Annotated in this window: 103 protein-coding genes, 1 tRNA gene and 1 pseudogene (1 of these 105 running past the window's edge); 56 read left to right on the forward strand and 49 right to left on the reverse strand. The window is 51.8% G+C overall.

From position 1 onward, the window contains the following. Positions 1–305 carry the 5' portion of a GNAT family N-acetyltransferase gene (locus ACO0LC_RS20065; protein WP_423006358.1) on the reverse strand. Its footprint begins 193 nt before the window's first position, so 305 of the gene's 498 nt are visible here — the first part of the coding sequence; it begins with the start codon at positions 303–305; the stop codon falls past the left edge of the window. Positions 306–563: 258 nt separating this feature from the next. Between ACO0LC_RS20065 and ACO0LC_RS20070 the strand changes: the two genes are divergently transcribed. Further along, positions 564–1,502 (forward strand): LysR family transcriptional regulator, encoded by a 939-nt coding sequence (locus ACO0LC_RS20070; RefSeq protein WP_423006360.1) that lies wholly within the window; start codon positions 564–566, stop codon positions 1,500–1,502. Between the two features lie 58 nt (positions 1,503–1,560). Further along, positions 1,561–1,938, forward strand: coding sequence for a hypothetical protein (locus tag ACO0LC_RS20075; protein WP_423006362.1), 378 nt, complete (start codon positions 1,561–1,563; stop codon positions 1,936–1,938). Between the two features lie 60 nt (positions 1,939–1,998). On the opposite strand, the gene ACO0LC_RS20080 is transcribed toward ACO0LC_RS20075, so the two are convergent. The 5 genes from ACO0LC_RS20080 to ACO0LC_RS20100 form a co-directional block, all read right to left on the reverse strand. Further along, complete coding sequence (locus tag ACO0LC_RS20080) at positions 1,999–2,550, reverse strand: DUF5071 domain-containing protein (protein WP_423006364.1); 552 nt, start codon at positions 2,548–2,550, stop codon at positions 1,999–2,001. Between the two features lie 84 nt (positions 2,551–2,634). Beyond that, on the reverse strand, positions 2,635–3,282 hold the full coding sequence (aroQ, locus tag ACO0LC_RS20085; protein ID WP_423006366.1) for a gamma subclass chorismate mutase AroQ: 648 nt from the start codon (positions 3,280–3,282) through the stop codon (positions 2,635–2,637). Between the two features lie 96 nt (positions 3,283–3,378). Beyond that, positions 3,379–4,038: a DUF2812 domain-containing protein gene (locus ACO0LC_RS20090; protein WP_423006368.1), complete on the reverse strand. Its 660-nt coding sequence runs from the start codon at positions 4,036–4,038 to the stop codon at positions 3,379–3,381. A 54-nt stretch (positions 4,039–4,092) separates the two neighbouring features. Continuing rightward, positions 4,093–4,671: a DUF2812 domain-containing protein gene (locus ACO0LC_RS20095; RefSeq protein WP_423006370.1), complete on the reverse strand. Its 579-nt coding sequence runs from the start codon at positions 4,669–4,671 to the stop codon at positions 4,093–4,095. Next, positions 4,668–5,009 (reverse strand): PadR family transcriptional regulator, encoded by a 342-nt coding sequence (locus ACO0LC_RS20100; protein ID WP_423006372.1) that lies wholly within the window; start codon positions 5,007–5,009, stop codon positions 4,668–4,670. The genes ACO0LC_RS20095 and ACO0LC_RS20100 overlap by 4 nt, the downstream gene beginning before the upstream one ends. A 33-nt stretch (positions 5,010–5,042) precedes the next feature. Between ACO0LC_RS20100 and ACO0LC_RS20105 the strand changes: the two genes are divergently transcribed. Further along, on the forward strand, positions 5,043–5,291 hold the full coding sequence (locus tag ACO0LC_RS20105; RefSeq protein ID WP_423006374.1) for a hypothetical protein: 249 nt from the start codon (positions 5,043–5,045) through the stop codon (positions 5,289–5,291). Positions 5,292–5,326: 35 nt separating this feature from the next. On the opposite strand, the gene ACO0LC_RS20110 is transcribed toward ACO0LC_RS20105, so the two are convergent. Then, entirely contained in the window at positions 5,327–6,586 is a 1,260-nt protein-coding gene (locus tag ACO0LC_RS20110) for an MFS transporter (protein ID WP_423006376.1), read from the reverse strand. A 94-nt stretch (positions 6,587–6,680) separates the two neighbouring features. On the opposite strand from ACO0LC_RS20110, the gene ACO0LC_RS20115 reads away from it, so the two are divergent. From ACO0LC_RS20115 to ACO0LC_RS20135, 5 genes are all read left to right on the forward strand, one after another. Further along, entirely contained in the window at positions 6,681–7,649 is a 969-nt protein-coding gene (locus tag ACO0LC_RS20115; RefSeq protein ID WP_423006379.1) for a LysR family transcriptional regulator, read from the forward strand. A gap of 385 nt (positions 7,650–8,034) precedes the next feature. Beyond that, a complete protein-coding gene (locus tag ACO0LC_RS20120) occupies positions 8,035–9,138 on the forward strand; it encodes a WD40/YVTN/BNR-like repeat-containing protein (RefSeq protein ID WP_423006381.1) in 1,104 nt (367 codons plus the stop codon). 12 nt (positions 9,139–9,150) lie between these two features. Next, positions 9,151–10,329 carry a WD40 repeat domain-containing protein gene (locus ACO0LC_RS20125; protein ID WP_423006383.1) on the forward strand — a complete coding sequence of 393 codons (1,179 nt, stop codon included), beginning with the start codon at positions 9,151–9,153 and terminating at the stop codon, positions 10,327–10,329. Between the two features lie 159 nt (positions 10,330–10,488). After that, a complete protein-coding gene (locus ACO0LC_RS20130; RefSeq protein WP_423006385.1) occupies positions 10,489–12,663 on the forward strand; it encodes a prolyl oligopeptidase family serine peptidase in 2,175 nt (724 codons plus the stop codon). Further along, positions 12,656–13,675, forward strand: a complete 1,020-nt coding sequence (locus ACO0LC_RS20135; protein WP_423006387.1) for an alpha/beta fold hydrolase — start codon at positions 12,656–12,658, stop codon at positions 13,673–13,675. The genes ACO0LC_RS20130 and ACO0LC_RS20135 overlap by 8 nt, the downstream gene beginning before the upstream one ends. Positions 13,676–13,717: 42 nt before the next feature. Here the strand turns inward: ACO0LC_RS20135 and ACO0LC_RS20140 are convergent, their stop codons facing one another. From ACO0LC_RS20140 to ACO0LC_RS20150, 3 genes are all read right to left on the reverse strand, one after another. Further along, on the reverse strand, positions 13,718–14,029 hold the full coding sequence (locus tag ACO0LC_RS20140; protein ID WP_423006389.1) for a hypothetical protein: 312 nt from the start codon (positions 14,027–14,029) through the stop codon (positions 13,718–13,720). A gap of 100 nt (positions 14,030–14,129) precedes the next feature. Next, complete coding sequence (locus ACO0LC_RS20145) at positions 14,130–14,564, reverse strand: hypothetical protein (protein WP_423006391.1); 435 nt, start codon at positions 14,562–14,564, stop codon at positions 14,130–14,132. Positions 14,565–14,791: 227 nt separating this feature from the next. Further along, entirely contained in the window at positions 14,792–16,792 is a 2,001-nt protein-coding gene (locus ACO0LC_RS20150) for a sulfatase-like hydrolase/transferase (RefSeq protein WP_423006393.1), read from the reverse strand. A 780-nt stretch (positions 16,793–17,572) separates the two neighbouring features. Here ACO0LC_RS20150 and ACO0LC_RS20155 point away from each other — a divergent pair. Continuing rightward, positions 17,573–18,439 (forward strand): hypothetical protein, encoded by an 867-nt coding sequence (locus ACO0LC_RS20155; RefSeq protein WP_423006395.1) that lies wholly within the window; start codon positions 17,573–17,575, stop codon positions 18,437–18,439. A gap of 90 nt (positions 18,440–18,529) precedes the next feature. Here the strand turns inward: ACO0LC_RS20155 and ACO0LC_RS20160 are convergent, their stop codons facing one another. Continuing rightward, on the reverse strand, positions 18,530–19,447 hold the full coding sequence (locus ACO0LC_RS20160; protein WP_423006397.1) for a LysR substrate-binding domain-containing protein: 918 nt from the start codon (positions 19,445–19,447) through the stop codon (positions 18,530–18,532). 135 nt (positions 19,448–19,582) lie between these two features. Between ACO0LC_RS20160 and ACO0LC_RS20165 the strand changes: the two genes are divergently transcribed. The 3 genes from ACO0LC_RS20165 to ACO0LC_RS20175 all read left to right on the forward strand — a co-directional run bounded on the left by ACO0LC_RS20165 (position 19,583) and on the right by ACO0LC_RS20175 (position 22,726). Beyond that, on the forward strand, positions 19,583–19,864 hold the full coding sequence (locus ACO0LC_RS20165; protein WP_423006399.1) for a hypothetical protein: 282 nt from the start codon (positions 19,583–19,585) through the stop codon (positions 19,862–19,864). Positions 19,865–19,952: 88 nt separating this feature from the next. Continuing rightward, positions 19,953–20,279, forward strand: a complete 327-nt coding sequence (locus ACO0LC_RS20170; protein ID WP_423006558.1) for a hypothetical protein — start codon at positions 19,953–19,955, stop codon at positions 20,277–20,279. Between the two features lie 875 nt (positions 20,280–21,154). Beyond that, positions 21,155–22,726 carry a sensor domain-containing diguanylate cyclase gene (locus ACO0LC_RS20175; protein WP_423006401.1) on the forward strand — a complete coding sequence of 524 codons (1,572 nt, stop codon included), beginning with the start codon at positions 21,155–21,157 and terminating at the stop codon, positions 22,724–22,726. Between the two features lie 59 nt (positions 22,727–22,785). On the opposite strand, the gene ACO0LC_RS20180 is transcribed toward ACO0LC_RS20175, so the two are convergent. Then, positions 22,786–23,007: a DUF2116 family Zn-ribbon domain-containing protein gene (locus ACO0LC_RS20180; protein ID WP_423006403.1), complete on the reverse strand. Its 222-nt coding sequence runs from the start codon at positions 23,005–23,007 to the stop codon at positions 22,786–22,788. 127 nt (positions 23,008–23,134) lie between these two features. Here ACO0LC_RS20180 and ACO0LC_RS20185 point away from each other — a divergent pair, with 127 nt between their 5' ends. From ACO0LC_RS20185 to ACO0LC_RS20200, 4 genes are all read left to right on the forward strand, one after another. Then, the gene (locus ACO0LC_RS20185) at positions 23,135–23,614 is read left to right on the forward strand and encodes a tyrosine-type recombinase/integrase (protein WP_423006560.1); all 480 of its coding nucleotides are present in this window, start codon (positions 23,135–23,137) and stop codon (positions 23,612–23,614) included. A gap of 79 nt (positions 23,615–23,693) precedes the next feature. Further along, positions 23,694–23,767, forward strand: a tRNA-Gly gene (locus ACO0LC_RS20190). Between the two features lie 348 nt (positions 23,768–24,115). Beyond that, positions 24,116–25,138, forward strand: coding sequence for a ribonuclease T2 family protein (locus ACO0LC_RS20195; RefSeq protein ID WP_423006405.1), 1,023 nt, complete (start codon positions 24,116–24,118; stop codon positions 25,136–25,138). A gap of 72 nt (positions 25,139–25,210) precedes the next feature. Further along, positions 25,211–25,501: a YciI family protein gene (locus tag ACO0LC_RS20200; RefSeq protein WP_423006407.1), complete on the forward strand. Its 291-nt coding sequence runs from the start codon at positions 25,211–25,213 to the stop codon at positions 25,499–25,501. Between the two features lie 70 nt (positions 25,502–25,571). Here the strand turns inward: ACO0LC_RS20200 and ACO0LC_RS20205 are convergent, their stop codons facing one another. Further along, positions 25,572–27,350 carry a S41 family peptidase gene (locus tag ACO0LC_RS20205; protein WP_423006409.1) on the reverse strand — a complete coding sequence of 593 codons (1,779 nt, stop codon included), beginning with the start codon at positions 27,348–27,350 and terminating at the stop codon, positions 25,572–25,574. 305 nt (positions 27,351–27,655) lie between these two features. Here ACO0LC_RS20205 and ACO0LC_RS20210 point away from each other — a divergent pair, with 305 nt between their 5' ends. The 7 genes from ACO0LC_RS20210 to ACO0LC_RS20240 all read left to right on the forward strand — a co-directional run bounded on the left by ACO0LC_RS20210 (position 27,656) and on the right by ACO0LC_RS20240 (position 36,044). Continuing rightward, positions 27,656–30,106: a PAS domain-containing protein gene (locus tag ACO0LC_RS20210; protein ID WP_423006411.1), complete on the forward strand. Its 2,451-nt coding sequence runs from the start codon at positions 27,656–27,658 to the stop codon at positions 30,104–30,106. Next, positions 30,103–30,711, forward strand: coding sequence for a response regulator transcription factor (locus tag ACO0LC_RS20215; protein WP_423006413.1), 609 nt, complete (start codon positions 30,103–30,105; stop codon positions 30,709–30,711). Before ACO0LC_RS20210 ends, ACO0LC_RS20215 begins: the two co-directional genes overlap by 4 nt. A gap of 167 nt (positions 30,712–30,878) precedes the next feature. Next, positions 30,879–31,346 (forward strand): response regulator transcription factor, encoded by a 468-nt coding sequence (locus ACO0LC_RS20220; protein WP_423006415.1) that lies wholly within the window; start codon positions 30,879–30,881, stop codon positions 31,344–31,346. Positions 31,347–31,363: 17 nt separating this feature from the next. Then, positions 31,364–33,040, forward strand: coding sequence for a methyl-accepting chemotaxis protein (locus tag ACO0LC_RS20225; RefSeq protein WP_423006417.1), 1,677 nt, complete (start codon positions 31,364–31,366; stop codon positions 33,038–33,040). A gap of 118 nt (positions 33,041–33,158) precedes the next feature. After that, positions 33,159–33,437, forward strand: a complete 279-nt coding sequence (locus ACO0LC_RS20230) for a hypothetical protein (protein WP_423006419.1) — start codon at positions 33,159–33,161, stop codon at positions 33,435–33,437. Positions 33,438–33,588: 151 nt separating this feature from the next. Beyond that, a complete protein-coding gene (locus tag ACO0LC_RS20235; protein WP_423006421.1) occupies positions 33,589–34,806 on the forward strand; it encodes a hypothetical protein in 1,218 nt (405 codons plus the stop codon). Positions 34,807–35,159: 353 nt separating this feature from the next. After that, the gene (locus tag ACO0LC_RS20240) at positions 35,160–36,044 is read left to right on the forward strand and encodes a lysostaphin resistance A-like protein (protein ID WP_423006423.1); all 885 of its coding nucleotides are present in this window, start codon (positions 35,160–35,162) and stop codon (positions 36,042–36,044) included. A gap of 26 nt (positions 36,045–36,070) precedes the next feature. Here ACO0LC_RS20240 and ACO0LC_RS20245 read toward each other — a convergent pair whose 3' ends face one another. Then, entirely contained in the window at positions 36,071–36,994 is a 924-nt protein-coding gene (locus ACO0LC_RS20245; protein ID WP_423006425.1) for a LysR substrate-binding domain-containing protein, read from the reverse strand. 99 nt (positions 36,995–37,093) lie between these two features. Between ACO0LC_RS20245 and ACO0LC_RS20250 the strand changes: the two genes are divergently transcribed. The 5 genes from ACO0LC_RS20250 (at position 37,094) to ACO0LC_RS20270 (ending at position 41,409) form a co-directional block, all read left to right on the forward strand. Continuing rightward, positions 37,094–38,041, forward strand: a complete 948-nt coding sequence (locus ACO0LC_RS20250; protein ID WP_423006427.1) for an NAD-dependent epimerase/dehydratase family protein — start codon at positions 37,094–37,096, stop codon at positions 38,039–38,041. Next, positions 38,034–38,645: a LysE family translocator gene (locus ACO0LC_RS20255; protein WP_423006429.1), complete on the forward strand. Its 612-nt coding sequence runs from the start codon at positions 38,034–38,036 to the stop codon at positions 38,643–38,645. The genes ACO0LC_RS20250 and ACO0LC_RS20255 overlap by 8 nt, the downstream gene beginning before the upstream one ends. Positions 38,646–38,735: 90 nt before the next feature. After that, the gene (locus ACO0LC_RS20260; protein ID WP_423006431.1) at positions 38,736–39,923 is read left to right on the forward strand and encodes a basic secretory protein-like protein; all 1,188 of its coding nucleotides are present in this window, start codon (positions 38,736–38,738) and stop codon (positions 39,921–39,923) included. A gap of 23 nt (positions 39,924–39,946) precedes the next feature. After that, positions 39,947–40,516 (forward strand): DUF922 domain-containing Zn-dependent protease, encoded by a 570-nt coding sequence (locus ACO0LC_RS20265; RefSeq protein WP_423006433.1) that lies wholly within the window; start codon positions 39,947–39,949, stop codon positions 40,514–40,516. Positions 40,517–40,602: 86 nt separating this feature from the next. Further along, on the forward strand, positions 40,603–41,409 hold the full coding sequence (locus ACO0LC_RS20270) for a hypothetical protein (RefSeq protein WP_423006435.1): 807 nt from the start codon (positions 40,603–40,605) through the stop codon (positions 41,407–41,409). Between the two features lie 130 nt (positions 41,410–41,539). Here the strand turns inward: ACO0LC_RS20270 and ACO0LC_RS20275 are convergent, their stop codons facing one another. Continuing rightward, a complete protein-coding gene (locus ACO0LC_RS20275; protein ID WP_423006437.1) occupies positions 41,540–42,277 on the reverse strand; it encodes a TIGR00730 family Rossman fold protein in 738 nt (245 codons plus the stop codon). On the opposite strand from ACO0LC_RS20275, the gene polA reads away from it, so the two are divergent. From polA to ACO0LC_RS20290, 3 genes are all read left to right on the forward strand, one after another. After that, the gene (polA, locus tag ACO0LC_RS20280; protein WP_423006439.1) at positions 42,278–45,073 is read left to right on the forward strand and encodes a DNA polymerase I; all 2,796 of its coding nucleotides are present in this window, start codon (positions 42,278–42,280) and stop codon (positions 45,071–45,073) included. Between the two features lie 200 nt (positions 45,074–45,273). Then, positions 45,274–45,639 (forward strand): hypothetical protein, encoded by a 366-nt coding sequence (locus ACO0LC_RS20285; protein ID WP_423006441.1) that lies wholly within the window; start codon positions 45,274–45,276, stop codon positions 45,637–45,639. Positions 45,640–45,891: 252 nt separating this feature from the next. Continuing rightward, positions 45,892–46,419 (forward strand): REP-associated tyrosine transposase, encoded by a 528-nt coding sequence (locus ACO0LC_RS20290; RefSeq protein ID WP_423006443.1) that lies wholly within the window; start codon positions 45,892–45,894, stop codon positions 46,417–46,419. Positions 46,420–46,540: 121 nt separating this feature from the next. Here ACO0LC_RS20290 and ACO0LC_RS20295 read toward each other — a convergent pair whose 3' ends face one another. Then, entirely contained in the window at positions 46,541–46,720 is a 180-nt protein-coding gene (locus ACO0LC_RS20295; RefSeq protein WP_423006445.1) for a hypothetical protein, read from the reverse strand. Further along, positions 46,717–47,301, reverse strand: coding sequence for a TIGR01244 family sulfur transferase (locus tag ACO0LC_RS20300; protein WP_423006447.1), 585 nt, complete (start codon positions 47,299–47,301; stop codon positions 46,717–46,719). Before ACO0LC_RS20300 ends, ACO0LC_RS20295 begins: the two co-directional genes overlap by 4 nt. 135 nt (positions 47,302–47,436) lie before the next feature. Between ACO0LC_RS20300 and ACO0LC_RS20305 the strand changes: the two genes are divergently transcribed. Further along, a complete protein-coding gene (locus ACO0LC_RS20305) occupies positions 47,437–47,982 on the forward strand; it encodes a histidine phosphatase family protein (protein WP_423006449.1) in 546 nt (181 codons plus the stop codon). A gap of 27 nt (positions 47,983–48,009) precedes the next feature. Then, positions 48,010–49,092 (forward strand): calcium:proton antiporter, encoded by a 1,083-nt coding sequence (locus ACO0LC_RS20310; RefSeq protein WP_423006451.1) that lies wholly within the window; start codon positions 48,010–48,012, stop codon positions 49,090–49,092. 287 nt (positions 49,093–49,379) lie between these two features. Here ACO0LC_RS20310 and ACO0LC_RS20315 read toward each other — a convergent pair whose 3' ends face one another. After that, a complete protein-coding gene (locus ACO0LC_RS20315) occupies positions 49,380–49,757 on the reverse strand; it encodes a hypothetical protein (RefSeq protein ID WP_423006453.1) in 378 nt (125 codons plus the stop codon). Between the two features lie 38 nt (positions 49,758–49,795). Then, positions 49,796–50,260 carry a hypothetical protein gene (locus tag ACO0LC_RS20320; RefSeq protein WP_423006455.1) on the reverse strand — a complete coding sequence of 155 codons (465 nt, stop codon included), beginning with the start codon at positions 50,258–50,260 and terminating at the stop codon, positions 49,796–49,798. A gap of 72 nt (positions 50,261–50,332) precedes the next feature. Here ACO0LC_RS20320 and ACO0LC_RS20325 point away from each other — a divergent pair, with 72 nt between their 5' ends. Further along, positions 50,333–51,298 carry a M50 family metallopeptidase gene (locus tag ACO0LC_RS20325; RefSeq protein ID WP_423006457.1) on the forward strand — a complete coding sequence of 322 codons (966 nt, stop codon included), beginning with the start codon at positions 50,333–50,335 and terminating at the stop codon, positions 51,296–51,298. Between the two features lie 57 nt (positions 51,299–51,355). Here the strand turns inward: ACO0LC_RS20325 and ACO0LC_RS20330 are convergent, their stop codons facing one another. The 7 genes and pseudogenes from ACO0LC_RS20330 to ACO0LC_RS20360 form a co-directional block, all read right to left on the reverse strand. Continuing rightward, positions 51,356–54,847 carry an EAL domain-containing protein gene (locus ACO0LC_RS20330; protein ID WP_423006459.1) on the reverse strand — a complete coding sequence of 1,164 codons (3,492 nt, stop codon included), beginning with the start codon at positions 54,845–54,847 and terminating at the stop codon, positions 51,356–51,358. 378 nt (positions 54,848–55,225) lie between these two features. Further along, positions 55,226–55,846 carry a hypothetical protein gene (locus tag ACO0LC_RS20335; RefSeq protein ID WP_423006461.1) on the reverse strand — a complete coding sequence of 207 codons (621 nt, stop codon included), beginning with the start codon at positions 55,844–55,846 and terminating at the stop codon, positions 55,226–55,228. Between the two features lie 299 nt (positions 55,847–56,145). After that, positions 56,146–56,385, reverse strand: a pseudogene (locus ACO0LC_RS20340) (YhjD/YihY/BrkB family envelope integrity protein); the annotation flags it as partial. A 113-nt stretch (positions 56,386–56,498) separates the two neighbouring features. Further along, entirely contained in the window at positions 56,499–56,645 is a 147-nt protein-coding gene (locus ACO0LC_RS20345; protein WP_423006463.1) for a lmo0937 family membrane protein, read from the reverse strand. Between the two features lie 46 nt (positions 56,646–56,691). Continuing rightward, positions 56,692–56,898, reverse strand: a complete 207-nt coding sequence (locus tag ACO0LC_RS20350; protein ID WP_423006465.1) for a hypothetical protein — start codon at positions 56,896–56,898, stop codon at positions 56,692–56,694. Between the two features lie 194 nt (positions 56,899–57,092). Further along, positions 57,093–57,395, reverse strand: coding sequence for a DUF883 family protein (locus ACO0LC_RS20355; protein ID WP_423006467.1), 303 nt, complete (start codon positions 57,393–57,395; stop codon positions 57,093–57,095). Between the two features lie 129 nt (positions 57,396–57,524). Further along, positions 57,525–58,058, reverse strand: coding sequence for a ferritin-like domain-containing protein (locus tag ACO0LC_RS20360; protein ID WP_423006469.1), 534 nt, complete (start codon positions 58,056–58,058; stop codon positions 57,525–57,527). A 174-nt stretch (positions 58,059–58,232) separates the two neighbouring features. On the opposite strand from ACO0LC_RS20360, the gene ACO0LC_RS20365 reads away from it, so the two are divergent. Beyond that, positions 58,233–60,344 (forward strand): AsmA family protein, encoded by a 2,112-nt coding sequence (locus ACO0LC_RS20365; protein ID WP_423006471.1) that lies wholly within the window; start codon positions 58,233–58,235, stop codon positions 60,342–60,344. A gap of 184 nt (positions 60,345–60,528) precedes the next feature. Here ACO0LC_RS20365 and ACO0LC_RS20370 read toward each other — a convergent pair whose 3' ends face one another. From ACO0LC_RS20370 to ACO0LC_RS20385, 4 genes are all read right to left on the reverse strand, one after another. After that, a complete protein-coding gene (locus tag ACO0LC_RS20370; RefSeq protein ID WP_423006473.1) occupies positions 60,529–60,723 on the reverse strand; it encodes a hypothetical protein in 195 nt (64 codons plus the stop codon). 98 nt (positions 60,724–60,821) lie between these two features. Further along, positions 60,822–61,223 carry a PRC-barrel domain-containing protein gene (locus ACO0LC_RS20375; RefSeq protein WP_423006475.1) on the reverse strand — a complete coding sequence of 134 codons (402 nt, stop codon included), beginning with the start codon at positions 61,221–61,223 and terminating at the stop codon, positions 60,822–60,824. Positions 61,224–61,360: 137 nt separating this feature from the next. Next, positions 61,361–61,831 carry a hypothetical protein gene (locus tag ACO0LC_RS20380; RefSeq protein WP_423006477.1) on the reverse strand — a complete coding sequence of 157 codons (471 nt, stop codon included), beginning with the start codon at positions 61,829–61,831 and terminating at the stop codon, positions 61,361–61,363. Positions 61,832–62,193: 362 nt separating this feature from the next. Then, complete coding sequence (locus ACO0LC_RS20385; RefSeq protein ID WP_423006479.1) at positions 62,194–62,988, reverse strand: class I SAM-dependent methyltransferase; 795 nt, start codon at positions 62,986–62,988, stop codon at positions 62,194–62,196. Here ACO0LC_RS20385 and ACO0LC_RS20390 point away from each other — a divergent pair. The 4 genes from ACO0LC_RS20390 (at position 62,987) to ACO0LC_RS20405 (ending at position 67,471) form a co-directional block, all read left to right on the forward strand. After that, positions 62,987–63,256, forward strand: a complete 270-nt coding sequence (locus ACO0LC_RS20390) for a hypothetical protein (RefSeq protein WP_423006481.1) — start codon at positions 62,987–62,989, stop codon at positions 63,254–63,256. The two genes, ACO0LC_RS20385 and ACO0LC_RS20390, sit on opposite strands and share 2 nt — an antisense overlap. Positions 63,257–63,639: 383 nt before the next feature. Continuing rightward, entirely contained in the window at positions 63,640–65,277 is a 1,638-nt protein-coding gene (locus ACO0LC_RS20395; protein ID WP_423006483.1) for a methyl-accepting chemotaxis protein, read from the forward strand. A gap of 346 nt (positions 65,278–65,623) precedes the next feature. Continuing rightward, positions 65,624–66,097: a MarR family winged helix-turn-helix transcriptional regulator gene (locus tag ACO0LC_RS20400; protein ID WP_423006485.1), complete on the forward strand. Its 474-nt coding sequence runs from the start codon at positions 65,624–65,626 to the stop codon at positions 66,095–66,097. A 354-nt stretch (positions 66,098–66,451) separates the two neighbouring features. Continuing rightward, a complete protein-coding gene (locus ACO0LC_RS20405) occupies positions 66,452–67,471 on the forward strand; it encodes an alpha/beta hydrolase (protein ID WP_423006487.1) in 1,020 nt (339 codons plus the stop codon). Between the two features lie 91 nt (positions 67,472–67,562). Here the strand turns inward: ACO0LC_RS20405 and ACO0LC_RS20410 are convergent, their stop codons facing one another. Beyond that, positions 67,563–67,997, reverse strand: a complete 435-nt coding sequence (locus tag ACO0LC_RS20410) for an EamA family transporter (RefSeq protein WP_423006489.1) — start codon at positions 67,995–67,997, stop codon at positions 67,563–67,565. A 77-nt stretch (positions 67,998–68,074) separates the two neighbouring features. Beyond that, a complete protein-coding gene (locus ACO0LC_RS20415; RefSeq protein WP_423006491.1) occupies positions 68,075–69,046 on the reverse strand; it encodes an AraC family transcriptional regulator in 972 nt (323 codons plus the stop codon). A gap of 168 nt (positions 69,047–69,214) precedes the next feature. Between ACO0LC_RS20415 and ACO0LC_RS20420 the strand changes: the two genes are divergently transcribed. From ACO0LC_RS20420 to ACO0LC_RS20430, 3 genes are all read left to right on the forward strand, one after another. After that, complete coding sequence (locus ACO0LC_RS20420) at positions 69,215–70,063, forward strand: oxidoreductase (protein ID WP_423006493.1); 849 nt, start codon at positions 69,215–69,217, stop codon at positions 70,061–70,063. A gap of 226 nt (positions 70,064–70,289) precedes the next feature. Further along, positions 70,290–71,174 (forward strand): TIGR02285 family protein, encoded by an 885-nt coding sequence (locus ACO0LC_RS20425; protein WP_423006495.1) that lies wholly within the window; start codon positions 70,290–70,292, stop codon positions 71,172–71,174. 94 nt (positions 71,175–71,268) lie between these two features. Beyond that, positions 71,269–71,745 (forward strand): Lrp/AsnC family transcriptional regulator, encoded by a 477-nt coding sequence (locus tag ACO0LC_RS20430; protein ID WP_423006497.1) that lies wholly within the window; start codon positions 71,269–71,271, stop codon positions 71,743–71,745. A gap of 1 nt (position 71,746) precedes the next feature. Here the strand turns inward: ACO0LC_RS20430 and ACO0LC_RS20435 are convergent, their stop codons facing one another. Next, on the reverse strand, positions 71,747–72,370 hold the full coding sequence (locus ACO0LC_RS20435) for a glutathione S-transferase (protein WP_423006499.1): 624 nt from the start codon (positions 72,368–72,370) through the stop codon (positions 71,747–71,749). A gap of 153 nt (positions 72,371–72,523) precedes the next feature. Between ACO0LC_RS20435 and ACO0LC_RS20440 the strand changes: the two genes are divergently transcribed. Further along, positions 72,524–73,552: a pyridoxal-phosphate dependent enzyme gene (locus ACO0LC_RS20440; RefSeq protein ID WP_423006500.1), complete on the forward strand. Its 1,029-nt coding sequence runs from the start codon at positions 72,524–72,526 to the stop codon at positions 73,550–73,552. A 433-nt stretch (positions 73,553–73,985) separates the two neighbouring features. Here the strand turns inward: ACO0LC_RS20440 and ACO0LC_RS20445 are convergent, their stop codons facing one another. Further along, positions 73,986–74,495: an RICIN domain-containing protein gene (locus ACO0LC_RS20445; RefSeq protein ID WP_423006502.1), complete on the reverse strand. Its 510-nt coding sequence runs from the start codon at positions 74,493–74,495 to the stop codon at positions 73,986–73,988. 413 nt (positions 74,496–74,908) lie between these two features. Then, positions 74,909–75,823 (reverse strand): LysR family transcriptional regulator, encoded by a 915-nt coding sequence (locus ACO0LC_RS20450; RefSeq protein WP_423006504.1) that lies wholly within the window; start codon positions 75,821–75,823, stop codon positions 74,909–74,911. A 96-nt stretch (positions 75,824–75,919) separates the two neighbouring features. Here ACO0LC_RS20450 and ACO0LC_RS20455 point away from each other — a divergent pair, with 96 nt between their 5' ends. The 6 genes from ACO0LC_RS20455 to ACO0LC_RS20480 all read left to right on the forward strand — a co-directional run bounded on the left by ACO0LC_RS20455 (position 75,920) and on the right by ACO0LC_RS20480 (position 80,989). Next, positions 75,920–76,894: a quinone oxidoreductase family protein gene (locus ACO0LC_RS20455; protein WP_423006506.1), complete on the forward strand. Its 975-nt coding sequence runs from the start codon at positions 75,920–75,922 to the stop codon at positions 76,892–76,894. A gap of 10 nt (positions 76,895–76,904) precedes the next feature. Next, positions 76,905–77,369 (forward strand): RidA family protein, encoded by a 465-nt coding sequence (locus tag ACO0LC_RS20460; protein WP_423006508.1) that lies wholly within the window; start codon positions 76,905–76,907, stop codon positions 77,367–77,369. Next, positions 77,366–78,550 (forward strand): aminotransferase class V-fold PLP-dependent enzyme, encoded by a 1,185-nt coding sequence (locus ACO0LC_RS20465; RefSeq protein ID WP_423006510.1) that lies wholly within the window; start codon positions 77,366–77,368, stop codon positions 78,548–78,550. The genes ACO0LC_RS20460 and ACO0LC_RS20465 overlap by 4 nt, the downstream gene beginning before the upstream one ends. A 228-nt stretch (positions 78,551–78,778) precedes the next feature. Next, the gene (locus ACO0LC_RS20470; protein WP_423006512.1) at positions 78,779–79,702 is read left to right on the forward strand and encodes a hypothetical protein; all 924 of its coding nucleotides are present in this window, start codon (positions 78,779–78,781) and stop codon (positions 79,700–79,702) included. A 397-nt stretch (positions 79,703–80,099) separates the two neighbouring features. Further along, positions 80,100–80,657 (forward strand): hypothetical protein, encoded by a 558-nt coding sequence (locus ACO0LC_RS20475; RefSeq protein ID WP_423006514.1) that lies wholly within the window; start codon positions 80,100–80,102, stop codon positions 80,655–80,657. Between the two features lie 119 nt (positions 80,658–80,776). After that, positions 80,777–80,989, forward strand: a complete 213-nt coding sequence (locus tag ACO0LC_RS20480; RefSeq protein ID WP_423006516.1) for a hypothetical protein — start codon at positions 80,777–80,779, stop codon at positions 80,987–80,989. Between the two features lie 421 nt (positions 80,990–81,410). Here the strand turns inward: ACO0LC_RS20480 and ACO0LC_RS20485 are convergent, their stop codons facing one another. The 4 genes from ACO0LC_RS20485 to ACO0LC_RS20500 all read right to left on the reverse strand — a co-directional run bounded on the left by ACO0LC_RS20485 (position 81,411) and on the right by ACO0LC_RS20500 (position 84,361). After that, positions 81,411–81,629, reverse strand: a complete 219-nt coding sequence (locus ACO0LC_RS20485; protein WP_423006518.1) for a hypothetical protein — start codon at positions 81,627–81,629, stop codon at positions 81,411–81,413. A gap of 343 nt (positions 81,630–81,972) precedes the next feature. Then, the gene (locus ACO0LC_RS20490) at positions 81,973–83,124 is read right to left on the reverse strand and encodes a trans-sulfuration enzyme family protein (RefSeq protein ID WP_423006520.1); all 1,152 of its coding nucleotides are present in this window, start codon (positions 83,122–83,124) and stop codon (positions 81,973–81,975) included. A gap of 12 nt (positions 83,125–83,136) precedes the next feature. After that, entirely contained in the window at positions 83,137–83,655 is a 519-nt protein-coding gene (locus ACO0LC_RS20495; protein WP_423006522.1) for an isochorismatase family protein, read from the reverse strand. A 28-nt stretch (positions 83,656–83,683) separates the two neighbouring features. Further along, on the reverse strand, positions 83,684–84,361 hold the full coding sequence (locus tag ACO0LC_RS20500; RefSeq protein ID WP_423006524.1) for a GntR family transcriptional regulator: 678 nt from the start codon (positions 84,359–84,361) through the stop codon (positions 83,684–83,686). A gap of 255 nt (positions 84,362–84,616) precedes the next feature. Here ACO0LC_RS20500 and ACO0LC_RS20505 point away from each other — a divergent pair, with 255 nt between their 5' ends. Next, complete coding sequence (locus ACO0LC_RS20505) at positions 84,617–85,252, forward strand: hypothetical protein (protein WP_423006526.1); 636 nt, start codon at positions 84,617–84,619, stop codon at positions 85,250–85,252. 373 nt (positions 85,253–85,625) lie between these two features. Here the strand turns inward: ACO0LC_RS20505 and ACO0LC_RS20510 are convergent, their stop codons facing one another. From ACO0LC_RS20510 to ACO0LC_RS20520, 3 genes are all read right to left on the reverse strand, one after another. After that, positions 85,626–86,135 (reverse strand): hypothetical protein, encoded by a 510-nt coding sequence (locus ACO0LC_RS20510; protein WP_423006528.1) that lies wholly within the window; start codon positions 86,133–86,135, stop codon positions 85,626–85,628. A 770-nt stretch (positions 86,136–86,905) separates the two neighbouring features. Continuing rightward, complete coding sequence (locus ACO0LC_RS20515) at positions 86,906–87,298, reverse strand: cupin domain-containing protein (protein WP_423006530.1); 393 nt, start codon at positions 87,296–87,298, stop codon at positions 86,906–86,908. 83 nt (positions 87,299–87,381) lie between these two features. Continuing rightward, positions 87,382–88,212, reverse strand: coding sequence for an AraC family transcriptional regulator (locus tag ACO0LC_RS20520; RefSeq protein ID WP_423006562.1), 831 nt, complete (start codon positions 88,210–88,212; stop codon positions 87,382–87,384). 147 nt (positions 88,213–88,359) lie between these two features. Here ACO0LC_RS20520 and ACO0LC_RS20525 point away from each other — a divergent pair, with 147 nt between their 5' ends. Next, complete coding sequence (locus ACO0LC_RS20525; RefSeq protein ID WP_423006564.1) at positions 88,360–89,457, forward strand: hypothetical protein; 1,098 nt, start codon at positions 88,360–88,362, stop codon at positions 89,455–89,457. Positions 89,458–89,591: 134 nt separating this feature from the next. Here the strand turns inward: ACO0LC_RS20525 and ACO0LC_RS20530 are convergent, their stop codons facing one another. Beyond that, complete coding sequence (locus ACO0LC_RS20530) at positions 89,592–90,620, reverse strand: YiiG family protein (RefSeq protein WP_423006531.1); 1,029 nt, start codon at positions 90,618–90,620, stop codon at positions 89,592–89,594. A 286-nt stretch (positions 90,621–90,906) separates the two neighbouring features. Between ACO0LC_RS20530 and ACO0LC_RS20535 the strand changes: the two genes are divergently transcribed. Continuing rightward, positions 90,907–93,045 carry a hypothetical protein gene (locus ACO0LC_RS20535; protein ID WP_423006533.1) on the forward strand — a complete coding sequence of 713 codons (2,139 nt, stop codon included), beginning with the start codon at positions 90,907–90,909 and terminating at the stop codon, positions 93,043–93,045. A gap of 92 nt (positions 93,046–93,137) precedes the next feature. On the opposite strand, the gene ACO0LC_RS20540 is transcribed toward ACO0LC_RS20535, so the two are convergent. The 4 genes from ACO0LC_RS20540 to ACO0LC_RS20555 are packed head-to-tail and all read right to left on the reverse strand — an operon-like array spanning position 93,138 to position 100,113. After that, entirely contained in the window at positions 93,138–94,640 is a 1,503-nt protein-coding gene (locus ACO0LC_RS20540; protein WP_423006535.1) for an efflux transporter outer membrane subunit, read from the reverse strand. A 9-nt stretch (positions 94,641–94,649) separates the two neighbouring features. Beyond that, positions 94,650–97,871 (reverse strand): efflux RND transporter permease subunit, encoded by a 3,222-nt coding sequence (locus tag ACO0LC_RS20545; RefSeq protein ID WP_423006537.1) that lies wholly within the window; start codon positions 97,869–97,871, stop codon positions 94,650–94,652. 27 nt (positions 97,872–97,898) lie between these two features. Further along, complete coding sequence (locus ACO0LC_RS20550) at positions 97,899–99,143, reverse strand: efflux RND transporter periplasmic adaptor subunit (protein ID WP_423006539.1); 1,245 nt, start codon at positions 99,141–99,143, stop codon at positions 97,899–97,901. A gap of 58 nt (positions 99,144–99,201) precedes the next feature. After that, on the reverse strand, positions 99,202–100,113 hold the full coding sequence (locus ACO0LC_RS20555; RefSeq protein WP_423006541.1) for an alpha/beta hydrolase: 912 nt from the start codon (positions 100,111–100,113) through the stop codon (positions 99,202–99,204). 187 nt (positions 100,114–100,300) lie between these two features. Between ACO0LC_RS20555 and ACO0LC_RS20560 the strand changes: the two genes are divergently transcribed. After that, positions 100,301–101,329 (forward strand): LysR family transcriptional regulator, encoded by a 1,029-nt coding sequence (locus ACO0LC_RS20560; RefSeq protein ID WP_423006543.1) that lies wholly within the window; start codon positions 100,301–100,303, stop codon positions 101,327–101,329. A 451-nt stretch (positions 101,330–101,780) separates the two neighbouring features. Here ACO0LC_RS20560 and ACO0LC_RS20565 read toward each other — a convergent pair whose 3' ends face one another. Both ACO0LC_RS20565 and ACO0LC_RS20570 read right to left on the reverse strand, forming a co-directional pair. After that, positions 101,781–102,464, reverse strand: a complete 684-nt coding sequence (locus ACO0LC_RS20565; RefSeq protein WP_423006546.1) for an SDR family oxidoreductase — start codon at positions 102,462–102,464, stop codon at positions 101,781–101,783. A gap of 31 nt (positions 102,465–102,495) precedes the next feature. Further along, positions 102,496–103,299 carry an inositol monophosphatase family protein gene (locus tag ACO0LC_RS20570; RefSeq protein ID WP_423006548.1) on the reverse strand — a complete coding sequence of 268 codons (804 nt, stop codon included), beginning with the start codon at positions 103,297–103,299 and terminating at the stop codon, positions 102,496–102,498. Between the two features lie 75 nt (positions 103,300–103,374). Here ACO0LC_RS20570 and ACO0LC_RS20575 point away from each other — a divergent pair, with 75 nt between their 5' ends. The 3 genes from ACO0LC_RS20575 to ACO0LC_RS20585 all read left to right on the forward strand — a co-directional run bounded on the left by ACO0LC_RS20575 (position 103,375) and on the right by ACO0LC_RS20585 (position 106,161). Beyond that, a complete protein-coding gene (locus tag ACO0LC_RS20575) occupies positions 103,375–104,007 on the forward strand; it encodes a TetR/AcrR family transcriptional regulator (protein ID WP_423006550.1) in 633 nt (210 codons plus the stop codon). 441 nt (positions 104,008–104,448) lie between these two features. Next, positions 104,449–105,087 (forward strand): hypothetical protein, encoded by a 639-nt coding sequence (locus ACO0LC_RS20580; RefSeq protein ID WP_423006552.1) that lies wholly within the window; start codon positions 104,449–104,451, stop codon positions 105,085–105,087. 324 nt (positions 105,088–105,411) lie between these two features. Continuing rightward, positions 105,412–106,161, forward strand: coding sequence for a hypothetical protein (locus tag ACO0LC_RS20585; protein WP_423006554.1), 750 nt, complete (start codon positions 105,412–105,414; stop codon positions 106,159–106,161). The last annotated feature ends 189 nt before the right edge of the window (positions 106,162–106,350 follow it).

A 106,350-nucleotide genomic window follows, 5' to 3' on the forward strand; every position in this document is an offset into this window, starting at 1 on the left:
AATAGCGCCTTGCCCGCGCCGCTACCGCGGTGGCTGGGCGAGATATACAAGTCTTCCAGATACATACCCTTGCGCCCGAGCCAGGTGGAATAGCTGAGGAAGTAAATCGCATAACCAACAGGCTTGCCATCAATCGCACAGATCAGGCCGTGCGCCGGGCTGTCGGTAGCAAACAGGCTTTGCCTGACATCATCGACGCTGGCGACGACTTCATGTTCGGCTCTTTCATAAATCGCCAGCTCAGTGATATAGGCATGGATCAGGGCTGCATCTTCAGGCAGGGCGGGGCGGATAGTAATTTCCATGAAATTCTCATTGTTAGTCCCTCCCATTCAAGAGGAGGGGGAGGGTGGGGATGCGGTTCGGACAAATTGCCCTACCTAAAAAATGTATTGAAAATCAATATGCCAAGGCTAGACAGTGATGGCTGCTACATGATTGCTGCGACCTCGCGTTTGCCACACTCATTTACCACACTCATTGCGATACCCATTTTCAGTACTCATTGCCATATCCTAGCAAGCCAGCCTACAATGCGGCAAGTGCAATTACTTCACGATATCATGCAGAATATGCATCTTAACCTGCGCAAGCTGGATCTCAATCTCTTGCTGGTATTTCATGCCCTGTATCAACAACGCTCAGTCACGGCTGCTGCGCATGAGCTGGCACTGAGTCCGTCTGCCCTCAGCCACGCCCTGGCCAGGTTGCGCCAGGCACTGGGGGATGAGTTGTTTGTGCGGCTGGATAACCAGATGCAACCGACGCTGCGGGCTGAGCAAATTGCCAGCACGGTCAGTACAGCATTGACGCAATTATCGGCTGGTTTGAACCTGAACCAGCGTTTCGACCCCACCAGCAGCCAGCGCAATTTTGTCATCTCTGCCAGCGACTATACGGCCTTTGCCATTTTGCCGCGCCTGATCTGCAGGCTGCAGCGAGTCGCTCCGCAAATCACGCTGCGCATCATCAATACCAACCAAAAACTGGCACTCGATGAACTGGCGGCAGGCCATATCGATTTTGCCCTGGGCTATGATGAAGAACGCCTACCTTTACCAGTGGGCCTGGAAGAATTTGACTGGATGCAAGATGACTATGTCGCCATCGCCAGCCTGCGACATCCACAGATCAAGCGCAAGCTGACACTCAAGACTTATCTGCAGGCACGCCATGTCGTCGTCACCCCCTGGAACGAGAGCCGCGGCGTCATCGACTATGTACTTGATGGCATGGCCCTGCAAAGACAGGTGGCCGTGCAATTGCCCAATGTGCTGGTCGCCCCTTTCATCATCGCCAGCGGTGAACTCATCATGACCCTGCCACGCCATGCCGCCACAAGCCTGGCACAGGCAGCAGGCATAGCGATTTACCCCGCACCTTTTGCCATGCCGCCCTACACCCTGAAGGTATATAGCCATAGCAAATATGCGCGCAGCGATGCGCATTTGTGGTTGCGCAGATTGATGATGGAGGTGGCGGTAGGTGCCGGATCACTTTAAGTAGTTTTACCGGAAATTTTTCCAGCTTTATATTCCTGCTTTATATAAGAGGCACAAGATGGCGTTTTTTGCAGATGTGTACGGTTTCATTGTTGTAAAAGGGAATAGCAGTATTCCCCTCGCATTGATAGAAGATATTTCTCTGACTACCCCAGGTTTTAAGCCTTGCTTTTCTGATAGCGTAAAAACTAGAAACGCGAGTTATATATCTTTTGCTAGTAGCGTAAAGATTGACGACGTTGAAGACGACTTGTGGTTAAGGCCTTTTGAATTATTGCTCAATCAAATAGATTTTCTGAGTGCTACCGTTCATATTGATCATGAAGAGACTCAAAATATGATGATGTACACTTACTTCAAAAATGGAGATATTAAGAAATTGAGCATTCAGTTATCAGAGCAGTGTCTTGAAGAAAGAACTCTTTCCTCAGTGTAGATTCATGCCAAGTGATTGATTGCTTGCAGTGCGTAGGGTGCGTTGCAACGCACCATTCAGTCATGCGCAAGTGAGATTGGCTTTCAGTACTTTTAGCTCAAGTAAAATTTCTTCAGCTCCGGCGATACTATGATCAAGCATCCAGTCGGGTGCTGACTTAGCTTTCAATTCTTTGAGCTCAGGTAAACGCTCTTCACATGTCTGGATATTGGTGTCGAGTATAAGGCTTAATGTTTTCTGATCCCAAATCCCGGCAGATATTCCAATATGTATCACGTCAACAGCAAGCCCATGCACCTTCACCAGTTGATCCAGCTCTGGTTTAAGTATATGGATATGTTCTGGTGCCAGTCTAGCCACGACATAGTCAAGGACACCACCTATCCATGAGTAATCGTTTAAACGCAATATTTTCTGAAGATGAGGGATGAGTGGATCGCCAACCGTAATCAGGAAGTCTGAAAGCGGTATGGCGATTGGGTAATTCATATCCCATAGCCATTCAAATAGGTCTTCCAGTATAGGTTCTGCTGCCACTGGGCCGGCAGCAATAAGTGCTTGCAATCGCTCATGGTCGTGCTTGTGTCTTGGACGCAGATTTTCAATGGACATGGTAAAGGCTTTCTTGAAATTTGAAAAATCCTGATAACGGTTTAGTATTCCTATACCTTCAAGCACGTGAGCGGTTATGCAAAGTTATTTTTCCTGAGTTACTTTGACCGGATTTACCAATGCTCCCAGGGCATATTGCCAGGCCGCCGCATACCCTTGAACTGTTTGTGATACACCCGCTTGCACACTCGCATTCATCACTGCCAACTCAACTGTCTGCTGACTATCTTTGCCTTGCAACACTGGCTGGGAAACGGCCAGGCTTGTTAGCAATTCTGTCGTCAACTTATCCAGCGCCGGACGTATATGCGTTTTGAGATCAGGTGGATTACTAAACGGTGCTTGCGACCTGCTTGTCCATTCCTTGAACAAGGCTGTCTGTATCATCTTGCCTGCAATAATCTGCGCAGCAAAAAAATCCTGCGCCAGCCTGGGTTCCAGACCATATTGCGGTGCCTGCTGCGCCAGCGCATCCAGTATCTGTTGTTCGCGCACAGGGTCGTCGATGGCGGCTTTGGTATTCCACTTATACATGGCCACATCTTGCGCCAGGTCCAGGCGTTGCTGCATCAGACTCAGCAGGCGTAGTAGTCTTGGGTCGCCGGCGTTTTGTGCTTGTGTCGGACAGGCCAGCGACCAGGCTGCGCAAGCGAGGGCGAGATAACAAAGCCAATGCTTGAACGTGGCCGGGCTTGTGTAAGTCAGATGAAGTCTGTCAGTATGACGTAGCATTATAAGTTTTCGATTGAAGGAATTTCTGGTTAAGTCAACGCCAATGTTTAAAAAATAGAATGTAAGTAAAACTTCCTTCATTTTGTAGGAGCGGCTTTAGCCGCGAGCATTGTGCCGTGTCGGCCATTCGCGGCTGAAGCCGCTCCTACAGAGGATAGTGAGTCGCTGCTTTACATAGACAATTACCGGTATCTCTTTTTTAGGCAAGCGCCATATGCGTAAGTAAATACGCAGACTGGTGTATGAAAAATACAGGCAGGCTGGTATGTAGATGCCGCAGATGACCAGATAAGCCAGCGGATGGTGATCCCATAGTCGCAGAGTAGGGATGGGATAGATGGCAATCGGAAATACCATCAAATTCCAGATGCACAACATTACCAGCAGTCGCTGATATTTGCTCCTTTTGGAGCGAGAGTCAGTATAGATTTCTGGCACTTTTCCTGGGATGATGGGCTTGCGCCAATATTGCCAGCCAGACGATGCCAGCACATGTTCCCAGCCTGCATCGATAATCAATTGCTGATAGTTGTTGTCTGGCTCCAGCGTTTTCAAGAAGTTCCAGTTCATATTGGAGATATAGTCAAGACGATAGGCGACCTGGGCAGGCTGGCCCTGGATAAAGCTGTAGACGCCGAATGCACTGCGCTCTTTTAAGTGCAAACCCTGGCTGGCCATGTCCTGCAACCATCGTTGTTCTTGCTCATCTTCCCATGACCAGAAGCATTTGAATTTTTTGATCAGTTGGCCGTTCATTTTTTCTCCATCGCTGCTTTGCAAGAGATTGTCGCTAAAGTGTTGATACAGTTGTTAACGAAGCTGCCTGATGCGCAAATAAATACGCGTCATGGAATAGGCCAGGTAAATGGCGATGGGCATCGCCATCCCATAGACGACAGCATATGCCAGTTTGCCATCGCCCAAAGTATGCAAGCTGGATTGTGGGAGACTGAGATGAACCAGCAAAAAACAAAACCAAAAAAAGAAACCCAGCATGCGTCGCTTGTATTTCATTTGTTTTGAAGCCGCGTCAGAATAAATTTCTGCTTGCCCCTCATGGCGTAGTTGTTTGAATGACTTGCGCCAGTATTGCCAGCCAGATGCCTGCAATACATGCTCCCAACCCGCATCGATGAGCATTTGATGATAGCTATCGTCAGGCTCTACCACACTGGCGATTTGCCATTTCATTGCAGGGACAAAATCAAGCCGATAAACGATTTGCGCGGGCTCGCCCTGGATGAAGGTGTAGACGCCAAACACATTGCGTTTCTTTAAATGCAAACCCTGGCTGGCCATTTTTTGTAGCCATTGCTGCTCTTGTTCATCTTCCCAGGACTGGAAGCATTTGAATTTTTTGACCAGGATTTCACTGACTTTTGCACTCACTTTGCCACTCCCATTTTTAATTTGGGCAGCGCGAACTGCGCGTTACGGAACATGATTTCAAGGCGGCGTATATGCTCGGCCAGCACCAGCCGGCCTTTGTCGCTGAGTTCATAGTATTTGCGCCGCTCTTCTTCCCTGACCTTGGCGATCAAGCCCTGTTTTTCCAGGGTCGCAAATGCGCCATACAGGGTGCCAGGGCCAATCACGACATTACCTTCGCTGATATCTTCGACTTTCTGCATGATGGCGTAACCATGCAGAGGTTCGGTTAACACTACCAGCACATAGAAAGTGGCTTCTGACAGCGGCAGATACTTTGAGTAATTGATTTCTTCCATCTGCGCCCCAGTTGATCATTACTTTTTATGGCAATGCCATATATCGATAAACGCTATATCGAGTATCGATATACTATCAGGCGGATTGTAGAAGTCAATAAAATTATTCGCTGCCGCGTGAGCGATGCTAGGTTGGCAAATTGCAGACTGCATTTGCCAGGCGAGCTTTATATTCTTGTGCAGAAGCCAGGAACAAAAAGAAAAAAGCCGATTGAGTCCTCGCTCAACCGGCTTTTTATTGAAGCTTTGTTCTCTTTAAATGAGGTCTTGCTCCTAAGCTGACTTACTTACTGAGGCATTGCACACACCATCTGACCTCACGCCTGCCCCAAAGGCAGCTTCCAAAACCTGACTGCCAGTGCCGCCAGCGCCGTGACTGTCGCCATGCTGGTGACACCTATCCAGCCCCATTGTGCCAGCAGGGCGCTGCCCAGGGTGGCACCGGCTGCCATGCCGATGAACATGCCGACAAACAAGACCGCATTGAGGCGGCTACGTGCTCCATTGTCTATGCCGTAGACGATGGTTTGATGGGCAATCAAAGTGCTTTGCACACCCAGATCAAACCCCACCGTACCTATGCCCAGCAACCACAATTGTGCCGTAGGCGGGAACCAGGGGCTGAGGTTCATGATGGCAAAAGATGCCGCCGTCAGGCCCGCACCCAGTTTGGTCACCAGTTCTGGCCCGCGCTTATCGGCCAGATGGCCAGCCAGTGGGGCCGCCAGTGCGCCGACTGCACCAGCCAGGCCAAAGGCACCGGCAGCAGCACTGCCCATGTGGAAAGGTTCAGCATGCAACATCACTGCCAGGGTAGACCAAAAACCGCTAAAACCCATCGCCAGCAAGCCTTGTGCCAAAGCGGCGCGACGCAGTTTGCCATGGCGGCGTACCAGGTCCAGCAGTGACGCCAGCAAGGCGCGGTAACTCATGGTTGTGGTTGGCACAAAATGCGGCAAGCCACGCCAGATCGCTACCGCGATCAGTGCAATACCCAGTGCTGCCAGCACAAACATGCTGCGCCAGCCAAATTGCTCGGCCACAAAGCCACTGACCACACGCGACATCAAGATGCCCATCAGCAAACCCGTCATGACCGTGCCCACCACTTTGCCGCGGCGTGATTCATGTGCCAGCGTGGCCGCAGCAGGGACAATGTCTTGCGCCATGGTGGCCGTCAAACCTATCGCCAGGCTGGCCATCAGCAAGATGCCCAGGCTGTGTGAAGATGCCATCGCCAGCAGGGCTGCCACCAGCAAACCCGCCTTGATGAGAATGATATTGCGCCTGTCATGCCGGTCGCCCAGCGGTGCCAGCAGCAAGATGCCCAGGGCATAACCGAGTTGTGTCAGGGTCGGCACATAGCCTATCTGTAGATTACTGACACCGATATCCTTTGCCAGTATGCCCAGCATGGGTTGGCTGTAATACAGTGAAGCCACCGACAAACCGGCCCCGGTAGCCAGTAGCAATACCAGCGGTGCCGAAGGTTGTTGATGGATAGCCGTGGCCTTGGCGGTGTTCATGCCAGCTTGCAAAGCCGCATTTTGGTCATGCGATTGGTGAATGGAAGACATGTTGCGATCCCTGTTATCTGATGTAACTCAGTCTACTGGGCCTCCAAATTAAACGGTAGTAGCAGCTAATGCAGATTTGTTATACATTAAACGTATGACCAAAGCCAAGCTTAAACATCCTGACCAGACTGCCACTGCATCCCTGATGACAGGGGCTGGTGACCGCATAGAATTGATGCAAACCTTCGTGCGCATCGTTGAGGCGGGCAATCTGTCGGCTGCTGCTGCCCAGTTGGGCACGACCCAGCCCACCGTCAGCCGCCGCCTGCAATCGCTGGAGCAATTTTTGGGGGTGCGGCTATTGAACCGTTCCACCCACAGCATGCGCCTGACGGCCGATGGCGAGCGTTGTTATGAACATGCCAGGAACTTGCTGGCAAACTGGGCCAGCTTTGAATCAGACTTGCGTGGCGTGACCGAAGAGCCAGAAGGACTGTTGCGTGTCGTCGCCCCCCATGCGTTTGGCCAGCAACGCCTGGTCAAACCGCTGGCTGACTATCTCAGACAGTATCCACATGTGAATGTAGAGTGGATGTTGCATGACGAGACTTCGCTGCAGGATTTTATCTCTGAGGGCATAGACTGCGCCATCCAGATAGGAGAGCTGACTGACAGCAACCTGGTTGCCATCAAACTGGCCGAAGTTCCGCGCATCGTCGTTGCCGCACCGTCCATACTGGCTGGCCGGCCCATGCCTCAGCAAGCCCTGGACCTAGCGGGTTTTCCCTGGCTATCCCTGCGCACTTTTTACCGCAACGAAGTATTCTTGCATCACTTGCAGACGGGCGAAATCCAGCGCCTGGCCTTTAGCCCGCGCATGAGCACCGACAACCTCTACGCCCTGCGCACCGCCACGCTGGAAGGCCTGGGCGTCGCCATCGGATCAACCTGGATACTGACCGACGATATCGCCGCAGGGCGGCTGGTGCAACTGGTGCCGCAATGGCAAGCCAAGCCCCTGCCTGTGAACCTGGTCTATCCCTATGCACGTTTTTATCCGGCGCGCCTGCGCAGATTTATAGAAGTGATACGGGCAGCAGTGCCGACGACCTTGCATGGTTGATGGCGAACGACAATTGATATGCGATGCTGTCAAGGGATAAGGCAAGAGGGGAGCTTTGCAATGCACCGCTTTTTACATGCATAGGCACGATGGGTACAATAAACAGAAGATATAGGCATTGATGTCATCAAGATTGTTTGTCTTTTGTGCCAGCACATGAAGCAGAATTACTGTTGCAGCATGCCTAAAACGCTGTGTTTTACGGCAAGCCACTTAACTGGTAGCCGCTGCCTTAGTCAGTGAAGCCCTGCCTGTCACGCATCTGTACCTATGGCACAAGATGGTTGATATGAAATTTATTTTGTTACAATCCCTGCTTCCCTATTTTCTTAGGCTTGTTTGTATGACCAACGGGCCTGGTTCTGACTCCCTTTTTTAGCCCCACATGATGAAACTTCAAAACGCAGCAATCCTTGCTCTCGCTCTTCTCTTATCTGCCTGCGGTGGTGGTAGTGGTAGTGGTGGCGGCAGTTCTACAAATACTGCTACTAGCGGGACTGGTAATAGCGCAGGGCCAGACACGCAACAAGCTTGCACCAACAAGTTTGGACGCACCTGGACCGAAGTCGATGCCGTTAAAAAAAATATACCAAGCTTTGATAGAGTCATTTACGGTAATGGTCTTTTTTTAGGAACCGGCCATAAGACAGCCGTGAGCAGGGATGGCGAAAACTGGAATGACGTTTCGTCCTCCCTCATGCCGGGGCAATATTTACCTATTTTTGCCGCGGGGAAATTCTTCATGGTGGGACAAGCGTACGCGCTCACAACTCAAACGGTGATAACTCAAATGGTGATCGTCAGCTCATCAGATGGCATCCATTGGGACAATACTATACTTGCCGATAGTACCAAGCCGTCTGCATCGACAGTACCCATCTTTGAACCATACGGGTTTTCCTACGGTAATGGCAGATTTGTTGCTGTGGGTAGTGACGGTAAAATTATCTGGAGCGCTGATGGAAAAAATTGGAATCCGGCAGCAAATATCGCTGATTTCAAAGTCTATGTATTTGGCTGGAGTGCATTTGTTAACGGGAAATTCTATGCTAGTGGTAGCACTGACAACACCATCTATGTCAGTAGTGATGGCAATAACTGGCAAATGCAAAAAATCATCACGGATGCAGATACTACTCGGCCTATAGGTCTAACGGGCATGCAGTATGTTAACGGTCAGTATATTGCTTCAGATTCTGCTGGCAGCCTGATGTACAGTAAGGACAGCATTACCTGGAAAACCATCTTGAAGGGACGTCATTCAGACAACGTTAACGGCAATGCTATCGTGACTGGTGCGGGTCAATTAATGGTGGCCGACATTGCATCCTCCTTTACCAATGACGGCGACTATATCTTGTACAGTTGTGATGGCATGAACTGGGAAAAAACAAAAGTCCCTAATGGTACTTTCAGTTACTCTATAGCCATAGGGGATGATGCTGCGGTGATAACTACAGGGCCGAAGCATTACTTTTCCAAGTATTAAACTGTATAAAATTTGAGCAAATACCAAACTGGCTTTGTGTTTGATATAAAACCTGACACGATCAATACCATGCGAAATCGCCACCTGACAGACTCTGAAAACGCTAAAACCTGGAGCAGCTTTTGTGAGGGGGCGAATGTTCGTGTAAGCAGCGGTGCTACAGGCAAAGAAAAAGTAAACAACAAGCCGCAAGACACGCCTGCGGCTGCCCTGGCATGGGCAGAGAAAGAAGAATGGTCCAGGATCAAGAAAGGTTTTGTACTGGATCAGCTAGATGCACAGGCGGGTGAGCCACGCATGCACCGCCTGCGCAGCAAGGCATACACAGGCGCATTGCCGATTGCGGATGTAGCAGGGCAATTGCTATGCAATAGTTTTGACGACACCCGACCAGGTGACCGTTTGTATTTACTTGATGCCTCGGGCCAGCAAACTGCCTTGCCAGACTTGCCCCTGCAACGCATGGCCTGGAAGGCGATTTATTTACCAGCCTTGCAGCGCTTGCTGATCAAGGCCGACCATCAGGTCTTGTCGTGGGTAAAAGGCGATACTGCCTACACGGTCTTGAGTGCACCCAACCAGCACCCGGTCAGCTGTCTGGATGCACAAGGCAGCCTTGCTGTCTGGTATGCTGAACCTAATCTGGTGGTAACGGACCTGCATTCAGGCCAGCAGCTTTTGGAACTTACTTTACCCTATGAATTGTATTGTGGCCATACTCCACAAATGGAGGCGGCCTTATCACCTGATGGTGCCACCCTGGCCTATTGCGCACGCGCAACTGAGATAGTCTTGCTGGAGATCGCCACAGGCGCAGTGCGTGTCACTATCGCGGGTGACTTCAAGATGATCAAGCTGCTCAAATACTCAGCCGATGGTCGCTACCTGATTGCAGAAACCGCCTATGGTAATACCAGTCATCTGTGCTTCGACGTACAGAACATGGCTTTGCGCCCGGGCTGGCCAGCGTCCAGCTTTGACGGCAGGACCACAATAGCCTTGTCCCCCGACGGCAAACTCTGTGCCATTGCCAACGGTAACAAGATGCAGATCTATGACTTCATCACGCTGGAATGCAAATTGCACTTCAGGATAGAGCACATCATCAAGCGCTGCAGCATAGGATGGGTAGGGCAATACCTGGGTGTACAAACCGACTATGGCTGCGCAAGTTTGTATGCGCTGGGCTGATAGTTCAGGACCTTGACTGCTGTCGCAAACCCCTGCCTGCGAGCGTCGTTTTTCAGTAGCGTGGCGCGGTAGTTTTGCAATGGATATTGTCAGCGTCTCCTTATTGCCCCTATACTCGCTGACACCATTTCCCATCCTTCTCCTGAGAGGAAGTCGCAGATGATCAGCCGTCGCAGATTTACCTTGTCCTTGTCCGCATTTGCTCTCTCGCCACTCAGCGCAGCAGTGCAGGCAGCTTCCAGAAAACCTGCTGTGTCGTTGCGCCCGCCGCTGGCGCGGGAAGAGCTAGTCACCGACACCTTGTGGGGCAAGGCCATCGTTGACCCTTACCGCTGGATGGAACAAAAACCCGATAGCGCAGAATTTATCACTTACCTGCAAGCCCAGAGTACATTTGCGCGGCAGAGACTGGACAAGTTGCCAGGCCGGCGCGCCATAGAGGCAGTGCTGCAACGCTATAGCGCAGCGACGACCGATGTGCAATTGCGCCAGGTCACCAGCACGCAGCTTATTTTTGCGCGCCGTGCCCCAGGGCAACAGGTGCCCAAGGTGTATGCACGTCCGCATGCGGGTGGGGCAGAGCGCCTGTTGATCGATCCTGAGGCAGGCAAAAAAACTGACGCCCGAACCGGGGTACCCAAACGTGTCACCGGTGTGCTGATGTCGCCTGACAACAAGCACCTGGCCTACACCATCGATAACGGTGGAGATGAGATACGTGAATTGCATGTACTGAGTTTGGAGAGCGGCAAGGATCAACTGATCACCAAATTGAATGGCTTGCCGACCAGTTGGTTAGCTGATTCCAGTGGCTTGTTTTATTCACGCCTGCGGGAAGGCGCAGTCAAGGGCAAAGTCGATTTTTCATTTGATACTGCAAACTGGTTGCACAGGATAGATAAAGACCCGGCGCAAGACAGTTTGGCCCTGCGCTGGAATGACGGCCCGGCCATGGGCCAGACTGAGCGTGAAATGCCCCTGGTGCTGGCAAATGTCGCCAGTGATTGGGCACTGGGTGCCATCTACAGCAATGGCGAATGGCCAGCTTATGGCATGGTGGCACGCGTCGCAGAATTGGCTGTGGGCAAACCCAAGTGGACGGCAGTGTTTGACAGAGACGATATCGCAGTACACGCAGTGACAGCAGGCGATGATGTCTATGTTCTTGCCAAAGGCAAGTCTGAGCGCGGCGAAGTGTTTAAAGTCAGCGCCCGTGATCCAGACAAAAGCAAACGTGAGGTCGTAGTCCCTCAGGGGGAGTATGTCATTGATAGTCTGAGTCTGGCTAAAGATGGGTTATATATCCATGAGTTGCGCGGTCAGGTTGGTGCCTTACGGCGCTACAGCTTTGCCACGGGCAAGGTCGAATATGTCAAACTGCCAGTGACAGGCGCAGTATGGGAAGTTAAATGCGACCCCGCAGTAGAGGGTGCCTGGTTTGGCATGGATGACCTGACCTGGTCAGCGCGGACCATGCACACCGGCACTGACTTGCTGGCCAAAGATACAGAGCTGACACCCAAAGCCCCCTACAGTACGGCTTCCTTCCTGACCACGCGCCAGGATGCCAGGGCGCGTGATGGCACTGGTGTACCGATAGAAATACTGCATAAAGATAATACCAAGCTAAACGGCAAGAACCCCTTGCTGATCATTGCCTATGGCGCTTATGGCATCGTGCTGGACCCCGGTTTCCAGGGGGCTATGCTGGCTTTTCTGGAGCAGGGCGGCGTGATTGTTTATGCCCATGTACGCGGTGGTGGCGAGAAGGGCGAAAACTGGCACATTGCCGGCCAGAAAGCCAATAAGCCCAATACCTGGCGCGACGCCATCGACGTGGCAGAAGCCATGATCAAGGCTGGCTGGACATCACGCGGCAAAATTGCACTATGGGGTACATCAGCTGGCGGCATCATGGTGGGCCGCGCCATTACCGAGTGCCCGGAACTGTTTGCCGTTGCCATAGGCGATGTCGGCGTGTTTAATACCCTGCGTTTTGAACTCACCTCCAACGGCCCCGGCAATGATGAAGAGTTTGGTACAGTCAAGAAAGAAGATGAATTCCACGCCCTGCTGGAGATGGACAGCTTCCATCATATACGCCCGGAGATTCATTACCCGGCCTGCCTGTTCATTACCGGCGCCAATGACCCCAGGGTAGAACCCTGGCAAGTCGCCAAGATGGCGGCCCGCCTGCAAAAAAATGATGATACAAAACGCCCGGTCCTGATGCGGGTGGATTATGAGTCAGGCCATTCAGCGACGACCAAAAAAAGCGGCATAGCCAAGAACCTGGATATATTCGCCTTTATCCTGGCTTATACGCATGGCTGAGGCAGGTGTCGCACGTGTTGTCAACGCTGGCATCTTCATTTCTTTTACTGCTATCTTGCTGGCAGGCTGCGCGGTGGCGGGCAAGTCTGCGCCAGCAGAGGCAGCTTATACGGCAGAGTCCACCTATCAAAAACTGATTGGCAGCTACCCGTTTATCCAGATCGCCAGGCAGACCCTGCCTGCCAATGTAAAACTACTGCGTGACCTGCCCTATGTCAGCCGTGAAGGCAAAGATTTGCAGCTGGATTTATACTCGCCTGTAGCGAGCCGCGTGACAGGTCCGACTGCAAGATCCGCAATCGTCTTGGTGCATGGCGGTGGCTGGCGCTCAGGCACGCGCGATAACCTTGGCGCGCTGGCCATACGTCTGGCAGAACGGGGTTATGTATGCGCTGCCATCAGCTATCGTTTGTCTGCCGAGGCGCGTTATCCGGCCGCTATCCATGATGTCAAGGCAGCGGTGCGCTGGTTGCGTAGCCAGGCCCTGCTTTACCATATCAAGCCAGATCAAATTGCTGTTGCTGGCGGCTCAGCAGGCGGGCAGATCGCCGCCCTGGTCGGCGTGACCAATGACATGGAGAAGTTTGACCTGGCTGTATCCAGCACCGTGCCCAGCGCTGTACAAGCTGTCATCAATATCGATGGTCTGTCAGACTTCACGTCAGAAGAAGCACGCAAATACGAAGACGACCCCAGCAAGAAACCATCTGCGGCAGGTGCCTGGCTGGGAGGCAGCTATGCAGAAAAAACTGCACTCTGGAAAGAGGCGTCACCACTTACGCATGTCAGCAAAGACACACCTCCTTTTTTATTCATTAGCAGCGCACAAAAACGCTTTAGCCTGGGGCGGGACGAAATGATGGAAAGAATGACGGCGCTGGGTATAAAGACCAAGGCCGTGCATTTGCCCAATACCCCGCATAGTTTCTGGCTATTTGATCCCTGGCTGGGGCCGACAGTGGATGCGATAGATGAATTTTTGAGCGCGGTGTTCGTGCGCGGGCAAGGATAGTCATATCGATAAGTTGCGTCATGACGCAACTTACAAAAATCTCTATGCCTTGCTGTGAATATCAATCTTCTTCAATTTTACCCAGGCAAGAAATTCATCGGGGTCTTTTGGTGTTACCAGCATTTTTCGTTCAGACCAGCCCAACCTGGTTTCTATCAAAAAGCTGCGTGCCAGTAAAGGCTTGCTGGTTCCACCCGCATTCTGTGTTGCTGATTCCTGATTTATTTCGACCACTGATTTGATGTCTTCCACTTTCAGCGATTTGAATGTCCACTTTCCAAAAAGAACAAAGCGAATAGCTTGGGGATCGAGGGCTATGTGGATAAGCCAGGAAAACGGGTTGATTGGTTTCATGATGGTATTCCAAAACGATAGATCAGGGGCAATAAGCCTGACTTTAACATGCGTGATCGTGTCTGGAAATTTTATCTGTGGAAGATATCAAAAGCCAGGCTCATGGCATGATATTCACCTTATTGTTTGCTGATGCTTTTCTTATGAAAATGAGGATAATCGTGGTTAGTGCCACCAGTGGAACCATGAGAACAAATAAAACGAAATTGATTGAAGAAACACCTCTTTCTGGCGGTAAGAGAAAGTTGAAAAACCTTGCAATGGCACCAGTCACTGCAATAAAGCGCAAATTCGACCCATAGAAGCCCATAAAAACTCCCCAGGCAATAGAGGCGGGAAAAATTTCTCTTGCCTGTTTTCTGAGTGCAAAGGCAAGTAGTATGAAGCCAGCTATCGTCATTAAAATCAAGGTGACAGGTGTCTCTATCAGTTCATTTCCAAATTTTTGGATTGCATCCAAAAACGATAAATTCTTAGCCCCATACTCAGGATGAATTTTTCTGATGAAGATGGCGATGCAGATTTCTGAGTGCATTGCCGATGGCGGTACATGCGCAGGACAGGAATAAAAATTTAAAAAATACGAATATGGTTTTCATGAAAAGCTTTTTTTACGGGCATATGGCGGTGCGCATGGCGCACCCTGCAGAATATGCTCATTCAATAGCGATGATGATATCCGTGGTAGGGTGCGCCATGCGCACCGGTTTTTCGTGCACTGAAATAGGATGAGGGCGTATTGCACGCCCTCATCAAACTATCTCAGGTCGGCGCCTGACCATCTGCAACTGTCCCCATCTCCTGCATGTTTTGCGGTGTATAACCGGCTTTGAGCAAGGCCTGGTTCAAGGCCTTGCGCAGGTATTGCAAATCAATTTCTGTGCGTGCCAGGTTCAGGCCCAGTTCAACGATCTGCCCTGAACGCAGTATCGGTGCGCCTGTGCTTTTGTCCCATTGCAGCAGGTTGTGGTTTTCATTTGGATCAGCGTCGAGATTATACAATTCCCATTGCGTGTTCGCAGGATTTTGCGGTTCCCAGTAACGCACCAGTTTCCAGGGTTTTTCAAAGTAGGATTGTATATGATTGGGTTGCACCACCGGGCCAGATGCCGTTAAGGGCTGTTCTTCCGTAGGCTTGCCAGTGGGGCTGGTCAGGCGTTCTGTGATGTCCACATACCACTGGTATTTGTCGGGCAGGTAATTGGTATCCAATGGGGCAGTGATATTGTCATCGCTGACAAACAGCACGCCCTTGCGCTCGCTGGTCTGCACATCACCGCGTATGACAGGAGCCAGGTCTTCACCAGCCAGGGGTTTGACATCATGGCCCTGGATGAACTTGGCCAACGCCTGTCTGTCGTTCTGGTCATAGCCAGCCAGGCCCAGCAAGGTGGGCACCCAGTCTACATGGGTGGTATGGCATTGCACCGTGCGCATGCCCTTGTCGCCATTCACCAGCGGCGAAGAAATAATGGCCGGGATGTGGATGGCTTCCTGGTAAGCGCCACACCATTTTTCTATCTGGCCACCATGGGCACCCGCCAGCTCGCCATGGTCAGAGGTGAACACGACGATGGTGTTTTGGTCCAGGCCGCTTTCATACAGGCGCTCAAGGATGGTGCTGACTTCGATATTCACCAGGTATTGCAGATAAAGATAAAACGCCAGGTAGTTGCGATACCAGTCCTCGGCATTGCTTTGCATCTTGAACGGATAAGGTGAGGGCACAACGGCATGCTGGCCACGCAACGTCGTCAAGGCCAGTTGGAACTTGTAGGAATAATCGTACTGGCAATCTGGCTTGCTCGATAAATCACCACGCCAGTTGGCCGGCAGCTTGACTTCACCCAGCTTGAAACCACCCGGGTTCAGCGGCACGCGGTAGGTGGCATTGAATTGATTGGGTGCCTTGCCATACACCGGTGGCTGGCTCATCGTACCCTTCACCGGCGCACCAAAGGGCGCGATGATATCGCCCAGAGTCGGCGCTGTGGCCGGAGTTTCCACTGCTGGTTGCCAGGGGAAGGGATAAGCGCCTATATCATGCGGATTGACAAACGATGCCACCGCCAGCCAGGGCCTGGCCTTGAAACTGGCATTGGTGGGGTTATTGCTGTTGATGATATTTTCCTCCACCCCCAGCCCCTTGCGGCGCAAGAACGTGGTGACCAGGTCGGTATAGCTTTTGTCGCGATACACGCCCAGGTTGGGTGTGCCAAAGCGCTGGTCAGAAGGTATGGAATATTCCCAGTCGCCAAAGCCCCAGTCTTCCAGACTGCCTGTGGGTGGGTTAGACAAATCCCAGCGCCCGAAATAATGCGTTTCATAACCTGCCGCACGGAACCAGTCACCCATGGTAGGCACACCATCTTGAGGCAGCCACGGAAAGGCTGGATCAGTATCCACTTTGAACATGCCCTCGGTCTGTGTCACGCCGCTGTGCGCACTGTACTGCCCCGTCATGATGGTGGCACGGCCAGGCACGCAGGCGATGCTGGAACAAGTATGATTTTGCAGCGATACACCATGCTCACGCAGTTTGACAAAGCCGGGGAACAATTCTGCATACGGATTATCCCGCAAGTCCCCCTCTTCAAAGCGCAAGATCTGGTACAGCGGCTCCAGCGGATCATAAGAATACCTGGGCGGATAACGCATCTGGTCGACCATGATGAAGAGAATATTGGGTCTGGCAGCTGCGGTGCTGGTGGTTGAATTACTGGAATTGCTGGAATTATTGGCATTAGGGCTTGCGGTGCTCATGATCGTCCTTTTGGTAAGGGGTAGAACATCGAGAGAAATACAGCAAGGCAAGGGCATACATTGTTGCCTTGCATGGGGTATCTAATTATTAATTTTAATGCAACTTGTCGAAAAAACAAAGTTGTATGTGCATAGGCAGAAAACAGCTGTTGTTGCGTTTAACTCTCATCTTTCTGCCGATATCGTTCTGGATCTCAACATGACCTGGGACGTCGCCCTCAGCAGTCCGCAAATTCAATATGCAAAACCCCCTTTGATTGGCTTTCATGCCTCAGGCTGGAGAGGCTAAGCCCTTAACTAATCGAGCATAGTGCATAAATGAGCGACTTTCATGCGGGCGCGCGATTGTATCAAATGAGCAATAAATTGCGCAGCAATATTGTTGAAAATATATTTTTAACTTTATTTGACATTTGTTGCTAGCTTTCAATTATTATTTAAATAAGTAAATGGAAAGCATGTCTTTTTAAGTTATTGCTGAAAATAAACCAAGATGCATCTCAGAAGCAGACTGCGAGGCAGAACAAAAGGTGCACATGAATGATCACAGCCCATAGTTTTGCTACTCATCGCGATGGCTTTAATCGCTTACATGACATTTGGCAGTACCACCAAAAAAACCGAGTGACCGGCATTACTGTCCCAGCAAGCGATCAGTTCAATATGTAGTTACGTAAAGTCACTTGCCCCAAATCGTAAGCTGAACCACATGTAGTCAAATAATTACAGCAAAGCAGCCAGGGTAATCACATTACCCTGGCTGCACAACAAGAAAAAAACATGAAACTACTATTAATTTTGTTCGCCTTTTCTTCAGTGTCAATTGCTGCAGAGCCAGAATATTTAATTACCGACCCTGACAAAAAAACGGTTCAATATGATGGCGAAATAGTGAGGGGGAGTCATCAAGCTTTATTGAAACACCTCAAACCTGAAACTGAAAAGTTGAGGATGAACTCACTTGGGGGTAATGTTGAAGAGGCCATATTAATGGCGAAAGAAATTCGGACAAGAAATATTCAACTTGTCGTCGAAGCGGCTTGCTTGTCTTCATGTGCGAATTATTTATTCCTGGGTGCTTCAAGTAAAGTATTGGGAGCGCATGCATTACTTGGATTTCATGGCTCGACAAAGGGCCAACTATCAACAGAAACCATTGCCAGTTTCGAAAGTGGTAAATTGAAAAGCACGGACATAACTGGGAATAGATTTGAAGACTATCTTACTAGAGTCGGTATCAGTGAGCTTGAATTCTTGCAATCAATTAATGTCGATGGCGATTTATTTAAAGAAATTGACAGTAAATTGAAGCCAGTGATTCTCGAAGAAAAGCGAACTCCTAAAAAGAGTGGGTCCATCATTTTAATTACAAGTGACAAGCAATGGGAATATCAGATCGATGACATCGATATTGCACAAGAAAAAGCCATTGAATTAGGAAAATCCGGCATCAAAGTCGAGATGAAAATGGAAATGCAGATAGAAAGTCCCGCATCGAATCTTGCCTATTTTCCCAATAGAGAAACGCTGGAAAAGCACGGTGTAAAAGGTATCCTAAGCTATGCATACCCTAAAGACGCGAGCGAATTAAAGCAGCGTGTTTTGGATAGTTTTGGTACTGAGGTCAATATATTTGGCGATTTCTGAGAAATTTTCCTAAGTCGCAACTTGATTCGGGCATTAGTTCGGGCATTAAATGAAGCCAATTCTTCAAACCGAATCCAGTTTAGCTATGTCTTATTGGACATGTAATCCATTCATAATTTCGGGAACCAGTTTTTTAAGGTGATACGCAAAATTTTTCAGGTGAGAAGTCGCCTCGGAAATTGGTGGCCAGATGGCTTCAAAAGTGAGCAAGACAGTTTCACCTGACTTATCCGCAATTTCAAATGTGGAATCTTCACTGGCGATAACTTTGGATTTTGGTAATATGGCAGAGCCTATACCCAGCTTGGCCCATTGTTCCAGAACTTGATAACTCATCGCTTCTCCTGAGTATTCGACCAGCTTGCGACGGTGGCTGCGAAACAATGCCCGGGTTGCACGTGCAAGTCCGCAAGCGTCTGGAACCATGACATAGGTCTGATTTGCTATGTCTTTGAATCTAACTGTGCCTGACTTTATCTGATTTTTTATCGATCCTCCTTGGGGAATATACAGTAAGGGCTCATTGTATAAAAATGCACGCATCCAGGGGCCTTTTTGAAGATTTTCAACGCCAAATACGAAATCGAGATGCCCTTTGTCCAGCATTTGGGCAAGATCCGTCATATTCATCTCGCGTAAGACGATGTCAACTTCCGGATTTTTCAAACGGTATGGTTCTATCATCAAGCCCATTAACTTTGTACTGATAAGTGGTGATGTGCCAATACGTATCAAGCGTTTTTTTGGTTGTAGAAATGCCTGGGCTTGATGCGATAAAGTATTTTTTGCGCTTAAAACATCGTTAATGTAAGGCATTACATGTTCACCGAACTGCGTCAATGAGACAGTTCGCGTAGTCCGGATAAACAGACGTTCACCTAATTCTTCCTCTAACTGCAATATCCCGTTGGATAAGGTAGGCTGAGTCACAAAGCACATGGCAGCAGCAGATGTAAAGGATTTGGAAGTAGCAAGGGCACTTGCAAATCTGAGGTGATTTAGATTCATATGGTTATTTATTGAAGATTTGAATAAATACTATTTTAAATAACAATTTCAATATAAGTGTCAATCTGCGTAAGCTGATCCCTAGTCAGCAACATTGCTGACAAAAATCATCATGACATAGAGAGAGAAAATAAAATGGTTTTCTTACAGATTGCTTTAAATATTGAAACAAATAAACGCCAATTGGCAGCTGATATCTATACCAAATTCAAAGAGAATTTTTTACGTGAGATTCCTGGGGCCGTTTCAAAAAAACTTTTGGTCAGGGATGAGGATGTCCAGGTTTTGCACGAATTTGATACTGTTGAAAATGCCAAAGCTTACCTTGCCAGCCATTTATTTAATCAGGATGTTGTGACTGCCTTGAAGCCTCTTTTACAAAACGATCCAGACATTCGTATTTACGTAGCGGCTTGATACAAACAATATTTGCTCTTCAATCATACTTAAAAGTACCATGAAAAAAATACTCCATCCCACTATCTTCAGAATTTTATCCCTGGTACTGGCGGCCTCTGCCGCTGCCGCGCCAACTTTTGCATGCGCAGAAAAGGCATATTTGGAAATCACTTTGAAAATTGATACACAAGACAGGAATGCAGCTAAAGCTATATATACAAAATTCAAGGCACCATTTCTAAATCAAGCCCCTGGTGCAAAGTCGAAAGAATTGTTGATTCGAGAAGATGATATCCAGGTACTGCATGGTTTCGACAACAGAAAACAAGCAGAGGCTTATCTCACCAGCGACTTATTTACAAAAGATGTCGTAGTCAGTTTGAAACCATTGCTCAAAGCTGCACCGGAAGTAAGAATCTATTCTGCAGACTAATGGAGGCGGCTGAACGAGGATAGCATTTATAGGACTTACGCAAAACCGCCCCAGCTGCGTTGCAGCTCCTAGCCGTACTAAAGTACTGTCTTCGTCGCTACGCCTTGCTGGGACAATTTTGCGTAAGTCCTATTTAAGCATGTGTCCGTCCGTTCAACTGCCTTGTCTGGATACTGCCCGCCTGCGCAGCGATGTATAACTGGCAGACATGGATGGCGCAGGGATAATCGCTTGACTGGAAATACAATAGTAAGCCTTGTTCTGGAAATATTAAAAAAATTAATAAGTAGCGATGAATATCGATCGCAGCAGTGAGAAAGCGGCCATCACAGTTTTTACTACATCAGGCATTTTGGCAGATTGCCTAGCCTAACTTTTTCTCTCGTCTTACTTAAATTACTCTTTTCCCTAGCCCCACTCAAAATCCCACCTTCAACGCGAATTCAAAACCGCGACTTGCAATACGCGCATGCCATGAAAATTTGCGTCAAAATGCGTCATCATTTGAGGCAATCTGGGTGGCTGCAAACGTAAGCTGGGCTTGATTCTAAATGGTGACGCATATTTGAGTAAAAAGAGACCCATTTAGCGGGCAGGCGTGGTGGTGGGATGTTTGCGCGCCAAGGGTTCAAACTGCAAAATATTGCAAATTGACAACAATCCTCATATGGCCTGCATGCATCCGCGTGATATAACTGGCCTGGGTACCGATGTGATTTAATTGTCAGTAAATCACTTTATTCCCATTCTCAAGCTCTAAGAGTAATATGTTTCCAATGAATCTTGCATTACCCCACAATGTCTTAAATGATCGATACGGCGCAAGATCTGAGCTAACCGCAGTAGCAAATACGCTGCATTAATTCTGCCAATTTATGAACAATCAAGTGACTTCGATTAATCAGACAAGCTCAACGCCCAGAAAGAGATCTCTCAAATGGCTCGCAATGGGATTTGTTATTTTTGTTTGCGTGTCGCTTATATGCATGGATGGATGGCGTAGCTGGACAGCAAGAAAAAACCAATTACGCGAGATGGAAGTTTCCACTGCCAACATGGCACGCGCAATAGCACAACACGCAGACGATACATTAAAAGCGGCTGATGCTGCCCTGCTAGGGATTGACGAGCGCATTCAAGCTGATGGCACTAGCCCGGCGGCTTTGGAACGTCTCCACAATTTATTGGTACTCAAGACAGCGGAACTATCCCAGCTCAAAGGCTTATTTGTTTATGATGAAAATGGCAGATGGTTAGTAAATTCACTTCCCTCTACACCATCAAATGTCAACAATGCAGATCGTGACTATTTCATTTATCACCGTAGCCACCAAGACAATGGCACTTTTATAGGGTCGCCGATCCTCAGTCGTTCAAGTGGTGTTTGGATTGTAACTTTATCACGTAGAATAAATCATCGAGATGGAAGTTTTGCTGGTGTTGCACTTGCAACTATAGATATTGACTATTTCAATAAATTTTATAACAGCTTCGATATCGGTAAGGCCGGAGCAATTGTTCTAGTGTCGAATATTGGCACCATGATTACTCGCCGCCCACTGTTGCCTGACTCCATAGGCAGGGACATGAAAACAACAACGGTTTTTAAAGAAAGTGCATCTAAGGCTACGGGTACATTCACGGTGAAATCAGCCCAGGATGGCGTCAAACGATTAAACAGTTTTCGACGTTTAGATAAATACCCCTTGTTTGTCTCTGCGGCAGTCTCTGAAGATGAAATTCTTGCCGATTGGTTGACAGATACTTTGTGGCACTCAGCGGGAGTAGGTTTGCTCGTGATCATACTCGGCTCAGTAGGCTTCTATCTGATTGCTCAGATGAAATTACGCTTCAATGCTGAAGCTGAGCTCATTAGGGCACGGGACGCAATGATTGATCTCAATAAGACACTAGAGCGCTTGTCTCTTCAGGATGCGCTTACTGAGCTTGCCAATCGGCGTAATTTCGATCTCACTTTAGAAGAAGAGTTTAGCCGGGCTATCAGAAATGCCAGTTCACTGGCCCTCATCATGATTGATGTTGATCACTTTAAACAATATAACGACCTCTACGGCCATGCTGCTGGGGATGAATGCCTAAGGAAAATCAGCCAAGCAGTTAAATCTTGCCAGAACCGCGCTGGCGACCTGACGGCTCGATATGGCGGTGAAGAACTGGCGGTGATTCTTCCTACCACTGACGTCGAAGGTGCCATATTAATTGCTGAGAAAATACGTCAGGCAATTCACCATTTAGGTATTTCACATGCTGGCAACGAGCCTGGAATTGTGACTGTCAGCGCGGGGGTTGAAGCCATTACCCCCGTAAGAAACTTGCATAACCCTGTCGAATTGATTGAGGCTGCAGACAACGCACTCTATGCAGCCAAAAAGAGCGGACGAGACCGTGTGTGCAGTAATTTGAATTTGATACGAGTTGCCAGTTAGGTAAGTCGAACAGCACTATCAAATGACTTCTCGCAACAATTTCGTCATCCTGCCTGGCATCAATAAGAAATATTACCTCCATTTCTTTTAATTGCAGCTTGCAACTTCTGATAGTCGTTACGGCATTCAACATTGCAGAAAAGCTCGCCATACCCAATAGGCCCATCACAAAACAGGCAATGCATATCAGGCTCAACGACAGTAAAGCGTTGCATATTATTAAGCGCGTATTCAAGATCAAGAATAATGCGCGCATCTGCGCTGTCAGCGATACCACTCATTTTGTGATGCCTCCTGCCTCACCTAAGGAATATGGGGTAAATCGGATTACTTCCTCGCCTAGGGAAAAGAACCACCTACATTTCCGACGATCTTTACAGCCTGGTATATAGGTATGCCTCTATACCTCTGAAAGATGCTATGGATCTCGCCTATTTAACCGGACAAAGACCGGCAGACCTGGCAGCGATGACTGAGCATGACATCATCGAGGGGCATTTGATTATTACTCAGGAAAAGACAAAACAGCCCTTGCGAATTGTAATTGCTGGCAGACTAAAGGAAACAATCGACCGCATACATGCCCGTAAAGACACGTACAAAGTCGCCACCGGCGCTCTGCTAGTCAACCTGCAAGGCAGGAAAATAACGCAAATTGTCATGCGGAACTATTTTGATGAAGCTAGGCGATTGGCGAAAGACGATAACCCGAATCAGGCAAACGCCATCGAAAATTTCAGGTTTTACGATCTTAGAGCAAAGGCCGCCGACGACACAGCGGACCAGCGTGGACACCAGGCAGCCGCCGACTTGCTTGGTCACGATGACACCAGGACGACGAGTAAACATTACTTGCGAAGAGGCAAGACAACACTGCCAACAAATTGATTTTGCGGAAAAAATCACGAATTTCGGAAATTTAAGATTATTGCAAAACAGGGGAGAAGCCTTGTAGAATAAGGCTTTCGCGGGTGTAGTTTAATGGCAGAACGGCAGCTTCCCAAGCTTCATACGAGGGTTCGATTCCCTTCACCCGCTCCAGTAAAATCAAGGACTTAACCAGGCTTATTTCTGTTGATGAAATGAGTCCTGGAACAGCTTGCCATCGATGTTCAAAATAATGCGCGCATGGTATTCAAGTGCTGTGTGGCGATAGTAGCTTTGAACGCCTCGGAAATCCGTTCGAATGTCCCCGTCAGAGCGATATCGCCGCGATGTCTGTGTTGTCTAAATGACGGGCGCTTAAGCCGCAACCTGGTTTTTCAATAAGCGTTTTGAAATGCCATGTAACACTAGCTTAGTACCTGGCGATACAATATCGGCAAATTCCGCTGCTTATAGAGCAAGTGCATCATTCGCTATTGCCAACAACAGAAAGTAAACCACAACATGCAACAACTGACTTCACGCCTGCTTCTCGCGCTTGCCTTATTGGGCAGCACAGCTTTGTCTGTGCATGCCAGCGAACCCGTCAATGGTAGTTTCACGGCCAGCCAGTCTTGTGAGCTGTATTCGTCTTTCAATAAGCAAAGCAATCCTGGTGCAGTGCGGGCGGTGGCGGGTAAGAGCTATGCGGTAAAAGAGATTAACAAGCCGGGTGACTATAGCTGGTTGCGGGTGGATGTGGACGGTGCTAACCCCAATTTACGCTGGGTGGCGCGTGATTGCGGCAAGGCGCAACTGGATCAGGTGCCGCAAGACAACGCGCCTGCTGGCCGTGCCAAGGCGACCAGGGCCGCCGAGCAGCAAAGCATGTGTAGCACACCCAATCAGGAAGACAGTTATGTACTGGCCATCACCTGGCAACCGGGTTTTTGTGAACACTTTGCCTATCACGGCAAAAAACCGGAATGTGATGCCATCAATAGTGGCAAGCTGAAGATCAATAACCTGACCCTGCATGGTCTGTGGCCAAATAAAAAAGAGTGCGGCATCAATTATGGCAATTGCCCCGGTGCGCCTTTGAAGCTGAGTACGGATACGGTGAACCGCATCGCCAAGTGGATGCCAAATTTCCAGTTTGAAAGCAAGTTTGGCGAATACGAATGGAGCAAACACGGCACTTGCCAGGAGCGTGACGCAGATACTTATTTCAAGACCGCTGCAGCAGCAGTGGAAGAAGTGAATAACTCGGCGGTGGGCAAGTTCATCCTGGCGCATGCGGGCAAGTCATTCAAGGTCAATGAGTTTTTTGATGTCATCAAAAAACAGGAAGGTGAAACCCTGGCCAGGAATTTCATGCTGAGCTGTGCTGATGGCAAGTACTTGCAAGAGATACGCCTGAAGTTGCCGACGAATTTTGAAACCGGCAAAGGTCTGGCCAAATTGATCGGTGATGCAGAAGGTTTTAATCGTCAGCTGGACAAGTGTGATAACGAGATCATGGTGGAGGCCAGTGGCCGGGGGCGGTAATTTGGCAAGACCTGCCGGGCGCTGCTTGCCTCTGGCTTTTTTAACGCATCAATTTATCAAGGATTTTTTTTCATGTTCATCGTTGAACTCACTTACATCCAGCCCCTGGCAGTGGTGGACCAATTTGTGGCCGGACATCGCGAATTTCTGGAGCGGCATTATGCCAGCGGGCAGTTCTTGCTATCCGGGCGCAAGGAGCCGCGTACTGGTGGCTTTATCCTGGTGAATGTAGCCAGCCGGGATGCGCTGGAGGCGATCTTGCAGCAAGACCCGTTTCAGCGTGAGGCGGTGGCGCAGTACACCGTGACTGAATTTTTACCTTCCATGGCAGCTCCGGCACTGGTGGGGCTGCTGGCATCTTAGCTTTTTCCTGCACGGTAGGGGGATGGCAAATATTCCCCTATCCCCCTGCCGCACTGGATGCATGTCTTCCTTATTTACTCAGCACTGCCAGGGCCTTGTCCAGTACCACATCGCGTCCGGCACGTATGTCATCCACGGTGGGCGCAATTTCTATATCGGGCGCTATGCCCTTGCCAACAAATTCGCGACCATCAGGAAAGCTGTCGTGTTTGACGCAGATGCGGGCGCTGCCGCCACCCGGCAGTTTGAAGGATAAAGGCATGCCTGTACTGCCGCCAGTAGCGCTGCCTATGATACGGCCGCGTTGCATGGTGATATAAGACAGCAGGAAATCTTCTGCGGCAGAAAAGGTTTTTGGTCCTGCCAGCACTACTACAGTGCCACTATAGATATCCTGGTGCTCTTTTACATAGGGCTGGGTCAGGCCGCCTCTTAAAACTCCCAGGAAGATCACATCGCTTTGGGCGCGCATGAGGTTGCTCTCTTGTCTTTCTGTACTATCGGCAAATGGCACGGGCTGCTTGCTCAGCAGGCTGAGTACGGCGGCTGCATGCATGCTGGACCCACCGCCATTGCTGCGGATATCGAGTATCAGGCCCTTGGCCTTCATGACGGTAGGCATGAGGCTGGCCAGTTTCCTGGCGCCAGCATCGCTCTCAAAATGGTCTATGGCCAGATAGGCGATTTCGCCCTTGAGCATCTTGAAATCGAAGGCTGGGTTGCCAGCCACGTCCGTGGCTTCGCCACGGACCACAGTTTCTACTCTTTCTTTACCTGCGGCATCGCGCAAGCCCAGGCGTATGCTCTGACTTTTATCACCCATCAAGAGCCCATAGCCATATGTGCGCACGGCCTTGTCTTGCGGCGTGCTGCTGCTCGCGTAAGGGGCAACTTTGTTCAGCGCGTATTCATGGACGGGCTGGCCGTCTATGCTGGTGATTTCTTCGCCACGCTTGATTCTCTTTGCCAGTTGCTGGTTGCCTACCCTGGTGATCAACACAGTCTGGCCTATCAGTGCAGTCTCAAGCGCCGGGCGGGAGTAAAACTGATCACTGAGCTCATCCGGTGCATAGATATTGGTGTGGCCGTCTTGTAGCAGGGGTGCCAGTTGCATCATGAGCTGGTAATACTCGCGTGTGCTGGTGGTTTGCATGACTTTGCCCAGGTAGTCCAGATACAGCCGGTCCCAGTCCAGGTCAGGCACATGCTGGAAATGGACAAAACTGCGCCTGGCTTCTGACCAGAACAAGGACAAGCCAGCGACTTTTTCTGCATTGCTGATATTGTCTTGATACCCGGTGGCGAGGACGGATGCCCGCCCCATTTTTGCCGGTAGCTCCGAAGCCTTAAGATAGGCTTGCAGACGTGGCTCATCCTTGATGCTGGCAAAGCTGGGTGTGCTCAGATATTTTTTTATCGCAGGTATCAATACCCAGTGCTGGGTGCTTTCCAAAAAATTGAAGAAGGCTTCCTTATTGCCCAGGCGCAGTTCAATGAGCGCTGCATCAAACAGATAATCAAAGCGGCGACCGTGGAAATGGTTGGCATCAGACATGAGGTCTTTGGCATCTGTACTTTCTATAGATGACAAAGCCAGTTTGATTTTAGCGAGTGCCTGTTGCAGTTCAGCCTGGCTGGCAGCAGGTTTGGACAAAGCACTGGCCTCATTCCTGAGCTGCCCTATCGCCTCGCGTGCTTCGGTAGTGTTTTTTTGGGCCAGCTTGATTTTGCTGGCGATGGAGGGCTGGTTTGTTGCGGTATCGACAGCATAAGAAGTGCAGACAATCAGGCTGGCAAACAGTGCAGACAGGGCAAGGCGCGCTGGAAAGGCAGAGTAAAGACGGGTCATTGGAACTTTGCTTTCATCATGGAGATGCTCCCCAACGGTGGGGAAACATGTAAAAGTGTAAATGTGCAAATTATAAAAGATTGCCAATATGAAATTACGAATTTTTCTTGTTATTTACTTAATTTTGAACAGGCTCACGACGAAAGCATGCAAGATAATTGCAACAAATGTAATGAATTATGCAGCGGCGCCTCGTAGCAGAGATACAATGAGTAATGAGTTGGTGGACTAGAGCTGCTCATCCAGATTCATGGGCCGTTAAGAAGACAATACCTTCACCGGGAACTTCACACTCTTGAGTTTTTATGGCAATCGATTCAAAAGCCGCCAGTCAGTCAGGTTCAAGTAAGGCAGCTGCAGCGGTGCTGCCCGGGCGAGACTTGCCTGGCCGCCAGACGCAGGCGGCTCAGGCTAAACATGCTGCCCTGAAAATGCCGCAACAACAGCCGCAACAACAGCAGCAGTCTTGTCCGGCCATGTCTGGCATCTACCAGGATTTTTTCTGGCGGGCTGCCCAGGCTTGTCTGATACTCGATGCCGCTGGCGCTATCCTGCAAGCCAACCCGGCAGCGGCGGCCATGCTGGGGCAGCAGGCAGATGTCATGCCTGGGCAGTCCATGGCTGGCCTGGTATGGCAAGAGCAGGCGGTGCTGCAAGAACAGTTGACCAAGGTCTTGAGCACGGGGCAGTCGTCCAGTTGTGAAGTCCGCTGCATGAAGGCTGACCGTGAGCTTATTCTCTTGCAACTGGAGCTGAGCCAGACAGCGATGGATGGGCAAGCGCCCTCGCTGATGGTCATCATGACCGATGTCACGCAGCGCCCTGGCAGGTCCATGAACCAGCCCGAGAGCCAGTATTTTGCCAGTGTCGTGGCAGAGAATGTGCCGGACATGGTGGCTTACTGGAACACCGATCTGCGCTGCACCTATGCCAATCACCAATACCTGACCTGGTTTGGGCGCAGCCCTGAACAAATGCAAAATATCAGTTTGCAAGCATTGCTGGGAGAAGAGCTGTTTTCCAAAAATATCGCCTATATCCAAGGCGTCTTAAAAGGCGTGAACCAGCAGTTCGAGCGTAGCCTGGTCAAAGCCAATGGTGATATTGGCTACGTCTGGGCCCAATATATTGCCCATAAGGTCGATGGGGTAACCCAGGGTTTCTTTGCCCTGGCAACCGATGTGACCTTGCTGAAGCGGGCGCAAGTGGCGCTCATCAAGAGTGAGGCAAAAAATCGTGCGATGCTGCGTGCCATTCCTGACCTGATCTTTACCATCAGCCGTCATGGAGATTTCCTGGATGTGCATGCCAGCAGCCAGCTCATGCTGCAAGAGAGCAAAGAGCAGTTTTTGCACAGCAAGGTAGCCGACATGCTGCCACCAGCCGTGGCCAGCCAGTATATGCAGGCGGTAGCGCTGACACTGGACAGTGGCAAGCTGCAAGAATTTCGCTACAGCATGCATGACATGGAAAGAGGGGAAATGCAGTTTGAAGCCAGGGTCGCTTTTTGCACGCATGATACGGTGATCGTCATCGTACGCGATATTACTGAGACCGAAAGAGAGCGGCGCCAGCGTGAATTGCAATTGTCCGAGCGTCTGCAAATCAGGGAGAATGATTTACGCGACATACAGTTGAGCCTGACCATGGTCAGCGATGTGACCCATATCGGCACTTGGATAGGCGATGCCAGGTCAGGTGAATTATGGGCGTCACTACAGTGGCGCAAGCTGTTTGGATTTAGCGAGGATGTCGCCCTGAATATGACGGCTGTCTTGCAGCACATACACCCGGCTGACAGACAGGCGGTGAGCGACATGATGAGGGCAGACGACGCACGTGCGCAAGGTCGCTATCATGCAGAGTTCAGGGTGTTGTTGCCGGATGGGTTTTCAAACAAAGCCTGCTGGATGGCGGCGGTCTGGCAGGTGGAATTTGATGAACTTCATCAGGCATTGCTACACCGTGGCGTGGCGGTGGATATTTCGGCACGCAAGGAAGCCGAGTTGGAACTAGGACAAAAACGCATGGAAGTCATGCATCTGGGCCGGGTTGCGACCATGGGCGAATTATCAGGTGCACTGGCCCATGAATTGAACCAGCCGCTGACCGCGATACTTAGCAATGCCCAGGCCGCCCAGCGTTTTCTGACGCGTCCTGAACTGGACCGGCAGGTGCTCGACGAGATACTGCAAGACATCGTTGATGAAGGCAAGCGCGCCGGTGAAATCATTCGTCGCTTGCGTCGCCTGTTCGACAAGCAGGCCAGCGTGCAGCATGGCGTGGACATTAATCAGCTTGTGCAGGAAGTCCTGCATATATTGCGCAATGATATGGTGAATCAGGGGGTGACGGTGCTGTGTCCATTGCAGAATGATTTACCCACCGTCAGTGCTGATCCTGTGCAATTACAGCAAGTCCTGATTAACCTCATCATGAATGCCTGCGATGTGGTTGCCAGTCTCGATGCCAGGTTGCGTATCATAGAAATCCATACCATCCTCAACATCACTCATCAGCTACAGGTCAGCGTGCATGACTACGGCCCTGGCATACCGGATGCCTTGCATACCAGGATATTTGAGCCTTTCTATACCACCAAGAAAAATGGCATGGGCCTGGGTCTGTCAATTTGCAAAAATATAGTCGAAGCGACTGGTGGCCAACTGTGGTGCGAAAATCGGCTGGTTACGGAAGGAAAGCCAGGGACCAGTTTCCACTTTACCCTGCCTGTCAGCAACGGAGTCTTGCCATGACAATTGAGCCACAAGTTTTTTTGGTGGATGATCAGCCTGCCGTGCTAAAAGCCATGACACGTTTGCTCGATTCTGCCGGTTTGCAAGCCCGGTGCCATGAGTCGGCACAAGCTTTTCTGGAGAGTGACCATGCCAGCCAGCCCGGTTGTCTGGTGCTCGACCTGGCCATGCCTGGCATGGATGGCATGGCCTTGCAACAGCGTCTGCGTGAACTGGAAAGTGATTTACCCATCATTTTTTTGACGGGGCATGGCAATATAGACACGGGTGTGCTGGCCATGAAACTGGGGGCGCAAGATTTTCTGACCAAACCCGTGGATGCCGATAGGCTGCTGCCAGCCATACAGGCTGCCTTTGCACGCAACCAGCAGGCGCGCCAGAGCAGGGCAGAAAAACTGGCCATACAAAACCGTCTCAACAGCCTGACGCCGCGCGAACTCGAAGTGCTGCACCTCATCGTCGAAGGCAAGCTCAACAAGCAAGTCGCAGCTGAACTCGGCACAGTAGAAAAAACCATCAAGGTGCATCGCGCCAGGGTCATGAGCAAGATGGAGGTCAGCTCTCTGGCGAGCCTTATCCATTTGCTGGAAAAGCTCAAGGCTTGAAACCGGCTTTGACTCTTCTTGCTGTTGTCTTGATATCCTGCACAGGCAATGTGATGCTTACAGCCATTTTCTTTTTACAATTGCTTAACTCAGTTTAACAATTGCATGCCCCATATTGGACCAAGGTCCAATAGTCCTGCCCCCTGCATCTCTATACAGTGATGCCTATGGGAAATACATCTACATGGATAGCGGTGGTTGATGACGAAGCGGGTATACGTCGTGCCATGTTGCGCTTATTGAATGCAGTCGGGCTGGAAGCCTATAGCTTTACTTCCGGCATCCTGCTGCTTGACAGTCTGCATTTACGGCAACCGGCTTGCATCTTGCTGGATTTGCAGATGCCGGATATGTCAGGTTATGCCGTGTTGGCCAGGCTGGCGCTGATCGCTCCACAAATACCTGTCATCGTCATGACGGCCAGTAAAGTATCAGACATCGTGGTGAGGACAGGTTTGTCACATGCACAGGCGGTATTGCACAAACCCTTCAATGACCAGGACTTGTTTGTTGAAATTGAAAAAGCCCTGGGGCTTACGTATGTGTCGGACGCGGTTGTATCAGACTCTGCTCATGGCGACCAGCAATCTGCTGGCGGGTACCCTAGCCATCTCTCCATTATCAATAAAATATAAACGCATCAGGAGCAGTAATGAAAGTCGAAAACCTGAGAATATCGCAACAAATTGGCCTGGGTTTTGGAGTGCTATTGCTGATCATGGTGATCGTTGCCATGTTTGGCATCAATGGCATGAGTAAATCAAATGCAGTCTTGCACCATGTAGTGGGTGTCAATGTACTAAAGATTCATCATCTGGAAGAAATGTCCAAATCCGTGCATATCGTCTCACGCGTGACCAGGACGATTGCCTTGCTCAATGACGAAGTCCAGGCGAATGAACAACATAAGAAAATCGATATAGCAAGAGCCAACTATAACAAGGCATTTACTGCACTTGAAAAAATGCCGCTGGACGACACTGGTCTGACCTTCATCGCAAAAATCAAGCAAGACCAGCAAGCTGCCAGGGCGCTCAATGACAAATTTGCAGTGATGGCAAAAGACAATAAAGAAGAAGCTGTCACTTTTTTAATGAAAGAAGTAATACCCGTCAATGGCTTGTGGCAGGATGCCATACAAGAATTTATCGACTTGCAAGAATCCAAGAACAGCAAGGATGAAGTCAGCGCCCAGGATGCCTACCAGACATCCATGACCGCCATGATCTGTGCCACCTTCATCGCCATCGTCCTGGGCATGGGCATAGCCTGGAACAGTTCGCGCGCCATTAGCTTGCCAATCAGGCGTGCCATAGCAGTAGCCCAAAAAGTGGCAGAAGGAGATTTGACCAGCGAGATTGAAGTCAGCGCCGAAAACGAAGCTGGCCAATTACTTCAGGCGCTCAAGACAATGAATGCCAACCTGGTCCATCTGGTGGGGCAGGTACGTATAGGCACCGACACCATATCCACGGCATCGGCTGAAATTGCCTCTGGTAACCTGAACCTGTCTTCACGCACAGAATCGCAAGCCAGCTCGCTGGAAGAAACTGCCTCGTCGATGGAAGAACTGACTTCTACCGTCAAGCAAAATGCCGAAAATGCACGCCAGGCCAATCAGCTGGCGATCTCGGCGACCGATGTGGCGGTACAGGGTGGTGCCGTGGTGGCGCAGGTAGTCACTACCATGGGTGACATCAATGCCTCATCCAAAAAAATCGTCGACATTATCAGCGTCATTGATGGTATTGCCTTCCAGACCAATATCCTGGCCCTGAATGCGGCGGTGGAGGCGGCCCGTGCCGGCGAGCAGGGACGTGGTTTTGCCGTCGTGGCTTCTGAAGTGCGCAATCTGGCACAGCGTTCAGCTTCTGCTGCCAAGGAAATTAAATTGTTGATCAATGATTCAGTCAAAAAAGTTGGCCAGGGCAGCCACCTGGTCAACCAGGCAGGCACCACCATGGACAGCGTGGTGGCCAGCATCAGAAACGTTACTGACATCATGGCAGAAATCACGGCAGCCAGTAGCGAGCAAACCTCAGGCATAGAACAAATCAATACGGCCGTGACACAAATGGATGAAGTCACCCAGCAAAACGCTGCCCTGGTCGAACAAGCCGCAGCAGCAGCAGGAGCCATGCAAGAGCAGGCCGCCAATCTGGCGACTCTGGTTCAGCAATTCAAAATCAACCCTCATGGCGCGCCTGTATCTGTAAGCATAGTCAGCCAGCGTTCGGTCGTCAGGCAACGCGCGGACAGGGCAAATATCAAGATAGTCTCTTCATCGGGTTCTGCGCATGCCCTGGCGGATAAATGGGAAGAGTTTTGAGTCAGTGTTGGATATCAGTGCAGCGACGCGGTAATGTGGACCGCATACATCGCTGTTGGCAGGGGGGCAGATCGGGATATCTGCACTCCTGTTTTTTTGTTTTTTAGAAAATAAGAGCATGCGCAATCATCTCTCCACTTCTCTGCAAACCCCTGCCTCACCCGGGCTAACGGCGGCATCCGTCGTCGATAAGCAGCAGATCCAGGAGAGCCCTGCCTTGCCATTCAAAGCATTGCTGGAGATGTACCTGCCCCAGGACAATACTCAGGCATCCGCCTTGCCCAAGCTGCAAACTGCACAGATGAAGATTTATCAGCAAGCCAGGGCTGAATTATCTGCACAAATCACACGCCAGATGACTGCCAGGCGAGGCTGCCACCATGGGGACGGCGGGTAAACTCTTTCGGCCAGCATCACAAGGTGAACACAAAGCGCGCTGCTGACGTTATCATATGTAAAACAGCTTGTGCCTGCGATGTGGAAATAGCGAAATAGAGCGATACAGGTCAAGCCCTCATAGACAAGACAGTCAGCTGCGCGGGAGATTCATGGGATTCTTCGATTTATTCAAATCCAGGCCATCGACACACAAGTTTGCCCAGATCGTTATCAAATATGCCCGCAATCAGGGTATCGCCCAGACCATGCATTTTGATGAAGCCGAATTTCGTCTGGTGGTCGGTGAGAATGGCTCACACGTCCTGAATCTGCACAATGCCTATCGCGACTATTGTGCTGCCAACAAAAACCAGCGCGATGAAGTCTTGCTGAAATATACAGCTGGCCTGCAGCTTAGCGGCATACCTGATGATTTTGCCAGTGCCAAAGAGCATCTCATGCCCAGCCTCAAGCCACGCGGCCAGGGCGAATACCTGCGTCTGACTGCCCTGATACAAGACAAGGGCATCGCCTACCAGCAAGCCGCACTCCCCTTTGGAGACGATGCCATGCTGATGCTGGCCTATGACACAGAACATTCCATGGCCCTGGTCAACCAGAGCAATTATGAAAGCTGGAACATCAGCATAGAAGATGGTCTTAAAGTGGCGCTGGACAATTTGCGTGACCGCACCAACGATCATTTTATCGACCTCGGCGAGGGTGTTTTTGCCGGTGTCTGGGAAGATGCTTATGATTCTTCCCGCATCTTGTTGTCTGACCTGATTTATCGCGCCGGTTGCGGCAGCGACCCGGTGATGATGGTCCCTACCCGTGGCCGTCTTTTGCTCTGTACCGCCAACAGCAATAGCGCACAATTGAGAATGCTGGAACATGCGCAAAACTGCATGGAACAGGAGGGCCGCGTAGTCTCGGCTGGCATGTATAAGCTCAGGGATGGCAAGCTCGTCAGCCATACCCCGGCCAATGCCGGTGTGCTCGAGAGCCTGAGAAATCTGCAAACCGCACAAAGAGCAGAAGACTATGGCTCGCAAAAAGAATTGCTGGAAGCGCTGCATGAAAAAAATGGCGAAGACATTTTTGTTCCCAGCTATACCGTACTCAAAAATAATGATACCGATAAACTGACTTCGCTCTCCACCTGGACCCAGGGTGTGGTCTCGCTGCTACCCAGGACCGACCTGGTCGCCATGGTCACCCCCAGTGGCCAGGAGGGCGAGTACACCAGCAAGATACTCAGCTGGCAAGACTTGCACAGCATCGCTGGCGCACTCTTGCAGGTGGTGGATGGCTATCCTGAGCGGTTTCTGGTGACGGGTTTTCCTGAACAAGACCAGCTTGACGGTGCGCCCGAATCGACCTTGTGATTGCATAGGCCAGTAGGGTGCGCTTGGCATACCCTACTGGTTTATTAGCTAGTAGGGTGCGTTGTAACGCACCGCTTTATATGTCGACTTCTTAGCTTGTTTTGATGTGGATGCGGTGCCTTACAAGCTACTCTAAGCGCTTGTTACGGTCCGCCAGCACCAATACCAGATCTCTTGCGTTTACTACTTATCGGCACAATCCCCCGTTCAATCCTTGATTTTGACATTTAGTCAGATAGGAGATGCGTCTGCAAAATCGTTTGCTTATAGTACGATCCAGTCAATCAAATCCATGCTAGCAGGGTTTGAACGACTAACTCTATATTCAACAAAATGAACAAATAAGGGGACTTATGATAAGTACAGAAATCAATGCCGGTATCAATAAAACTGTCTGGCATCAAAAACTTTTGCAATACACCCTGGTGAAATTCTTGTTGGCGGTATTGATCGTCGGTAGTGTGCAATTTGTATCGCGCAAGCTGATGTCACAATTTTTGCCAGGGCCGGATTGGGTAGTTTTTCGCAATATGGCTGCCATGACACTGGGTTTGCTGAGCTATACATTCTATGTGCGTCTGATAGAAAAGCGCCGCGTCACCGAGCTGGCGACGTTTTCTGCCTGGAAGGAGTGGTTGCTGGGCCTGGTCATGGGGGTTATGTTGTTTGTGCTGGTGCTGGGTAGCTTGTCTTTGTTGGGCATGTTCCATGTCGATGGTTACAATGAGCCCAAAGTCATGCTCAAGTATTTGCCCATCTTTGTGGTGGTTGCGGTGATGGAGGAATTATTTTTCCGTGGCATGATTTTCCGCATGATGGAAGAATCACTGGGTAGTGTAGTCGCCCTATTGATCTCTGCACTGGCCTTTGGCTTTGCCCATGCATCCAACCCTGGCGCCACGCTGTTCAGTTCTATCGCAATTGCCGTGGAAGCAGGTATCGCCTTTGGTGCCGTGTTTATGCTGACACGCCGCCTGGCATTTTGCTTTGCCATGCATTTTTCCTGGAATTTTACCCAGGGCGCAGTATTTTCCGTGGCAGTCTCCGGTACGGACAGCAAGGGCTGGTTGCAAACCCATATGACAGGCCCGGACTGGCTGACCGGTGGTGCCTTTGGCGCTGAGGCATCGGTGCTGACGGTTTCCCTGGCCAGCCTGATGGGCGTGGTCTTCCTGTATCTGGCCTGGAAAAAAGGCCAGTTCAAACCAGCTTTCTGGGAAAAAACCAAGGCAGTTTAAGGCAATAAAGTCAGGTCAGGGCGGGTTCATAGCTTGCCCTGAGCTTCTTCGAAATACTGTTGCATATGCCCCATCTCTGCATGCAGCCAGTCTATGAAGTGGCTGACCTTGACTGAGCGGCTTGGTGCGGTGACGATGCGATAGCAATAGCGTGAACTGAGCTGCGTGTCAGCCAGCCTCAGCAGGCGACCCTGTTGCAAGTCTTCATAAGCGATGGACGCTGGGAGCAAGGCCACACCCTGAGCAGCAACAGCCGCCTGCACCAGCAAGCCCGCATGACTATAATTTTGCGCAAAATCATGGGGCTGTTCCAGCAGCCCATGGCTTTGCAGCAGGCGTATCCAGTTTTCCGGGGTGGCTTCATAGAGCAGGGGATAGCGCAATAAGCGTTTTAGCCCGGGCGGCTGGCGCAAGCGACTGTCCCTGTCATTCAACAAGGCCGGGCTATACGCCAGCAGCAATTGCTCGCGCCATAGCAAGTTGCCACTGTCTGCTGCGACATATTGTTGATGGCGGATGGCGATATCGCACTGGCCCTGTGACGGGTTAACCACGGCATCATTGGAGTCTATGCGTATATCCATATCCGGATGCAATTGGGTATAGCGATGCAGGCGCGGCACCAGCCATTTCATGGCGAAGGAATGGGTGCAGGAGATGCGCAAGCTGTCATTGGCACTGTCATCACGCAGGGCAGTTACCTTGATATGCAAATCAGCCAGCAAATGGCTGACGGTGCTGGCCAGCTCGCTACCTTTTTCGGTGATGCTCAAATGTCTGGCATATCGCTCGAACAAGGCAAAGCCCAGCAATTGTTCCAGCTGCTTGATATTCTGGCTGACCGCCGCCGGTGTCTTGTGCAATTCATGTGCTGCCAGCTTGAAGCTGCACCAGCGGGCAGCACATTCAAAGTCCACCAGCAATGACAGGTTACGTAAGGGTTCTTTCATTTTGAGATAGTTTTACTTGCCCATGGCATCAGAATTAGTCGTTTGTTTCGAATGGCAATTGATTGCATCATTCATCCATGGAAAAAATGAGGATGAATGATGCATAAGAATATCTTGATTATAGGCGGTACACGGTTTTTTGGAAAACAACTGGTCAGGCGCTTGCTGGAACAAGGCCACCAAGTCAGCATCGCCACCCGCGGCCTGGCCGCCGACGATTTTGGCAATGCCGTGCAACGTCTGCGGGTAGACAGGCGCGATGCGAGCGCCATGCAGGCCATGTTCACCCATGCCAGTTATGATCTGGTGTATGACCAGATGTGTTATAGCCCGCTGGATGCGGCAATTTCCCGCTCTGTATTTGCTGGCAAGGTCGGGCGTTACCTGATGTCGTCGACCATAGAAACTTATCGTCATCTGATTGCTGCTATCGAGCGCCCGTTGCGCGAAGATGATCTTGATTTGCGCCAGGTCCGACTTGACTGGGGCTACCCCTGGCATGACCCTGCCCTGGCTGACGCCAGTTATGCTGCAGGCAAATTGCAGGCAGAAGCCGTGTTGTTGCAAGACCAGCTGCTGCCCGTTGCCACCCTGCGTATTGCCCATGTATTAGCCGCACAGGATGACTTTACTGGCAGGCTGGCCAGCTATATGCGCCGTGTACAACAAGGCCTGCCCTTGCAGCATTTGCCAGCGGCAGGTCGCTCGTCTTTCTTGAATGTAGAGGCAGTAGTCGATGCCATGTTGTGGGCTGGCCAGGCTGATTTCCTGGGACCAGTGAACCTGGCCTGTTCTGGTGAGATGTCTGCACCGCAATTGCATGAGCGCATCGCCCGCCTGCTGGGCCAGCCTGGCTTGCTGCAGCCAGCATCACATGGCACAGCAGCATCGAGCCCTTTTGATTATGCCCATGACTATGTGATGGATACCAGCCTGGCCGGCACACTGGGTCATGATTTCCCTGCGCTCGATAGCTGGCTGGATCCACTGATACTCAGCTTGCAGGCACATATGCAGGGCAGCGATATGGGAGTTCCGCATGCTTGAGACCATCAATTTTCCTGGCTTTATCCTGGCGGCCAGCCTGGTCATCATCTTGCCTGGCCCGGCTACTTTGCTGGTGGCAGAATTGGCCAGACATTCCTTGTGGCGGGCAGCCGCCGCAGTGGCTGGCATAGTCCTGGGTGATATTGTATTGATCAGCTTGTCTGCGGCAGGTTTTGCCCTGCTCATGCAAGGCCTGTCCTGGCTAATGCCAGCCTTGCGTTTGCTGGGTGCGGCTTATTTACTATATCTCGGCGTGCAATTATTGCGCCGCCCTGCCGGGGCCGCACTGGGGGCAGAGCCTGGACATGCCGGTTTCTTGCGTGGCTTGCTGATCACTGTCGGCAATCCCAAACCGGTATTGTTTTTTTCCAGTTTCTTCCCCTTGTTTCTTCCGGCGGCACAAGACCAGGCAGTGCCAGGTTTTATCTTGCTGGGCAGTGTCTTTGAGGCCATCAATCTGCTGTATTTTTCCTGCCTGTGCAGCTTGCTCCATTGGTCTGGCAGGCAAGTGACAAGTCGGGCATGGCTACCCGCCGGTGCCATGCAAAAAATCTGCGGCTGTGGACTGATTTTATGTGGCGTGGGCCTGGTCTGGCAGGGGTGAGCAGCATGGGGGAGGGTCAGGCCAAGTAAATAGGCAAAGTACGGCATTTGGCCTTAGAATGAGTGTCCAATTCACTGATGCGACGACCCCATGCGCCCACCTGTCCTGAGTATATTGTTGAGCAGTTTTTTGCTGATAAACTTGCCTGCCCTGGCTGCTGAGACGGGTAACTTGCCAGTGAGCATGCACTTGACACGCATCGCTGCAGACAAGTGGCGCGCAGACTATACATTTGCTGAGCCAGTGACATCGCTGGAATTTGAAAAGGCGGATGATTTTCGTGCTACCGCCTGGCAGCCCCTGACTGCCGGTGTGCGTTGGCAAGACGGTGAGCAGACTGAGCGCTATCTCAGCGATAAACCAATTACTGAGTTCAGCGTGCAAGTCAGTGCTTATGACAAGTTTGCGCCCAAACACTATGCGCCCAATAATCGTTTCAGCGATGGCGGTGCGGCACTGTATATGGGCTTCTTCGATGGTGCCGTGCATCAAGGGGGGCAGGGCAGTAAAAGTCGCGACATGGCACTCACCGTCAGTTACAGCGGTCGTGCTGGTGAAACGGTGATTCCCACACCCAGCTATGCAGACCCGCAAAAAAGCTTGCAGTCCTATGCTTATTTTGGCCCGCAAAAACCGGTCGCGGCTGGCGCTGCCAAACTCATCATGGACCCGGCCACGCCAGTCTGGATAACTGAAGTCTTGCTGGCAACAACCAGCAAGGCATCCACTTATTTTGCCGACACCTATCAACGCCCCTTACAGCGAGAATTGATACTGATGGTTGCAGTGGTTGAGTTTGAAAGTTCTGGCTTTTCCATGAAAGGTGGCGCCACTAACGGGCAAATTACTTATCGCCTGAGTGGCAATGGCCTGCTCAAGGATAGCCCCAAAGCGCGCGACATGGTCAAGCGCGTGGTCACCCATGAAATGGCACATATCTGGCAAAACAATGTCAGCCGCGGTGGCATAGGTGAGAGTGCACCCTGGATACATGAAGGCGGGGCCGAGGCCATGGCCATGGATGCCTTGCAAAATACCGCCTTGTGGACGGCAGAAGATGTCAGTGCCTACCAGACTGCCGCTATTGCCCGCTGCGACAAAGTCAGGGATCAACCGGCAGCCTATGATTATTTCTATGCCTGCGGCTTACAAAATTTCATGCAACTCAAGCTGGCACCCTCAGTCGTCTGGCGCGGCCTGATGGCAGAGACAGAAAAAACCGGGCAGACCTATTCAGAAGCCATGGTGGACAGTGTCAGCCAGCGTTTGAGAAAATGAAAACTTATATTTGTAGACTGAGCATGCCAGTCAAAAGCATGATATTGCTGGGCTTGGCCTTGGCATGTGCACTGGCAAAGGCAGAAGTGCAAGAGGCTGTGAGCTACATCAGGTATCCCGTCAGGCACCAGGCGGCAGGTTCCTTGCTGCAGGCGATCAATGCGGCCAGCCCCATAGGCGAGGGGGGCAGGAAATACCATGGACATACCCAGTGGGATATACGCTGGAAATACACCTATGACAAGCTCGATGACCTCAGGAGTTGCAAAGTCAAAACCGTCACGGTCATGCTGAAAATAGCTATTACATTGCCAGAACTCAGCAGTGACGATGATAGGGCTGTAGCGCAATTCAAGACTTATTTGCCAGCACTTGAAAAGCATGAATTTGGTCATGTGCAGATCGCACGGGACGCTGCCAGAAAAGTAGAACAAGGCCTGCTCGCACAAGCCGCAATGCCAAGCTGCGAAGCACTCAAATCCACCATGAATGAAAAGGGTATGCTAGTGTTAGAGGAAGCGAAAATCTTAAATGCCCAATATGATGCCCAAACCCAGCATGGTAAAACCCAGGGCGCATTCTTACCACGTTGAGTAAAAGATGTGAGTAAATGCAAGTGTCATTGGCTTGCTAGGAACAGCTTGCTACTGTGCATGAAATCCAATAAGAAATGTATGTCATGAGCACTATCAGCCATCAGCAAGCCCTGGATAAACTGGCCGCCAGGCAACTGGTACAAGTCATCGAAGACGATGTCGCCAGCCTGACCGCCATTGCCATGAGCTTTGCCAAACACGACCAGCAATTGACTGTGCCCGGCTATGTCTTGCCCAAACTGCTGGCGCGCTGGAATTGTATCTTGCAAGGACCTGCCGAAGAAGTCAGCACGGGTTACAAAGATAAAACCGCACTGGCAATGGCACTACTTTTGCACAAGCATGGCATGGCGGATTCTGCACTTACCCAGTGTGCCGTGCAAGCCATAGATAATCTGAATGCTGCTGTTGCCCTCAGCGATGCTTTTTTCAAGAGTAACGATGCCATCAGGGACTTATTGAACAGCCCGCCGGTGGCGCTGAAAAAGCGCCCATCCACCAGGGATAATCTGACGTTCTTGCGCGCCCAGGATGTCATTGCCATACAGCTGGAACAGTATTTCTATGCCGCCTATGTGCATGAGATCAGCGGCTATAATGAATATCCCATCATAGAATTATATGACGGGCGCTTTGACAGCCGGCCAGACATGGCAGACTTGCAGGGGCGTGCCGCCTGGGGCGAGACCTATAATGATGGCTTGACCCGCATCTCCATGCAGGCCGTCTGCGGCATGCGCCATGTCCCTGATCCTGCCAATCAATTCCATTTGGTTGCCAGTGGCATCACCACTCCGCCAGACCGTGGCAGCTTGGGGCCACCGGTGGGTTTGTATGCAATGAGTGACTTGTTCCGTTTGCAGAAGGAATTGCAAAAAGTAGGCGGCTAGCACACCTTGCCGTATCCAGCAGGGTGCGTTACAACGCACCGCTTTTCCCAGGACATCGTAGCTTTCTCGTATCCCGGACATGGTGCCTTACAGCGCACCATGCCAGGATGCATTTTTTCCTCGCCTTCGACTACAAATACAACATCTTCTGCCGCTCATCCTCAGACAGATTAATATCCCTGGCCTCATAAAACGCGAAAATGGCATCGACGATATTGGCTGGTTCGTCTATCAATTGCACCAGATTGAGGTCGCCAGGGTCTATCATGCCATTGCCCGCCATTTGCACTTTGATCCATTCCAGCAAGCCGCTCCAGAACGTTGTACCCACTAAAATCACCGGGATGTTGCGGGTTTTACCAGTCTGTATCAAAGTCAGCACCTCGCTGACCTCATCCATGGTGCCAAAACCACCAGGATAGACCACGTAAGCATCGGCGTATTTGACAAAGGCCACCTTGCGCGCAAAAAAGTGGCGAAAGGACAGGCTGATGTTTTGCCAGGGATTGGTGCGTTGTTCATGTGGCAATTCTATGTTCAGGCCAACCGAAGGGGATGCGCCTTCGAACGCGCCCTTATTGGCCGCTTCCATGATGCCGGGGCCGCCGCCAGAAATGACGGCAAAACCCTCGTCTGACAAACGCCGCGCCAGATCCACGCAACTGAGATAATACGGGTTGTCAGGCTTGATCCTGGCTGACCCAAAAATTGTCACTGCTGGACGTATTGAAGAAAGCCTCTCGGTAGACTCGATAAATTCTGCCATAATCGTGAACATATGCCATGATTCACGCGCTTTCAGCGAAGTTGCTTTTTCCTGATCGATAATCTGGCGCAACCTCGTTACCTCTTTTCTGTTTCCGTTCATATGCAAAATACCCTCTTGTTAGTCGATGGCTCCAGCTATCTGTACCGCGCCTTCCATGCCATGCCTGATTTGCGTAATCCGCAAGGTGAGCCTACGGGTGCCATCTACGGCATGATCAATATGTTACGCCGTTTGCGTGCTGATTACCCGGCAGCATACATGGCCTGCGTTTTTGATGCAAAAGGCAAGACTTTCCGCGACGACCTGTATGCCGAGTACAAGGCCCAGCGCGCGCCCATGCCGGACGACTTGCGCCTGCAGATAGAACCCATCCATGCCGCCGTCAAGGCCATGGGCTGGCCCATACTCATGGTGGAGGGGGTAGAGGCCGATGACGTCATCGGCACGCTGGCAGTAGAAGCCACCAAGCTGGGCTTCAATACCATCGTCTCTACTGGCGACAAAGACCTGGCGCAACTGGTCAATGCCAATGTCACCCTGATCAATACCATGAGCAATGAAAAGCTCGATGAACCAGGCGTGCTGGCCAAGTTTGGCGTGCCACCGAACCGCATCATCGATTACCTGACCTTGATAGGCGATACCGTTGATAACGTCCCCGGTGTTGCCAAATGCGGCCCCAAGACTGCCGTCAAATGGCTGACAGAATATGACAGCCTTGATGGCGTCATCGCCAATGCCGACAAGATCAAGGGCGTGGTGGGCGACAATCTGCGCAGCGCGCTGGAATGGCTGCCACAAGGCCGCGTGCTCATTACCGTCAAGACTGATTGCGACCTGGTTGGGCATTACGATTCCATCCGAGACAGCCTCATCGCCAAAGAAGAAAGCCGCGAAGACATGCTGGCCTTCTTCACCCGTTACGGTTTCAAGACCTGGCTGCGCGAAATCACCGGTGACGCCACCGCAGGCGCGACACCATTGCCAGCCGCCAAGGTCGCCACCAGTGGCGGTAATCCGGCACAGGCAGGCCTGTTCAATGACGATGCTGCTGATGCAAATGCGGGCGACAGCCCGGCTGCGCCTGTCCAGTATAATTATGAAACCGTATTGACAGAAGCCGCACTCGATGCCTGGCTGGAGCGCATCAATGCTGCCAGGCTGACCTCGGTAGATACTGAAACCACTTCGCTGGAACCGATGACGGCGCAACTGGTGGGCATTTCGCTGTGCTGCGAAGTCGGCCATGCGGCCTACATCCCCGTTGGTCATAACTACCCCGGCGCGCCTGAGCAATTGTCGCTGGCTGTGGTGCTGGGCAAGATGAAGGCCTGGCTGGAAGATGACAGCAAACCCAAGGTCGGCCAAAACCTCAAGTACGATAGCCACATCTTCGCCAACCAGGGCGTGCAATTGCGCGGTATTGCCCATGACACCCTGCTGGAATCCTATGTCTTTGAATCGCATAAATCGCATGACATGGATAGCCTGGCCATGCGCCACCTCGGCAAGAAAACCATCAGCTTTGAAGAAGTCTGCGGCAAGGGCGCCAGCCAGATAGGCTTTAACCAGGTCGACCTGGAACGTGCTACCGCCTATGCCGCAGAAGATGCCGACATCACCCTGCAACTGCATCTCGCCATGTGGCCAGAGATAGAACCGGATGCGAATTTGCTGCGTGTTTATCACAACATAGAATTGCCCACCTCGGTTGTCCTGCAAAAGATAGAACGCAATGGCGTGCATATCAATAAAGACTTGCTGGAAACGCAGTCGCATGAAATCGGCATACGCCTGCTGGAGCTGGAACAAAAGGCTTATGAGCTGGCAGAGCAACCTTTCAATTTGAATTCACCCAAACAACTGGGCGAGATTTTCTTTGGCAAGCTGGGCCTGCCCGTCGTCAAGAAAACCCCCTCCGGCGCTCCATCGACCGATGAAGAAGTCTTGCAAAAACTGGCCGAGGATTATCCCTTGCCCAAGGTCTTGCTTGAATACCGTGGCCTGGCCAAGCTCAAATCGACTTACACTGACAAATTGCCCAAGATGGTCAACGCCAGCACTGGCCGCGTCCACACCAATTATGCGCAGGCCGTGGCCGTCACTGGTCGCCTGGCATCGAATGACCCCAACCTGCAAAACATCCCCGTGCGCACCGCAGAAGGCCGTCGCATACGCGAAGCCTTTGTGGCTGGCCCGGGCAATGTCATCATCTCTGCTGACTATTCGCAAATCGAATTACGCATCATGGCCCACATCTCTGGCGACGCCAGCCTGCTGGCCGCCTTTGCCAATGGTGAAGACATCCACCGCGCCACTGCCGCCGAGATTTTTGCCGTTGCCCTTGATGAAGTCAGCAGCGAACAACGCCGCTATGCCAAGGTCATCAACTTCGGCCTCATCTATGGCATGAGCGCCTTTGGTTTGGCTGGCAATCTCGGCATAGAACGCAGTGCCGCGCAAAGCTATATCGACAAATACTTCCAGCGCTACCCCGGCGTCGCCCAGTATATGGCCGACACCCGCACCAAGGCCAAAGCGCACGGCTATGTAGAAACCGTGTTTGGCCGCCGCCTGTGGCTGGCAGAAATCAACTCCCCCAACGGCCCCCGCCGCGCCGGAGCCGAGCGCGCAGCGATCAACGCCCCCATGCAAGGCACAGCCGCCGACCTCATCAAACTCGCCATGATTGCGGTACAAAGCTGGCTGGAAACAGACCAGCTGCAATCCAGAATGATCATGCAGGTTCACGATGAACTGGTACTCGAAGTACCACAAGCCGAGCTGGAACTGGTCAAACAAAAATTGCCAGAGCTGATGGCAAATGTGGCGAAACTGGATGTGCCTTTATTGGCAGAAGTGGGTGTGGGTGGGAATTGGGAGGAGGCGCATTGAGGGATTGTTGATTGCTTCCGTAGGTTGTGAACCTTGTAGGTTGGGCCGGGCCTCGCTAGGCTACGGGGTATTAGCCCAACACTGGGCCTGTGATTACGTACGTTTTGGAATGCGAAGTTGAATAAATCTGTACGACATTATTTTATTGCGTCGCTTTTTGGACGACGCAAATTGAATTATTTCACTATTTTACTCAAACTATGATTGAACGCAGAAATTCTCAAGCCGCTATTCATTATGGCAACCCATTGACTGAAGAGTGGGAATTGATAGAGGTGTTCGAAGTGGTTCCATCAATTACACCCGATGTGACAACGTTGACGATTGAAGAGATTTGGAAATGGCATAGAGGAGAATGGCGCGAAATCCACTTGCCAAATGGCGAAAGAATTGAGGTACAAGTAGTTCGTCACACTGAAAATAATACTTTCATTTTGAATGTGAGACAGGGTTCAGAATCTTTGCTGCAGATTATTTGCGACATTCTGACGAGTGTCATATTCCGCACCTTAAAACTAGCAATAGTCCAGATTGGCTATGGTGCAAGCGAAAGAGTGGAGTCTTGAATAGGGCATGGGTGTTTATAAAGTATCGTAGTACCGTAGGTTGGGCTACGCATCATCAGCCCAACACTGGGCCTTGGATTATGTACGTTTGTGAAGACGAAGTTGAATAAAACTATGCTTTGCCAATAATTGAAATTTACGTTATTTATACGCCGAGTGTTGGGCTGATACCCCGTAGCCCAACCTACGAGCATCGACCATCTTGAGATAAAATACGAGCATTTCTCTATTTGAACCAAACTTATATAAACCATGCGCTACCGCCGCGCCAATGTCCCTGGTGCCACTTACTTTTTTACAGTCAATCTGCAAGATCGGAAAAGTCAATTGCTTACCGAGCACGTAGATATTTTACGGACGGCGTTTCGCACGGTACAGCAAAGATATCCCTTCAAAATCATCGCCATGGTTGTCATGCCTGAGCACCTGCATGCGATTTGGGAAATGCCAGAAGGTGATGTGGATTTTTCATTGCGCTGGTCACTTATCAAGGTAGCATTTTCCAAAGCTTTACCCAGGCAGGAAAACATCAGCACCAGTCGCGAGAAAAAACGCGAACGCGGTATCTGGCAGCGCCGATTCTGGGAGCACATGATACGAAATGATGAGGACCTGGAAAAGCATATCAGCTATCTGCACTACAATCCGGTCAAGCATGGCTACGTAGATCAGGCCAGCGCGTGGGCGTATTCTTCATTGCATAAATTCATGGAGCAAGGCATGCTTGATGTCAATTGGGGTGATATTGCAGCTACAATAGATTTAGCAGGATTTGAATGATTCGTTTGCACTATTGTGGCATAGATAGGGATGGCTAAGCACGTCTTAGGATGGGCCGGGCCACGCTAGGCTACGCTTCATCAACCTACACTTGTAATCCAACCTACCGTGCTCATCAGACTCAACAAGAAAATTCTATCAAACCTGTGAATAAACAGAAAAATACCCCTGCCACTACACCCAGCCCCAGGCCCAGGATGATGAGCAGGATTTTGAACAGGATCTGCCCTATAGACAGGACTGGTTTTACTTCCGCTTGCTGCTGACCGATAGACTGAGATTCATCAAGGGATGCATTCATGATTTTCCTCCCGCATTTCTGGCGGCAATGCGCTGTTCTATCAAGGCTTGCAAATCTTCCGCCTTAAGTCCTGCCGATTTGACGGCGGCCAGAATTGTTGTGACATCCAGGCCACCGGCACGTGATGCTTCGGCCAGGCTCCAGGTACGGGCAGCGCGGCTGCCGCTGCGGCAATACATTAATACCGGGCCTTCGGTTTTTGCCAATATCTCTTGTAGATCTTTGACACGGGCTTCTGGTATCTCGCCATGCGGGATGGGGATATAAGAAAATTTCAAGCCATGCTTTTGCGCTTCCTGTTCCATGACTGCAGCCGTAGGCTGGTTTTCTACTTCACCATCAGGGCGCATGGCGATGATGCTCTGTATGCCTTGCTGCTTGAGTGTCGCTATGTTTTGCGGGCTGATTTGTTCGCTGACCCAGATTTCTCCATGCAAACGATGAGTGGCAAGGGCAGGGGTGATTTGGCTGACATCTGGCGGCGGCAGTTGACGGCGGCTATATAGCTGCGTACCTATGATAAACAAGGCACCCGCCAGTATGGCGACGCCGAAGATGGTTTTATTGCCTGGCAAAGTCATATCGCGGTCCTGCAGTGTAGAGATGCTTAAGCATAACATAGGAGTTCTAGTAAAATCCCCCTAGACCTGAGTCGATATAGAAGGCGCTTACTTACACTCTTATTTTCATTTTTAAATTGCTTAAGGTATGCATTCATGCAAAAAATACTGATCACCTTGTTAAGCTTGTGCCTGGCTGGTTTGCCTTTCGCTGCCCAGGCTGAGCCTGATCTGGTCATCCTGGTGCGCCATGCCGAGAAAGCGACAGATCAGGGCAATGACCCTGGTTTGTCAGAAGCCGGGCAGAGCAGGGCGCAGACGCTGGCCAGGGTCTTGCAGCATAGCGCCGTCAGCAGCATTTACACTAGTCACTACAAGCGTACCCATGAAACCGCACAAGCGCTGGCGCAGGCACAGGGCATCACCGCACAAGTTGTACAAGGGAGTGGGGCAGATCATCTACAGCAACTGCTTGCAGCCGTGCGTGCCAGCATGGGCACGGTGCTGGTGGTGGGCCATGGCAATACCGTGCCTGCCCTGGCCATGGCACTAGGCGCACCTGCCATGAAGGATTTTTGTGAAAGCAGTTTCAGTCACATGCTGGTGTTACGTCCCTCCAGCCAGCCGGGCAAACCTGCTGAGCTGGTACAGGCACATTATGGCGAGGCTGATATCATCAAACCCAGTGCTGATTGCCAGTAAAAACACATTCAAACAAGAGGAAGCAGCATGACTATCTCCACGACCTTACCACGCTGGTCCATTATCGTCCCCTTTGCCAGCTGGATCATACTCGGCGGTGGCATGCTGACCAGCGCTCCGCTGTATGCCGTCCTGCTGACCATCGCCTTGTTTGCCGGTGTGTTGACGGCGGTCTACCATGCAGAGGTGGTGGCTCATAAAATTGGCGAGCCCTTTGGTACGCTCTTGCTGGCTTTGGCCGTGACGCTGATAGAAGTGGCGCTCATCGTCTCGCTGATGCTGGCCGGGGGCGAGGCTACATCGGGCCTGGCGCGTGATACGGTGTTTGCCGCCATCATGATTATCCTGAATGGCATCATCGGTCTTTGCCTGCTGGCCGGGGCCAGCTTGCACAAGGAACAAAGCTTTAGCCTGCGTGGTGCCAGCACATCGCTGGCGACGCTGGCGGCGCTGGCCATCCTGACCCTGGTCTTACCCAATTTTACGTCGACGGCACAAGGGCCGGTTTATAGCCCCAGCCAGCTGGCTTTTATCGCCGTCGTTTCCCTGGTTTTGTATGGTACTTTCGTGCTGGTGCAAACCGTACGTCACCGCGATTATTTTTTGCCAGCCACCGCCGTCGCCGATGAAGAAGTGCACGCCGCCCCGCCCAGCAATGCCGTGGCCTGGAGTAGCGCCGGCCTGCTCATGCTGTGCCTGGGTGCCGTGGTGCTGCTGGCCAAGTCACTGGCCCCCACGCTGGAACATGCAGTTGCTGCGGCCGGTGCACCCAAGGCCCTGGTAGGTATCATCATCGCCATCGTGGTCTTGCTGCCTGAAGGTGTGGCGGCATTTCGCGCTGCCCGTGCCAACCGCCTGCAAACCAGCATCAACCTGGCACTGGGCTCTGCCCTCGCCAGCATAGGCTTGACGATACCCGTGGTGGCTGTCATCTCGTTGAGCACAGGCTGGTCACTGACCCTGGGCCTGGATGCCAAGTCCATGGTCCTGTTGCTGCTATCGCTGATGATCACCTCGATCTCGCTGGGCACAGGGCGCACCACCATCATGCAGGGCACCATACATTGCGTGATCTTTGCGGTGTATTTGTTTACCACGATAGTGCCATGACGGTGCTGGCTACATCAGGGCAGGGTGCGCCGCACGCACCACTTTCGTATGTAGCCAGTACCGCATTTCCTGGCAGCTTTCGTATCTCCGGACATGGTGCGTTATAACGCACCCTACCAGTAGAATGCTTGGCTTTCAATTGATGATATCAAGGCGTGTGAAGCAATTGCATCATCGTACGCGGCCTGTGGTTGGCATGGCGCACCCTACAAATTGCCGGGTAAGTAGGGTGCGTTATAACGCACCGCGTTTCCGGTAAAACAGTCGGTGATTATTTCGCAGCCAGCTCAGGCCTCTGGCTCGATATAAGCCTTATCCAAGACCACACGAGCCATGCGCTGGCTGACGTGCTTGAGCAACTTTTCCCGGAAGGGTGAGGTGGTGGTGTACATGAAATATTCGCCATGAGTATTGCGGGCGAAAATGGTCAGGCTGTAGGCCGCATGGCCCTGGCCGCCGCTTTCTTCGATCTTGGCGATGGTGGCAGTGCTGGCCTGGAAGCTATAGCGCTCATCGGCAGCTTCGCATTGCGCCTGCAGATAATGCTGCATGGCTTGCTGACGGATTTCCTTGAGGTCAAAGCTATCATCGGATGCGGGCAGATCCGGCATCATGTCTGCCAGCACGCTGAACACGGATACGAGAATGGATGCGGTTTCCGGCATGGTGATCCTTTCAGAAAAGGGATGCAGCTTGATATGCTTCAGTTTTTTTTCGATGCGATATTGTGCAGCAGATTAGCCATTTCCTTTTGCTGCTCCAGCACTTGTACGGGTATCTCAATCTCGTCTGCTGCAAAGTAAGAGGCCGGTGTGCCCAGTGCCAGCAGGCTGATGTCATGGGCCTGGGGATTCTGGTATTCGAGCTTGAGCTTATAGGTCTTGGCAGCATCTACGGTCAGCACTGCCAGCACGGGCCGGTGACTGGTTTCTGTCTGCATTTCATCAAACAGGGATTGCATCAACGGGCCCAGCAAGTCTGTGTATTCTGCCTGTGCGGCGCGCGCACTGAGTATCTTGCCCAGCCTGGACATGAATTGAAAACTCGGTGCAGCCGGGTCTTCTGCCAGATAACGGCAATACGACTGGTCCCATGCCTGCAGGGAGTCAGAGCTGAATTTTAAAAGAACTTTGGCCAGCAGCAGGGTAAGTTCATTTTTCTTAGACATGCAAGTTTCCGGTAAGGTGTATTCCGCAATTTTACTATGTCCAGCGGGATTTTATTGCATTGCAGAATTGTCATGTTTCTGTGGCAAGCAGAAAAAAACTGCAGTTGCGTAAGGTATTGGGCCTGTGCTTCATTGATGGGGCCGGATGCACTGGTATGGATGAGCATGGAATCTGGTTATACTATAAGCAATTTTTACTCTTCAGGAACCGGCATGGCTGTCCAGCAAGCTGCAACTTTAACCAGTATAAGTGCCAGCAATCGCGGCCTGGGCCACAGGCGCATGTTGTTGTCGCTGATGGTGGTGATTTTCTTGTTGTGGATAGCCTTGCCTTTGCTGTTTCCGCCACTGGCTTATCCTATCTATTGGCTGACTGCCCCTTTGCGCTATTTAAGTGTATTTGTGCATGAAATGGGGCATGGCCTGGCCAGTGTGCTCAGTGGTGGCAGGTTTTACTGGTTCCAGATGGATGAATATGGCGGGGCGGCCATCACCAGTGGCGGCATGGAAAGTCTGGTTTTGCTGGGCGGTTTGCTGGGCCCGGCATTGTTTGGCAGTATCTTGCTGCTGGTATCGACCAGGGCAGAGAAATTGCGCCTGCCTTACCTGGCTCTGTTGCTATTTTTTGCCTGCGGTGGTTATTACATGCTCAAACCACTGTTCATGAGCAGCAGCGATTATCCGCTGTTGGGGCAATGGCATGTACTGCATTTGCTGGCCCTGGTATTGCCAGTGACATTGATCCTGGCCACGGTGTATTTGTTGCGCGCTTCGGATACCTGGCAAAGGCTGGTCTTGCAGTGCCTGGGCATAGTCCTGTGTTATTCGGCGTTTAGCGACACCAGCTATATCTTCCGCTACGAGGTTTTGCACAATGGCAGTTTTTCAGATGCCAGGGTATTTGCCGCATTGTTCTCTCCCTTTAGCGTGCAAAACTTGCCCTGGTTGATTTTTGCACTTTACGCAGGTTTGATCGCCTTGCTGAACTTTGCCCTGCTGGGCTTGGGTGTAATGCGTGCTTTACGACAGCCCAAATGATTTATTTTTGCTAAGTGCGCGATTGCAGAAAGATGCATGGTTTGTACTTGTAGGGTGCTAAAGTGTAGACGGGTAAACCGCTGGCTTGCGCGCCGCTTCAAAATCGGCGATGGGCATGGGCCTACCAAAATAATAGCCCTGGTAGGCATGGCAACCCTGGCTGGCCAGGTAATCCCTCTGGGCGGCGCTTTCCACACCTTCTGCAATGACCGACAGGCCCATGCTCTGGCTGAGGGCGACGATGGTCCTGGCGATGGCAGCATCATTCGGGTCGGTCAGGACATCGCGTACAAAGGACTGGTCTATCTTCAACTGATCGAGCGGCAGGCGTTTCAGGTAGGTCAGGGACGAATAGCCAGTACCGAAATCATCGAGTGAAAAACACAGACCGGCGGCTTTGAGTTTTTCCATTTTCAGGATGATGTCTTCGACATCGTCGACCAGCAGGCTCTCGGTCAATTCCAGTTTCAATAATTCTGGTTTGGCACCAGTGGCACGCAAGACCTCGAGGATTTGTTCCACCACGTCAGCCTGCCGGAACTGGCGTGCGCTGACATTCACGGCTATCGTCAGATGGGCGCTGGCAGTATCGTCGGCCCAGCTGAGCAATTGCTCGCAGGCGGTGCGCAAGACCCACTGGCCCAGCGGCAATATCAAGCCGGTGGCTTCTGCCAGTGGGATAAATTCTGCCGGAGATATCATGCCGCGTTGCGGGTGCTGCCAGCGTACCAGGGCTTCGGCACCGATCAGTTCACCGTCTGCGCCTACCTGGGCTTGATAATGCAGGCGCAATTGCTGTTCGCGCAAAGCTTCGCGCAATTCTTTTTCCATGCGCGCGCGCGATGTGACCACGGCTTGCATGGCCGGATCAAAAAAACGCAGGGTATTGCGACCGGCCGTCTTGGCGGCGTACATGGCCAGGTCGGCTTGTTTCATCAATTCTTCATAGCCATGGTCATGCTGGGAAATCAGGGCTGCGCCTATGCTGGGTGTGCTATGGCATTCATAGCCGTCAAGGTCATAGGGCAGGTTCAGGGCGGCGAGCATTTTCTTGCCCACCATTTCTATCTGGCTCGCGGCTTCATGGGCAGACTCGCTGAGGTTTTCCAGCAAGAGCACAAATTCATCGCCACCTATGCGTGCCACGGTATCACCTTCGCGCACGCCATGGACCAGGCGGTCTGAGACTTGCTGCAACAACAGGTCGCCCTTGTAATGGCCCTGAGTGTCGTTGAGGGTCTTGAAATTGTCGAGATCGATATACATCAGCGCGCCGTGGCGGCCGTTGCGGGCACAGGCCAATAAGGCATGTTGCAAACGGTCAGTCAGCAGGCGGCGATTGGGCAGGCGGGTCAGGGGATCATAAAAGGCCAGGTTCTTGATTTCATCTTCTGCTGCCTTGCGCATGGAGATATCCACCAGGGTGCCGACATAGTGCAGCAATTCCTCATTGCGCCCGCGCACGGCAGTAATGGTCAGCCATTGCGGGCTGATATGGCCGTTTTTATGGCGATTCCAGATTTCCCCCTGCCAGGAGCCGGTTTGTGACAATTGCTGGTCCATCGTGCTGAAGTAAGCGGCATCATGGCGGCCAGAGTTGAGCAAATCCTGGTTTTGTCCTATTGCATCTTCCCGCGTATAACCCGTGATTTCTGTGAAAGCGCGGTTGACTTGCTGTATGACTCTATCGGCATTCGTAACAAACATACCTTCATGCGATTCAAATACAGTGGCAGCCAGATGCAGGCTTTGCTCGGCCTGTTTGCGGGCGGTGATGTCACGCACGAAGGCCGGAAATAATTCCTGGCCGGGCAGGTAACGTACCGAGACTTCTACATCGATGATGCGGCCATCCTTGCGCCTGTGACGGGCTTCAAATTGCTCACTGCCCGCCTCGCGCACGCTATTGAGCCTGTCATGCAAGAGCTTGCCATGGTGTTCATCAAGCACGTCGACATCGACGATATTCAGGGCCAGCATTTCTTCGCGGGTATAACCCATCATGGTGCAGGCGGTTTCATTGACTGCCAGCAGATGACCATCCTTGTTAATCAGCCAGTAGGCATCCATGGCGGTTTGCAAAATCATCTCATCGAGGTCGGTCATGCGCTTGCGTTCAGTGATATCCACGGCCAGCCCACCCAGTTGGGGCTTGTCATCCGAGCCGGTAAAAACAAATTTATTGACCAGCCACCAGCTATTGCTGCCATCTGAATTAACAGAGGGCCAGATGGCTTCATTTTGCGAGCCACTTTGCAGCAAGGCCAGGTCACTTTCACGATAGTCATCGGCAATATCGGGGGGCAGGAAGTCATGGTCGGTCTTGCCTATGACTTCATTCCGCTGGAAGGCGAAGCGCCGTAAAAAATTATCGCTGACAAAGACATATTTGCCGTCGCCATCCTTGATCCAGGCGACGATGGCACTATTGTCGAGAAAGGCGCGGAATTGCTCGTCACTTTGCTGTTGCGCTGCCAGCATGCGGTTGAATTCACGTGCCACGGCTTGCAATTCAACCGGACCTTGCAACAATGCCCTGGCACCGAGGTCGCCAGCCTGCACGGCGCGGGCCACGCTTTCCATGGCTGTCATGGGTTGCGTGATGCGCCGCCCAAAAGTCAGTGCCACCAGCAAGAGCAGTACTATCATCAGGCAGGCCAGCGCTATTGATTGTATGGCGCGGCTACGCGCCTCGGAAAAAACGGTGTTGCTTGGTACACCGACAAAGGCCACCATGCCATGTTCAGATAATGAGGTGACAGAAAAAAAGCGGACTACCCCATCCACGGCCATGCTTTCAAACTCACCATTTTTTAATTCAACGATGCGTCTGGCAGCCTGGGCGTTCGGGCGGGTACCGATGACACCATCCGGGTCCAGGTTGCGCCAGACCATGATGCCATCATCACGGAAGTAGCCATAGCGGCTGGAATTCGGCAAGAACTGGGAGGGAATGGCAGGGTCAAAAAAACTCACATCTACCGACAAACTGACCACGCCTATCTTTTGCTCTTGCAAGTCCAGGATAGGCAGGCTCAGGGTAGTTGACCAGGGGCCGCCAGCATGCAGGCGACGTGGTGGTGAGATGGTCAGGCTGGCGGTTGAGACTGTGCGTCCGATCTCATCGATGTTAACGATGTCCTTGACCAGCGTAGCCGGGCCATTGCGCACAGTGCACAGGACATTGCCCTGCAAATCCGCAATCGCCAGACGTGCAAACACCGGGTCAAGGCTGGCCAGGCTGCTGAGCCTGCCCGGGCATTCCTGCAATTGTAATTGTCTGACGGTAGGCAGGCTGGCGATGCCACCCATGATCTTTTGTACCTGGTCAAGCTTGCCCTTGGTGTTCTTTATCATGACATTTGTCATGCTCCTGAGGGCCGTCTTGGTGTGTTCTGTGGAACGCTGGAAATCGTTATAGATGCTAAAGCCCACCGCCGCCACCAGTGGGAGCGACACTGCCAGTACCAGCATCAGCAAATAACTGCGTATAGACCTTGCTGGCGCTGATTGCGCTGCAGTAGACAAGTCTTCACGCGGTGTTGTCATCATGCTTTCCCTAGGTGTTGGTTTGGAAAGAGTCAGCCCTGTCAATAATTTAACACGCTCATGGGGGCTTACATGCTTTTCAAATGGCGAACAAGGCAAGATGTTGCTAAAAGCCATGCTTGTTATGCGTTAGCTAATGTAGCCATACTAGCATGCCTGGGCATTAAAAAAAATGCTCTGCATGGGTGTTGATCCTTGATACATGCCGCGAGTTTCGCCGCTATGGCGACACGCATGACATAGCCTGCTAATGGCACAAAATGAGGCTAAAATGTAGTTAACATGCGGTCAACATGCGGCAAAACCTTGAGTACGATGCACTTGTGCATGTCTGCAAGGTATTTATGCAAGGCTGGGTATCAGGACATCAGTCTCGCTTCAGGCAGCTTCAGGATGGCGCACGACCAGCGGCATGTCTGCGCTGACAACAGAGGCTTTGTCAGCGAAAAGTTTTTTGACCAGATAGGCTACCCGGTTCCTTTGAAAATCATCATACACTGCCAGGATATTCTGCACAGTCGGGATTTGTGATTGCAACTCGGCTTCCACCATGGGAGAAACCCAGTCCGTGCGCCAGTACATGTCGGCACCATTCGATAAGGGCAGATGGCCAGCATAATCAGTGTTGCCAGAGAGTGGGCAAACCAGCGCCGGGCTGAAGTCAGGGGCGTAGAATTTTCTCAACGTGCCCAGGCCAAAATCCACAATATACTGGTCCGCCACGATGCAGGTTACATGCCCCTCTGTTTGTCCTTCATGGGCATAACCTTGATAACCTATATAGAAAACAGCATTATCTTGCCTGATTTCGGCATAACAGCCTTGCACCCTGGCCTGATGGCCTTTTGCCGTCAAAATTTGCGCCAGCATGGCTGACATGGCGAAGCAGGAGCTGCCAAAGTGCTTGAAAAAATCGAGAATTTCAAAATCAGCAATAATCAGGCTCAAATCCTGAGCCAGTTTATCGTCTTCTACTACTTGAAGAAATGCAGTGTTCATTTGCGTAAGATTGCCAAAACTGCAAATATAGGCAGCTCAAACATCTATAAATCTATTAACCAAATGCAATACTATCTGGTTCACAATTTTTTACAATGATAGGTAAGTGACAAAACGCATTATCTTGTAAGTAGATATTACGGAAATGAAACAGTGCTTATTTATAAAGCTATATTTGCATTAAAATCCTGATTTATTTTGTCTTAAATATATGATTATTAACACTATTTAATTGCTTGACAAGATTTTAAGCTAAACCATATAAAAAGATTTTTGCAAAATTGTGAATGGTTTTTTTGTTATCTCTCTTGCAGTTTGTTGACTTGCCGCAGACGACCCGGTTTGCAGGCATATTGACGGGTAAATTCTGCACCTGGCAAAAATATCTGGGCTGAGTAATAAACCAATGTCAAAATGGCAATAATGAGGCCGGCAGCACCAAAACTGCTGGCGACGCCGCTATTGCCGATATACACCCCAATCACATATTTACCGGCATGAAACAAGGCTGAGGTGCCAACAGCACCAGCCCAGACGTCACCCTGGTACTGAATTGTGCAAGATGCTGAGCAGACTCTGCAACAAGCCAGGCAACAAGCGGGGCAGGGCAATGCTGCGCTTTAGCATTACCCTGACGACGGATGTCATGACTTTATAGTCTTTCCCCGCGTATGACACGCAGCAAGATCATGACGACGGCAATAACCAGCAGGACATGGATAAAACCACCTATGGTATAGGCCGATACCATACCCAGCAGCCACAGAATGATGAGGACAACGGCGATAGTATAGAGCATGATTTTTCTCTCATTAACAGCGGCGCAATTCAAGGATCACGCCAGTTCAGGAAAACTGACAAGCAAGTCTTTTGACCAGGCTCGCAGTACGATTTCTTGCAGCAGAAATAGGACCAGTAAAATTATTTATATGTGATGCAAAGCGCTGTATCTGCATTGCGCCGGAGTTCATCAAATTCTGCCGGACATCTTTCTGCACGCTGCCATCATCACGCAGGAGCCTTGCCATGTCTGTTCGCCAGCGCACGGACATTCGATAATCCGGTGGCGACTATCTTCTTCTATCCGCTTTCATGAAAATCTTGTTTGGCGGTAGCCCAGGTCTTGCAGTTATTGCAGCTCTTCTGCGTCGACCTGACGACATAAAATGCACAAGCAATACAAACAACGCAGGCAAGAAAAAAGCAGCCTTGATGTCTGGCTGCCTGGCAATGATCGGGGGGCTGCTTACTTGCGGCTACACAGCAAACCCACCAGCAGGCCCACAGTGGCTGCTGCACCCAGGCTGCTCCATGGATGCTCCTTGACATAAGTATCGGTAGATTCTACAGCCTGCTTGCCGGTGGCGATGACGGATGCCTGTGCATCCTGGGTCATGGCCATGGCAGCATCCACCATTTTCATGCCACGCGCGCGCATCTCGTCGGCTTTTTCACCAGTGAGGGCAGCGGCTGCATTAAACAAACCCTGCGCATCCTTGAGCAATACTTTGATATCTTTGTTGACAGATTTGAAGTCAGATTCGAGCATGATGGTTTCCTTTATGTGTAGTGTGAACTAAGTAGAACATTGAAAACTTGGATAAAGCCTTAGAACCTAAACAGGTTCTTAGACTTAATGTTGCTGAACTCTAGCGCTCTCTCCTTGAAAGGGAGGGGATTACAGCAGATCCCGCATATCGTCCGCATGTTCTTCTTCCTTGGCCATGATGCCCACCAGCATCTGGCGCGTGGTCGGATCGCTGTCGCCTATTTTTGCCAGCATTTGTCGGTAAGATTCTATCGCTACTCTTTCAGCGATCAGATTGGCCTTCACCATGGCTGCTACATCTTCGGCATCATTGTATTCGGCGTGACTGCGCGCAGTCAGTGAGGCCGGGTTGAAGTCAGGTTTGCCGTTAAGCTGTACTATGCGCTCGGCCAGTAAATCGGCGTGTTCCTGTTCTTCCAGGGCATGTTCCAGGAATTCTGCCTTGATAGCGCCATTGTGCGCGCCCGACACCGTGTAATAATGGCGCTTGTAACGCAAGATGCACACCAGTTCCGTGGCCAGTGCACCATTGAGCATGGCGATCACTTCTTCGCGATCACCCTGGTAGCCGGCAGTAACTGCGCCATCATCCAGATTCCTGGCGGCTGCGCGTATGGCTGCAGTGTCTACACCAGTATGCGCATTGCGATTGACTTCATGCATGATATTTTCCTTTGAAAAGATGGGGTTTGCCGATGAGTGCGACACCGGATTACTTTATAAGCCTTGCCCGCACTGGTGTCAGTGCGTTGGCGTACATAGATGCAGATACTTATGTCGTAGGCTATAGCCTGGGGCAAGCTCCCCGCAGAACACACCATGAAACACTGACGCTACATGAAATCCAATAAAAAAATTATCCGTATCAGCCTGATAGTCCTGGCAGCTTTCATCAGTCTGCTGGCGCTGAGTTTGCTGGTGTTGCTGAACATGGACTGGAACCGTGCCAAACCCTGGCTCAATGAACGTGCCAGTGAAGCCCTGGGACGGCCTTTCAGCATACGTGGCAACCTGGCATTGAGCTGGGAAAAACAATTCAGCGGCCCGGAAACTGCGACTGGCTGGCGTGGCCGCATCCCATGGCCGCATTTGCAGGCGCAGGATATTCATATCGGCCAGCCAGCGGTCATGTCAACAACTATGCCAGCAAGTGCCGCAGAAAAAAAACCGGGATCAACTGCCCTGACCCCGCTGCCTGCTGAAGACATGGCCGAGATCAATGAAGTCTCTTTCTCTTTGAACCCCCTGGCCTTGCTGGAAAAAAAGCTGGAAATACCCTTGCTGCGTTTTCAGAACAGCAGCCTGTCCTTGCAGCGTTTTGCCGACGGCAGCAATAACTGGACCTTGCAAAAAACTACCAGCTCCTCACCCTGGAAACTGGAATTACATAGGTTGGTGCTTAGCCAGGGCAAGCTGCATTTTGTCGATGCCATCCGCCATGCCGATGTCAGCGCCGATATAGAGAGCATCAATACCGATGCTGACTATGGTATCAGCTGGAAACTGCAAGGCAAGCTGTATGGTGACAATATCACTGGCAGCGGCAAGGCTGGCGCCATCTTGTCGCTGCAAAACCAGACCCAGCCCTTCCCCATCATGGCGCAACTGCAAATGGGGCAAACCAAGATCAGTGTAGAGGGGAGTGTCACCAAGCCCAGTGAGCTGGCAGCGGTGGACATGCGCCTGCACATATCCGGCAACAGCATGGCGCGCTTGTACCCACTGACAGGCATAGTCTTGCCTGAAACCCCGGAATTTACTACCGCAGGCCATCTGACTGCCACCCTGGGCAAGATAGACAATCACTGGAAATATGAAAAATTCACAGGCAAGGTCGGTTCCAGCGATCTGGCAGGCAGCATGGATTATCAAACCAGGAAGGCAAGCAAGTCGCGCCCTTTGCTGCAAGGTGATATGAGCTCACAGGTCTTGCAGTCTGCCGACCTGGCACCACTGGTGGGGGCAGATTCCAATGCCAATAAACTCAAGCGCGGCACGACTGCGGTACAACCAGGAGATAAACTCTTGCCAGTGGAAGCATTTCGTACCGAGCGCTGGCGCAGTATTGATGCCGATGTCAACCTCAGTGCAGGCAAACTGATAAGAAAAAAAGAACTGCCCATACACAAGCTGCAAACCCGACTCATCATGAAAGATGGTGTCATCACCATGTTGCCGCTGAGTTTTGAGCTGGCGGGCGGTCAAATGCAGGCGCATATCACGCTTGACGGCAATGGCGGTAGCGCTGCCAAAAATAATGCTGGTGATCAGGAGCCGGACCCGGCACATGCGCCAGCCATACATGCAAAAATGCGGGTCACGGCCAGGCATATACAGTTGCAGAAATTAATACCCACGCTGGCAGCATCCAGGCTGACGGTAGGTGAAATCAATGCCGATGCCAATCTGGCTGCCACCGGTAATTCTGTTGCCAGCCTGCTGGGCGCATCCAACGGTGATGTCAGCAGCATGATAGATCAAGGTACTGTCAGCAAACTCTTGCTGGAAGAAATGGGGCTCAATATCGGCAATATCATCCTGACCCGCCTGGCTGGGGATAAACAGGTAAAATTGAATTGCATGCTCAGTGATTTTTCTGTCACCAATGGGCAAATGAATACCCGCAGCTTCTTGATAGACACTGAAGAAGCCTTGATAGAACTGACGGGCAGCATCAATCTGCAAAAGGAAGATCTCAACCTGACCATCAAACCTAATAGCAAGGGCTTGCGCGTACTCTCGCTGCGTGCGCCGCTCTATGTGCGTGGCACTTTCCTGCACCCTGAGGTCAGCGTTGATAAAGGCGTATTAGCCCTTCGTGCTGGCGGTGCCATAGGCCTGGCCTTACTCAACCCATTTGCTGCCTTGCTGCCACTGATGAACACAGGGCCGGACCAAAGTAGCGGCTGCGCGACTTTGCTTAAATCAGGGAAAAAAGCAGGAAAATAAAAAAAGCTGCAATATGGATAGGGTGTGGGATAGGGGGGCGGGGTAGGGTGCGCCATGTGTACCCTACACATTTGCTTATTCAGTAGGGTGCGTTATAACGCACCGCTTTTCCATTGCCAGCAGCCTCAAAAAACAGCCTTGTGATCAAGGCTGTTTTTAACTTTGTACAGATGAGTAGCGGCGATCAGTAAGGGCTGGTCCTGATCATGGATGCTACTTCGCGCGTTTCGGCCAGTACTTCATTGACGGCCATTTGCAGAGTGTATCTTGCTTCTTCCGCATCACGTGCTGGTTCCGGTGTACGGAACAAATGGCGGCTACGCTTGTTGAGGGCTTTTTCATATACCTTGAAGGCAAATTGCATTTCTGTGTAGTCCATGGTGTTCTCCTGACGTTGAATTGGAGGTGATTGCAGAATCAAGCTGGCGTTGCCGCATCTGCCAGCCATCTTGATTTTGCAACGACCTTTTGGAAAAATTATTTGCTTTTGGTGTAATAATTTTGTACCGAATCCACCCACATCTGATCGGCCATATCTGGCCAGTTTTCACTGTCAAAACCGGGAGAATTTTCAAAATGGATTTTTGCAATATCCAGGATAAAGCGCTTGTTCAGCGCATCCAGGCGCAGTGTCGACCATGGTACGGCAAACAGTTTTTCACCTATGCCAAGCAGGCCGCCATGGGCCACTACGGCATAGGCAATATTGCCGCTATGCGTATTGAGCATGATTTCTTTGATGTCACCCAGATGCTCTTCAGCAAGGTTGACGACCTTGTCGCCAATCAACGTACTGGCACCCATCAAGTCAGGGCCAGGGCCCTTATGAGCAGTATAGGCAGGGTCGGGGATGTAAGTGTCAAAAGTATTATCAATCATGATGAATCCTCAAGAGTGAATCGAGGCTTCAGCATACGTGCTCAGGCAATTCTGTACAGTTCGATAGCGTACATAGAGAGATGATTATTTTTTTTGAAATTTGAGACCCTGGCCGCTCCCTCATCGGTTTGCAGAAACTACTTTGCTGCAGGCTTGCGTGTGAAAATCAGGTAATCCACCATGCGCCAGTTAAGGCCATCACGCTGGTTTTCATAGATCATCTTGAAGCTGTTTTGATTCAAGCGTATGAAATGAAAACGCTCAGGCATGTTGCCAGCCAGCTCTGCCTTGCTAAAGACCAGCGCATCGTCTTGCCAGCCCTCACTATGGAATACGCGGGCACTACCAAAATTATTGGCGCCAACCATGACTATTTTGTTTAAAGCGCGGTCATATCCCCACAGGGTCAGGGACTTGAACGTATTTGGTGTCAGGTCGGTATGGCGATATTGTAGCCACTGTCCATCCAGATCCGGCGTGAAGCTGACATCGGCGGCGATTTTTTTACCACTGGCAAACTCACCTGCACCCTGCCATTCGCCAGCAAAGAAGCTGACGATGTCGGCTGGCAAGTTCATTGCAGCAGGCTGTTTTAGCTCTTCTGCCATGACAAAATTCATCATCCCTGATGCGCAAAAAAAGGCCGTGATGCTCACAAAATGCTTAAGTGCTCGCGATAAATTTTTCATACTTTTTACTGCCCTTAATTGTTGATGACGGAGATAGGAAAAACACTGGTTTAGTCAAAAAAATAAGCCAGGAAGTTCAATTTTATTTGGGATAATTTGATGCAGATGCATTTTATAAACGCATGCCGGGCGCTGCGGCCCGGCACAAAATTTTCCATGACGAGATAGAAAGCTCGTCATGCTGGCAGGTCCGTACGCCCTGTTGTTGTTCATCAAAAAACGCAATCAAGAAAGTCGTAATCAGAACGACCAGCTTGCGTCTGGAGTATCAGTGAATTGCTTCAACATTTTTCTGCATAGGTGGCCAGAAAGCTGGGCAGATAATGGTCGAGCACAAAGCGCGGCTGTGGCTGGTGGTCTTCCAGGAAACCGCGCAGCCGCAAGCCTGCCTCCAATTGTCCTGCTATTTGTTCACTCAGGCTGTGGCCAAATACCATTGCTTCGCCACGTTCCCGCTTGGCAGCCAGCTCAGCTTCACTGAGGTCGCGCAAATCTGAATATGGCAATTGAAAGCGTGGTTTGATGAGGCCCTGTTCTGCATATTGCGGATCACGGTCTGCCACAAACAGCACAGGATTATAAAAACTGCTGAGCAGCCTGCCACCCGGGCGCAACACGCGTGCGCATTCGCGCCACACTGGCCTGATATCCGGCACATAGAGATTGGAGATGGGGTGGAAGATGCAATCAAAACTGCCATCGGCAAAGCGTGACAGATCACGCATGTCACCTTGCTCTATCCGCATCTCCAGGCCATCGCGCTCAGCCACCATGCGGTCTTGTGCCAGCTGCATGGCAGAAAAATCAAACACCGTCACACTAGCACCTGCCGCCGCCAGCACCGGTGCCTGTTGCCCCCCTGCTGCTGCCAGGCAAAGTACCTCCAGTCCGTGCACATCCCCCAGCCAGTCAGCGGGCAGGGGGCCTGGCGTCAGATGTACTTGCCAATCACCATTGCGCGCTGCCGCGATGGTGGCACTGCTGACTGCTTGCGACCATGCACCTTGCCGCGTCGCTTGCTGGTCCCAGGAATCACGGTTATGCGTCAGGAAATCAAAAGTTTTTGTATCAGGCATGGAAAATCCTCAAAATAGTCATTTGAAAATGCTCGCCAGCGGGTTCAGGATTGCTTTTGTGTCGTACCGCCAAAACGGGTCAAGCCGTTGGCGTGGATCAGATGCAGGTCAGGCACCTGGCATCAGACTTCAGGCAAAAACAGCAATGCAGCAAACCAGCTACCCGGCGGGCAGTGTATTCGCGTTAAAGATGTATCAACATCCTGCATTACTTGTTCATGTCGAAGTGTCCCTGGAAGGAAATGGAAGAGGGAAAATTTTAGCATAAAAGGCAAGTGTGTTGGTGTTGAGATATCTTTTCAGGATGCGCCGGCGTATCGATGTAAAGCCCGCTGATTTTCCTCCCTTGTTCCGCGCTGAAAATCGTGGCAATGTCATTTCTGCACGAATGTGAATTCATATTGCGCACAGTCAAACATTGCTAAATACGGTTTTCCATCGAGCAATTTTCTTATACCTTCCTACTTATGATGTTAAATAAATTCTGGTGGATACGAAGTCTCAAAAAAATAAAAACATCACAAGAATTAACTCACCGGAATTTGTAGGCGCAACAAGAGCAAGCCAGGTATGCGCGGCAAAGGGGAGTTGATACTTGATAATGCGTTTTTGCTATTTTTATTGGTATGGATTGACGATTGGGGCAGGGCCATGAAGACGACACTAAAAACCAGATTGATGCTAGTGATGGGTATCATGAGCGTACTCATGATACTGGTAGGGCTGACAGGTTTGTATGCCATGAGCGCCTCACATCAGGCCGTCAAAGCCAGCCATGAAGAGGGCACACTGAGCCTGGAAAAACTCAGCAAGCTGGAAAAATTATTGACGGGAAATCACTATGCCATCCTGTCGGCCCTGGCGGACCCCAGGCCAGAGAAACTCAAGGAAAGTGCCTATGTGATAGAGCATGCCAGGCCTGCCATCGATCAGTTGTGGGTAGACTTTGCGTCTGCTCCCTTGTCGTCACAAGCAAGAAAGACAGCAGATGAACTGACACATCTGCGTGTCAGTTTCGACCATGCCGTTACCTTGCCTCTTATCCAGGCCCTGCTGGAGGCTGATACAGCAAAAGTCAAGGGCATCAGCATCACGGCCGACAAGCTCTATCCTGCGCTCATGAGCACCTTGACTGGTTTGCGGACCCTGCAAATGGATGGTGCAAAAAAACGATTTGAAGAGGCTGAAGCAGAATATGCCAACTCAGGTAAGCTGATGTGGGCAGCCATGGCGCTGGGCCTGGTATTGGCGGCAATGCTGGCTTATCTTATGCTCGACAATATTTATCAGCAAGTGGGCGGTGAGCCAGCTTACGCCGCACAAATAGCCAGACAAATGGCAGATGGTGACCTGGATGTCAGTATCACTATGGAAGTACCTGACGAAGGCAGCTTGCTGGCTTCTTTGCAAAGACTGCAAACCGGGCTGGCAAAGACCTTCAAGGACATGCGTCTGAACACCTCCAATATCGCCAGGACATCTGGCCAGATACTCAACAATAATGCAGTTTTATCTTCACGCATAGAACAACAGGCTGGTTCGCAAAAACGGGCTGTGGCTGCCATCAGCGAGCTGGGCGCGACTATCCGCCACAACGCCGAGCAAGCGCGCCATGCCATGCAATATGTCGACGATGTTTGTGAACTTGCCTGCGAAAAAGAGCAGGCAGCCAGTGGGGCGGTTATCGCGGCGATGCAAATCCAGCAGGCATCGGCCAGGATTTTTGACAATATCCAGGTGATTGACGAACTGGTTTTCCAGATTGATACCCTGTCCCTGAAAGCCACTGTAGAAGATGCCAGCGCGCCTGAGGCTGGCCAGCGTTTTGCAGTAATCGCGCCAGAAGTGCGCGACCTGGCACAATGCGTAGCCTGTGCCGTCAAGGAAATCAAAAACCTGCTCAATGAATCGCAGGAAAAACTTGATCGCGGCAGCAAGCTTTTCAGCCAGAGCAATGGAGATACGGAAAAAATCCTCACTGCCCTGCACCATGTCAACAGCCTCATGGCAGAGATCAACACGTCCACCAAAAAACAGGAAGCCAGCATCAGACAAGCCAAGCATGCCATCATCGACATGGAATATGCCAGCCACAAAGATGCCGTACAACTCAGCGTTGCCATCACGGCGGCCAAGCTACTGGAGCAACAGGCAAAACACCTGGTGATATTGAGCAGCGGTTTCAAACTTGGGCCCCTGCACAGACCACAGGCACAATTGCAAGTCGTCAACACGGTGAGCGAGGCTGCACCAGCCAAACGCCCCAACTTGCGTCTGGTGCATCCGTAGCCTGGCGAGGCCCGACCCAACCTGCGAAACTGAGCAGCGGTTTCAAACTCGGCCCCCTGCACAGTAGTAGGTTGGGCTACGCCTCATCAGCCCAACACTGGGCCTATGGTAAACGTATACGCTATTAACCGCCGAGTGTTGGGCTAGTAAACCGTAGCCTAGCGAGGCCCGGCCCAACCTACGAAACTTCCCTTGGTTCCCCTATGTTTTCCTCTGTACTAGCAGGAAATCCAGATGGCATACCAATTCCTGCACAACGAAGATTGCTTGGAAGTTAAGCACGGCACAAACCTGCACTAAAAAATATTTTAAAAATAGCTTGCAAATAAATAGTGCGCTATTTAAAATGCAAAGCATGAAAACCGCAAACACCAAATCAGCCTTGCAAACACCCGTGCCGCAACTGGGTGACCAGCTTTGTTTTGCCCTGTATTCGACTTCCCTGGCAATGAACAAGCTGTACCGCAAGTTACTCAAGCAAATGGGGATTACCTATTCGCAGTATCTGGTGCTGATGGTTTTGTGGGAGCAGGATGAACAAACCGTCAATGACATAGGCGAGCGCCTGATACTGGACTCGGCCACTTTGACCCCTTTGCTCAAACGCATGGAGGCACAAGAGTTGATCACCAGAATCAGGTCAGCAGCAGACGAGCGCCAGGTGATTATTTCGCTGACCAAAGCGGGCAATGATTTGCGCAAGCAGGCTGCGAGTTTGCCGACCTCGGTCTTGTGTGCGACAGAATGTTCTCCTGACGAGGCACGCGACTTGAAGCAAGAGATACTGGCCTTGCGGGCTGCCTTGATGAAGAATGTATGATTGATGTCCGGATTTTTTGAAATTTGAAATATATAGTGCGCTATTTAATAGTTAGCATTGTTTTTGTAGGAGCGGCTTCAGCCGCGAACATATTGCCGTAAAAGTCGTTCAAGTTGCGCAGGCATTCGCGGCTAAAGCCGCTCCTACAGAGCACAGCTTATATTGAAGAGATGGACACTAATACCACAAGCACTGGCTATATTTACTTGTCAGGAGTTTATTTCGCCTTCAGCAATTTGTAAATATATAGTGCGCTATTTAATAATGAATTATTTAAAAGAATAATCAAGAAAAACCAGTTTGTAGTACCCCAAACGCAGTCATCACACTGCATCACATGAAAAGGAAATGACCATGACACACTTGAAATCGCTCCTCGCTGCAACAGCCATCAGCCTCTCCGTCAGCAACGCTTTTGCGGCTGGCAGCCCCGGTGTTGAACCAACGACGCAAGCTTTCTTGCAGGCGCTGGAAGCTGGTGGCGGTAAACCGCTGGAACAATTACCAGTGGCCGATGCACGCGGTGTGCTGGTCGGTGCACAAGCAGGTGTCAAACTGAGCTTGCCCGCTGCTGATGTGTCCGAGAAAATCATCAAGGTCGATGGTGGCGATATCAAGCTGACTATCGTGCGCCCCGCAGGTGTCAAAAAAACCTTGCCAGGCTTTATGTACTTCCATGGCGGTGGCTGGGTGCTTGGCGATTATCCTACCCATGAAAGATTGGTACGCGACCTGGTGGCAGAATCCGGTGCCGTCGCCATTTTTGTCAACTACACACCCTCACCAGAAGCTGGCTATGGCATCGCCATCCAGCAAGCCTATGCTGCGACCAAATGGGTGGCAGAACACGGCAAGGAAATCCAGGTCGATGGTAGCCGCCTGGCGGTCGCGGGCAATAGCGTCGGTGGCAATATGGCCGCCGTCGTCAGCCTCATAGCCAAGGACAAAGGCGGCCCCAAATTGCGCTCGCAAATCCTGCTGTGGCCAGTGACGGATGCTGACTTTAATAATGAATCCTACAAGCAATTTGCTGAAGGCCATTTCCTGACCCGCAATATGATGAAATGGTTCTGGGATAACTACACCACTGATGCTGCCAAACGCCAGGAGATTTATGCATCGCCCCTGCGCGCCACGACTGAGCAATTGACTGGCTTGCCAGCGGCCCTGATACAAACCGCAGAATTCGATGTCCTGCGCGACGAAGGCGAAGCCTATGGCCGCAAACTCGATGCAGCAGGCGTCAAGGTCACGACCGTGCGCTACAAGGGCATGATCCATGATTTTGGTTTGTTGAATGTACTGGCCAAAGTACCAGCCGTGCGCTCGGCAATGTTGCAGGCAGGTGCGGAATTGAAGGCGAGTTTGAAGTAAGGGGATATTTGAACGGCAGTGATTCTGTAGGTTGGGCTGATACCCCGTAGCCCAACCTACGGAGGGAAATTTTTGGGGAAATTTTAAAAATTCAACGCTTAAACGCCAGCAACAACACCCCGCCTGCCACCATGCCTATGCCTGTCCATTCGCGCAGCGATGGCCGTTCACCCAAAAATGCAAAGGCAAATACCGCCACCAGCACCAGGCTGAATTTATCGACGGGGGCTACCTTGGATGCCTCCCCTAGTTGTAATGCACGAAAATAACATACCCAGGATGCCCCCGTGGCCAGGCCGGACAAAGTCAGGAACAGCCAGGTCTTGCCCGACAATTCCAGCGGGTTGCTCCACTTGCCCGTGTATGCCACAAACAGGGATAGCACGACGATGATGATGGCAGTGCGCACCAGGGTGGCCAGGTCAGAGTCGACGCCCTGTATGCCTATCTTGGCAAAGATGGCCGTCATGGCGGCAAACACGGCTGATAAGGCAGCCCAATAAAACCAGGTATTCACTGTCGTCATTTTCTACTCCTTGGTCCTGTTGCAGTGCATGTCAAACAAAGCATCTGATTGCCGGATGATTCTACATCTTTATTAGCCTAGGATAATGAAGATAAGCCTACACCCTCATGCATGCGCAAGACGCTGCGCATTTGCCTGACTTCTTCCAGCGGGCTGCGGCCAAACAGGCGTTTGAATTCGCGGCTGAATTGCGAGCTGCTTTCATAACCCACGGTATTCGATGCGGTATAGGCATTCATGCCTGAGCGTATCATCAGCAGGCGTGCCTTATGCAGGCGCATGGCCTTGATGTATTGTATGGGCGTGGTACTGGTCACTTGTTTGAAGTGCAGGTGAAAGGCGGGCAGGCTCATGCCTGATTCACGCGCCAGGCTATCGACATCGAGCTTGTCGCTGTAGCCCTCATGGATCTTGCGCAAGGCACGGCTAATTTTCTGAAAATGGCTACCTTGGCTCAAGGCTGCGCGCATGGCTGCACCTTGCTCACCCATGAGTATGCGGAAATAAATTTCACGGACGATGGCGGGTGCCAGTATCTTTGCCTCCAGTGGTGATGCCAGCGCCTGCAGCAGGCGCAGCACGGCTTCGGCCAGGGTATCGTCAACCTGCGTTGCATACATGAAAGTGGGCGTGTTTGCTGGTGTGCCTGCGGGTTTGCCTGTGGGTGTCAGGGCCAGGGCTGCATCAGCTTGCGCCTCCTGCACGGCCAGCGCCAGCTCTGCCGCCAGGGCGTGCTGTATGCCCAGGTGGATGCCCAGCATCGGTTGTTCTGCGGTTGCCTCGGTATCCGCTTCAAAAGGCATGGGCGCGGATACCACCAGATATTGCCGCGCATCATAGGTGTACGTGGCATCGCCCAGATAGGCCTGCTTGCGCCCCTGCACGATGATGCAGATGCAGGGTTCGTACATGACGGGCGTGCGGCGATAGGCATGGTCACTGCGCATGAAATGCACATAGTCCAGTGCGGATGCCGTAAAGCCTTCTTGCGCCGTCAGGCTGGCGACCATGCTGGCCAGCCTGGAATTGATATCGTCCTTGCCTTGCATATGTCTGATGAAGAGGAATGGGCATTCATCATAGCAATAATTGCAGGCAATTTGCTGGCCGCAAGAGGATTAGGCAAGAATCAGAAAGTTTCCGGCATTTAGTTTATGACCCTGCCTGCCTATCATGGCTACATTCCGCAATCAGCGGTCACACTGGAAAGGTAGATCATGAAACAAAAGACCTGGTTAATTACAGGTGCCGCTCGCGGCATAGGTGCCGCCATCGCCAAGGCTGCACTTGAGAGCGGCGACAAGGTTGTCGTCACTGGCCGCGATATCAGCAAGCTGCAAAGCCAGTTTGCCAGCTATGGTGAGCAAGTGCTGGCGCTGACACTGGATGTCAATGACGACGCCCAGGCACAAGCCGCAGTCAAGACAGCTTGCGCACAGTTTGGCAGCCTGGATGTGCTGGTCAATAATGCAGGCTATGGCCAGCTAGGCTTGTTTGAAGAAATCAGCACGGCAGAAATCCGCCAGCAATTCGACACCAATGTGTATGGCAGCATGAACATGGCACGCGCTGCCTTGCCTGTCATGCGTGAACAAAGGCGCGGGCATATCTTCAACCTGTCATCGATAGGTGGCGTGGTGGGTTTTGAAAGTGCCTCGGTGTATTGCGCTAGCAAGTTTGCCATAGAAGGTTTCTCGGAATCGCTGGCGCTGGAAGTGGCACGCTTTGGTATTCATATCACCATCGTCGAACCTGGTTTCTTCCGCACTGATTTCCTTGACCAGAGCTCGGTACGCTATGGCGACAAGAGCATCGCTGACTATGCCGATAGCGGCGTCAACAGCCGTGAAACGTATGCGGGCTACAATCACCAGCAAGCCGGTGACCCGGTCAAACTGGGTGCTGCCATACTGTCCATCAGCAATATGGTCGAGCCACCATTGCGTTACACAGCAGGTTCAGATGCCATACAAATCGTCGGTGCCAGCCTGGAAAAACACCAGCAAGAGTTGCAGCAATGGCGGGTATTGTCAGCCTCAACCGATGGCGATTTTGCCCAGCGGTAGGCATATCTCCCCATCTTTGTAGGGGGCGTTGTAACGCACCCTACGAGGCTGTATTGAATGGTCTTCAGCTTTGAAACCAGGTAAGCCACGCCCAACGCACCGGTGTGTCTCCTTGATTTTCTCGCAACTTTGTCAAAATGACAAAGTGTGACATACTTGCGCCCTTTTATTGTACCGGTGCGCAGGGAGAGGGTGAATGCAGGGTGTTTTATGTGGGTGGGCGTGTGTGGCCAAGTGGTTCAAGAGTGCCACCCTGGCTTCTGGTTTTTTTGCCAGCGGCATGATGCAGGGGGCGAACGAGATTAGCTGGTATGTCTATCATCTGCCACCACTCTATATACAAGAAGGCCCGGGCAGGGGCGAGGGCATCGTCGACCTGGCCTTGCAGCGCCAGCTTATCCCTGGTTTGCCTGCCTATCAGCACAAGTTCATCAACGTCCCGCTCAAGCGTCTGGAATTAATGCTCAGGGATGAGGATAATGCCTGCGCCCTGGGCTTGTTTAAAAATGCCGAGCGCGAGAAAACCATGATTTTCTCCCAGCCTTTCTTTGCCCAGCTACCACCCGGTGTCATGATACCGCGTACCCAGATCGCGCAATTGCGGCCTTATCTGGTTGCCGGTGACAAACTCAATTTAAGCAAATTGCTGGAAGATGAAGTGCTGACTGTAGGTGCACAAAGTGGTCGCAGCTATGGTGCGAATATTGACGAACTGCTGCAGGCATACAAAGGCAAGAAAAATATCTATCTCAATAGTGCACCGAATGCCGCAAAAAGTTTATTGCAAATGAATGCCCTGGGCCGTGTCAACCTGGTGCTGGGTTATCCGTATGAAGCCAATTTTCTGAATAGCCGCGACAATGCAGATTATATAGACCTGAAATTCTATCCGCTGCAAGAACAGCCCGCCTACCTGCTGGGTTATGCCGCCTGCTCCAAAAGTGCCTTTGGTGAACAAGCCATAGAACAAATCAATACAGTGCTGGCCCGCCGCGAAGTGCTGGAAGCCATTGCCCTTGTCTATGAAAGCTGGCTGCCGGAAGATGCACGCGCCCTTGCGCACCAGGTGCATAACCAGGCTTTTCAATTCAAGGGCAGGGTGCGTAAATAAGTCGGCTGCCTGAATGCTACAATCCTGTATCAGGGCAAAGAATGTATTAGCTTGCTCTAATCCAGAACAGCCAGAACAGCCAGAACAGACCACCATGCAACTCGACAAATTTGACCGCCAGTTATTAAACCTCGTGCAACAAGATTCCAGCCTGGCGGCCGAGCGTCTGGCTGAACAGGTGCCACTCTCACCATCAGCAATACAGCGGCGTTTGCGTCGTCTGCGTGAGCAAGGCGTCATCCAGCGCGACACTGCCATTGTTGATCCAGCCAAGATAGGTCGGCCCAATTTCTTCATCGTTTCACTTGAAGTCGAGCGCGAGCGGCCAGAATTATTGGCGCAATTGCGCACCTGGCTCAATGAGCAGGAACAGATACAGCAAGCTTTTTATGTCACGGGTGAAGCAGACTTTGTGCTCATTATCACGGCACCACATATGGAAGCTTTTGATACTTTCATGTCGCGCCTCATGCTCGATAACCCCAACGTCAAACGCTTCACCACCAATGTGACGCTGGGCTTGCTCAAGCGTGGCTTGCATATTCCTGTGCCCCTTGATGAGACTGAATAAGTTAATCCTGGGTATCACCTGAGAGTGGTGTCGCCAGCATGGCTTGCCGCGTAATGAACTCTGCATACCATGCAGCCAGCCTGGGGTGATTGTCCTTAAAGTCGGGTAGCTCGCGAAACTCCAGCCAGCTCAGGGCCGTGGCCACGGCGATGTGGCCGACATGCATGGGGCTGTCCACATTCATATCCAGTTCACGCTCCAGCCAGTCATAGCTGGCTTGCAGCTTCCCGATATGCCCATCGCGCAATGGTGGATAACGCAGGGCTTCTGGTCGGCGTGTGGTTTCCCAGCGCACGGCAATGCCAGAATCGGCCATGCCCTTGGCCACTGCCTGCACCCGCAAGGCATGCCAGCGGGCTTCGCCCTGGGCTGGGATCAGTGGCCTGCCTGCATGCAGGGTATCGAGGTATTCACAAATCACATCAGAATCAAAGATAGGCTGCAAACCTGGCCGCAACAATACCGGCACTTTACCTAAAGGGTTTTGTGCATACACGGCTTCATTGCGCAGGGTAGGGCTGGTTTCATGGTGGATGACTTCTATTCGTTCTGTCAGGCCAGCTTCATGGGCAAACACCAGGACCTTGCGGGCATAGGGAGAATGAGTTTGGTAAAGTAATTGCATGCGTGCGCCTTTTGAAAATGTTAAAACCGGGTAGCAATACTAAATCTGGCACTGCGCGTTTTAAGTGCAATGGCATACCGCAATCTGCCTGTTTGTGGCAAGTTATCGCCATCTTTGCGGCGCAGATTTTTGCTGCAGCTTTACACTGGGCAAATGAAAACCACACCACTACACCTTATACAGGCATCCGCCCTGCTCGATGATGATAGCCCCACAGCCCTGCTGGATTTGCCAGGACTGGCTGCTGCCGCCAGGGTCAGGCGCGTTCTGGTCAAGGCAGAAAACCAGCGCCCCCTGGGTAATTTCAAGGTGCTGGGTGGCATGGTCGCAGCCCTGCGCGCACTCGCTCGCGCCACTGGCATACAAACACTGGAAGAACTTCAGGTCACTGCGCGCTTGCCAGGTCTGATCTGTGCCAGCGATGGTAATCACGGCCTGGCCGTGACAGCTGCGGCCAAAAAGGCAGGCACCCGTGCCGCCATTTACCTGCCTGCAGGCGTGGCAGCCAACCGGGCCGAACGCATACGGCAACTCGGTGGTGAAGTCATCTGGGTCCAGAGCAGCTATGATGACGCCGTGTTGCAAGCCGCTGCCGCAGCCAGCAACGGTACGGGTTTGCTGGTGCCGGACACTTCTGAAGACATCAATGATGTAGCCGTCAACGACGTCATGGATGGCTACAGTCTCATCTGCACAGAGCTGCAACAGCAATTACCTACAGATGCTGCGCAGCGCCCCAGCCACCTCTTCATACAGGCTGGCGTTGGTGGCCTGGCCGCTGCCATGGCCCAGGGCATGCGCGACAGCATGTGCGAACCACGTCGCCTCATCATCGTCGAACCAGCCTCTGCCGCCTGCGTTGCCCTGGCCTTGCGAGTAGGCCATCCTGTCTATGCCAAAGGCGATTTGCAAACCAGCGCCCAGATGCTCTCCTGCGGCCTGGCATCTGCCCCGGCACTGGCGATTTTGCTGCAACACCAGGCCAGCGCCATCAGCGTCAGCGAAACGCAATTACAAGCCGCCATCAACATCATGCAAAACCGCGGCGGCCCGGCCAGCACCGCATCCGGTTGCGCTGGTCTGGCAGGTTTGCTGCATGTCGCGGCAGATACTGGATTAAGGGCAGAGCATGGACTGGATGAAGAGAGTTGCGTGTTGCTGGTGGTCAGCGAGGGCGTTTGATTTTTTGGGGGCAAGAAAAAATTAAGACCTGAAAGCGCACTACAGAGACAGGGTTTTGTAGGGTGCGTTATAACGCAGCATTTCAGAGTGGGCCAATTGAGGCCATGGTGCGCACGGCGCACCCTACCAGAGTGGTTTTGTAGGAGCGGCTTAAGCCGCGAATGCCTTGCCGTGCCCGTTGAAATCAAAACCAAAAATCTCACCACAGAGACACAGAGACACAGAGGAAGAAAAGACTGTTTGCAAGCAGTCTTCGGGTATCACACACGAATTCCCTGCTATGCCACAGAGAAATGCATGATGCTGGAAGATGAAGGCTGGGATGTATCTGCCAGTTCGACATAAATACTGTATTTCTCTGTGCCTCTGCGATGAGTTTTTTACTGGACTGGATAACTAAGATATATTTTCAGGCACCCAAATCTCCTGATTTTTAGAACGCCGTATTACGCCAGAACTGCCCGGTGACGTAGTCGCATTTGTCCATGCTCAGTTGATCGTTCTTACCATCATTGATGATGTCCAGGCACATTTTTTCACCAGAAAAAGTATTTTTCAGTTTGGCATATTTGTTGTCTGGTGTTGCTTCAAATTTCCAGGACTGGCCGCTGAAGTCACCGCATCTGGACATCGTGGGTTGATTGTTTTTGCCATCGTTGACTATGTCCAGGCACATGCCAGGGCCGGAAAAGCCGTTCTTCAATTTGAAATATCCTGCTTCACCAGTCTGTATCAATTGCCAGGCCTGGCCTGAGTAACTGCTGCACTTAGCCATGGAGGGGATTTTGTTTTTTCCATCGTTGATGATATCCAGGCAGGTGTTGCCGCCTGTGAACTGGGTTTTAAAGCGGAAATCTTTACCACGCGCCTGGCCTTCAGGGGCAGACGTAAGCAGGACAGCAAGCAAAAGAGAAGTACCGATACACAATGCGCTAAGTTTCATTTTAATGATTAATGTAAGTAAATAAAATAAAAATACCTTCCCCGAATAGTGCTAAATAAGCAATATTTGGAAAGCTTGCCAATATAGCATAATGATAACTAAAGTACAATGTTTTGGAATTTGGAAAACGGCATGATGAGGCAGATGCCATCCTGGGCATGCCTGTTTTTTTGTTATTTCGTGGGGGAGGTCGCCAGGCTTTTTATCTGGCCATATTGAGGCCGCGCATCATCGGTGATTGCGCTTTGAGTTTGGTAGGGTGCGTTATAACGCACCGCATTTGACCTTAAAAATTAATGGCATATCCGCGTTCAAATTGCGTGCATGCCTGTCATGTGATTTAAACGACTGATCGAGGTGTTTGAGCATAAAACGGTGCGTTACAACACACCCAACATGAATGTGATGAACTGTTAGGTTTTATGCCTCTCATCAAAGGCATCGACTTCCAATTGCCAGGTGCGTGCCTGTTCGCGCAGCCATTGGGTAAAGGCGAGCACTTCGGGTAGCTCGGCGCTGTCTTCGCGCAAGACCATGAGGTTGTCGCGTGGTGTGGGGCAGATAGTGTCGCAGGCAAGCACCAGGCTACCCGCCTGCAGGCGTCGCCAGGCAATCGAGAGGCGGCCCAGGGCTATGCCCTGGCTGTGCTGCGCAGCTTCCAGCAAGACATCGGCATCGTTATAAGCCTGGCCTTGCAAAGTGAAATCCTCAGCCAGGCCTGCCGCCGCCAGCCATGCAGCCGGGTCCAGTGCCAGATGTTGCAACATGGCGCTGGCAGGCCAGACCCGGGGATTTGTGCCCAGCCTGGTTTTGAGTTCTGGCGATGCCAGGGCCAGCAAGCGGTCGGTGAACAGGGTTTCGCAGATCTGGTCTGTGCTTTGCCGTGCACCATGGCGTAGCGCCACCATGGCCACCCGTGGTGCCGCACGCACCAGCGCGTAGTCGGTATCGATGATGAGGCGGATATGTGGATGAGCAATGCTGAAGCTGGCCAGGCGCGGCAACAACCATTCCTTGGCGATTGAGGCCAGGGTGCTGATGTGCAGGGTCTTCAGTGTGGCGTCTGCCGGTGGATAAATCGCCTGGTGCAGGGCAGACAGGGGCCCGGCCAGGCGCGTCAGCAGGGCAGCGCCATCATCAGTGAGGCTGACCCTGGGGCCATTGCGTTTGAACAGGGTCAGGCCACTCCAGTCTTCCAGCTGGCGTATCTGGCGGCTGATGGCACCGGGCGTCAGGCTCAGTTCATCAGCAGCACGGCTAAAACTGCCCAGGCGCGAGGCTGCCTCAAAGGCTTGCAGGGTGAACAGGGGGGGCAGTTTGCCTTGCATATTGAATTTTCCTCACACTCATATTGTGAAAGTATCGTTTTTTGTTCGGACATATTACGACAATAATTTCGATATCGACAGTCTGAGGAAAATGCAATGCAAGCGATCATCGTAGAGCAGTTCGGTGGGGCCGAACAATTACAACTGCAGGAAGTGGCAGCACCAACAGGCGAGATCATCGTCGATGCTGCCTGGGCCGGGGTGAATTTTGTTGACATCTACCAGCGTGAAGGTCGCTACCCTGGCGTCAAACAGCCATGGCCCATGGGTATAGAAGGCACGGGCATTGTGGCCAGGGCAGCAGCGGACAGTGGCTGGCGCATAGGCGACCGGGTGGCGTATACCACCGGCGTGCAAGGCACTTATGCGACCCAGGTAGCTGTGCCTGCCGCCCATCTGGTACGCATACCGGATGCAGTCAGCCTGCGCGATGCCTGTGCCGCAATAGAGCATGGCCTGACCGCCATCATGCTGGCCGATGATGTGGCACGCCTGCCCATTTCTGGCTCAGTGCTGGTCCATGCTGCTGCCGGTGGCGTTGGCGGCTGGCTGGTGCAACTGCTGGTGGCACGCGGCCTGACGGTGTTTGGTACGGCATCGTCTGCCAGCAAGGCGGCATGGTTAAGCAGTGTTGGTGCTGTGCCCGTACTATATGCCGATGGCAGCGACTGGGTCGCCCAGGTAATGGATAAAACCCGGGGCCGTGGCGTGGACGTGGTGTTTGATTCTGTTGGCAAAAACACGTTCACACAAAGCCTGGCCGTTGTCGCTGCTCGCGGCCATGTCATCCTGTTTGGTGCCGCCAGCGGCCAGCCCGATCCTGTCGATGTCTTGCAACTCATGAAGAAGAGCATCACCCTGACGCGCCCGGTCTTGCCGCATTATCTGCATTCATCCGCTGTCTTGCAACAGCATGCCAGCAAGCTGTATGATTATCTGAGCACAGGCACAGTCAAGCTGCGCATTCACGCTGAATATGCCTTGGCCGATGTCGCGCAAGCCCATGCGGCGCTGGCAGAACGCGGCACGCAAGGCAAGCTTTTATTGGCCATTAACTCCACCCTTGTTTAAGGAAATTCTCATGACCACCATCTCACAAAAATTGCAAGAGCTTGGCCACAGCCTGCCAGCAGTCAAGACACCTGCTGCCAATTATCTCAGCTATACCCTGCAAGGCAATTTACTCATCATCGCCGGACAAATCGGCAGGCCTGGTTCAGCCAAAGCTGGCGTCGTCGGCGCTGGCCTGACAGCAGAAGCCGCAAAACAGGATGCAGAAATAGCCGCTCTCGGCGTGCTCGCCATCATCGACGCGGTCACGGAAGGCAATATTGCCCGCATTGCCCAGGTACAAAGGCTGGGTGTGTTCATCGCTGCCACGGCAGATTTTGACGGACACAGTGCCATCGCCAATGGTGCCTCTGATCTGTTCGTCGCCGTCCTGGGCGAGCGTGGCCGCCATGCGCGCACGGCGATAGGGGTAGCCAGCCTGCCTACCGGCGCAGCGGTGGAAGTGGACGCCATTGTGCAGTTGGTGGCAGCATGATCAGTCCGCAAAAACTGGCGCAATTACGTGCGCAAACCCCCGGCCTGGATAAAGGCTTGCACCTGAACCATGCCGGCGCCTCGCTGTTACCGCAGGCTGCCCTGCAAGCCATCCATGCGCATCTTGATCTCGAAGCACAGGTCGGCCCCATGGAAGCTGCCCTACTGGTGGCAGACAAACTACAAGCACTGCGGGAAGATGCCGCCAGGCTAATCAATGCCAGCAGCGATGAAATCGCCCTCATGACATCCGGTTCCAGTGGCTTTGGCAGTGCCTTTGCCGCCATGCCAAAATTGCGATCAGGGGAGCGGATTTTGGTAGGCCGACAAGAATGGGGTGGCAACCTGGCCAACTACCAGCGCGCCGCACAGGCTGCTGGCGCCACCGTAGAAATCATGCCCTGCCACGCCGACGGCAGCGTCAATGCCAGCGCATTGGCACAGATGATGGACAGCCGTGTGCGTCTGGTCTCATTGACCTGGCTGCCCGCCAATGGTGGCCTCATCAATGATGCAGCCGCAGTTGGCAAGATCACTGCCGCCGCAGGCGTGCCTTATCTGATTGATGCCGCGCAAGCCCTGGGGCAAGTACCTATCGATGTGCAAGCCATGCAATGTGATGTACTCAAAAGCGCAGGCCGCAAACACTTGCGCGGGCCACGCGGCACGGCCTTGCTGTATGTGCGCAAATCTTTTTTGAACAAGCTGGAACCTGCCTGGGTCGATGTATCTTCTGCTCCCATCGCAGAAGATCAGGCGCAACTACGCCATGATGCCCGCCGCTTTGAAACCAGTGAGGCTGCCGTGGCCTTGCAACTGGGCCTGGCAGAGTCTGTCAAGCTGGCCCTGGATATGGGAGTGGCAGACCTGGGCAATGTCAGCGCCACCCTGGCCGCAGCCTGCCGTACACGCTTGGCCAGCATCCCCGCCATCAGCCTGCATGACCTGGGCGAAGGGGCACAGTCCGGCATCGTCTCTTTCAATCTGCGCGGGCATGATGCCATGGCCTTAAAAAACAAGCTGACACAGCAGCGCATCTACATAGGTGCAAACGGTGTGTCCTATACCCCGCTGGACATGCAGGCCCGTGGTTTGCACAGCATAGCCAGGGCCTCGTTTTCTTATCTGAATACCCTCGATGAGGTAGAACAATTGGCACGGGCGCTGGAAGGGATGGTGTGAGCTTGGTAGGGTGCGTTTGATTTGATATCTTCCAGCCGGTGCGTTGTAACGCACCCTACTTTGTGCAAGGCGAGCAGGATTTGTAGGCTGCGTTATAACACACCTTGTCGTCAATTTTAAAAAAACGGGATGCTGCGCATGGCGCACCCTACTGGCGGGTACGATGCATGTCCTAAGCGACAAAAGAACTGGCATAATTCATGAAAAATTTCATGAACAGGATTAAATATGCAGCGCTGGCGACATCCAGGCAATAAGAAGGAATGGGGAGACTGGATTGTTCTCACCATAGAAGCAGATATGAGTGAGGCAGGCCTGCAGTCAGCATGTGAGCAATTGAATGCTGCCACGTCCGATATGGAACAATTTCTTGATCTCGGTGATGGCAATCAATCACAGGACTATAAAATTGTTTTTCTAGTCGATGGAAAACCTGTGCATGAGCGTGATTTTTTTCATGAGGCTGTGAAAATAGCAAAGCTCAGGCCATTGGTCTCTGAATATATTGCTAACGTTAATCATGAAAGCAATTCCTGGCAAGATGAATTTCATCCAAGAGGTAGTTTTGCGCTTGCTGAACTGACGCTGGTGGATGAAAAATATCTACCTCAATTAGCCAGTCTCTTGTTTAAGTGGGATATGGGGCACGAGACTTACCAATATACCTTGATTGACCAACTCTTTGAGAAATATGGCTATACGGAGCAGACGCTACAATTGCTTGCAGCGCGCGTATGTGCCGATGGCCAGCATATTGATGAAAATGTCTGGCGTGCCATCCACTGCCATGGCTTTAAAGAGAAAATTGATATTGAGCATTTCGTCGATATCGCTTTGGAGTTATTGCCTTATCCTGAAGCTGCATGGCAATTGGAAAGTTTTGCAAGAATCTATGCCGGGCAAGACGAAGCGACATATTTACTGACGGTAGAAGTCATTACCAAGGCACTTCGACATGACAGAAAATTTGAAGCTGTACTTGATGAGGTATTAAACCAATTTTCTGGAAAATTTGAAGAGCATAACTTGATGCAAACGGGAAATGATTTTTGGAGTAAGCCAGTGATGGACTGGAATGCAGATCTGGAGAATGCCGTTATCGAGAATAGTGACTTCACGAAGTTGGCAAAGATAGATATTGGTTTGGCATAGGGCGTCCAGGATTTGTACGGTGCGTTGTAACGCACCCTACTTTGTGCAAGGCGAGCAGGATTTGTAGGCTGCGTTATAACACACCTTGTCGTCAATTTTAAAAAAACGGGATGCTGCGCATGGCGCACCCTACTGGCGGGTACGGTGTTCATGAGTATCATTTGCCGGATTTTTTAGGCGGTAAGTGCCAAGCTACCTGGATCTGATACCGCTTCATTTCTCATGGTCATTTAATTAACAAACTCTTACCTTTCCTTGCTAAGTTGAGTTTGACAAAATAACATCACCCATGGTTTCATTTGCTTGGCCTCCAGGCTCAAGCTGGCGGCTATCCTGACTGAATTTCTCGCCCGCAATGCGGTGAGAAATCCTCCTTACGACTCTCCGGGAAAACACCATGGGACTGTTGGATTTTTTCAAGGGCAAGCCAGCAGCACGTACATCGCTGGAGCAATTATCTTACAACATTGCTTACCAGATCCTGCCGCATTACGTCTTCCGCCAGGCAGCGCAATTATTTGATATCGTCGGCAGTTCCAGCGAGACTTCGCATTTCCTGTTTTATCATCTCGCCTGCAAATCACAGGCCATCCCCAGCTTGCCCGAACAGGCAGAGCAATATCACTGGCATCAGTTTGATCTTGATACCAGCCATACTTTGCTGGTACTGGCCTACCCCCAGCCTGCAGCTATAGATTTGACAGGGAAAGCAGTGAAAGAAATGACGCAGAATGTGGGTACCTGGGTCATTGCACCACATTTTTCTGGCATCGTGCGCAGCAAGCAGCATGATCATATTCGCTACTATGTGCTGGGCCAGACATCGATGGGCGGCGGCACCGTTTTACGCGAGATAGACGACATGGCGACCAACGCCAATCTGGGCGCCGGGCCCGCGCCTGAGCTGGATAATTTTGTGGCCTTGATGCGGCAGAGGCTGGGAGAGTCAGAGTAGTGATGAACGCTGGCGCGCAGGCGGAGCGGGCACCGTGCAGGATTGTTGCGTCTTTGTTTTCGATGGGCATAGGATCAAGATGAGCTAGTATAGACTTTTGATTTGAAACGCGAAAGTATATGAACGATCACCTTGCCTACTTCAAGGAGCTTGTAGAACCACAGTTTCCCTCTTCTTATATTCTTGCCTGGACTGAGTTTCTGGAAGGGGACTTTGGTGATTTGAAAAGGCTGGAATTTTCATCCTCCTCCAAAATCGGCGCGATAGATTTTTGGTCCAGCGACTGGCTTGCAATCGATGTCGTCGATCTTGAGCTGGGGGGCAGGTCTTGAACGTACTCTACACACCCGATCAGATGCATGAAATCCCGACTGGCTTTGCGAGGCTGCTGGAAATTTTGATCGCATCATAGTGTAACCGTTATGTAGGTGCGATTAGCGCAAGCGTAATCGTACGCATGTCGCACCTGGAAATGGTGGTAATGTTGAGTTGTAGGGTGCGTTATAACGCACCATCTCCACATATTGAAATCCATGCAGGCGCAGCATCATGCATTCAGCATCGCCAGGGCCTTGGCCACATCTTCCAGCAAATCATCCACATGCTCCACACCGACATGCAGCGTCGTAGGTACGATTAGCATCGCGTAATCGTACGCATATTATTTCCGGAAATGACAGCAATGCTGAGACCTGGCTTCTTACATGCGTACGATTGCGCTGCGCTAAATCGACCCTATTAGCGCATCGCTTTTTACTCCACTACCTGCATCCAGTGCTTTTCCTGCACTGTGCGTTCCTTGAAATACTTGCGCGGATTACCGCACATATAACAGCTGCAGATAGGCACGGTATTCAAGACTATCCCCAATTGCCTGGGATCGAGTTTTTTTACCCAGCTATAATAATACTGACGTTTCTTTTTAAGCCGCGCGGCATGATGCCTGCGCAGGGTGCGCGAGAGATTTTTCATCATCGTTCCTCAAGAACCCGGGCGGCCCGATTGCCGCTTGATGGGTCATTAGGAACTGCTTGCTATGTTGGTTCATGATGATCACTCTATTGAAAATATCGATATTACATAATTGTAGATGCAGTCGATTTTTGCAAGAGCAGGGCGGGTGAAATTGTGCAGCAATTTGTAGGGTGCGCCATGCGCATCGTGTCGTGTCTACAAATTGTCAAAGCGGTGCGTTGCAACGCACCCTACAAAATCTGGTTACATTGAAAAAATACGGTAGGGTGCGTTATAACGCACCATCTCCACATATAGAAATCCATGCATGGTGCGCATGGCGCACCCTACAGGCGCAGCATCATGCATCTAGCGTCGCCAGGGCCTGATTCACATCTTCCAGTAAGTCATCCACATGCTCCACCCCTACATGCAGGCGTAGCAGCCAGCCGGTGTTGGGTTGCCGTTGTGGTGCTACCGCGATCAGGCTGTGCACGCCTCCCCAGCTATTGCCCAGCGTGAAAATTTTCAAGGCAGCGATGAAGTTTTCTATGGCGGCCAGATTGTTTTTCTTGAGGGTAAAAGACATCAAGCCATTCCCCATTTTGAAATCACGTTTCCACAAATGATGATACTTGTCGCCAGGTAGTGGTGGGTAATGAAGTTGATCTACCGCGACATGATTTTGTAAAAATCCGGCAATGCCCAGCGCTGATGCATATTGCCTTTCCAGCCTGAGCGCCAGCGTGGGCAAGCCGCGCAAGGCCAGGAAGCATTCATCAGGGGCGACGTAATAGCCCAGTAACTCACTGGTATTGCGCAAGGCATGATAGCTGGCCTCATCGCGTGTACTAACCGCACCCATCAATAAATCAGAATGCCCACCGACATATTTGGTCAGGGCCTGTATGCTGAAATCCACACCCACATCCAGCGCACGAAAGCCCAGCGCCGTGGCCCAGGTATTGTCCATTGCCACTTTGATCTGGTGCGCACGGGCGGCGGCAACGATGGCCGGTATGTCCTGCATTTCCATACTGTTGGAGGCCGGGCTTTCTGTCCATATCAACTTGGTATTGTCCCTGAAAAATGCAGTGATGCCGGCAGCAATATCATTCGGGTAAATCGTATATTGCACGCCCCATTTGGCGAACAGGGTTTTGGTGACTTCCAGCGTGGGGCCGTAGATACTGTCTGGTAGTAGCACATGGTCACCCGCGCCCAGCAACATGCTGTTGACCAGGACGATGGCTGCCAGGCCGCTGGGTACGAGTGCAGTGTAGCCACCACCTTCCAGCTCAGACAATTTATTTGCCAGGGCATAGTGAGTAGGCGTGCCATTTTGCCCATAGCTATAACCAGTATGCGCTTGCGCCTGCCTGCTCAGGAAAGATGCCGCATCGGGAAAGACGATGGTCGATGCATGGAATACGCCTTGCGATAGCGAGGCAAAGCCAGCAGGAATATCCTTGGCAGCTTGTGCCAGTGTGGTGCTGATATCAGTCATGATCATATTGTCCTCATCTCAAAACGACAATTGCGCAGCCGGGATGACCCTGATCTGGCCCATCTCACTCCACACCCAGTTATGGTGATTGCTGATAGTGGGGGCATCGAGGTGCGGGCGATGGCGCGTGGTATGGGCATCGGCCACGACATTGGTCTTGATACCCAGGGCTGCTGCCTGGCGTATCGCACTGTCCAGGCAAAACTCGCTGGCATAACCGCAGACATAGATTTCATCAATGCCACGCTCAGCCAGCCCGGCCTCAAAACCGGTTTGCTGGAAAGCGCTGCTATGCTGCTTGGGACAGATATAGTCGCCAGGCTGCGGTGCAATCGCTGCGGGAAAATGCCAGGTGTCGCTACCTTTTTCCCAAACTGTGCCTGCCTCATCATGCTGCACATATACCACCGCCATGCCAGCCTGGCGCGCCCTGGCGATGAGATCGCTGATGCGCGCCAGTATTAGCTCTGCCTGATAGGCTGGCGGCTCGGTAAACACAGCCTTCTGGAAGTCAATGATGAGCAGGGCAGATGACATGATGGAAGTCTCCAAAAATGAGGGGTAGTCAGGTGGCTGCGGTCGTCGCAGCCAGTTGCAATAAATCTGGAGGCAAGCTCCAGTTTTGTTTGATGAGTAGAGCTGCCACTTGGCCATCACCAGCACGCAGTGCCGCGATGATGGCGGCATGTTCCTCTACTGATTGCGGGGCCATGCGCTGATCGCCAAAGTGAGCCAGTTCTATGCGACGTATGCGCGGGCGCAGGCCAGCCAGCATTTTTTCTATTTCGAGGTTCTGGCTGGCACGTATGATGATGGCGTGGAATTGCGCATCCAGGCTGGTGGCCAGTTGCTGATCCTGTGCTGCAATCGCCTGTGCCAATGCTGCGTTGCAGGCGTCCAGTGCCTGCAAGTCAGCCTCTGTCATGCGTGGCAAGGCCAGCTCCAGCGCCGCTGCTTCCAGCGCTGCGACTACTGGGTAGAGCTGGGCAATATCGGCCAGATTCGACGGCGCAACCTTGGTCCATTTATGAAAACTGGTGAGTACCAGACCTTCATCTTCCAGTTGACGCAAGGCTTCACGCACAGGCGTGCGCGACACCCCCAACTGCAATGCCAGTTCATGGTCGCGCAATATCTCGCCAGGGGCGAGTTGTAATTCTACGATCCAGTGCTTGAGGCTGCGATACACCTCTTCACGGGCGAGGGAGCGGGTTAAGGGAGCGGTGCTGGCGGGTATGGGCATGCTGGTTTATGGATGTTTAGTGATGCTTATTGATGTTAATAGGCGGTGAAGCCCTTGCTCATGAAAATTTTTAATATGTAGTATGTAATATACTACATAAAATAAAAAGCTGCCCGCCACAGAATTTTATTGTTTATATGGAATGTTGCGTGTTTTAATGACAATTCACTCAATCCATTTACCTGGTGTGAATGAGTGTGAAATTCGGCCATTATTACCACTACCCGGCACATCAATATTTAACGAGAGTCATTGATGAAAAAATTACTTTTTCTTTTGCTCACATTCCAGTCGGCACTTTGCCTGGCACAAGATACCTGCGAAACATCCAGGATGAATACTGAGCTTGAACAGTTGCTGGAGCGCGATCAGGGGTTGCGCCGTGCCGCTATGCTTGCTGGCTATGATCAGCAATTTGGACCCAGTGCAGAAAACAAAGCCAAGCTAGAAAAAATCGTACTGGATTTGCGCGAAAGTGATCAAAAGAACCGCGTCATCGTGCGGAATATTTTTGAGAGCTGTGGCTGGCCTGATGCCAGACAACTGAGCTATAACGCCAACACAGCCTTGTTCCTGGTTGTCCAGCATAGTAACAAGGATGACCGTGCCAAATATTTCCCTTACTTTGAAAAACTCTACGAGAATAATCAGCTGCATAGTTTTCGCTATGTCATGATGGTAGATCGCATGCGCTATGACCAGGGATTGGGGCAATTGTATGGCACCCAATTTATCCCTGGTAAAGAAGGTGTGGAACAATATGGTGTGGTTGACGAGCCAGAAAAACTCAATGAAAGACGCGAGAAGATAGGCATGCTGCGCATACTGGTGTTTGATGAAAAATATCCGCCACAGGTACAGCGTGTGGTGACGGTGGATAATAATAAGTAGTGCGCTCTTGATTCAGGGGAGTGAGTGGGAGCATGGCAACTGGGCAAAAGCATGAGATCTATTTTTGCTATCACCCTCAAACCCGTCATGCCGGACTTGATCCGGCATCCCATGTCGTTAAGTTCGGGCCGCAAATCTTTCTTGATACTCGTAAAAGCGGTGTGCAGCGGTCCCAGTCATGAATGCGGCTCTCAGTGCGCGAAAAAGCTGCTGGATGCCAGATCAAGTCTGGCATGACGACATTGAGATTACGGCTTTGCATCCACCAGGTGTTAGACGAAGTGGCAGCTCAGTAGGGTGCGTTGCAACGCACCGTTCAGACTATATAAATGCAAGGTACTGGATGCAATGAAAGCCACTATATGCCGACTGATCAGGGCAATTCTTTAGGTGGCAGCTCTGGCACGCCTTTGCTTGCCAGCACATAGTCACAACGCTTTCTCTGTTCAGCAGCATTTAAATTTTCCGTGTTGGTTTGCAAGTCCTTTTGTACCAGCAGTTTCATTTTTTCCTTGATCTGCTCTGGCATGACAAATTCAGGTTTGTTGCCTTGTTTGATCTGGCTTTGTAGTTCTGGCAAGTTGGCAAGTGTCACCAGCTCTGACTTTTGGTCTCGGGCAGAATTGTGTTTGTTGAATATGGCAACACCTGCGGAGTATTTTATTTGAATTTTCTGATCCCATTCTGTTTGCTTGGCAGAAAATTTGGCTTCATAGGCGGGGTCAAGCTGGCTGCAAAAAGAGCTCAGCTCCCTGGCTGTGATCTGCTTCATTTCTATATAACCCAGCAACATCATCTGATCAGTATTGTCTGCGGGTGTTTGTGCAAAGCTCATGCCTGACGAGCTCAGGATGATGAGTAAAGGGAGCAGGATTTTTTTCATGATGGATACGATATTGTTGTGGCAGAAATGAGTGTTAATTCAGGTTCGCCAGGAGGCTGCCTGCTGGCGATGTTAGCATGAATTTTTCCCAAAATACGCCAGGTTTTCTCAACAAGTATTTAATTTTTTTATTGAGTTGACGATGTTGTAATGAGCATGTGGATGGCAAATTTGATACGACATATTGTCGGACAAACGTCGACGGCCAGATCTTGTGCAAGCGCATTGCCAGCAGCCCAGTAGGGCGCGTTATAACGCACCGGTTGTGATGGTAAAAGGAGGATGGTATTAATGCAAAATGGTGCGTTATAACGCATACATGGACGCCCCCCATTTGCAAGTCCACGTAGGTACGATTAGCGCAGCGTAATCGTACGCATGGAAGCTGTCGCTCTCTATTCTGCTTGAAAAGCATGGCTGCTTCACCGCAATCAATCAAGTATAAGCGACGCGCCTGCTGTGATAGGAGGTGCCCATCACGAGATATCTTTGATGTCTCTGGTTATTCAAGCCCTGCATGCGTACGATTACGCTGCGCTAATCGTACCTACATTCGCTATATCTGGACGAATATTTTACAAGGAGCATTGCCAGCAGCCCAGTAGGGTGCGTTATAACGCCGCGCTCAGGCTATATAAATGCATGATACTGCATGCGAAAAAAGCCGCTGTATGCCGTAGCTAGTCCGGCATGATTGATCGAGGATTACGACATTGCATAGGTAGTACATCTTTGCATGCCAGGCAAAAACTCAAAGACAGGCACACATCTCAAATCCACACATCCAATTCGCTGGTACGTTCACCACCCTCGGCACCGGTATTGACCACGCCACGCGGTTCTATCAGCAAGAGTTTGACTTCATCTGCTGCGCTGGGTTTATGTTCCACGCCCTTGGGAACCACATACATTTCACCTGCAGAAATCAGCACATGGCCATCGCGGAAATCTATGCGTAACTCTCCTTCCAGGATGATAAAACTTTCATCCGTGTCGGCATGCTCATGCCAGATGAAGTCGCCTTGCAGCCTGGCGACTTTGAACTGGTAGTCATTCATCTCGGCGATGACTTTTTGTGACCATAGTTCGCTGAACAGCTTGAATTTGTCGGAGAAATTAATGCTTTGATAGGTTTTGCTAGCGCTGGAATTGATGCTGTTCATGGCTGATGTCCTTGTTATGGAGGGTGAAAAATCCCAGCATAGACAAGTGGCGGCAGTAATTCTTGTACGTTTGTGCGTCAGCTTTAAAGCCTGATAGTCGATGATTTGCCATGCATATTCAGCCAGCGCAGCGGTGTCAGGCCAAAGGTTTTAACAAAGTGCTTGCTCATATGGCTTTGATCGCTAAAGCCAGCCGTCAGTGCGGCATTGACCAGCGTATATCCCTGCATCAGCAAGCTCTTGACGAGATCCAGGCGGCGCATGGTCAGGTAGCGGTAGGGGCTAGTGCCAAACAGCAGGCGAAAATCGCGTGACAGGCTCCAGCGGTCGCGGCCACTGTGCCGGGCCAGTTCATCCAGGCTGATATTGTCAGTCATGGCGCTATGGATGTATGCTCTTGCCCGTTCAGCAGCCTGGTAATCGAAATGCTGCTTATTGGCGTGGCCAGCGAGTTTGTCAGAACAGGCCTGCAGGGCATGGGCCAGATCGAACAGGGCATCTTGTTCTTCCAGCGTGTCCATGGGGCTGTCCATGTGCTGTAACAATGTCTGGGTGGCGGCATGCAGGCGCGGATCGGCAGATATGCCATGTTTGATAAATGGCAACGCCTGGCCACCCAGTATCTGCTGTATCAAGGCGGGCTCTACATAGATCATGCGGTAATGAAAACCCTCGCCCGTACCGGCTTGCCCGTCATGGGCTTCATCGGGATGCAAGACCATGGTATCGCCTGGCAGGCTATGGCGCTCGCTACCGCGGTAGGCAAAACTTTGCACGCCCGCAAGGGTGCTGCCTATGGCATAAGTATCATGCCTGTGCATGGCATAGGCATTACCTGAAAAATAGGCTTCTATGCGCTCCAGTCGTCCAGATCCCGGCGCATGGTGTATCCAGTCGATGTGATGTTTGCTCATGGTGGTATCGTTGCTGTAGCCTTGCTTGCTGATGGTATATGCTAGCATGAGCAGAATTGTTTGGCACAGTGCTGTCATGGTGACGATGGTGCGCAGTGTAACTGCTGGTAGAAAATCTGATAGGGGATAGGGGATGCCATGAAAAAAATGAATGACGCACCTCAAAAGCTGCTGGCGGCATGTATCTTGGTCAGCCTGTTTGGTGTATCACAGGCGGCAAGTGCACCCGCCTGGCAACGCCTGCATTTGCCTGTTCCTGAGCAAAAGCCCGGTTATGATTTCCCTGTGTATGCCAATCACAAGCTCAATGGGGATTTGCGTAGCATACGTGAAGTCATCATCGTCCAGCACGGCATACAGCGCAATGGCGACGATTATTATGCGGCGGCGATGGAGTTATTGCAGGCATCCGGGCGCTCGCCAGATGAGGTGCTGGTGCTGGCCCCCAACTTCCCTGGCAAGCCGGACACCGGCTTTGATGGCATGCCGGTCTGGTCGGTGCAGGGTTGGACCGGCGGTGAGGCAGCCTTGCCAGGGACCGGCACACAAGCTGGTTTGAGTTCCTTGCAGGTGCTCGATGATATCGCTCAACTATTGGCTGATAAAACGCGCTTGCCACTGCTGAAGAAGCTCAGCTTCGCCGGGCATTCTGGGGGTGGGCAGTTGATGCATCGTTATGCCGTGCTCAACCACGTCGATGAAGCCTTGCGGGTCAGGGGGCTGGAGGTCCAGTATGTCATTGCCAATCCATCTTCGTATTTATATTTCACGCCCGAGAGGCCAGACCGTTCTGGTGCTGGCGGCTTTGTGCTTTATGATAAAACTGCCTGCCCAGCTTATGATGACTACCGTTATGGCATGCAAAACATGGTGGCCTATGCCAGGAGTACGACGGGCATGGATTTATACCAGCGGCATTGGCAAAGACAGGTGACTTACCTGGTGGGTAGCCTCGATACCGACCCCAATCATCGCGTCCTCGACAAGTCTTGCGGGGCCGAAGCAGAAGGGCCCACGCGTTATCAACGCGCCCATGCTTACTGGAGGTATGAGCAATATCTGGGCAAACATGCATCCGCCAGCAATGCCGCGCCTGCTTCTGCAAGCCATCATTATTTTGATGTGCAGGGCGTGGGACACGACCAGGGCAAGATGTTCGGTTCGCAATGCGGTGTGAAATTATTGTTTGGCGACCGGGCGGCTACAGGCAAACAAGCAAGCCAGTGTTTAGCTGTACAACCATAAAAAAATGCCCTCGAAGAAAGAGGGCATTATAAAGAGCGACTCCAGAGGGGAGTCTGGAGCACTACCGGGTTGGTTCAAGATTCAGGATATGCTCAAAACCGGCAGAAAAATCCTGGGCATTAATTAGCTGTTCATTAGTGGTTCATGCGATTGCTGGCCTCTATCAAGGCGTTATAGGCCTTGCTCACTTTTTCCTGGCTGCCTTCCACCATCCAGCCTGAGCCTGGTTTAAGCATCATTTTATCGCCTTCACTATAGGGCACTTTATCGCGGATGCGGCGTACACGTTCTTTGGCGGCCTTGCGATAATCCTCAGTCGCCCTCTCCAGACTGGACCAGCCGCTGGCGGTGCTTTCTTTGTTTTTCTTGGCGTAGGCGATGGCTTCGTCGGTCAGGCTTTCATACTCCGCCAGCAATTGTCCTGCTGCTGCGGCGTCGAAGCTTTCTTCAGCGATCAGGCGTACCAGCTGCTTGGCCTTGCTCATCAAGGCCATTTGCAGATAAGGCAATTGACGGCCTTCAGTTTTTTCCAACTGCTGCATTTCTGCATCCAGCACCTTGTCGTTTTCGACTTCGATTTCATCGGAGAAGACCGCACTCTTTTCTTCAAAGCGTTTCATGGCGTCAGCCAGTGGCGCATGCAGTTTCTTGCCTTTGGCAAAGGCATCGTCCTTGTAATTTTCACGGCTGTAATACACTTCTGCATCTGTCACCAAAGCGCCGAGTTCAGTCAGGCTGTCTATGTAGGCGGTGGCGGCTGCATCCAGTTTACCCTGCGCCGCGGCTGGCTTGGCAAAGCTGGCCTTGCATTTGGCAATGTCATCGACATCAATCTTGTACAGGCCATAGACGACGGATTCTTTGCCGCTGGGCCCCTTGTCCATGTCCTTGACCCAACTGCGATAGCGGGCAATGCTGCGGTGGCCGTCACCATCGAGTTTGTTATAGCAGGCGATATAGTCTTGCAGCTTGCTGGAGCTGGCCTCTGCGGATTTTGCAGCTGCATTGCCGGTGCCTGCAACTGAGCTGGCTACGGATGCCGTTGCTGGCATGGATGTGGCTGCTGGCGCAGAAGTATCTTCAGTTTTTTTACTGCAAGCTGTCGCCAGCAAGGCCAGGCTGATACAGGCCAGGGTATGTGCTGTGGTGGATTTATGCGTCACTATGTTTTTATATCAGATATTGAAATCAAGGGCTTGCATCGTAAATGCAGCTAAGTGCGCCATCTTAGCTTTTCATTTTTTAAAAAGTTGCAACAATTTGTATCCAGTTGTGTGTACGGTTTCACTCTATTTGCTTTCTGCTGACGCATTGTTTCTGTACAGCCGGTAACTTGTCGGTGATGAACGGTGGTGTACTTCAGCGGTTTATTGACTACTATGCAGTGGTCCTCAGGCAAGCCGCACGCGTGAGCATCATAATTGCCACAATCAGAGAAAGAAACTCACCATGTCCACACACATGAAAACCGCCTGCATGGCCACGAGTTTGCTGTCGCTGGCACTGTCGTCTGCCCATGCGACAGAGCAGGTCATCGTCAAACCCACTGCGCCAGTATCGATCACCAGCCAGGCCAGCGTGGGTAGTGCGCAGCTACCCGATGTGAAGATCAGCAGCACCAGTGATGTGGCACAAAGCAATGTCCCGGTCACATTTGGCCAGGTGTTTGCCGCTGGTGATGTGCCTGCCGGGGCTGGCCTGCTGGGCCAGTTCAGCAATGGCGCTGGCCTGCCTTTGCAGGTCGATATCAAAGCCCGGCATGCTGATGGTTCTGTGCGGCATGCCATCATCACGACAGTCTTGCCACAACTGAGTAAAAGCGCGCCCGCCACTCTGCAATTGAAACTATCGCCTCTGGCCACACCAGCAGGCCAGGTCGCCAAGCCTGCTGACTTGCTCAATGCCGGTTTCAGCGGCAGCGTGAATATCACCATCGCTGGCCGCTTGTATACTGCCTCCATAGACCAGGCACTCAGGGGCAGCAATGTCAGGAGCTGGCTGTCTGGCTCGCAAGTCAGTGAATGGATGGTGACGGCCCCGCTCTATGATTCCACTGGTCTCACTCATCCTCATCTGCATGCCCGCATAGCCGTGCGTTCTTACACCGGTTTTAGCAAAGCCAGGGTCGATGTGACTGTGGAAAATGACTGGGCTTATCAAGCAGCACCGCAAAATTTTACTTATGATGCAGGTGTGGTGATTGGTGGGCAGACTGTGTTTTCCCAGCCGAACCTCACGCACTTTCATCATACCCGCTGGCGCAAGACTTTCTGGTGGGGCGTAGCACCGCAAACCCATATTGCGCATAACCAGGCTTACCTCATCACCAGCAAGGCCGTGCCAAATTATGACCAGCGCATTGTCATTGCAGAGACCGCACTGAACAATATGAAAAACCTCATGGCGGGCGTCAAGTTCCAGCCCATGGGCCCAGGCCTGGCAGAGCCGGGCATGCCCACTACTGGCGGCAGGCAGGATATCGGCCTCATGCCAGGCTGGAATGCGGCCTACTTGCTGAGCATGGACAAACGCGCCAAAGATGCGGCGCTGGCGACGGCTGACCTGGCCGGTAGCTGGTCTGCCCATTACCGCGATAAAAATACTGACAAACCCATCAGTCTGCATGATTATCCTTACATGACCATACTCGGCAATCCGGGTGACACCTATAACCCGGCCACCAAACAGCGCGAAGCTTTCCCTGTCTGTGGTGGCACCTGCACCAATACCAATAGTGCCGATGCAGCGCATACGCCAGCCTTCAGCTATCTGCCTTATCTGGTCACAGGCGACTATTACCATCTCGAAGAAATGCAATTCTGGGCCATGTGGGACGTGTTCCAGACCAACCCCGGTTATCGCGCCAATATCCAGGGCCTGATCTTCCAGTCCAACGTCAGGGTACAGGCCTGGGATATCCGTAATCTGGCTGAAGTCACCTATATCACGCCTGACGAAGACGTACTCAAGGCCGAATTCAACAGGATACTGTCGAATAATCTCGACTACTACAATACTACTTATAGCAATAACGCCACCGCCAATATCTTTGGTGTCATCACCGGGCCGGGTGCGATTGTGTATAACAGCAATATTGGTATTGCGCCGTGGATGGATGACTTCTTTACGTCGGCAGTGGGGCGTGCTGCAGAGCTGGGTTTTGACAAGGCAAAACCTTTGCTGAACTGGAAGGCCAGCTTTGCCGTCAACCGCATGCTGGCTCCTGATTACTGCTGGATTTTTGGTGGCATCTATAGCCTTAATCTGAGAGCCACAGCTACGTCTCCCCTTTACACCAGCTATGGGCAAGCCTATGAAGCCAGCCGTAATCCTGCTGTGGCAGGTATGGCTTGCAACAGCCCGGAAATGGCAAAAGCACTGGGCCTGAAAGTAGGAGAGATGACAGGTTATTCATCGATTGCCACAGGTTATCCTTCGAATATGCAGCCTGCCCTGGCTTATGCGGCTGATTCTGCTTATGCCGGTGGTGCAACAGCCTGGCATAAATTCATGCAGCGCAGCGTCTTGCCTGACTATACTGCCTATCCTGAATTTGCCATCCTGCCGCGCAATGTAACTACGCCTTGATAGAGCAGGAAAAAAACAGCGTACTTCCTACAAGGAAGTACGCTGCGAAAGCCAGAACATGCTCTGGTCTAAGGAAACCAATAGGACAGAATTTATTCTGCTTTTGCCACCTGCGTGTTTTTATCCGCTGCTTCTGCCAGCTTGTGACCATCCCTGCCATCCCAACCACCTCCCAGCGCACGTATCAAACTCACGGCTGATTTGGCGCGCGCACCATCCAGTTGAGCGGCGATGCGCTGTTGTTGCAATACTGTACGGTCAGCATCAATCACATTCAGGTAACTGACTGATCCTTCGCGGTATTGCACATGCGAGAGTTTCGCTGCCCGCTCTGCCGCCTGCACCGCATTGTCTTGTGCCTGGGTCTGGTCGCGCAAAATCCGCAAGTCAGCCAGATTATCTTCGACTTCCCTGAAGGCATTCAGCACGGTCTGGCGGTAGTTGGCGACATCTTCTTCATAGACTGCGCCTGCCCTGTCGACACTGGCCTGGCGGCGGCCACCATCAAACAGCGGCATGGACAACAAAGGGCCGAGCAGGAAAGTACGGCTGCTCCAGTTCAGAAAATCACCCAGGCTGGCTGATGCATAACCGGCGGAGCCTGTGATATCCAGCCTGGGGAAGAAGGCTGAGCGGGCCACACCGATGCGGGCATTGGCGGCAGCCATGCTGCGTTCTGCTGAGGCAATATCAGGCCTGCGTTCCAGCAAGTCTGATGGCAAACCTGCGGGGATATTGACAGCAATGCGTGACAATGGACGCGGCAAGAAATTGAACTCTGCCGGTGTCTTGCCCAGCAAGACGGCCAGTGCATGTTCTGCCACCGCACGGCTGCGTGCCAGCCCCAGTGATTCTGATTGCGCCGTTGCCAGTTCAGCCTTGGCGCGTGCCAGATCCAGTTCGCTGATATCACCTTCTTTAAAGCGGGTTTGTACCAGCTTCAGGGTTTTTGAGCGCAACTCTACCGTGGCGGCATACAAAGCCTGTTCTGCATCCAGCTCGCGCAGCAAAAAGTAAGCTTGTGCCACATCGGCTTGCAAGGCCAGTTGTACGGACTGGAACAGTGCCTCATTCTTTTGCGTATCTGCCGTTGCCGCATCTATGCTGGAAGCCACACGGCCAAACAGATCCAGTTCATATGATGCACCAAGCTGGGCATTGTAGGTCGTGGAAGTCGGCATCCTGGTATTGTCAGGTAAACCCTGGGACGCCGGTGCAGCACGCCCGCGGTTGGCACCCAGGCCCGCATTCACTTGCGGGAACAGGCCAGCACGCGCATCCTGCCGCAAGGCGCGTGACTGTTTCAGACGTGCGGCAGCAGCTTTGAGGTTCTGGTTGGCCGCCATGGCCTGAACCTCCATTTCGTTGAGACTATCGTCTGCAAAGATTTTCCACCAGTCGCCACGGGCGACTTCTTCTGCGGGCTGGGCTTCTTTCCAGTTGCTCGAGTTGCTGCTTGCCTGCACTTCTTTATAGGCAGCGGGGGTCGTCACTTCCGCTTTCTGATAAGTCGGTGCAACTGAACAACCAGCCAGCACCATCAATAACATCAACAGGGATGAAGCAGACTTCAGGGGTTTGATTGTATTCATCATCATGCTCTCTCAAACTTTAACTATGCTGTGCGTATGGTCATGATCGTGGCCATGGTCATGTGCAATAGCTGGCGCTTCATGCACGACAGCAGAATGCAGCTTGCGGCCACCTGCAAGAGTACGCAGCAATACATAAAACACCGGTGTCAGGAACAGGCCAAACAGGGTCACACCCAGCATGCCAAAGAACACCGCCACACCCATCGCATGACGCATCTCGGAACCAGGTCCGCTGGAAATCACCAGTGGCACCACACCCATGATGAAGGCGATCGAAGTCATCAGGATAGGGCGCAGACGCAAGCGGCTGGCATCTATCGCTGCCTGCAAGGGTGTACTACCCTGCAGTTCAAGCTCCCGCGCAAATTCCACAATCAGGATCGCATTCTTGGCTGATAGCCCCACCAGCACCATCAGACCGATCTGGGTGAAGATATTATTGTCACCACCTGTCAGCCAGACGCCGGTCAGAGCCGCCAGCAAACTCATGGGGACTATCATGATGACTGCCAGTGGCAAGGTCAGGCTTTCATACTGCGCTGCCAATACCAGGAACACCAGCAAGACACTGATAGGGAATACCCAGACACCGGCATTGCCCGCCAGAATCTGTTGGTAAGTCAGGTCTGTCCATTCAAACTTGATACCGGCAGGCAGGGTCTTGGCCGCAATACGCTCTGCCGCAGCCTGCGCCTGGTTGGATGAATAACCGGGGGCAGGGCCACCGTTGATATCCGCCGCTGTGTAGCCGTTATAACGCACCACCATTTCAGGACCAAAGCTTGGAGTCACCTTGACCAGAGAAGACAAAGGCACCATTTCACCAGCCGTATTGCGGGTTTTCAGTTGCAGGATATCTTCAGGCTTGGCACGGTAAGGCGCATCTGCCTGGGCACGTACCTGATACACACGGCCAAAACGATTGAAGTCATTCACGTACAAAGAACCCAGATAAATCTGCATGGTGTCAAACACATCAGTCACCGGCACACCGAGTTGCTTGGCCTTGACGCGGTCAAGATTGACATCAAGTTGCGGCACATTGATCTGGTAGCTGGAAAACATAGGTCCCAGTTCTGGCGCTGTCTTGGCTGCGGCGATAAAGGCTTGTGCTGCGGCATCCAGTTCTGCATAGCCCAGTGCACCCTTGTCTTCGATCTGCATCTTGAAACCACCCACCGTACCCAGGCCCATGACAGGTGGTGGCGGGAAGACGGCGATGAAACCATCCTTGATCGCTGAAAACTTCTGGTTCAGCTTGCCTGCAATCGCATTGGCAGAAAGTTCGGCACTGCGGCGTTCTTCAAAGGGTTTCAGCGTCACAAAAACAATACCGGCGCTGGAGCTATTGGTAAAGCCATTGATAGACAAGCCAGGGAAGGCAACTGCGCTTTCCACACCCGCTTCTTTCAAGGCTATGGCCGACATATCGCGGATGACTTTTTCAGTCCTGTCCAGCGTAGCGCCATTTGGCAATTGCGTGAAACTGATCAGGTATTGCTTGTCTTGCCCCGGCACAAAACCACCCGGAACGATATAGGAAATACCCACGGCTGCCGCCAGCAATACTACATAGACCACCATGCTGGAAGCCTTGCGCGAGATGACGCCAGCCACACCTTTGGAATACTTTTCAGAACCGCGATTGAACATGCGGTTGAATGCATCGAAGAAGCGGCCAAACAGGCGGTTCATGACTTTCGTCAGCCAGTCTGGTTTTTCATCGTGCCCTTTGAGCAAAATCGCAGCCAGTGCCGGTGACAAGGTCAACGAGTTGAAGGCCGAGATCACAGTCGAAATCGCTATCGTCATCGCAAACTGTTTGTAGAACTGACCGGTCAGACCTGTCATGAAGGCCAGCGGTACAAACACCGCAACCAGCGTCAGAGCAATCGCAATGATAGGGCCGCTGACTTCACGCATGGCTCTATAGGTCGCTTCTTTTGGTGACAGGCCCGCCGAGATATTCCTCTCCACGTTCTCTACCACCACAATCGCATCATCGACCACAATACCGATGGCCAGCACCATGCCAAACAGTGACAAGGCATTGATGGAATAGCCAAAGCCCAGCATCAGCGAAAAAGTACCGACGATGGAAACCGGCACGGCCAGCAAAGGTATCAGCGAAGCACGCCAGGTTTGCAAAAACACGATGACCACCAGCACCACCAGCGCAATCGCTTCCAGCAAAGTCTCGACGACGGCATGGATGCTTGAACGCACGAATTGCGTAGGGTCATACACGATCTTGTATTGGACTGAGCTAGGGAAGTCTACAGCCAATTCCTTCATTGCCGCACGTACCTGATCAGATACATCCAGCGCGTTGGCACCAGGCGCCTGGAAGATAGGTATCGCTACAGCCGGTTTATTGTCGAGCAAAGAACGCAAGCCATATTCGGAAGCATCCAGCTCTATGCGCGCCACATCCGCCAGGCGGGTGACTGCACCATCGGCAGAAGTCTTGAGTATGATCTCGGCAAATTCTGCTTCTGATTTCAAACGGCCTTGTGCATTTACATTGAACTGCAAAGGCGTACCCGGCACATTCGGTGATGCACCAATGACACCCGCAGCTACCTGCACGTTTTGTTCGCGTATGGAGTTGACCACATCAGATGCAGTCAGACCACGCTGTGCGACTTTTTGCGGGTCCAGCCAGACGCGCATGGCGTAATTGCCAGAGCCAAACAAGCCCACTTCACCGACACCCTTGATACGCGCCAGACGGTCTTTGACATTCAGCACGGCATAGTTGCGCAGGTAAGTCATGTCATAGCGGTCATCCGGTGAAATCAGATGCACGACCATGGTCAGTGCAGGTGAACTCTTGATGGTCGTCACACCCAGGCGTTGCACATCAGCAGGCAGGCGTGGCAAGGCTTGCGAGACACGGTTTTGCACCAGTTGCTGCGCCTTGTCAGGGTCTACACCGAGCTTGAAGTTGACGGTCACCGTCAGGTTGCCGTCACTATTTGCCTGTGACTGCATGTACAACATGTTTTCCACACCGTTGATGGATTCTTCCAATGGAGAAGCCACGGTTTCTGCAATCACCTTGGGGTTGGCACCGGGATACTGCGCCCGCACCACGACAGAAGGTGGCACCACCTCGGGATATTCCGAGATAGGCAACTGGAACATGGCCAGCGCACCGGCCAGCAAGATAATTACCGACAGCACCCCGGCAAAGATGGGGCGGTCGATAAAGAATTTTGAGATATTCATGATATTTTTCTATCTAATCTGTGATGATTAAGATTTGTTAGCTGGAGTAGCTTTATCTTCAGCGCCTGCAACTGGAGTAGCTGGGACGGGAGTCGCTTTGCTCATTGCCACCACATTAGGCGTGATGGTGTCACCAGGCCGTGTACGTTGCAGGCCATTGACGACGATGCGTTCACCGGCTTTGAGGCCAGATTCCACGATCAACAAATCTTCCTGCCTGTTACCCAGGCGTACTTCGCGGTAAGCTGTGTGGTTGTCCTTGTCGACTGCCAGCACAAAGCGTTTGCTTTGATCAGTGCCCACGGCTTTTTCATCTATCATCAGGGCTGCATGCGGTGCACCGCCGCCCAGGCGTACACGGGCATACAGGCCGGGCAGCAGCAAGCCATCCTGGTTTTCAAATACGGCGCGTACGCGTATGGTTCCTGAAGAAGTATCCACACGGTTGTCGATGGAAACCACCTTGCCCTGGCGCGAATAGCCTTCTTCATTCGCCAGACCCAGGAAGACTGGTACCTGGGTATTTTTCGCTTGCGCCGGGTTCACGTATTTCAAAAAGCTTTGTTCATCCACATCAAAGGATGCATACACTTGCGAGACCGATACCAGGGTGCTCAAGGCTGGTGAGCTGGCACCAACTGCAATGACATTGCCGACGGTGACTTCAGCACGCGAGATGCGGCCTGCAACAGGGGCGGTGATCTGGGTATATTCAAGATTGAGTTTTGCCGCCTTCAATGCCGCCTGCGCTGCCAGTACATTGGCGGCTGCTTCACGCGATGCATTTTGTTTTTCTTCAAAATCACGACGGGCAATGGCGTTTTCACCCAGCAGTCTTTCACCGCGGGCCACGTCAGAACCTGTATAGGCTGCACGTGCCTCGGCAGCAGCCAACTGCGCCTGGAAGCGCGCCACCTCAGCCGCATAGGGGCGTGGGTCTATGGTGAACAGCAAGTCACCTTTCTTGACCAGGCTGCCATCCTTGAAATGCACGGCAGTCAAGGTACCGCCAACCAGCGGGCGTATCTCAACTCTATCGACGGCTTCTAGCTTGCCAGAATAATTTTGCCAGTCAACGACATTGCGGCTGACGACTTCGGCGACATCCACCGTCGTGGCTGGTGGCGCTTCCTTGGGTGCTGCATGGCTGGTTTCTGCATGAATGGCACCCAGGGTGCCCGCACCGGCAATCAACATGACGATGGCGGCGCTGATAGCGATGGATTTACGGCTTGGTGCAGTTGAGCTAGTGGATGTAGTGGATTCAGACATGATATTCCTCGTGGATGTAGTAGGTAAATTACTGAGTTCTTGAGTGTCTTTTGCGTTGTCAGACATTTTGTTTTTCCTCCAGGGATACGACAGCAGATGTGTTCAAATCATCAGGAACGGCCAGGCGGCGGCGCAAGAAATCCGCCACTTCCACCAGCACAGGCTGATGCTCAGGCAATGAGGCATGCTTGATCCCGGCAAAACGGGCTACCTGCACAGGCACACCGACTGTGATCAGGGCTGCTGCATATTTTTCTGCCTCCACATGCAGGACATCATGTTCAGCCGTGGCGATAAAGGCGGGTGACAAACCACCAAGGCGGCTGGATTCCAGCGGTGCGGCATACGGGTGCAGGCGCTGCAAAGAGCGCGGCAGGTATTGGCCATAGCAATGCGCACATTCTTGCGGGGTCAGGTCAGACTCCAGTTTTTTGGCGTCACCCAGTCTTGTCATGCTGGGGTCCAGCATTGGGCCTATCAGTGCCTGCGCTAGTATCGGCGGGGCATTGCGGTCACGTGCTATCAGGGTCAGGCAAGTCGCCAGGTTGCCACCGGCATCGTCCCCTGCTACTGCCAGACGACTGGCGTCAGCCTTGATGCTGGCGGCGTTCTTGATGGCCCACAGCATGGCGGTGTAGGCATCTTCTGGTGCTGCCGGAAAAGGCTTGGCCGGTGCCAGTGAATAACCCACGGACAAGACGATGACATTGCTATTACGCGCAATGAAACGCGCCGGTACCTCCGCATCATTCAAGGAGCCGCTGATAAATCCACCACCGTGGAAATACAGCACCACCGGCAAAACTGCATTGCCCTGAGGACGATACAGGCGCAGAGGAATGCCCCCCAGCGGGCCGGGGATGAGGAAATTGTCTATCTGCAAAGAGAGCTCAGCCGTCTTCGTGGTTTTTTTTCTTTTCCTGGCCGGATTGCTGAGTTTACTGAGAATTGTTGCTGTTTCGTCCATCATCTTGTCGCGATTCGCGTCCTAGCTTAGTGAATGGAACGAATAGTAGGGGCGATGAGCCCTTAGATAAACGCTAATAATCCAACATGACTATTCCGTCAGCCCGACTAATCAATCATCAAATTAGGTTTATACTTCGTTCAGACGAATAGTCCTTGACTATGCCAACCAGTTATTCAGGAGTACCGCGATGGACCGCTTCCAGGCAATGCAAGTTTTCACCCGCGTGGTGGATTCCAACAGTTTTACCCGCGCCGCCGACAATCTCGGCCTGCCGCGTACCACGGTCACGACCATCATCCAGAACCTGGAAAGCCTGTTACAGGTGCGCTTGCTGAACCGCACCACCCGCCGCCTGAGCCTGACGCCAGACGGTGCGGCCTACTATGAGCGCTGCGTGCGTATTTTGGCGGACGTCGATGAGACTGAGTCCTCATTCCAGAACGTGGCACGCGGCCCCAAGGGCCAGTTGCGCATCGATGTGCCAGCCTCGATAGGCCGCCTGGTCTTGCTGCCGCAAGTCTGCGAGTTTTATGATCGCTACCCGGATATCAAACTGGTCATGGGCATGGGTGACCGCATGGTGGACATGGTGCAAGAGGCAGTTGACTGCGTGATACGGGTAGGTGAGTTGCAGGATTCCAGCATGGTGGCCAGGCGCATAGGCACTTTCCAGAGCATCACCTGCGCCGCGCCCGCCTATCTGGATTTGCATGGCGAACCGCAAACCCTGGAAGACTTGCAGCACCATCAGGCCGTGCATTATTTTTCCAGCCGCACGGGGCGTAACCGCGACTGGGATTTCATCGTCGATGGCAAGAACATTGCCCTGACCGTGGATGGCAAAATCTCGGTGAATGATTCAGAAGCTTACCTGGCTTGCGCCCTCAAGGGCTTTGGCCTGATACAGGCACCGCGCTTCATGCTCATGCCGCATCTGCAATCGGGCGCCTTGCGTGAAGTTTTGCCACAATGGGCACCTGCTGCCATGCCCATCTCAGTGGTCTACCTGGCCAACCGCCATCTCTCACCCAAGGTACGCGCCTTTGTCGACTGGGTGGCAGAACTCTTCCCACGCTGCCCCCTGTTCAGCGGCCGCGATGCTGAGTTCCTGAATGGCACGGGAGAATGCAATTTCGCCAAACCAGAACAAGCCACCATGGGCAACACCCTGCGCGCCATGCTGGAACACCAGAATGTGGCAGAAGCGGTGTATTGATGAGTTGGAATGCCTATGTAGCTTGGTCCGGGCCTCGCTAGGCTACGTATCGTAGGTTGGGCTACGTCTCATCAGCCCAACACTCGACGTTTAAATAACGTATACGTTTGTTAAGGCCCAGTGTTGGGCTGATACCCCGTAGCCCAACCTACGAGACTGACTCTGTGCCTCGGTGCCTCTGTGTTGAGTGGTCTTGAAGTTCGTAGATTGGTCCGGGCCTTGCTAGGCTACATATCGTAGGTTGGGCCAGGCTGTAGGTTGGGCTACGACTCATCAGCCCAACACTCGGCTTACAAATCACGTACTCGTTGAGCAGAGGCCCAGTGTTGGGCTGGTAAACCGTAGCCCAACCTACGGATTGCGTAGTTTGAGTCGACTCGTAGGTTGGGCCGGGCTTGTAGGTTGGGCTACGTTTCATCAGCCCAACACTCGGTCTCAACAAGCCTATCCATCATTTAAGCCACGCAGGCACTGGCCCCGCATCACTACCATACACATCCCACACACTGTCCGTGGGCGCTGATGTGGCAGCAGCAAGCATGGCGATAGCCAGATCAGGCCTTGCTATCGTGCGTTTCATGTCGAGGCGATGATTGGCATGGGCAGATAACATGGCGGCCGTTGCTGGCCGGGTCGTTTCGATTCCATTTTCTAATACATCAACCAGGCGCGGCGCACGCAGTATCATATACGGCAGGCCGCTCTCCATGAGCACCTGTTCCCTGTCCACGATATTCTTTTGCATGCCACGTTTTGCCAGGTTCAGCAAATGCCAGGTCAGTGATGATTTTCCTGGCCCCATGACCGAGAGCAGGATAATGCGTGGCAGCCTGGTATTTTGTTTTGCAGCACCCAGCACATTCACGAAGCCATCAAACATCACTGAGCGTATCAACTGTCTCGATGCAAATGCCTTGTGGATATCCACCGTAAAAAATACTGCCTCCAGCTCACCTGCCAGTGCCGCGGCTATGGTTTCCGGTTTGCCTATGTCGGCAATGACGGGCTTGATAAATTCTGTTGCTGCGGGCGGCTTGCGTGCAATGGCGCGCACTGTATGACCCTGGCTGGCCAGCAAATGGGTAATGGCTAAACCTGTGCCGCTGCTGGCACCGACTACTGCGTATTCTTTCATATTCATTCTCTTTTCTTTTGTTTATTCTTGTTTATATGCTTTTCAAAACGTCGACCAACTGGCTGTTCAAGGCAGGCGCGCTGGCAATAAAATTGGGGCTGGATAAAGTCCAGGGCTGGCCTGTCCAGTCTGTCACCTGGCCGCCTGCTTCCGTCACCAGCAAGGCACCGCTGACCAGGCCAGACAAGACATTGCCGTGCTGCCAGAATGCATCGAGTTGCCCGCTGGCGACCTGCACCAGTTGCATGGTGGCAGGCACAGCCATGCGTACCAGCAGGGCATGTTCCAGCATGGCGGTGACAGACTGGCCTATCTTGCTGTAAGCCAGCTTGCCTTCGCCCGGCGTCGCCTGGCCAGTGCTGACCAGGGCTGCCGCCAGGCTGGGTTTTTGCGATACTTGCAGGGGCTGGCCGTTCAGCAAGGCGCCACCACCGCGCACCGCTGTATAGAGTTTTGCTGCCAGCGGCTCAGCAGCCACCGTCAGGACAGGCACATTGTCACGCACCAGCGTTGCCGTCACTGCCCATTCTGTCGTACCGTGGATATGGTTGACATTGCCTTCTGCCGGATCAGCCACCCACCATTCGCCAGCAGGCAGGGGCCCGCTGGATTTTTCATCGTCCAGCCATTGCGCACCTGGGCGCAGGGCCAGTAAAGATGTACGCAATTGTGCAGTCACGGCATTGTCATTGTCTTCTATCATCGTCAGCAGTTGCGGCAGGTCGGCAGGACGCGCATCTGGTTTGAAGCGCTGGAGCAGCAAGTCAGCTGCCTGGCGCACGGCGATTACGGTGGCGTTTAATAACTGCTGGTCGTTTTCATATTGTGTTTGCATGATTATTTGCTTTCGCTAGAAGAGATAAAGTAGGGATATAATATGAGCTATCGCTCATATTTGAAACTCGCATTCATGCCAAAGATAATCAAGCAGGCCACCACCCCGCTGGCCCCTCGTAAAAACCCCACGCAAGCCCGCTCTGTCGCCACCGTAGAAGCCATATTGCAAGCAGCTGCTCACATTCTCGAAACTGAAGGCCTCACTGCCTGCTCCACCAATGCCGTAGCAAGAAAGGCTGGCGTCAGCATAGGCTCGCTCTACCAGTACTTCCCCTCAAAAGACGCCATCAGCAGGGCGCTGATACTGGAACAAACCACAGCACTCGTCGAAGATGCCGAGAAAATAGACCTGCAGCAGGGCGGCCGCAAGGCACTGGAAGACTTGATCGATGTCGCCATCACCCACCAGCTAAAAAGACCGGCGCTGGCAAAAATACTCGACGCAGAAGAACTGCGTCTGCCAGTAGCCGCAGACCTGAAACGCCAGTCCACCCGCCTGCGCAAAACCGTGCACGACATACTCTCTCAGGCAGATATGCCAGAAGGCGCAAACGATGCAGAAGTCATGGCCGATCTGATGGGCATCATCAAGGGCATGGTCGATGCAGCAGGTGCGCGTGCTGGTTCAGACTCCCCTGCCAGTGCAGCCAATTTGCGCAAGCGAGTGAGGAGGGCGGTGTTTGGATATCTGGATGCGGGGGATTGAATTTCTCGTGATGACCGATAGTCTGCATCTGGTAGGGGGCGCCATGCGCACCCTGCGCCGAGAATTTCACCGCCGAGGCAGGAATAAACTTGAACCCTCCAGCACTTCTCTGTGACTCTGTGTCTCTGTGGTGAGCTTTCAGGTCTTATACCTTTCGTCGATCAAAACGGTGCGTTAAAACGCAGCCTACGACACGGTTTGCAACTCGGCGATTTCTTTCATGCATGCCCAGCAATATGAAGCCAGCGAGCTAAATTGCAGCCTGATTCACATAAACACGAAACAGGCTTATCATCCAGTATCTTGCTCGTGTCAACGATCATGGCCAGGATGGCGTTTAAGCAGTTGCTTGCCAGATCGCCATGCCAGGAAACGCTTGCTTAATGCTAATGAAGCGCAGGCTGACCGTATCATGTGACCACTTTTCGAGAAATGAGCACCATGAATTCTTCATTGAAACCAGCTGTCTTTTTATGTGCAGCCATCGCGCTTGCCAGTTCATCCTGTGCTTACGCAGCCGATAAACCTGCTGCCCCGCCTGATCTGGCGCTTTCCTGCCAAAACCCGGTAAAGAAAGGCGACACTGCGCAAAGCCTGAAGAAACGCTATCCGGGAAACACCGCGGTGCAAGAAACCGAAGGCGCAGAAGGGAGTACCCAAAAAGTACTGGTGCTTTATCCGCAAAATACGATGAAACCCTACAGGGTAGAAGTGTACTTCGATGATGATGCAATGACCCGCCTTGTTTCCGTCAATATCAATAGCGAAAAAAGCCAGTGGACTTATCAGGGCCTGAAGCTACTCGATTCCGTCCAGGCCGTAGAAAAACAGAATGGCAAACCATTCACCCTGTATGGCTTTGGCTGGGATTACGGCGGCCACGTCACCAGTTTCAATGAGGGTGCTTTTTCAAAACCATCCGGCGATTGCTCCCCGCATTTCCGCTTCCAGCTACGTACTGATAAAAATGCGCCCAAGGCGATACTGGGTGAACAAAAAATAAAATCCAGCCTGCCTGCAGTAATCCAGGCACAGCCTTATCTGAGCGAAATATCGCTGGATTTTGTAGAGAAGAAATAGCAAGTCAGCGTAGGTACGATTAGCGTAGAGTAATCGTACACAGCCGTGCACCGAAAAAGAGAAAAGACCTCAAGCATGCAGCTTGATGCCGAAATAATTCAGTAGTATCGCTACGTCCAATCGGTAGATTGTTCTTGGGCCTCACATTCATGCATTTCGCAATAGTGAGATGCATGAATACAAGGCTCCATTTTTTTATATTTTTGCAATTATTTCCGGCTGTTGAATATTAAATCATGGATATAATACCTGCACTCGCCATGCAGGCATGGCGCTGATACCAAACAAGACAAAAAATCAAAACAAAATAAAGAAGGGGAAACCGTGCTCATTATCTGGGGGAAAATACATGTACGCAAAAATATTGGCTATGCTGCCGATTTTTGCCCGATCTGTCGCGGGCCGCAGGTATTCAAGCTGGTTCGCATCGGTCTGGCCAGCCATGTGTATTACATTACCTCCGGTGAAGGAGAGCTGGTCAGCCATGAGCGCGAATGCCAGCAATGCAAGACGCTGCTCAATGCCAATCCTGATGGGTATCTGACACTGTCCAAGAAAAAACAATCGCTTGCTGAGCTGATGAAGACGACTTTCCCAAGCTTGCCGGAAGTGTATAAAGACAGGATGGAGCTCGAAGAAAAAGTCACAAAAACCCCGACCCTGCTGACGCCGCAAGAGCGCGACATCATGATCACGACACCTTTTCATCTCTTATCACCTCTGGTAGAAATGCGCATAGGGCAGACTCGCATAGACATGGGCATTGGCCTGGCGCTGGTGGCTTCGTTTTTTCTCATTACCATCGTCCGTGTATTGTTAACGAAAATCCTGCCTTTTGATGAAGCACTCATCTTTCTCGCCTGCGCCCTCATCGCCTTGCTGGTGATAGGCTGGCAAATACTCACTGCCGGCAGCCGCTATGTCAAGCGCCGCATCATCCCTGTCCTCGGCCCCAACTTGAAACCCTTGAGGCCGACAGAAAGCGAGCTGAAATCAGCATTGGCAGAATTGAAGGCAGACCGGAAAAAAATGGCGACGAGATTGAATATCGCTGATCTGCAAAAATATTTTTGAAGGCAGCGTATTTCTTTCTTAAAGCATGGGTGACATTGATGGTCGAAAATTTGGGAATACCGCGTAGGTACGATTAGATTCTATGGTTCCCGTCAAGTTTTTATCGAGATGAGATCAGAATTAAAATCAACGCCGTTCTTGAACAGGCTAAAAGCAACTCGCAATATTTTACGTGCGATGATCATGATA

This window comes from Undibacterium sp. JH2W (assembly GCF_049340425.1).
In the GTDB taxonomy this organism is placed as follows: Bacteria; Pseudomonadota; Gammaproteobacteria; order Burkholderiales; family Burkholderiaceae_D; genus Undibacterium.

Excerpts from the sequence above, each read along its gene's own strand:
- ACO0LC_RS20070 (WP_423006360.1), top strand. The coding sequence starts at position 564 with ATGCAGAATATGCATCTTAACCTGCGCAAGCTGGATCTCAATCTCTTG.
- ACO0LC_RS20075 (WP_423006362.1), top strand. The coding sequence starts at position 1,561 with ATGGCGTTTTTTGCAGATGTGTACGGTTTCATTGTTGTAAAAGGGAAT.
- ACO0LC_RS20080 (WP_423006364.1), bottom strand. The coding sequence starts at position 2,550 with ATGTCCATTGAAAATCTGCGTCCAAGACACAAGCACGACCATGAGCGA.
- aroQ (WP_423006366.1), bottom strand. The coding sequence starts at position 3,282 with ATGCTACGTCATACTGACAGACTTCATCTGACTTACACAAGCCCGGCC.
- ACO0LC_RS20090 (WP_423006368.1), bottom strand. The coding sequence starts at position 4,038 with ATGAACGGCCAACTGATCAAAAAATTCAAATGCTTCTGGTCATGGGAA.
- ACO0LC_RS20100 (WP_423006372.1), bottom strand. The coding sequence starts at position 5,009 with ATGGAAGAAATCAATTACTCAAAGTATCTGCCGCTGTCAGAAGCCACT.
- ACO0LC_RS20105 (WP_423006374.1), top strand. The coding sequence starts at position 5,043 with ATGCCATATATCGATAAACGCTATATCGAGTATCGATATACTATCAGG.
- ACO0LC_RS20110 (WP_423006376.1), bottom strand. The coding sequence starts at position 6,586 with ATGTCTTCCATTCACCAATCGCATGACCAAAATGCGGCTTTGCAAGCT.
- ACO0LC_RS20115 (WP_423006379.1), top strand. The coding sequence starts at position 6,681 with ATGACCAAAGCCAAGCTTAAACATCCTGACCAGACTGCCACTGCATCC.
- ACO0LC_RS20120 (WP_423006381.1), top strand. The coding sequence starts at position 8,035 with ATGATGAAACTTCAAAACGCAGCAATCCTTGCTCTCGCTCTTCTCTTA.
- ACO0LC_RS20130 (WP_423006385.1), top strand. The coding sequence starts at position 10,489 with ATGATCAGCCGTCGCAGATTTACCTTGTCCTTGTCCGCATTTGCTCTC.
- ACO0LC_RS20135 (WP_423006387.1), top strand. The coding sequence starts at position 12,656 with ATGGCTGAGGCAGGTGTCGCACGTGTTGTCAACGCTGGCATCTTCATT.
- ACO0LC_RS20140 (WP_423006389.1), bottom strand. The coding sequence starts at position 14,029 with ATGAAACCAATCAACCCGTTTTCCTGGCTTATCCACATAGCCCTCGAT.
- ACO0LC_RS20145 (WP_423006391.1), bottom strand. The coding sequence starts at position 14,564 with ATGCACTCAGAAATCTGCATCGCCATCTTCATCAGAAAAATTCATCCT.
- ACO0LC_RS20150 (WP_423006393.1), bottom strand. The coding sequence starts at position 16,792 with ATGAGCACCGCAAGCCCTAATGCCAATAATTCCAGCAATTCCAGTAAT.
- ACO0LC_RS20155 (WP_423006395.1), top strand. The coding sequence starts at position 17,573 with ATGAAACTACTATTAATTTTGTTCGCCTTTTCTTCAGTGTCAATTGCT.
- ACO0LC_RS20160 (WP_423006397.1), bottom strand. The coding sequence starts at position 19,447 with ATGAATCTAAATCACCTCAGATTTGCAAGTGCCCTTGCTACTTCCAAA.
- ACO0LC_RS20165 (WP_423006399.1), top strand. The coding sequence starts at position 19,583 with ATGGTTTTCTTACAGATTGCTTTAAATATTGAAACAAATAAACGCCAA.
- ACO0LC_RS20175 (WP_423006401.1), top strand. The coding sequence starts at position 21,155 with ATGAACAATCAAGTGACTTCGATTAATCAGACAAGCTCAACGCCCAGA.
- ACO0LC_RS20180 (WP_423006403.1), bottom strand. The coding sequence starts at position 23,007 with ATGAGTGGTATCGCTGACAGCGCAGATGCGCGCATTATTCTTGATCTT.
- ACO0LC_RS20195 (WP_423006405.1), top strand. The coding sequence starts at position 24,116 with ATGCAACAACTGACTTCACGCCTGCTTCTCGCGCTTGCCTTATTGGGC.
- ACO0LC_RS20200 (WP_423006407.1), top strand. The coding sequence starts at position 25,211 with ATGTTCATCGTTGAACTCACTTACATCCAGCCCCTGGCAGTGGTGGAC.
- ACO0LC_RS20205 (WP_423006409.1), bottom strand. The coding sequence starts at position 27,350 with ATGACCCGTCTTTACTCTGCCTTTCCAGCGCGCCTTGCCCTGTCTGCA.
- ACO0LC_RS20210 (WP_423006411.1), top strand. The coding sequence starts at position 27,656 with ATGGCAATCGATTCAAAAGCCGCCAGTCAGTCAGGTTCAAGTAAGGCA.
- ACO0LC_RS20215 (WP_423006413.1), top strand. The coding sequence starts at position 30,103 with ATGACAATTGAGCCACAAGTTTTTTTGGTGGATGATCAGCCTGCCGTG.
- ACO0LC_RS20220 (WP_423006415.1), top strand. The coding sequence starts at position 30,879 with ATGGGAAATACATCTACATGGATAGCGGTGGTTGATGACGAAGCGGGT.
- ACO0LC_RS20225 (WP_423006417.1), top strand. The coding sequence starts at position 31,364 with ATGAAAGTCGAAAACCTGAGAATATCGCAACAAATTGGCCTGGGTTTT.
- ACO0LC_RS20230 (WP_423006419.1), top strand. The coding sequence starts at position 33,159 with ATGCGCAATCATCTCTCCACTTCTCTGCAAACCCCTGCCTCACCCGGG.
- ACO0LC_RS20235 (WP_423006421.1), top strand. The coding sequence starts at position 33,589 with ATGGGATTCTTCGATTTATTCAAATCCAGGCCATCGACACACAAGTTT.
- ACO0LC_RS20240 (WP_423006423.1), top strand. The coding sequence starts at position 35,160 with ATGATAAGTACAGAAATCAATGCCGGTATCAATAAAACTGTCTGGCAT.
- ACO0LC_RS20245 (WP_423006425.1), bottom strand. The coding sequence starts at position 36,994 with ATGAAAGAACCCTTACGTAACCTGTCATTGCTGGTGGACTTTGAATGT.
- ACO0LC_RS20250 (WP_423006427.1), top strand. The coding sequence starts at position 37,094 with ATGCATAAGAATATCTTGATTATAGGCGGTACACGGTTTTTTGGAAAA.
- ACO0LC_RS20255 (WP_423006429.1), top strand. The coding sequence starts at position 38,034 with ATGCTTGAGACCATCAATTTTCCTGGCTTTATCCTGGCGGCCAGCCTG.
- ACO0LC_RS20260 (WP_423006431.1), top strand. The coding sequence starts at position 38,736 with ATGCGCCCACCTGTCCTGAGTATATTGTTGAGCAGTTTTTTGCTGATA.
- ACO0LC_RS20265 (WP_423006433.1), top strand. The coding sequence starts at position 39,947 with ATGCCAGTCAAAAGCATGATATTGCTGGGCTTGGCCTTGGCATGTGCA.
- ACO0LC_RS20270 (WP_423006435.1), top strand. The coding sequence starts at position 40,603 with ATGAGCACTATCAGCCATCAGCAAGCCCTGGATAAACTGGCCGCCAGG.
- ACO0LC_RS20275 (WP_423006437.1), bottom strand. The coding sequence starts at position 42,277 with ATGAACGGAAACAGAAAAGAGGTAACGAGGTTGCGCCAGATTATCGAT.
- polA (WP_423006439.1), top strand. The coding sequence starts at position 42,278 with ATGCAAAATACCCTCTTGTTAGTCGATGGCTCCAGCTATCTGTACCGC.
- ACO0LC_RS20285 (WP_423006441.1), top strand. The coding sequence starts at position 45,274 with ATGATTGAACGCAGAAATTCTCAAGCCGCTATTCATTATGGCAACCCA.
- ACO0LC_RS20290 (WP_423006443.1), top strand. The coding sequence starts at position 45,892 with ATGCGCTACCGCCGCGCCAATGTCCCTGGTGCCACTTACTTTTTTACA.
- ACO0LC_RS20295 (WP_423006445.1), bottom strand. The coding sequence starts at position 46,720 with ATGAATGCATCCCTTGATGAATCTCAGTCTATCGGTCAGCAGCAAGCG.
- ACO0LC_RS20300 (WP_423006447.1), bottom strand. The coding sequence starts at position 47,301 with ATGACTTTGCCAGGCAATAAAACCATCTTCGGCGTCGCCATACTGGCG.
- ACO0LC_RS20305 (WP_423006449.1), top strand. The coding sequence starts at position 47,437 with ATGCAAAAAATACTGATCACCTTGTTAAGCTTGTGCCTGGCTGGTTTG.
- ACO0LC_RS20310 (WP_423006451.1), top strand. The coding sequence starts at position 48,010 with ATGACTATCTCCACGACCTTACCACGCTGGTCCATTATCGTCCCCTTT.
- ACO0LC_RS20315 (WP_423006453.1), bottom strand. The coding sequence starts at position 49,757 with ATGCCGGAAACCGCATCCATTCTCGTATCCGTGTTCAGCGTGCTGGCA.
- ACO0LC_RS20320 (WP_423006455.1), bottom strand. The coding sequence starts at position 50,260 with ATGTCTAAGAAAAATGAACTTACCCTGCTGCTGGCCAAAGTTCTTTTA.
- ACO0LC_RS20325 (WP_423006457.1), top strand. The coding sequence starts at position 50,333 with ATGTTTCTGTGGCAAGCAGAAAAAAACTGCAGTTGCGTAAGGTATTGG.
- ACO0LC_RS20330 (WP_423006459.1), bottom strand. The coding sequence starts at position 54,847 with ATGACAACACCGCGTGAAGACTTGTCTACTGCAGCGCAATCAGCGCCA.
- ACO0LC_RS20335 (WP_423006461.1), bottom strand. The coding sequence starts at position 55,846 with ATGAACACTGCATTTCTTCAAGTAGTAGAAGACGATAAACTGGCTCAG.
- ACO0LC_RS20345 (WP_423006463.1), bottom strand. The coding sequence starts at position 56,645 with ATGCTCTATACTATCGCCGTTGTCCTCATCATTCTGTGGCTGCTGGGT.
- ACO0LC_RS20350 (WP_423006465.1), bottom strand. The coding sequence starts at position 56,898 with ATGTCCGTGCGCTGGCGAACAGACATGGCAAGGCTCCTGCGTGATGAT.
- ACO0LC_RS20355 (WP_423006467.1), bottom strand. The coding sequence starts at position 57,395 with ATGCTCGAATCTGACTTCAAATCTGTCAACAAAGATATCAAAGTATTG.
- ACO0LC_RS20360 (WP_423006469.1), bottom strand. The coding sequence starts at position 58,058 with ATGCATGAAGTCAATCGCAATGCGCATACTGGTGTAGACACTGCAGCC.
- ACO0LC_RS20365 (WP_423006471.1), top strand. The coding sequence starts at position 58,233 with ATGAAATCCAATAAAAAAATTATCCGTATCAGCCTGATAGTCCTGGCA.
- ACO0LC_RS20370 (WP_423006473.1), bottom strand. The coding sequence starts at position 60,723 with ATGGACTACACAGAAATGCAATTTGCCTTCAAGGTATATGAAAAAGCC.
- ACO0LC_RS20375 (WP_423006475.1), bottom strand. The coding sequence starts at position 61,223 with ATGATTGATAATACTTTTGACACTTACATCCCCGACCCTGCCTATACT.
- ACO0LC_RS20380 (WP_423006477.1), bottom strand. The coding sequence starts at position 61,831 with ATGGCAGAAGAGCTAAAACAGCCTGCTGCAATGAACTTGCCAGCCGAC.
- ACO0LC_RS20390 (WP_423006481.1), top strand. The coding sequence starts at position 62,987 with ATGGAAAATCCTCAAAATAGTCATTTGAAAATGCTCGCCAGCGGGTTC.
- ACO0LC_RS20385 (WP_423006479.1), bottom strand. The coding sequence starts at position 62,988 with ATGCCTGATACAAAAACTTTTGATTTCCTGACGCATAACCGTGATTCC.
- ACO0LC_RS20395 (WP_423006483.1), top strand. The coding sequence starts at position 63,640 with ATGAAGACGACACTAAAAACCAGATTGATGCTAGTGATGGGTATCATG.
- ACO0LC_RS20400 (WP_423006485.1), top strand. The coding sequence starts at position 65,624 with ATGCAAAGCATGAAAACCGCAAACACCAAATCAGCCTTGCAAACACCC.
- ACO0LC_RS20405 (WP_423006487.1), top strand. The coding sequence starts at position 66,452 with ATGACACACTTGAAATCGCTCCTCGCTGCAACAGCCATCAGCCTCTCC.
- ACO0LC_RS20410 (WP_423006489.1), bottom strand. The coding sequence starts at position 67,997 with ATGACGACAGTGAATACCTGGTTTTATTGGGCTGCCTTATCAGCCGTG.
- ACO0LC_RS20415 (WP_423006491.1), bottom strand. The coding sequence starts at position 69,046 with ATGCAAGGCAAGGACGATATCAATTCCAGGCTGGCCAGCATGGTCGCC.
- ACO0LC_RS20420 (WP_423006493.1), top strand. The coding sequence starts at position 69,215 with ATGAAACAAAAGACCTGGTTAATTACAGGTGCCGCTCGCGGCATAGGT.
- ACO0LC_RS20430 (WP_423006497.1), top strand. The coding sequence starts at position 71,269 with ATGCAACTCGACAAATTTGACCGCCAGTTATTAAACCTCGTGCAACAA.
- ACO0LC_RS20435 (WP_423006499.1), bottom strand. The coding sequence starts at position 72,370 with ATGCAATTACTTTACCAAACTCATTCTCCCTATGCCCGCAAGGTCCTG.
- ACO0LC_RS20440 (WP_423006500.1), top strand. The coding sequence starts at position 72,524 with ATGAAAACCACACCACTACACCTTATACAGGCATCCGCCCTGCTCGAT.
- ACO0LC_RS20445 (WP_423006502.1), bottom strand. The coding sequence starts at position 74,495 with ATGAAACTTAGCGCATTGTGTATCGGTACTTCTCTTTTGCTTGCTGTC.
- ACO0LC_RS20450 (WP_423006504.1), bottom strand. The coding sequence starts at position 75,823 with ATGCAAGGCAAACTGCCCCCCCTGTTCACCCTGCAAGCCTTTGAGGCA.
- ACO0LC_RS20455 (WP_423006506.1), top strand. The coding sequence starts at position 75,920 with ATGCAAGCGATCATCGTAGAGCAGTTCGGTGGGGCCGAACAATTACAA.
- ACO0LC_RS20460 (WP_423006508.1), top strand. The coding sequence starts at position 76,905 with ATGACCACCATCTCACAAAAATTGCAAGAGCTTGGCCACAGCCTGCCA.
- ACO0LC_RS20465 (WP_423006510.1), top strand. The coding sequence starts at position 77,366 with ATGATCAGTCCGCAAAAACTGGCGCAATTACGTGCGCAAACCCCCGGC.
- ACO0LC_RS20470 (WP_423006512.1), top strand. The coding sequence starts at position 78,779 with ATGCAGCGCTGGCGACATCCAGGCAATAAGAAGGAATGGGGAGACTGG.
- ACO0LC_RS20475 (WP_423006514.1), top strand. The coding sequence starts at position 80,100 with ATGGGACTGTTGGATTTTTTCAAGGGCAAGCCAGCAGCACGTACATCG.
- ACO0LC_RS20480 (WP_423006516.1), top strand. The coding sequence starts at position 80,777 with ATGAACGATCACCTTGCCTACTTCAAGGAGCTTGTAGAACCACAGTTT.
- ACO0LC_RS20485 (WP_423006518.1), bottom strand. The coding sequence starts at position 81,629 with ATGAAAAATCTCTCGCGCACCCTGCGCAGGCATCATGCCGCGCGGCTT.
- ACO0LC_RS20490 (WP_423006520.1), bottom strand. The coding sequence starts at position 83,124 with ATGATCATGACTGATATCAGCACCACACTGGCACAAGCTGCCAAGGAT.
- ACO0LC_RS20495 (WP_423006522.1), bottom strand. The coding sequence starts at position 83,655 with ATGTCATCTGCCCTGCTCATCATTGACTTCCAGAAGGCTGTGTTTACC.
- ACO0LC_RS20500 (WP_423006524.1), bottom strand. The coding sequence starts at position 84,361 with ATGCCCATACCCGCCAGCACCGCTCCCTTAACCCGCTCCCTCGCCCGT.
- ACO0LC_RS20505 (WP_423006526.1), top strand. The coding sequence starts at position 84,617 with ATGAAAAAATTACTTTTTCTTTTGCTCACATTCCAGTCGGCACTTTGC.
- ACO0LC_RS20510 (WP_423006528.1), bottom strand. The coding sequence starts at position 86,135 with ATGAAAAAAATCCTGCTCCCTTTACTCATCATCCTGAGCTCGTCAGGC.
- ACO0LC_RS20515 (WP_423006530.1), bottom strand. The coding sequence starts at position 87,298 with ATGAACAGCATCAATTCCAGCGCTAGCAAAACCTATCAAAGCATTAAT.
- ACO0LC_RS20520 (WP_423006562.1), bottom strand. The coding sequence starts at position 88,212 with ATGAGCAAACATCACATCGACTGGATACACCATGCGCCGGGATCTGGA.
- ACO0LC_RS20525 (WP_423006564.1), top strand. The coding sequence starts at position 88,360 with ATGAATGACGCACCTCAAAAGCTGCTGGCGGCATGTATCTTGGTCAGC.
- ACO0LC_RS20535 (WP_423006533.1), top strand. The coding sequence starts at position 90,907 with ATGTCCACACACATGAAAACCGCCTGCATGGCCACGAGTTTGCTGTCG.
- ACO0LC_RS20540 (WP_423006535.1), bottom strand. The coding sequence starts at position 94,640 with ATGATGAATACAATCAAACCCCTGAAGTCTGCTTCATCCCTGTTGATG.
- ACO0LC_RS20545 (WP_423006537.1), bottom strand. The coding sequence starts at position 97,871 with ATGAATATCTCAAAATTCTTTATCGACCGCCCCATCTTTGCCGGGGTG.
- ACO0LC_RS20550 (WP_423006539.1), bottom strand. The coding sequence starts at position 99,143 with ATGTCTGAATCCACTACATCCACTAGCTCAACTGCACCAAGCCGTAAA.
- ACO0LC_RS20555 (WP_423006541.1), bottom strand. The coding sequence starts at position 100,113 with ATGATGGACGAAACAGCAACAATTCTCAGTAAACTCAGCAATCCGGCC.
- ACO0LC_RS20560 (WP_423006543.1), top strand. The coding sequence starts at position 100,301 with ATGGACCGCTTCCAGGCAATGCAAGTTTTCACCCGCGTGGTGGATTCC.
- ACO0LC_RS20565 (WP_423006546.1), bottom strand. The coding sequence starts at position 102,464 with ATGAAAGAATACGCAGTAGTCGGTGCCAGCAGCGGCACAGGTTTAGCC.
- ACO0LC_RS20570 (WP_423006548.1), bottom strand. The coding sequence starts at position 103,299 with ATGCAAACACAATATGAAAACGACCAGCAGTTATTAAACGCCACCGTA.
- ACO0LC_RS20575 (WP_423006550.1), top strand. The coding sequence starts at position 103,375 with ATGCCAAAGATAATCAAGCAGGCCACCACCCCGCTGGCCCCTCGTAAA.
- ACO0LC_RS20580 (WP_423006552.1), top strand. The coding sequence starts at position 104,449 with ATGAATTCTTCATTGAAACCAGCTGTCTTTTTATGTGCAGCCATCGCG.